This is a genomic window from Pseudomonas sp. G1002, assembly GCF_013385455.1.
Taxonomy (GTDB): domain Bacteria; phylum Pseudomonadota; class Gammaproteobacteria; order Pseudomonadales; family Pseudomonadaceae; genus Aquipseudomonas.
On record NZ_JACAPY010000027.1, the window covers coordinates 466,340 to 581,682 of the forward strand.

The following is a 115,343-nucleotide window of genomic DNA, read 5'->3' on the forward strand; positions in this document are numbered from 1 at the left end:
CCAGCGGGCCGATCAGGCAGCCAATGCCCCACAGCTGCGCGATATGCGCATTGGCGCGCACCAGTGCGTCGTCGCGGTAGCGCTCGCCAATCAGGATCAGCGACAGGGTGAATAACCCGCCGGCGCTGGCCCCGAACAGCACCCACACCGGCCAGATCATCAGCGTATCGAGCAACAGCGGAATCGCCAGGCTCGTCACCAGCAGCATCAGCGCGCAGCCGAGAAACAGCGTGCGCCGAGGCAGGTAGTCCGCCAGCGCGCCAATCGGCAGTTGCAGCAACGCATCACCGACCACCACCGTGCTGACCATCGCCAGAGCAATCTCGGCGGTGAAACCCTGTTGCAGGCAATACACCGGCAACAACGTAAGAATCATCGCCTCGAATGCGGCGAACAACGCCACCGCCCAGGCAATCGCCGGCAAGCCCTGGCAGAAGCGCAGCAGGTCGCCAAAGGTCACGCTGAAAGACTCGGCAGTCGGCGCACCGGAACGGCCCAGCAGCAGGATCGGCGAGCACGTCAGCAGACCGACACCCACCCAGAAGCCAATATCGTTGTCCGTACCCAGCGCGCCCAGCAGCAACGGGCCCGACAGCTGGCTCAAGGCATAGCTGCAGCCATACAGCGCCACCAGACGGCCGCGCCAGCGTTCGATCACCAGTTGGTTGATCCAGCTTTCGCCGAGGATAAACACGATGGTCAGGATCACCCCGATCATCAGCCGCAACACCAGCCATACCGGGTAGCTGGGCAATACCGCCAGCAAGCCGATGGAAATCGCCCCCGCCCACAGGCACAGGCGCATCAGGTTCGCCGTGCCCAGGCGCGAGGCCAGGCCGCTGGAGACCTTGGCACCCAGTAGCACACCGAAGGCCGGCATCGCCGCCATGACTCCGATGGCGAAGCTGCCATAGCCCCAGCTTTCCAGGCGCAGGGACACCAACGGCATGCTCACGCCCAAGGCCAGGCCCACGCTCAAGACCGACGCCAACACGGCGAAATAGGTCGCCCAACGCATTTCCACGCTCCTGTGGATTACTTGGAGATCATACAAAACAGTGTGGGAGCGGGCTTGCTCGCGAATGCGGTGTACCAGTCAATACATCAGCGACTGTGATACCTCATTCGCGAGCAAGCCCGCTCCCACATTTTTTTCAGCGGTGTTCCTGGAAGCTTACAACTTGATCCAGGTCGCCTTCAGCTCGGTGTACTTGTCGAACGCGTGCAGCGACTTGTCGCGGCCGTTACCCGACTGCTTGAAACCACCGAACGGTGCGGTCATGTCGCCGCCATCGTACTGGTTGACCCACACGCTGCCGGCACGCAGTGCCTTGGCGGTCAGGTGCGCCTTGGAGATGTTCGACGTCCACACCGCAGCGGCCAGGCCGTATTGGGTGTCGTTGGCGATCGCAATGGCTTCTTCCACGCTGTCGAAGGCAATCACCGACAGCACCGGGCCGAAGATTTCTTCCTGGGCGATCTTCATTGCGTTGGTCACGCCGTCGAAAATCGTCGGCTCGACATAGGTGCCACCGCTTTCCTGCAGCGTGCGCTTGCCGCCGGCCACCAGCTTGGCGCCATCGGCATGCCCGGCTTCGATGTACGACAGCACGGTGTTCATCTGCTGGGTATCCACCAGCGCACCGACCGTGGTGGCCGGGTCGAGCGGGTTGCCCGGCTTCCAGGCCTTGAGGGCCTCGATCACCAGCGGCAGGAATTTATCCTTGATCGAACGCTCCACCAGCAGGCGCGAACCGGCGGTGCACACTTCGCCCTGGTTGAAGGCGATGGCGCCAGCCGCGGATTCGGCGGCGGCTTGCAGGTCCGGGGCATCGGCAAACACGATGTTCGGGCTCTTGCCGCCAGCTTCCAGCCAGACGCGCTTCATGTTCGACTCGCCGGAGCGAATCAGCAGTTGCTTGGCGATCTTGGTGGAACCGGTGAACACCAGGGTGTCGACGTCCATGTGCAGCGCCAGGGCGTTACCCACGGTGTGGCCATAACCCGGCAGCACGTTGAACACGCCTTTCGGGATGCCGGCTTCAACCGCGAGGGCAGCGATGCGGATGGCAGTCAGCGGTGATTTTTCAGATGGCTTGAGGATCACCGAGTTACCGGTGGACAACGCCGGCCCGAGTTTCCAGCAGGCCATCATCAGCGGGAAGTTCCACGGCACGATGGCCGCGACAACGCCGACGGGCTCACGGGTCACCAGGCCCAGCTGGTCGTGAGGGGTGGCTGCGACTTCATCGTAGATCTTGTCGATGGCCTCGCCGCTCCAGCTCAGCGCTTGCGCCGCGCCTGGGACGTCGATGTTCAGGGAGTCGCTGATCGGCTTGCCCATGTCCAGGGTTTCAAGCAGTGCCAGCTCTTCGGCGTTGGCCTTGAGCAGGCCGGCGAAACGGATCATGGTGGCTTTGCGCTTGGCTGGCGCCAGGCGCGACCAGGCACCGGAATTGAACGTGGCACGGGCGTTTTCTACGGCACGCTGGGCGTCGGCGACGTCACAGCTGGCAACGGTTGCCAGCAGGCGGCCATCGACTGGGCTCAGGCATTCGAACGTGTCGCCGGAAACGGCGGCGGTGTATTCGCCATTGATGTAGGCGCGGCCTTCGATCTTCAGATCCTTGGCGCGTTGTTCCCAGTCGGCACGGGTCAGGGTGGTCATGCGAGTGTCCTCCTCTTATTGAATACAAGGGCCGGGCGATGTACCCAGGCACCTTCGAAGAATTCTTGCCCGGCCAGCCAGCTGTTCGGCTCAAGGCAGCTGCCACCCTAAACCAGCGGCGATGGATGTTTCAATTTATTTGACATAACGGCAGCAAACGCCCTTGCGATGTTCATTTTAATAAACATAGACTTTGAGCTCTCCAACCGCAGGCCAGACGGGACACGCCCATGAACATCCAGAATATCGTCGACTTCAGCCAGGCCAGGACCGAGCCTGATCGCTACCGTCCGGCTGCGGAGAAAATCCTCAAGGGCGACCCGGAGCAAACCGTCTACAACCACTACAACAGTCCGTGCGGCCAGATGAGCGCCGGGGTCTGGGAAGGTGAAGTCGGACAGTGGAAGGTCAACTACACCGAGCATGAGTATTGCGAGATCGTGCAGGGTGTTTCGGTGTTGCGCGATGCCGACGGCAACGCCAAGACCTTGCGGGCCGGTGATCGCTTCGTCATTCCGGCCGGCTTCAGCGGCACCTGGGAAGTGCTGGAACCCTGCCGCAAGATCTACGTGGTGTTCGAAGAAAAGGCCTGATCATTTATCAGGCACAAAAAAAAGCCCGCATCGTGAGATACGGGCTTTTTTTCACAAGAAAGAAAACCAATTACTTGATTTTGCCTTCTTTGTAGATCACGTGCTTGCGAACGCGCGGGTCGAACATTTTCTTTTCGAGCTTGTCCGGGGTAGTACGCTTGTTCTTGTCGGTAGTGTAGAAGTGACCAGTACCGGCGCTAGAGATCATTCGAATCAATTCACGCATGATTTAGCTCCTTAGATTTTGCCGTCGCGGCGCAGTTCGGCCAGCACGACAGTGATGCCGCGCTTGTCGATAACACGCATGCCTTTGGCAGATACGCGCAGACGAACAAAACGTTTCTCTTCTTCAACCCAAAAGCGGTGATGCTGCAGGTTTGGCAGGAAACGACGACGGGTTTTGTTGTTTGCGTGGGAAATGTTATTCCCAGTCACCGGACCCTTACCGGTAACTTGACAGACTCTCGACATGCCTCAGCCCTCTAAAACCACATGCCCAACCCGGCATGGGTTGGCCGCTTAATCTCTCAGTCATTTGGCGCCAGGCGCCGCGTTTCTTTAGGGTCTTACCGGCTACACCTACTAGCGAAGGAACCGGGCCCCTAGAAAAGAGCGCTGCTTTATACCAGAAAGACCCCAGTGCAACAACAGGCCGTGTACTTTTATACGCGTAAATCCAGGCCATGGACGCCTGAACCGTTGCCAGGGTGGGCCGCTATAGAAGCTAACCGCTCGTCGCACAGAATGATTTACAGCGCCCGCGCGCACTGCAAAGTGCTCGGCAAAACGACCTGAGGCGCCATCAAAACAGTATTTGCGGCAAAAGCACAGGCAAAAATGGGCTAGTCATTTGTCAATCAGCCCACTACGGTAGGACTTTTCCAGACTGCACTCGCAGATGGGCCTTCGATCTGCAAAGGAAACCGAATATGCGCCTCGCTGCCCTACCGCTATTGCTAGCCCCTCTTTTTATTGCTGCACACGCCCAGGCGGCCACTACCCTGAGCGTCTGCACCGAAGCCAGCCCCGAAGGCTTCGACGTGGTGCAATACAACTCGCTGACCACCACCAACGCCTCGGCAGACGTATTGATGAACCGCCTGGTGGACTTCGACGCCACCAGCGGCAAGCTGGTCCCGAGCCTCGCGGACAGCTGGGAAGTGTCGCCGGACGGCCTCACCTACACCTTCAAGCTGCACCCGGACGTTAAATTCCACCGTACTGACTACTTCACGCCAAGCCGCAGCCTGACCGCCGAAGACGTGCGCTTCAGCTTCGAGCGCATGCTCGACCCGGCCAACCCCTGGCACAAGATCGCCCAGAGCGGCTTCCCCCACGCCCAGTCGCTGCAGTTGCCCACGCTGATCAAGAAGATCGACGCCCTCGACCCGCTGACCGTGCGCTTCACCCTGGACCACGCCGATTCGACCTTCCTCGCCGCCTTGAGCATGGGCTTTGCCTCGATCTACCCGGCGGAATATGCCGACAAACTGCTCAAGGCCGGCACCCCGGAGAAGCTCAACAGCCAGCCTATCGGCACCGGGCCGTTCATTTTCGGGCGCTTCCAGAAGGACGCGACGATTCGCTACAAGGCCAACCCGGATTACTTCGCCGGCAAGCCTGCGGTGGATAACCTGATCTTTGCGATCACCCCGGACGCCAACGTGCGCCTGCAGAGACTGCGTCGCGACGAGTGCCAGATCGCCTTGTCGCCCAAGCCCCTGGATATTGATGCCGCCCAGAAAGACGCCGACCTGAAGATCGAGAAAACCGCGGCCTTCATGACCGCGTTTGTCGCCATCAACAGCCAGCATCCGCCACTGGACAAGCCGGAAGTTCGCCAGGCGATCAACCTGGCCTTCGACAAGGCCAGCTATCTGAAGGCCGTATTCGAAGGCACCGCCGAAGCCGCCAACGGCCCTTACCCACCCAATACCTGGAGCTATGCCAAGGACCTGCCGGGCTATCCGCAGGACATTGCCAAGGCCAAGCAACTGCTGGATCGCGCCGGGCTCAAGGATGGCTTCAAGACCACGATCTGGACCCGGCCGTCGGGCAGCCTGCTGAACCCCAACCCCAGCCTGGGCGCACAACTGCTGCAGGCGGACCTGGCCAAGGTCGGCATCCAGGCTGAAATCCGTGTGATCGAGTGGGGCGAACTGATCCGCCGCGCCAAGGCCGGCGAGCACGACTTGCTGTTCATGGGCTGGGCCGGTGACAACGGCGACCCGGATAACTTCCTGACGCCGCAGTTCTCCTGCGCGGCCGTGAAGTCCGGCACCAACTTCGCCCGCTACTGCGACCCGGCGCTGGACAAGCTGATCAGCGCCGGCAAGACCACTAGCGAACAAGGTGTGCGCAGCAAGCTGTACCAGCAGGCCCAGGCGCAGATCCAGCAGCAGGCGCTCTGGCTGCCACTGGCGCACCCGACCGCGTTTGCGCTGACCCGCAAGAATGTCGAGGGGTATCAGGTGAGCCCGTTCGGGCGCCAGGATTACTCCAAGGTCAGCGTCAAGCCCTGACCCCTGCCAGGGGCTGGCATGCCAGCCCCTACATCCACCCAAATTCCGCCATCGACAGCGGGTCACCCTCCCCCACAATGATGTGGTCCAGCACACGCACGTCCACCATCTCCAGCGCCTTTTGCAGCACCTTGGTCAATTTTCGATCAGCGATGCTGGGCTCGGGGCTGCCGGAAGGATGGTTGTGGCACAGGATCAGCGCCGCGGCGTTGTAGTCCAGCGCGCGCTTCACCACTTGTCGCGGGTAGACGATGGCGTTGTCGATGGTGCCTTGAAACAGCTTTTCGAAACCCAGCACTCGATGCTTGGCGTCGAGAAACAGGCAGCCGAATATCTCGTGAGGCTCGTGGCGCAGCAGTGCCTTGAGGTAGTCGCGCACGGCCTCCGGGCTTTCCAGCACCGAATCGTTGCGCAGGCGTTCAGCCAAATGGCGGCGCGCCATCTCCAGTACGGCTTGAAGCTGGGCGAACTTCGCCGGCCCCAACCCCAAATGCTGGCTGAACACCGGCTGCCTCGCCTCCATCAGCGCCCGAAGGCTGCCAAATTGCGCCAGCAGATGGCGCGCCAGGTCCACGGCACTTTTGCCTGACACCCCGGTGCGCAGGAAAATCGCCAGCAATTCCGCGTCGGAAAGGTTCTCCGCTCCCAGCTCCAACAGCTTCTCCCGCGGACGCTCTGCCGCAGGCCAATCGCGAATACTCATGGCACCTCCGTGTGCATGTGCGCCGCTGTTGCATGGCGGACGCTGTGGTATCTTAGGCCATCTTTTTGCGTGCGATTTCACCTGGGGAGGGGGCATCGCAACGCCATCACTGAACTGGAAAGGCAAGCCAATGCAGCGTCTGTATCGGAAACGCATCGTTCTCGGCGTCGGCGGCGGCATTGCCGCCTACAAGAGCGCAGAGCTGGTTCGCAGGCTTCTCGACCAAGGCGCCGAAGTGCGCGTGGTCATGACCCGTGGCGGCAGTGAATTCATCACCCCGTTGACCATGCAGGCCTTGTCCGGCCACCCGGTTCACCTCGACCTGCTGGACCCTGCGGCCGAAGCCGCCATGGGCCACATCGAGCTGGCCAAGTGGGCCGACCTGGTGCTGATCGCCCCGGCCACCGCCGACCTGATCGCCCGCCTGGCCCAAGGCATTGCCGACGACCTGCTGACCACCCTGGTACTGGCCACCGACGCCACCGTCGCGATCGCCCCGGCCATGAACCAGGCCATGTGGCGCGACCCGGCCACCCAGGCCAACACCCAACTCCTGCAAAGCCGCGGCCTCAAGGTTTTCGGCCCGGCCTCCGGCAGCCAGGCCTGCGGCGACGTGGGCATGGGCCGCATGCTCGAAGCCACCGACCTGGCCCACTGCGCCGCCGACTGCTTCCAGCACCTGGCCCTGACCGGCAAGCACGTGCTGATCACCGCCGGCCCGACCCAGGAAAACATCGACCCGGTGCGCTACATCACCAACCATAGCTCAGGAAAAATGGGCTTTGCCCTGGCGGAAGCGGCGGTCGAGGCAGGCGCCCGTGTGACGTTGATCACCGGCCCGGTGCATCTGCCGACCCCGGATCGCGTCACCCGAATCGACGTAGTCAGCGCCCGCGACATGCTGGCGGCCTGTGAAGCGGCGATTCCCTGCGACCTGTTCATCGCTTCGGCTGCGGTAGCGGACTACCGCCCCGAGGTGGTTGCGCCGCAGAAACTCAAGAAAGACCCTACAAGCGGCGACGGCCTGCTCCTGCAAATGGTCCGTAACCCGGACATCCTGGCGACCATCGCCACCCGTGAGGACCGCCCGTTCAGCGTCGGTTTTGCTGCCGAAACCGAGCATTTGCTGGACTATGCCGCACGCAAATTGAAAGACAAAAACCTCGACCTGATTGTCGCCAACGATGTCGCCAACCCGAGCATCGGCTTCAACAGCGAGGAAAATGCCATCAGCGTGATCGACCGCGAGTTGCACGCTACCGTTTTCGCCCAGACCAGCAAGGGCAAGATTGCCCGCCAACTGATCTCTTTTATCGCCCAACGGCTGAACCAGGTTTAATTTCCATGCACGCTTTGCAAGCCAAGATCCTCGACCCCCGCATCGGCAACGAATTCCCGCTGCCGGCCTACGCCACACCAGGCTCCGCCGGCCTCGACCTGCGCGCCATGCTCAAGCAGGACACCGTGCTTGAACCAGGCCAGACCATTCTGATTCCGACCGGCCTGTCGATCTACGTGGGCGACCCGGGCCTGGCGGCGCTGATCCTGCCGCGCTCCGGCCTGGGCCACAAACACGGCATCGTCCTCGGCAACCTGGTGGGGCTGATCGACTCGGACTACCAGGGCGAGTTGATGGTGTCCTGCTGGAACCGTGGCCAGACCGCGTTCAATATCGCCGTCGGCGAGCGCATTGCCCAACTCGTGCTGGTACCGGTGGTGCAGGCGCACTTCGAGCTGGTCGAAGAGTTCGACGAAACACAACGCGGCGCAGGTGGCTTCGGGCATTCCGGCAGCCACTGACTAAGCTGAATTGACTTAGCCGAACAAGCCGGGTGCCTCACCCGGCCTGATGCCAACGCATGGCCTTTCAGGATGAAGAATGCGCGGAACTTACCAGCAAGGTTTCCCCAGTGAAATCAGGGCATTAAGGGGGCAAAAGGGCGGAGCTTCGGCGCCGATGGCACTTTTGCACCACGAACTCTATGCCAAAAACGCCGTCTTACCCTTCAGTTTGAGCCTGCCGGTCAGCACCCTTGAGGCCAGCCCAGCCCCTTATCGATGGAGTTCCCCCCCGCAATGAGCAACCCAGCCCGAGTCGCCCCGACATTTCCCGACAGCATTTTCCGCGCCTATGACATTCGTGGCGTGGTCCCCAAGACCCTGACCGCCGAGACCGCCTACTGGATCGGCCGCGCCATTGGCTCCCAGAGCCTGGCACAGGGCGAGCCCAACGTTTCCGTAGGCCGTGATGGCCGCCTGTCCGGTCCCGAGCTGGTCGAGCAACTGATCCAGGGCCTGGCCGACAGCGGTTGCCACGTCAGCGACGTGGGCCTGGTGCCGACGCCTGCGCTGTACTACGCAGCCAACGTACTGGCCGGCAAGTCGGGCGTGATGCTCACCGGCAGCCATAACCCGTCGGACTACAACGGCTTCAAGATCGTCATCGCTGGCGATACCCTCGCCAACGAACAGATCCAGGCCCTGCACACCCGCCTGAAGACCAACGACCTGACCAGCGGCGAAGGCAGCGTCACCAAAGTCGACATCCTGCAGCGCTACTCTGACCAAATCACCGGCGACGTCAAACTCGCGCGCCGCCTCAAAGTGGTGGTGGACTGCGGCAATGGCGCGGCCGGCGTGATCGCCCCGCAACTGCTCGAAGCCCTGAACTGCGAAGTGATCCCGCTGTTCTGTGACGTCGACGGCAACTTCCCGAACCATCACCCGGATCCAGGCAAGCCCGAGAACCTGGTGGACCTGATCGCCAAGGTCAAGGAGACCGGGGCTGACGTCGGCCTGGCCTTCGACGGTGACGGCGACCGCGTTGGCGTGGTGACGGACACCGGCGAAAACGTGTTTGCGGACCGCCTGCTGATGCTGTTTGCCCGCGACGTGGTTGCGCGCAACCCAGGTGCCGAAATTATCTTCGACGTGAAGTGCACCCGCCGCCTCACACCGCTGATCAAGGAATACGGCGGTCGCCCGCTAATGTGGAAGACTGGCCACTCGTTGATCAAAAAGAAAATGAAAGAAACCGGCGCGCTGTTGGCCGGCGAAATGAGCGGCCATGTGTTCTTCAAGGAGCGCTGGTTCGGCTTTGACGACGGCATTTACAGCGCCGCTCGTCTGCTGGAGATCCTCAGCAAGGAAAAATCGACCGCGCAGGAGCTGTTCCAGACCTTCCCGAATGATATTTCTACGCCAGAGATCAATATCCATGTGACCGAGGAGAGCAAATTCAGCATCATTGACGCACTGCACGATGCGCAATGGGGCGAAGGCGCCGACCTGACCAGCATTGATGGTGTGCGAGTCGATTACGCCAAAGGCTGGGGCCTGGTTCGCGCATCCAACACCACACCGGTGCTGGTGCTGCGTTTCGAAGCGGATACCGAGGCTGAGTTGCAGCGCATCAAGGACGTGTTCCACGCCCAGTTGAAACGTGTTGCCCCTGATCTCCAATTACCGTTCTGATTTTTTACCGGAGCCCTGAATGACCCTCGAACGCGAAGCCGCCGCCAATACTGCCAAGGTCCTTTCCGAAGCGTTGCCTTACATTCGACGCTACGTCGGCAAGACGCTGGTGATCAAGTACGGCGGCAATGCCATGGAAAGCGACGAGCTGAAAACCGGCTTTGCCCGCGACATCGTGTTGATGAAAGCCGTCGGGATCAACCCGGTGGTGGTGCACGGTGGCGGCCCGCAAATCGGTGACCTGCTCAAGCGCCTGTCCATCGAGAGTCACTTCATCGACGGCATGCGTGTGACCGACGCCCAGACCATGGACGTGGTAGAGATGGTCCTGGGCGGCCAGGTGAACAAAGACATCGTCAACCTGATCAACCGCCATGGCGGCAGCGCCATCGGCCTGACCGGCAAGGACGCCGAACTGATCCGGGCGAAGAAGCTCACCGTGACCCGCAAGACCCCGGAGATGACCCAGCCGGAAATCATCGACATCGGCCAGGTGGGCGAAGTGATCGGCATCAACACCGACCTGCTGAACCTGCTGGTGAAAGGCGATTTCATTCCGGTGATCGCGCCGATCGGTGTCGGTGCCAACGGTGAGTCCTACAACATCAACGCCGACCTCGTGGCCGGCAAGGTGGCCGAGGCGCTGAAGGCCGAGAAGCTGATGCTGCTCACCAACATCGCCGGCTTGATGGACAAGGAAGGCAAGGTCTTGACCGGCCTGACGACCCAGCAAGTGGACGACCTGATCGCCGACGGCACCATCTACGGCGGCATGCTGCCGAAGATCCGCTGCGCGCTGGAAGCGGTGCAAGGCGGTGTTGGCAGCTCGTTGATCCTGGATGGCCGGGTGCCGAATGCGATCCTGCTGGAAATCTTCACCGATACCGGTGTGGGTACCCTGATCAGCAACCGCAAGCGCCCCTAAGCGCTGGTAAACAAAAAGGCCCCGTTCAATTCGATTGAACGGGGCCTTTTCTATGTACTCGGTCTAAAAATGTGGGAGCGGGCTTGCTCGCGAAAGCGGCGGGTCAGTCGACACATATATCAACTGACAAGCCGTATTCGCGAGCAAGCCCGCTCCCACATGGATCTTCTAAACGCCGAACTGCTCGCGATAAGCCTTGACCGCCGGCAAATGCTGCTTGAGCTGCGGGTCATCTTCCAGGAACTGCAACACCTGGTTCAGGGACACGATGCTCACCACCGGAATCGCGAAATCACGTTCCACTTCCTGGATCGCCGACAATTCACCGTTGCCGCGCTCCTGGCGGTTCAGCGCGATCAACACGCCGGCCGCCTTGGCGCCGTCCTGTGAAGCGATGATCTGCATCACTTCGCGAATCGCCGTACCGGCAGTGATCACGTCGTCGATGATCAGCACGTCGCCCTTGAGCGGCGCACCCACCAGGCTGCCGCCTTCGCCGTGGGCCTTGGCTTCCTTGCGGTTGAAGCACCAAGGCAGATCCAGCTCGTGATGTTCAGCCAACGCCACGGCGGTCGCGGCCGCCAGGGGGATGCCTTTGTAGGCAGGACCGAACAGCACGTCGAAGGAAATACCGCTTTCAACGATGGCGGCCGCATAGAAACGACCCAGCTGCGCCAGGGCAGAACCCGAGTTGAAAAGGCCGGCATTGAAGAAGTAAGGGCTGGTGCGCCCGGACTTCAAAGTGAACTCACCGAAGCGCAATACGCCGCGATCGATGGCAAAACGAATAAAATCGCGTTGATACGCCTGCATGAAAAAAGCCTCAGATACCACGGATTTAGCTAATTAGGTAGACGGCGTGTATCATACACGCACGCGATTTTTGGGGCCATTTATGCGGATCATCAGTGTGAACGTCAATGGTATTCAGGCTGCAGTCGAGCGTGGTTTGCTCAGTTGGCTGCAAGCCCAGAATGCCGACGTCATCTGCCTGCAGGACACCCGCGCCTCCGCCTTTGAACTGGACGACCCAGCCTTCCAACTGGATGGCTACTTCCTTTATGCCTGTGATGCCGAAGTTCCCGCCCAAGGCGGCGTGGCTTTGTATTCGCGGTTGCAACCCAAGGCGGTCATCAGCGGCCTCGGCTTCGAGACAGCCGACCGCTACGGGCGCTACCTGCAAGCCGATTTCGATAAGGTCAGCATTGCGACCTTGCTGCTTCCATCAGGGCAGAATGGCGATGAAGACTTGAACCAGAAGTTCAAGCTAATGGACGACTTCGCCCGTTATCTGGATAAACAGCGGCGCAAACGTCGCGAGTACATTTACTGTGGCTCGCTGTACGTGGCGCAACAGAAGCTGGATATCAAGAACTGGCGCGACAGCCAGCAATCCCCGGGCTTCCTGGCGCCGGAACGGGCCTGGATGGACGAGATTGTCGGCAACATGGGCTATGTCGATGCCCTGCGGGAAGTCAGCCGCGAAGGCGACCAGTACAGCTGGTGGCCGGATAACGAACAGGCCGAGATGCTCAACCTCGGCTGGCGTTTTGACTACCAGCTGCTGACGCCAGGCTTGCGTCGCTTCGTGCGCAGCGCACGTCTGCCACGCCAGCCGCGCTTCTCGCAGCACGCGCCGCTGATCGTGGACTACGACTGGACCTTGACCATCTAAGGTCTTTTTCCAGGCACAAAAAAACCGACATCACTGTCGGTTTTTTTGTGGGCGGTGGTTATTTGATCAACCGCAATGTCCACGGATAACGATAAGCCACGCCCTTGTTGGCCTTGATGCCCGCAATGATCGTCATCACCACCGCGCCGATCACCAGCACGGTCATCAACACGAAGCCGATCACGATAAAACCCAGCAGGAAGCAGACCGCCCAGGCAATGCCCACGGTGATCTGGAAATTCAGCGCTTCCTTGCCCTGGTCATCAATGAACGGGTCTGCATCCTTCTTCACCTGCCAAAGAATCAAGGGCCCCAGCAGGCTGCCGAACGGGAACATCAGCCCGAAGAACGCCGCAAAATGACAGAGCATCGCCCACTGGCGAACTTCCTTGGACGGTGTCGGCAGTGGAAGTTGGCTGTCACTCATGGCGTCGCTCCTTGGGATTGAATCAGTCGGCCAATGCGGCGTTCTGCAGTTCGAAGATTTCGGTCATGCCCTTCTGGGCCAGGGCCAGCATGGCATTCAGGTCCGCCGGCTGGAATGGCGCGCCTTCGGCGGTGCCCTGCACTTCAATGAAACCACCGGTGCTGGTCATCACCACGTTCAGGTCGGTCTCGGCAGCCGAATCTTCAAGATAGTCCAGATCCAGCACCGGCTCGCCCTGATACATGCCGACCGATACAGCCGCGATCATCTGCTTGAGCGGATCGCCGCCTTTCAGGCCGCCACGTTTCTTGATGACCTTGAGCGCGTCGACGAGGGCAACCATGGCCCCGGTGATGGAGGCAGTACGGGTACCACCGTCGGCCTGGATCACGTCGCAGTCGACGTACAGGGTCACGTCGCCCAGCTTGGACATGTCCAGGGCTGCACGCAGGGAGCGACCGATCAGGCGCTGGATTTCCAGGGTGCGGCCGCCTTGCTTGCCACGGCTGGCTTCACGCTGGTTACGCTCGCCGGTGGCGCGCGGCAGCATGCCGTATTCGGCGGTCAACCAACCCTGGCCCTGGCCCTTGAGGAAACGCGGCACGCCGTTTTCGACGCTGACGGTGCAGATAACCTTGGTATCGCCAAACTCGACCAGTACAGATCCCTCGGCGTGTTTGGTGTAGTTGCGGGTGATGCGGATCGAGCGGAGCTGATCGGCAGCGCGACCACTTGGACGTTTCATAGGGGATACCTGTACGGAGGACGAAAAACTGCCGAGCATTATAGAGCCGCCAGCCCTGATCGGCACGGCTAAAAAATCCTGTTACAAACCCGGGCACCGAAGCCACTGTTTGGGGCCACCCGTCCCCTTGAGCTACAATCCTGCGCCTTCGCAGCCTGTCGGCTTCAATCTACCCATCAGCCCGCCTGTTTGCGGGACTGCATCGCGAGGTACCTCCATGGTGCACAGCATGACCGCCTTCGCCCGCGTCGAAAAAGCCGGCGTCCAAGGCACCCTGAGCTGGGAATTGCGCTCGGTCAACAGCCGCTACCTGGAGCCGCACCTGCGCCTGCCGGAATCGTTTCGCGACCTCGAAGGCGCGGTTCGTGAGGCACTGCGCCAGGGCATTTCCCGCGGCAAGCTGGAATGCACCCTGCGCTTTACCGAGGAAACCACCGGCAAGCCGTTGCAGGTGGATCGCGAACGCGCCGCGCAATTGGTCGCCGCCGCCGAAACCATCGCCGGCCTGATCAAGCAGCCTGCCGCCATCAACCCGCTGGAAGTCCTGGCCTGGCCCGGCGTGCTGGTGGCCGACGCCACTGACCCACAGGCGTTGAACGCCGAGGCGCTGGCCCTGTTCAACCAGGGCTTGAAAGAACTCAAGGCCGGCCGCGAGCGTGAAGGGGCCGAACTGGCCCGCCTGATCAGCGACCGCCTGACCTCCATTGAAGAAGACGTGGTGACCCTGCGCGAACTGGTGCCGCAGATGCTTGCCACCCAGCGCCAGAAGGTCCTGGACCGCTTCGCCGACATGCAGGCCGAACTGGATCCGGTGCGCCTGGAGCAGGAGATGGTCCTGCTGGCACAAAAGAGCGACGTTGCCGAAGAGCTCGACCGCCTGAGCACCCACATTCTGGAAGTGCGCCGCGTGCTCAAGTCCGCCGGTGCCGCCGGTCGGCGCCTGGACTTCCTGATGCAGGAACTCAACCGCGAAGCCAATACACTGGGCTCCAAAGCCTTTGATCCGCGCAGCACCCAGGCGGCGGTCAACCTCAAAGTGTTGATCGAGCAAATGCGCGAACAAGTACAGAATATCGAGTAAGGCACCCTGACATGACCCACAGCACCGGCACCCTGTACATCATTTCCGCCCCATCGGGCGCGGGCAAAAGCAGCCTGGTCAAGGCCCTGACCGACGCTGACGAGCAGATCCGCATCTCGGTGTCCCACACCACCCGCACCATGCGCCCGGGTGAAGTGAACGGCGTGCACTACCACTTCGTCGAGCGCACCGAGTTCGTCAAGATGATCGAGCACGGTGATTTCCTGGAGCGCGCCGAGGTCTTCGGCAACCTCTACGGAACCTCCCAAAGCCACCTGCAGCAGACCCTGGACGAAGGCCACGACCTGATCCTGGAAATCGACTGGCAGGGCGCCGAGCAAGTGCGCCAGCTGATGCCCAAAGCCCGCTCGATCTTCATCCTGCCGCCTTCGCTGGAAGCATTGCACCAGCGCCTGACCAATCGTGGCCAGGACAGCGACGAGATCATCGAAGGTCGCATGCGTGAAGCCGTCAGTGAAATGAGCCACTACGTCGACTACGACTACCTGATCATCAACGACGATTTCGCTCACGCGCTGGACGATCTGAAAGCGATTTTCCGCGCCAATCAGCTCCAGCAAAAGCGTCAGCAGCAGCGTTTCGGCAAATTATTGGCCGAACTGCTCGGCTGATTGGCTCTTCCCAAAACCGCTGCAGGGGCTTTACATTGGCACTTGTAGCGCGTTTGCGATGGCCTGCGAAAAATCAGCGCTTCCCTAAACGCTGGTGATTTTTTAAACTGTTCAGTCCGCTCGCCCAACCGGGCAGCGCGCATATTGCATTCGCTCCGAGGAATACCATGGCCCGCGTAACCGTTGAAGACTGCCTAGAACACGTGGATAACCGCTTTGAGCTGGTCATGCTCTCTACCAAGCGTGCCCGTCAACTGGCCACTGGCGGCAAAGAGCCCCTGGTCCAGTGGGAAAACGACAAGCCTACCGTTGTAGCCCTGCGTGAAATCGCTGAAGGCCTGATGAGCTACGAGTTCATCGCCAACGCCGAAATCGTTGAAGACGAACCGCTGTTTGCAGCGTTCGAGGACGAGTCCAACGAGGCCGTCTAAGCCTATGCCTGGTCGACGTAGCACGGCGCGGGGTCACAGCCAACGGCAGGAGTTAATACTTTGCCGAGCATAGACGCCCTCGCCGATCGCTTATCGACCTACCTCGGCCCAGACCAGGTCAACCTGGTCCGCCGAGCGTATTTCTACGCCGAACAAGCCCACGACGGACAACGCCGCCGCAGTGGCGAGGCGTATGTCACGCATCCTCTTGCCGTGGCCAATATTCTTGCCGACATGCACATGGACCATCAGAGCCTGATGGCCGCGATGCTGCATGACGTGATCGAAGACACCGGCATTGCCAAGGAAGCGCTCAGTGCGCAATTTGGCGAAACCGTGGCCGAACTGGTCGACGGGGTCAGCAAACTGACCCAGATGAACTTCGAGACCAAGGCCGAAGCCCAGGCGGAAAACTTCCAGAAGATGGCCATGGCCATGGCCCGGGACATCCGGGTGATCCTGGTCAAGCTGGCCGACCGGCTGCACAACATGCGCACGCTGGAAGTGCTGTCCGGTGAAAAACGCCGGCGCATCGCCAAGGAAACCCTGGAAATCTACGCGCCCATCGCCAACCGGCTGGGCATGCACGCCATTCGTATCGAGTTCGAAGACCTCGGCTTCAAGGCCATGCACCCGATGCGTTCCGCGCGCATCTACCAGGCAGTGAAACGCGCCCGGGGCAATCGCAAGGAAATCGTCAACAAGATCGAAGAATCCCTTAGCCATTGCCTGGCGATCGATGAGATCGAGGGCGAGGTCAGCGGCCGGCAGAAACACATCTACGGCATCTACAAGAAGATGCGCGGCAAGCGCCGGGCCTTCAACGAGATCATGGACGTGTACGCGTTCCGGATCATCGTCGACAAGGTCGATACCTGCTACCGCGTGCTGGGTGCTGTACATAATTTGTACAAGCCCCTGCCCGGACGCTTCAAGGATTACATCGCGATTCCCAAGGCCAACGGCTACCAGTCGCTGCATACCACGCTGTTCGGTATGCACGGGGTGCCGATCGAGATCCAGATCCGCACCCGCGAAATGGAAGAGATGGCCAACAACGGCATCGCCGCCCATTGGCTGTACAAATCCACCGGCGACGAGCAGCCAAAAGGCACCCATGCCCGCGCCCGCCAGTGGGTCAAGGGCGTGCTGGAAATGCAGCAACGTGCCGGCAACTCCCTGGAATTTATCGAAAGCGTGAAGATCGACCTGTTCCCGGACGAGGTCTACGTGTTCACGCCCAAAGGCCGGATCATGGAGCTGCCCAAAGGCTCCACGGCGGTCGACTTTGCCTACGCGGTGCACACCGACGTGGGTAACAGCTGCATAGCCTGTCGGATCAATCGTCGACTGGCCCCGCTGTCGGAACCGCTGCAAAGCGGCTCCACGGTGGAGATCGTCAGCGCACCGGGCGCGCGCCCGAACCCGGCATGGCTCAACTTCGTGGTCACCGGCAAGGCTCGCACCCACATCCGTCACGCCCTGAAACTGCAACGCCGTTCCGAGTCCATCAGCCTGGGCGAACGCCTGCTGAACAAGGTGCTCAACGGCTTCGACAGCTCACTGGACAAGATCCCGGCCGAACGCGTGCAGGCGATGTTGCACGAGTACCGCCAGGAACTGATCGAAGACTTGCTGGAAGACATCGGCCTGGGCAACCGCATGGCCTATGTGGTCGCGCGCCGCCTGCTGGGCGAAGGCGAACAGTTGCCAAGCCCCGAAGGCCCGCTGGCGATTCGCGGCACCGAAGGCCTGGTGCTCAGCTACGCCAAGTGCTGCACGCCGATCCCTGGCGACCCGATTGTCGGCCATTTGTCTGCGGGCAAAGGCATGGTGGTGCACCTGGACAACTGCCGCAACATCAGTGAAATCCGCCACAACCCCGAGAAATGCATCCAGCTTTCGTGGGCAAAGGATGTCACCGGCGAATTCAACGTCGAGCTGCGAGTCGAGCTGGAACACCAGCGCGGCCTGATCGCCCTGCTGGCCAGCAGCGTGAACGCGGCCGACGGCAATATCGAGAAAATCAGCATGGACGAACGCGATGGCCGCATCAGCGTGGTCCAACTGGTGGTCAGCGTGCACGATCGCGTGCACCTGGCCCGCGTGATCAAGAAACTGCGCGCCCTGACCGGGGTCATCCGCATCACCCGCATGCGCGCCTAGCCCACCCATTACAAGGAGTCATTCATGACCAAGACTGTTATCACCAGCGACAAGGCACCAGCAGCAATCGGTACTTATTCCCAGGCGATCAAGGCGGGCAATACCGTCTACATGTCCGGCCAGATTCCACTGGACCCAAAAACCATGGAGCTGGTTGAAGGCTTTGAAGCCCAGACCATCCAGGTCTTCGAAAACCTGAAGTCGGTTGCCGAAGCTGCGGGCGGTTCGTTCAAGGACATCGTCAAACTGAACATCTTCCTCACCGACCTGAGCCACTTCGCCAAGGTCAACGAGATCATGGGCAAATACTTCGAACAGCCGTACCCTGCCCGCGCCGCCATCGGCGTTGCCGCCCTGCCAAAGGGCGCGCAGGTTGAGATGGACGCCATTCTGGTCATCGAGTAAAACATCCGGCGCAGCGCTTCCACGGGAAGGCTGCGCCGAATTGGTTCTTGGAAGGATTTCGTAATGCGCAAAGCGCTCGTTGCCTCTTCGTTGCTCGCCCTGTTGCTCGGCGGCTGCGCCAGCAATCCCGCCGACCTGGATGTGAGCGGCACCTGGATCAACCAGGCCGCCATCGACGCGGCAGCCAAGGGCGGCCCTTTGCGTGAAGCCCTGCAGAGCTATGGTCCGAACCTCGAATGGGAGGTGAACACCAAAGCGTCCCAGGCCCGCTACTACAACGGTTTTGAAGTAGCTGAAGGCAAATTGCTGGGTGAAAAATCCGGCGCCTGGAGTGTCGATTTCTACGGCAGCTCCGCCACTGAACTCAAGCGTAAAGGCAAGCTGCTGCTGCAAGGGGCCAATGATAACGAGCCCGAGCAACTGTTCGCCCGTGCCAAGGATCCAGCCCCCGAAGGCGCGCCACTGGGTGCCAACTTCGAACGCACCCTGTACGCCGCCTACATGGGCGGCACCTGGAAAATCAGCAGCGGCACTGGCGAAGGCGCCACCGTACAGTTCCAGGCCAATGGCCAGGTAACCGGCTTGCCCGGCGCTGATCAGTACTCGCTGTGCCTGGCGGGCGATTGCGCCTCCATGAGCGGCGGCTACGACAGTATCTGGCTACAGTTGAACGGCCAGGGCAACCCGTGGATCTTTGCGCGCAAGGGCAAGCAACTGGAGATCTTCCAGGCGATCAACACCGCCCAGGCCGACGAGGTACCCTCGTTCACCCCCGGGCCACGACAGTGGTTGCTGGAAAAACAGTGACGCAAAAAAGGAGCCCTCAGGCTCCTTTTTCTTCAAGCCGCGATCAACCCTCCAGGATCGCCGTATACCCTTCGCGATAACTCGGATAACGCGGCACCCAGCCCAACGCCTTGGCCCGGGCGTTGCTGCACTGCTTGCTACCGGCGCGTCGCACGCTGGCGTTCTCGGCCCATTCGGTCACGCCAAGGTACTCGCGCAACCAGGCAACCACCTCGGCCAGCGGGGCCGGAGCATCGTCAACGCCGATGTAGCACTTATCCAGCACACCGCCCTGCTCCACGTGCTGCAGCAAAAACGCGAGCAAGCCCGCCGCGTCATCGGCGTGAATCCGGTTGCCATATAAAGGCGGATCAATCGCCACGCGATAGCCCTGGCGCACTTGGCTCAACAACCACTCCCGACCTGGACCATAAATCCCGGTAAGGCGCACGACACTGGCGGGAATGCCGCTATCCAACGCCACTTGCTCGGCTTCCAGCATGACTTGGCCGGAATAACCGCCTGCCTTGGTCTCGGAGCTTTCGTCGACCCACTCACCGTTCTGCTGCCCATACACACTGCTGCTGGACACAAACAGCAGGTGCCTGGGCTCCTGGCCGTAGTCGTTCAGCCACTCCAGCACATGCCGCAATCCTTGCACGTATGCCGCACGATAGCCCGCCTCGTCGTGATCGGTGGCGGCCGCGCAATACACCAGGTAATCCACCCCGCCCACCGGCCAGGTATCGGGGCAGTCTTCATTGAACAGGTCACCGGCAATCCCGATAACGCCCTTGGGAAGGCGCGAAATATCCCGCCGCAGGCCATGAACCTCCCAGCCCTGGGCCAGCAATTGGGTGGCCAGACGGCTACCGACATCGCCGCAACCGGCAATCACCACAGAAGGCGCAGACATCACAAAACTCCGTTCTTAAAGGTTAAGGTTAGCCCCCGCAGATGACCAGCGGCCAGCAAAACGACAAATAAAGTAACTGTATTACTTCTGTTAACAAGAATTACTTGCAATAATAACCGCCCATTTGTCCTCGACCCGTTACGGTCTGGAAGGACGCTCACTCATTTTTTCTCTCAGGTCCGGCCAGCATGACACGCAATACATCCCCCGCTTCGCCAACCAAGCCTCACAGCCCATCCCGCGCCTGGCGTGCGATTGCTGCAGTGCTGTTCAGCGTCCTGCTGGCACCGACCGCCGCGTTCGCCGACAACACCGCGCCGGCCGCCCCGCCTGCAGCGAGCGCGCCAGCTACAGAGCAAAACGCTCCTGCGCCAGCCGCTGCACCGGCCGCGACCGACCCGGCCCTGGCCGCCGAAGGCGCACCGGCTGACGATTCCGGCGTCGTGCTGGAAGAAGACAACAGCCTGGGCATGGCCCACGACCTGTCGCCGTGGGGCATGTACCAGAACGCTGACATCATCGTGAAGATCGTGATGATCGGCCTGGCCATCGCTTCGATCATCACCTGGACCATCTGGATCGCCAAGGGCTTCGAACTGCTGGGCGCCAAGCGTCGCCTGCGCACTGAAATCGTCCACCTGAAAAAAGCCACCACCCTGAAAGAAGCCAGCGAAAGCGCGGCGAAGAAGGGCACCCTGGCGCACCTGCTGGTTCACGACGCACTCGAAGAGATGCGCCTGTCGGCCAACACCCGTGAAAAGGAAGGCATCAAGGAACGCGTCAGTTTCCGTCTTGAGCGCCTGGTTGCCGCCTGCGGTCGCAACATGAGCAACGGCACCGGCGTGCTGGCCACCATCGGTTCCACCGCGCCCTTCGTCGGCCTGTTCGGTACCGTGTGGGGCATCATGAACAGCTTCATCGGCATCGCCAAAACCCAGACCACCAACCTCGCCGTCGTGGCGCCCGGCATCGCCGAAGCCCTGCTGGCAACCGCACTGGGCCTGGTTGCCGCGATTCCTGCGGTGGTGATCTACAACGTCTTCGCCCGTTCGATCGCCGGCTACAAGGCGCAGGTGTCGGACGCTTCGGCAGAAGTCCTGTTGCTGGTCAGCCGTGACCTCGATCACCTGCCTACCGAGCGCAGCTCGCAATCGCACATGGTGAAAGTGGGGTAATCGGCCATGGGCCTGCATTTGAATCAAGGCGACGACGAGCTCGTCGAGAACCACGAAATCAACGTCACGCCGTTTATCGACGTGATGCTGGTGCTGCTGATCATCTTCATGGTGGCAGCACCGTTGGCCACCGTGGATATCAAGGTCGACCTGCCCGCTTCCAGCGCGAAACCTGCGCCGCGGCCGGAGAAACCGATATTCCTCAGCGTGAAGGCGGACCAGCGTCTGTTCCTGGGCGAAGAAGAAGTCAAATCCGACACCCTGGGCGCGGTGCTCGACGCCAAGACCCAGGGCAAGAAAGACACGACCATCTTCTTCCAGGCCGACAAGGGCGTGGACTACGGCGACCTGATGAGCGTGATGGATGCCCTGCGGGCGGCCGGCTACCTCAAGGTAGGCCTGGTCGGACTTGAGACGGCAGCCAAGAAATGATCACGACGCGCCACAAACTGACGCGTTATGGCACCAGCCTCGCCGTCGTGCTGGGCGTCCACGCCGTCGCGATCATCATCGCGCTCCAGTGGTCGGCGCCACATATGGTCCAGCTGCCTCCGGCCGCCATGGTCATCGACCTGGCACCGATGCCGGCGCCACCACCTCCGGCCCCGCCGAAGGTGATCACGCCGCCACAGCCGCCTGCGCCAGTCGAAGAGCTGCCATTGCCGAAACTGGCCGAGGCACCTAAGCCGACGATCCAGGTGCCAAAGCCGGTCAAGCCCAAGCCAAAACCACAGCCGCCCAAGCCTGTGGAGAAGAAGCCCGATCCGCCCAAGGAAAAACCTTCCGAAGAGCCGCCGAGCGAAACTCCGCAGAACAACGCGCCTACGGAAAAATCCGCCCAGCCACAACCGGGCCCTTCACCGCAGCAGATCGCGGCCAAGGCCACCTGGGAAAGTACCCTGCTGGGCCACCTGCAGAAGTACAAGAAGTACCCGCCGGGCGCCCAGGCGCGTGGCAAGGAAGGCCTGAACCGCCTGCGTTTCGTGGTGGATGCCGATGGCAACGTGCTGTCCTACGAACTGGTGGGCCGCTCCGGCAACGCCGACCTGGACCGCGCCACCCTCGACATGATCCGTCGTGCCCAGCCGCTGCCCAAGCCGCCGGCCGACATGTTGAAAGGCGGGAGCATCGAGATCGTTGCACCGTTCGTTTACAACATCGAAAAACGTCGCCGCTAACCCCCACCGTGGGCACTCTCGGGTGCCCACGGCTGTTGCTCCCTCCCCCGCGCATCACCGCAACCTGAACCAGGCTTGAACGAGTCAACACCTAACTCGATCTTCACTTGTAACACTTAAAGACAACGCTAATTATCCGCGAATAGTTCTCATTAGCGGACATTCGGCATGCCCAACCTTGCCCGGCTGGCTCTCCTCCTACTGGCTTTACCCGTCGCTGCACAGGCGGATCAGCTGGTCACCCTGGTCATTCAGAACCACACCTTCAGCCCCTCGACGTTCGAGGTGCCGGCCGGTGAGCGCTTTCGCATTCAACTCACCAGCCACGATGAAAGCGTCGACGAGTTCGAAAGCTACGACATGAAATTCGAAAAAATCATCGTCCCCGGCAACACCATCACGGTGTTTGCCGGCCCACTGCATCCCGGCACCTACACCTTCTTCGATGACTACCACCCCGACCAGGCCAAAGGCACGGTCACCGCCGTCGCGGCCAAGGAGTAAGCCATGCTGGCCTGTCTGTTGATCGTGTTTCGAGAAGTGCTGGAAGCCGGGATTGTGGTGGGCATCGTGATGGCCGCCACCCAGGGCCTGGCAAGACGTGGGCTGTTCATTGGCGGCGGAATCGCAGCCGGCGTGCTCGGTGCCGGCATCCTCGCACTATTTACCGGCGCAATTACCCAGGCGCTGCAGGGCTTTGGCCAGGAGATTTTCAACGCAGCCATCCTGGTGGTCGCCGTAGTCATGCTGGGCTGGCACAACTTATGGATGGCCAGTCATGGTCGCGAGCTGGCGACCCAACTGCGCAGCGCCGGCAATTCAGTACTCAAGGGTGAAAAATCACTCTGGGCCCTGGCCGTGGTCATCACCGTGGCCGTGCTGCGCGAAGGCTCGGAAATCGTGCTGTTCCTCTATGGCATCGCCGCATCCAGCCAGACAGACCCACTGTCGATGCTGGCCGGCGGCGTGCTCGGCATCGTCGCCGGCGCCGCGCTGTCCTGGCTGATGTACCGCGGCCTGGTCGCCATCAGCCTCAAGCGCCTGTTCTCGATTACCGGCTGGATGATCGCCTTGCTTGCCGCCGGCATGGCTGGCCGGGCCGCCGCGATCCTCGCCGGTATCGACCTGATTCCCGCCTGGGGCTACCAGCTCTGGGACACCTCCTGGCTGGTCTCCGATGGCAGCCTCACCGGCCGCGCATTGACCGCGCTGGTGGGCTACACCGACCGACCTCTGGGCGTTCAATTGGTGGCGTGGCTCGTCACCCTCTCGCTCCTGGTGCTGGGTAACCGTTTACTGCATTCACGCCCGACACAATCACATTAACCGCCCCAGGAGCCCCACCATGAAACACCTGCGCAACCCCTTCGCCGCCGCACTGCTGCTCGTCAGCGCCGTGGCCGCTTCCTCCCTCGCCCAAGCACGCGAATACCCGATTGGCGGACCGGTGCAGATCAATGACATGGAGATCGCCTCCTCGTACCTGGTGGGCATCGAAATGGCGCCCATGCCGCCAGGCATGGTGATGAGCAAGGACTCGGTACACCTTGAGACCGATGTGCACGCCACCGCCGACAACAAATACGGCCTGTCCAACGGTGAGTGGGTGCCCTACCTGACCATCAGCTACTCACTGGTCAAGGAGGGCTCGCCCGACTACAAGGAAATCGGCACGCTGTTGCCGATGGTGGCCAAAGACGGCGCCCACTACGCCAACAACGTGAAAATGGACGGCCCCGGCACCTACACCGTGGTGTTGCGCTATGAAAGCCCACAGATCAAGGGCTTCTTCCACCATGTAGACAAGGAAACCGGCGTGCCTGAATGGTGGGCTCCCTTCACCGAAACCTTCACCTTCAAGTACCCGCAAAAGTGAAATACGGGGCGGCGATACCCGATTAACCGGTGTCGCGGCCCCTACGCTGTCTGATAACGTGCGTCTATCGATTGCAGCCGGTATGCTTGGCCCGCAACCTCATGGACGCCCGCTATGACTCTTACAGAATTACGCTACATCGTTACCCTCGCCCAAGAGCAGCACTTCGGCCACGCGGCCGAGCGTTGCCACGTCAGCCAGCCGACGCTGTCGGTGGGTGTGAAGAAGCTTGAAGACGAACTCGGTGTGCTGATTTTCGAGCGCAGCAAAAGCGCCGTGCGCCTGACGCCCGTCGGCGAAGGCATCGTCGCCCAGGCCCAGAAGGTTCTGGAACAGGCCCAAAGCATTCGCGAGCTGGCCCAGGCCGGCAAGAACCAGCTGACCGCCCCGCTGAAAGTCGGCGCCATCTACACCGTCGGCCCGTACCTGTTCCCGCACTTGATTCCGCAACTGCACCGCGTCGCGCCGCAGATGCCGCTGTATATCGAAGAAAACTTCACCCACGTGCTGCGCGACAAACTGCGCAACGGCGAGCTGGACGCGATCATCATCGCCCTGCCGTTCAACGAGGCGGATGTGCTGACGCTGCCGCTCTACGATGAGCCGTTCTACGTGCTGATGCCAGCGTCCCACCCATGGACGCAGAAAGACACCATCGACGCGGGCCTGCTCAACGACAAGAGCCTGCTGTTGCTGGGCGAAGGCCATTGCTTCCGCGACCAGGTGCTGGAAGCCTGCCCGACCCTGACCAAGGGCAACGACGGCGCCAAGCACACCACCGTGGAGTCCAGCTCCCTGGAAACCATTCGCCATATGGTCGCCTCCGGACTGGGTATCTCGATCCTGCCGCTGTCGGCGGTCGACAGCCATCACTACGCTCCCGGCGTGATCGCCGTGCGCCCACTGACGCCGCCGGTACCGTTCCGCACCGTGGCGATTGCCTGGCGTGCGAGCTTCCCGCGTCCGAAAGCGATTGAAATCCTCGCCGACTCGATCCGCCTGTGTTCGGTGGCCAAGCCGCCTGCTGCGAGCTAAGTAACGGTATGACTGAGCTGTCGCAGGTGTCGGTGACGGCACTCAAGGGTGTCGGGGAGGCCATGGCCGAGAAGTTGGCCAAGGTCGGGCTGGAAAATCTCCAGGACGTGCTGTTCCACCTGCCCCTGCGTTACCAGGACCGCACCCGCGTGGTGCCCATCGGCCACTTGCGCCCTGGGCAGGACGCCGTGGTTGAAGGCACCGTCAGCGGCGCCGACGTGGTCATGGGCAAGCGCCGCAGTTTGGTCGTGCGCCTGCAAGACGGCACCGGCGGCCTGAGCCTGCGCTTCTACCACTTCAGCAACGCCCAGAAGGAAGGCCTCAAGCGTGGTACCCGCGTGCGCTGCTACGGCGAAGCCCGGCCCGGTGCTTCGGGGCTGGAAATCTATCACCCGGAATACCGCGCGATTACCGGCGACGAACCGCCGCCGGTAGACACCACCCTCACGCCAATTTACCCGCTCACCGAGGGCCTGACCCAGCAGCGCTTGCGCCAACTGTGCATGCAGACTCTGACGATGCTCGGGCCAAAAAGCCTGCCCGACTGGCTGCCCCAGGAACTGGCGCGCGACTATCAACTGGCGCCGCTGGATGATGCGATCCGCTACCTGCATCACCCACCCGCCGACGCCGACGTCGACGAGTTGGCTCTCGGGCATCACTGGGCCCAGCATCGCCTGGCGTTCGAAGAACTGCTGACCCATCAACTGTCCCAGCAGCGCCTGCGCGAGAGCATGCGTTCGCTGCGCGCGCCGGCCATGCCCAAGGCCAAGCGCCTGCCTGCGCAATACCTGGCCAACCTGGGGTTTGCACCGACGGGCGCCCAGCAACGGGTCGGCAATGAAATCGCCTACGACCTGAGCCAGAAAGAACCGATGCTGCGGCTGATCCAGGGTGACGTGGGCGCGGGTAAAACCGTGGTCGCCGCCCTCGCCGCGTTGCAGGCCCTCGAAGCCGGCTATCAGGTTGCACTGATGGCGCCTACCGAGATTCTTGCCGAACAGCACTTCATCACCTTCAAGCGCTGGCTCGAACCGCTGGGCCTGGAAGTCGCGTGGCTGGCCGGCAAGCTCAAGGGCAAGAACCGCGTAGCCGCCCTGGAGCAGATCGCCGCCGGCGCCCCGATGGTGGTGGGCACCCACGCGTTGTTCCAGGACGAAGTGAAGTTCAAGAATCTGGCGCTGGTGATCATCGACGAACAGCACCGCTTCGGTGTGCAGCAGCGCCTGGCCCTGCGCCAGAAAGGCGTGGGCGGCCGCATGAGCCCGCACCAGTTGATCATGACCGCCACACCGATCCCACGCACCCTGGCCATGAGCGCCTACGCCGACCTCGACACTTCGATCCTCGACGAACTGCCGCCGGGCCGAACGCCGGTCAACACCGTGCTGGTCACCGACACCCGCCGCGTCGAAGTCATCGAACGGGTACGCGGCGCCTGCGCCGAAGGCCGTCAGGCGTATTGGGTGTGCACGCTGATCGAAGAATCCGAAGAGCTGACCTGCCAGGCCGCCGAAACCACCTATGAAGACCTCACCAGCGCCTTGGGTGAACTCAAGGTCGGGCTGATTCACGGTCGCATGAAGCCGGTGGAAAAGGCCGCGGTAATGGCCGAGTTCAAGGCCGGCAACCTGCAATTGCTGGTGGCGACCACGGTGATCGAAGTCGGCGTCGACGTCCCCAACGCCAGCCTGATGATCATCGAGAACCCCGAGCGCCTGGGCCTAGCGCAACTGCATCAATTGCGCGGCCGCGTCGGCCGGGGCAGCGCCGCCAGCCACTGTGTGCTGCTGTACCACCCGCCGCTGTCGCAGATCGGTCGCCAGCGCCTGGGGATCATGCGCGAAACCAACGACGGCTTCGTGATCGCCGAAAAAGACCTCGAACTGCGCGGCCCCGGCGAGATGCTCGGCACCCGCCAGACCGGCCTGCTGCAATTCAAGGTCGCCGACCTGATGCGCGATGCCGACTTGCTGCCCGCCGTGCGCGACGCGGCCCAGGCGTTACTGGAGCGTTGGCCGGAACACGTCAGCCCGCTGCTGGATCGCTGGCTGAGACATGGGCAGCAATACGGCCAAGTGTGACGGCTGACTCACTTAGACAACCCTCACTGGTATCAAGCTGGTTATACTCCAATGACTGTAGGAAATTGGATTCAGGCCATGTCAGAAGTTGCCCTCGCCACAGCCCCACCGACTGCACCCTCGGTGATTCGGACGCTGCTTGCAAAGCTCGCCATCAGCTACACGGAAGTTACCGAACGCCCCGGCCTGAACCCGGCGCAGAAGGTTCAAGCCGTACTGCTCGATGATGCCGTGGGTGCACTCATGGTGCTGTTTCCACAGAACCAGTTGCTGGACCTTAATCGCCTCGCCGAGCTCACCGGTCGGCGCCTCACGGCGGTGTCGCCGGAGCGCCTGGAGCGCATGCTCGGCAAGCACAGCCTGAGCCTGCTGCCCGGCCTGCCGCCGCTGACCAGCTCTCCCTGCCTCTACGAAGAAAGCCTGTTGCGTGAGCCGACCGTGCTGGTGCACTCGGGCGAAGCCGGGCTGCTGCTGGAGATTTCCAGCGACGCGTTCAAGAGCATGCTGACCAAGGCCAGCGCCGCGCATTTCGGCGAGCCGCTGAGCAACATCCGGCCAAACCTGGATCGCCCCAATGACGACCGCGAGGAAATCACCCAGGCGATGCAGGCGTTCACCGCCCGCCGTATCCAGCAGCGCCTGGAAGCCACCATCGAAATTCCACCGCTGGCCGATACCGCGCAAAAGATCATCAAGCTGCGGGTCGACCCCAACGCCACCATCGACGACATCACCGGCGTGGTCGAAACCGACCCGGCCCTGGCCGCCCAGGTGGTGAGTTGGGCCGCGTCGCCCTACTACGCCTCGCCGGGCAAGATCCGCTCGGTGGAAGACGCCATCGTGCGCGTGCTGGGCTTTGACCTGGTGATCAACCTCGCACTCGGCCTGGCCCTGGGCAAGACCTTGAGCCTGCCCAAGGACCACCCGCAACAGGCCACGCCGTACTGGCACCAGTCGATCTACACCGCCGCCGTCATCGAAGGCCTGACCCGCGCCATGCCCCGCGCCCAGCGCCCGGAAGCCGGCCTGACGTACCTCGCCGGCCTGCTGCACAATTTCGGCTACCTGTTGCTGGCCCACGTCTTCCCGCCGCACTTCTCACTGATCTGCCGGCACCTGGAGGTCAACCCGCACCTGTGCCACAGCTACATCGAGCAGCATCTGCTGGGCATCAGCCGCGAGCAGATTGGTGCGTGGTTGATGCGCTATTGGGACATGCCGGACGAACTGTCCACCGCCCTGCGCTTCCAGCACGACCCGACCTACGACGGCCAATATGCGGAATACCCGAACCTGGTGTGCCTGGCCGTGCGCTTGCTGCGCAGCCGCGGCATCGGCTCGGGGCCGGATGAATCCATCCCGGACGAACTGCTTGAGCGCCTGGGGCTGACCCGGGACAAGGCAGAGGACGTGGTGAGCAAGGTGCTGGACGCGGAAACGTTGTTGCGCGAGTTGGCTTCGCAGTTCAGCCAGGGATAAATCGGGCGCCTGTTACACCGTATTCGCGAGCAAGCCCGCTCCCACATTCGACCGAGTTCCAACTTTGGAATGGGATTGAATGTGGGAGCGGGCTTGCTCGCGAATGCAGGCGACGCAGTATTGCTGAAGACCCCCCTAGCCTTTGGGCTTTTTCTTCGGCTTCAAATACTTGGTCAACCCCTGGAACCAGATCACCAGCGCCGGGTTGCCCTTGATCTGGATCGACTTGTCCTGAATCCCCGTCATGAACGCCAGTTGCTTGTTCTTCGCCTGCATCGTGGCGAAGCCGTAGGCGGCGTCTTTGAAGGCGATGGCAAACGCAGGCGCGGGATGAACACCCGAGCGGCTGGTAATGCGCTGGTCTTTGACGATGAAGTGACGGGCAACCTTGCCGTCGAGGGTCTGCAACTGGAACGCCAGGTCCTTGTCACCCAACTGCTGCTGGAACGCAGGGTTGGTGCGGCTGGCTTTGCCCATCAACAGGCCAAGCATCCAGAGAAGAAAACGAAATTTCATGCACACGGCCTCAGTGTAATTATTGGGTGGCCGCAGCAGTTTAACGATTTGTGCAAATAACGCTACCGATCTCCCGTTTTAGCAGGAGATCGGCTGGCGTTTAACGCTTATAGCAACAACTTTCCTCAGACGTTAGGGCAAGGAACCGGTGCCCAGTCCGCCAGGTTCGGATCACGGCAAGTGCCTTCGATCTGCGCTTTACCGGCGCTGGCAACCTGCTTGCTTTCAGCTTGTTTGGTCTGGGCGGTCTGGATGGTTTTCTCGGTGGNNGGCAGTACCGGCTTTTTCGCGACTTTTACCGGCTTCTTGCCTTTGGCTGGCGTCACCACCGGCGTGGTATCGGCAGTCGCAACAGTGACCACGTCAGCACGTTGTACGCCCACTTGTTGCAGATCCTGCTCGTACGCCTGGGTGTAGTTGTTCAGGTCTTCGCTGGCCTTGCCGTTCACCGCGACGATCAGGTCGTTGGACTCTTTCAGGCCCGAGACGATTTCTGCCAGGCGCTTGCGGCCTTCAACGTCGTTGACGGTCTTGGCCTTGCGGTCGGCCACCAGCTTGGTGAACGCGCTCTGGTAGCACTGCTGGGACGCCTTGGCGTACGCGGTGCTGCGGTCGATGTCGGAGGCACGCTTGTTGACGTCGGTGGCGTAGGAGGCGATGCGCTGGTTGTCATCGGTGATCTGCTTCTGGCGCTCGGTGTAGTAACCCGCAGCACCACCGGCCAGGGCGCCGCCCGCTGCACCGATGGCAGCGTTGCGGCCACGCTTGTCGGAGTCGCCGGTCAGGGCGCCCAGCAAAGCACCACCGGCCGCACCCAGGGCGGCGCCGGTTACCACCGACTTGGTCAGGTCCGAATCGGTAGCACGCAGGTGCTGCACCGGCTCGTAGCAGTTCGGGTAGTACTCGACCTTGGTGGTCGAGGCGACCTTGTTGGTCGGCGACGTTGCGCAACCGGTCAGCACCGTGCTGAAGCCTGCGGCAATCAGCAGCAGATGACGCTTGGAAACCGCCTTACGGGAAAAAATCATCGTTGTGTTCTCTTTTAAGTTTGACTTGCCCAGCGCGGCCCACCGCCGCCTGAGTCCCTTCCAAGCTCGCTGTACAACCAGCGGTCAAGACCGCTGACCGCTCGCTGCGAGCAATTCCTTCAAAATCGTCGCCGGGTCGGCCCGCTGTTGCTTGCGGTAGTTGCCCACATGGCGAACGAATAACGTCGCACGCGTCACCAGGCTCTTGCCCAGTACCGGCTTGCGATCCAACTCTTCCTTGATCCGTTGAAACTGCGCCTGGATCACCGCATCGGTGTAGCGCGTGCCGGTGGCCAGGTTGTCGATGTAGATCGCCACCGCGCCGTCCAGCGCACTGCGCCCATTGGTGATCGCCGTGGCGAACAGCTGCGCGCTGGCCTCGTCCTTGGCGTCGATGGCCTGTTGGCGGCTCTTCTGCAAATTGATCAGGCGGATGTTGTAGTTGTTGATGGTCTCGGCCACCAGGGCCGCGGACTGAATCAGGTTGCCGGCCGCTTCTTCGCGCTGCTGGGCGATCAGCGAGACGTTGCGCTTGAGCTCTTCGTTGACCAGGCCGAGCTCGGCTTGCAGGCGCGGGTCGACGCTGGCGGCAATGATGCTGTCCAGGCGCTTGGTCGGGTCCTGGGCGTCGTCGATGGCATCGGTCAGCGAGGCCAGGCGACCTTCCTTCTGCCACTGGGCGAACAGTTCCTTGTAGCGCGAACGCGGTGCCGACAAGGCGCCAATCGCCACGCGAAAGCCGGTGGTCTCGTTGCTTTGTTCGGTACCGTCGGCGGCGAACAACGGGTACTCGCGGCGCATGCCGGTGAACAGCGTGCCCTCGCCTTCCAGATAATTACCGCCCTTGACCACAAAGCCGCCGTAGGTGCCCTGACGACGCCCGGCGTGCACCAGTTGGAAGGATTCCTGGACCATTTCCGCTGCGTTGCCGATCACATCGAACATGCCGATCGGGTTGGGCAGCTTGGTGCCAATGGGCATCAGCCGTGCGGCTTGGCCGGTGCCACCCGCGACCTGATTGAACACCGCGTAATCGGCAAGGGGGCCGTCGCTTTCGCTGCCCTCGGTACGCCGTGGAAACAGCCGGCCTTCCAGGTCCTGACGGCTCACCGCCTGGCCACCGCGAGCGGCGAACTCCCACTCCACTTCGGTAGGCAGGCGCACAAAGCCCAGGCCGCCGTCGTCCGCCGAAGCACCGCGACCACTCACCGGCAGCAGCTCGCGGTGGTATTTCATCAACCAGGCGCTGTACACCGCCGAGAAACGTTCGGCTTCAAAGCGCGACAGCTTGACCTTGGGCAAGCGCGCCGCCATCCCGGTAGGCACATCACACGCCGGGGCGGGTTCGCCGCTGGCCAGGGATTGCGCCTGGGACATGACCTGCGCATATTGCCGCGCAGTGACTTCGTACTTGCCGATGAAGTACAGCATCGGCTTGAGCGGGGTCTTGGCGTCGGTCTTCGGCATCAGCGGCGCAATGACCTTGTTCCAGTCCTTGGGCAGGTCCTTGAGGGTGAACTGGCCGTTGATGAAGTCGCGGCGATAACCGGAAATGAACGACTGCTGATAGCCCGCTTCACCTTCGCTGAACGGGTAGCCGAGGCTGATCTCGCGGTCATCCAGGGTGCCCTGGGCCAGCACGTAGGCATAGCGGAACACCATGTTGCCTTCGCAGGGCAGCGGCAGGCTGACGTCGTCCGGCAACGGCTTGGGGTTGTCCAGCTTGTCGCTCGCCTCATCGGCCCAGGCCACACAGGACAGGGTCAGCGCCATGGCGGCGCCCAGTAACTTATACATCTCTGATTCCTTCAGAAGCCTGGATACGCGCCACACGCCAACCACCACACGCCGCCGCCACGGCGCTGACGCCGAGGACAGCTGCCAGGGCCAGGCCGTAGTGACGCGCCAGCAGGTGACTGGCGTGTTCGCCCGGCACCTGCACGAATAATTGGTTCAGGCCGGACTCTGCCAAGCCATATAAAAGCCCACTCAATACAGCGGCAAACCCCGCGCTGTAGAGCGCCTGCAACACCACAAACAGCAACAACCCGGCGGTAGAAAACCCCAACAACCGCAATACCGACAGCTCCCGGCGCTTGCGTGCAACCGACGCCAGCGCCCCGGCAAAGATCGCGGCAAACGCGCCCGCCAACGCCAGCCCGGCGATGATCCAGAACACGATCGACAGGTTGCGGCTCAACGACTGCACCTGAGCGATGGTCTGGGCCTGGGTCGACACCAACAGATTCTGCCCGGCGAAATACACCCGCAGCGGCTCCACATCCACCAGGCGCCGCGCATACAAACGGAACGCCGGGTATACCCGTTGCTCGCTGACGCCCACCGCATCGCCGTCCCAGCCAAACGCCGGCACCGCGCGGCCATCACGATAATCTTCCGCTGCTTCCAGCAAGCCCAAGGGTGCAAACAATCCATCCCGGGCGAAGGCTTCCAGCGGCGCTACCTGCAGCACTTGAACCCGCAGGCGTTGCGACTCGATGCGCCCCGCCACCTGGCGCCCAAAACTCGCCTCCAGCCAATCCCCGGCCTTTGCCCCGAGCTTTTCGGCAACGGTGTGGCTCAGCACGATCTGATCCAGGCCCTTGGGCATCGGCAGGCCGGCCAGCAATGGGTCGTTGGCGGCGGTCGGCAGCATCTCCACCGTCACCGCCCCCAACTGCGCCGTCGCCGCAATCTGCCGGGTGCGCGGCAAGGCGAACGCCACGTCGCTGCGCTGGCGGAGCTGCTCGACAAATTCACTGCTGAATCGACCACCGCCCAACGGAATAATTTCCCGGGTGGCCGGGTCGTTCTCCAAACGTTCGGTCAAACTGCTAACCAGTCCAAATTTCAGGCCGAATAACACCAGCAACGGCGCGATCACCGCCACCAGCGCCAGCACCGAACACACCGACAGCCACGCATCGTTGCGGTAATCCTGCCAGGCCAGGGAAGCCACCAGGGCGATACGCATCAGCACGCCTCCCCGAGGGTGGCGGTGACGCCGCCGTCGGCGTCGCGACGGCAACTGATGCGCCGCACCTGCAAGCCGCTGGCCCGGGCCAGGGGTTCATCATGGGTGGCAATCACGCAGCACGCGCCGTTATGCCGGGCCTGGGCCAACAGCGCCTGCATCACCCGCTCGGCGTTCAACGGGTCGAGCGCAGCGGTGGGCTCATCCGCCAGCAACAGCTGCGGACCGTGGGCCAGGGCTCTTGCGCAACTGACCCGCTGACGCTGGCCGACGGACAACGCCGCCGGCTTCTTGTCCAACTGATCAGTGATTTCCAACTGCTCGGCCAACCGCGCCACGCTGCCGTCGTCTTTCAAACCCAGGAGTTGCCGCGACAACGCGATGTTGCCGCGCACATCGAGAAAGCCCAGCAGGCCGCCGGTTTGCAGCACGTAACCCAGGTGCCGACTGCGTAGCTCCGCCAGCGCGCTTTGCTGGTCACCACGCCAAAGCCCGGCAATGTCGACGCGGTTGAAATCGAACTGCCCGACCTGGTCCGGCGCCAACACCAGCGCGAGCAAATCCAGCAAGGTGCTCTTGCCACAGCCACTCGGCCCGACCACCGCCAACTGTTCACCCGCACGCAGTTGCAAGCCCGGTATCACCAGGCTGTAGCGCTGGGCACCAACGCCCCGGCTCTTGTGCACTGCGCTCAGGTTCAGCATTACGGCAGCGTCGACAGCGGCACGCGGTACAACGCATCACCCGGCTCGGCATCGCCGAAACGGACCCAGTTGGCCACATCGTTATGGAAGGTTTCGTAGAGGCGGATCTTCGAATCCAGCTCGTCGATAAAGTCTTCCTGCTCGGCCACGCTCAACGACAGCCACAAATCCTGGGTCATGTTCAGCGACTTGCTGCGGTACGGCAGGCCTTCCAGGTATTCGCCAAGGATGCCGCCGTCCGCCAGGTTGCCGCCCTTTTTCAAGGCCTGTGGATCACGGCTCATATAGGCCGAGGCGCTGGCGATTTCCTGGAAGAAATCCTTCGGTGAGGTCTGGGTTTTGCGCGCGGCGTCGACGATCAGTTTCAAGGACTGCTGCAAGTCGTTGAGCTGCAATTTGGTCAACATCACGCACACCTGGAAGGCCGGCAACGCGGTGTTGGTCAGGTCGCGGTCGGCGGTCCAGGCACTCACCAGTTGCGGCGCCTGGCTCGCGGTTTTGCGGCCAAGGAAATCCATGTGCATCGCGTAACCGACGGCGGCGGATTTGTCCGCCAGGGTCGGCGCGGCACTGAGCAGCGGCACCGGCTGCGGCGTGTTGCTGCGCACCTGATGCACCAGGTTGGCGAACACCGTGCCGATCTCGTCGACCCGCTCGCCGAACTTGCGCACATCGCCACCGGGCACCGGCGTGTACAGGTCGCCGATCTGCGGGTTGGCGTCGGCGGTCAGGGTGCGGTACTGGGTTTCGGCGCCGCTGTGGGTTTTCTTCCCGGCGTCGGTGCGCAGGTGCAAGGCGTAGATCTTGATCTGCTTGCCCAATGCAGCCTGGCGCACTTCGGCTTCGTTCATCTGGGTGGTGGCGAACGGGTCGTTCTTGCGCAGCGCACCGGCGTCGGTCACCAGCAGGATCAAGCGCCCGCCGTAGCCGGACCAGTCCATGCCTTCCACCGCCTGCATGACACCGGCGAACGCGTCTTCGTTGAACGAGTGGCTGGACACCGTCGACGCTTTGACCTGCCGCGCCATGTCGAGGAAGCGCTGCGGGTCGCGCCCTTGGTCGAGGGTGATCAGGGTCTTGGCCACATACTCCAGGCCGGGGGTTTTCTTGATGCTGTTGCGAAAACCCACCAGGCCAAAGCTCACGCTGTCCAGTTCGCCACGCTCGGCGATGCGGGTTTGCAGCTCGTGGACCACGTCGCGAACCTGGTCGATGTAGGGCTGCATCGACACCGTGGTGTCGACCACCAGCACCACGGCCGTGCGGAAGGCATCGGCATTGGCATCAATCACCGGCGTTCGACCGACAGCCTTGGCGATGACATCAGGTGTGCTGCCAGGGTCGATGGAGGCGACGTTGAGCAACTGCACCGGCTGGCCGTTTTCGTCGAAGCTCTCCTTGGAGTCGAAGATCGGCAGCAAATAGAACTGGTTCTGCGGGACGGCGCTGGCGGTCGGCTCCAGGGCCAGAACCTGCTGGTTGTCCTCGGTGTTTTTCTGCACCTTGAGCAGCAGGTTTTTCGCCGCTGCGGGATCGGCTAAAAGCTTCTCCACTTCAGCGGACTGACGCAGGAACATCACCGGCGCTCGGCCCGAACGCTCGGTGAACTTGAGCACCAGGCTCTGCTTCCAGTCGCTGGCTTGCGCCGCCGGCAGCCAACCGTCGCTGCGCCCGTCGGTGGCGGCGCCAACCCGCAGCCAGGGGCTGCCGTCGACGTCCTTGCGTTGGTAGACATAGAGCACGGAAAACGCCGGCAAACCTTCGCCAGGCGCCCCGCCCGCTTCGTGGGAAAGCTTGGCGCCGGGCTTGCTCAGTACCCGCTGGAACAGGGTTTTCTTGCCGGCCATCAGCAACGGGCGTTGACCGCCGTCAACCTGCGCCGCTACCGGTTGCGCGGCAGGCGGCGCGATGGTCTTGGCCGCCTCGGCAACCGGCTGCGCGGCGGCTGGCGCGTCATCTTTCAACCACCAGTAACTTGCGCCCGCAATTGCCAGCGCGACCGCCACGGCAACTGCCGCCAACGCCAGCACCGGCCCACGGTTTTGTCCGGACACGGCCGAGTGTTGCGTCGGCGTCACCACCGGTTGCCGCACGGGTTGTGGCTGCGGCTTTTCGGTCGGGATTTCGATGGAAACCGGCGTGAGTCCGGCCAGGTCACTGGAGACCGCAACCGGAATCGGCAGGGGCCGAATCAACGTCGCCTCTACCTGCTCCTCCTTCGGCAACTGATCCAGCGCCAGCAGCAACGCCGCCGCATCCGGGAAGCGCTCCGCCGGGTCCTTGGCCAGCAGCTTGCGCAGCACCTCCTGATAGCGCCCGTGGTGCACCGGCAATTCCGGCAGCGGTTCAGTCAGGTGTGCCAGTGCTGTGGAAAGCGCATCGGTGCCGTTGTAAGGCAACTTGCCCACGAGGATCTCATAGAGCACCACGCCCAGCGCATACAGGTCGGCGCGCCCGTCAATTTCCTGGCCCCGGGCCTGCTCCGGGCTCATGTAGCTCGGCGTGCCGACGGCAAATCCGGCCTGGGTGAACTGCGTGCGGTCATCCAGGGACTTGGCGATGCCAAAGTCCGACAACACCGCCGTGCCATCCGCGCGGAACAGAATGTTCGCCGGCTTCACATCGCGGTGTACCAGGCCCTGGGCGTGGGCATAACCCAGCGCCGAGGCGATCTGGCGGATATACGTCAGCCCCTGCTCCGGCGTCAGTCCCGCGGCGATCCGCTCCTTGAGCGTGCCATTGGGCAGGTATTCCATGGCCATGTAGTACAGCTCACCGACATTGCCGATGTCATGGATGGTCACGGTGTGCGGGTGGGACAGGCGCGCCAGGGTCTTGCCTTCGCGCAGGAAGCGCTCGCAGAAGCTCGGGTCGGCCGCCAGCGCCGCCGCCATGATCTTCAGCGCCACCTTGCGCTCCAGGGAACGCTGGGTCGCCAGGTACACGCTGGCCATGGCGCCAACGCCGATTTCGCCTTCGATGTCGTAGCCGGGAATGATGATGTTCATGTCGACACCTTCACAACGATGGCGGTGATGTTGTCCGGCGCGCCGCGATTGAGCCCCAGGTGCACCAGGCTGCGGACGATTTCGTCCGGCTCGGCATGGCTCAGTACTTCGCGGATCTCGTGGTCTTCGACGGTCTTGTTCAGGCCGTCGCTGCACAGCAGGTAACTGTCGCCGGGGGCGATCAACAGGTCGACCGACGACAACGCCAACTGTGCTTCCACGCCAATCGCGCGGGTGACGATATTCGCCCGTGGATGCACCCGCGCATCGGCTTCGCTGAGCAGGCCGCTGTCCTGCAAGTCCTGCACGTAGCTGTGGTCGCGGGAAATGCTTTCCAGCAGGCCGTCGCGCAGGCGATACAGGCGGCTGTCGCCGGCCCACAGGCACACGCCGCGCAAGCCTCGGGTGGCGAGCAACACCACGGTGCTGCCCATCATGGTCACGCCACGGTGGGCGGTTTCTTCGCGCACCGCGCCGTTGACTCGCAGCAGGTCGCTACGCAACGCCGCCGTGTATTCCTCAAGAGAACGGCCCACGGGAATGCTGCGCAGGCTGTCGACAATCAGGCTGCTGACGTAATCCCCCGCCGCGTGCCCGCCCATGCCGTCGGCCACCACCCACAGGCCGTTTTCCGGCAGGTCGAGGCAAGCGTCTTCATTGACTTGGCGAACCATGCCGACGTGGCTTTTGCTGGCGGATTTGAACGTGGACCGCATCTACACAACACCTTCTTGGCCGAGCAAAAATTGCGCAAAATCGTCGGCAGCAGGCAAGCCCTGACACCGCATTAAACCGGGAGAAATCTGTTGCGAACCACGGCCCCACCACAGGCTCGCGCCTTCGCAGGCCTGTTCGGCAAGCGCAGTCATCCGCGCCTGCGGGTCTGTGGCGTTGACACGCTGCAAGCCCGCAAAGCGACTACCCAAGGTGCGAGGTTGGCAGGCTGGAGCGCCGAGGGATTCGATCCCGCCGCTGAAACCTTCGAAGCTGGCGCTGGCGTCCAGCGTGCTCAGCAACAACTCTTCCACCTGTTCAAACCAGGTGTCCGGGCCGCCAACGACGGAGGCCGGGTCGGTGTCGTGATCCAACAGCGCAGCCACCGTCAGCGGGAAATAGCGCCCCACCCGGTCGATGCTCGGCATCACCACGCCCACCGCCGCGTCCGGCCCGCACACACCCGGCGCCAACACGAAGCGCCACAATGGGCTGACCAGGTAAGCATTCAGCCAGTCAGCCCCGAGGCGGGTCTGGCTGGCGAGCAATCCGGACGCCAGCCAACTGTCCCAAGGGCCGATAAAACTCTGGGGCAGCGCGCGGCTGACAAAGTCGCCGCGGCACGCCAACTTGCCGTAGAAACCCAGCGTGGTCATAGCCGCTCCGGCAGGCTGAAGCCGTTAAGCACGCGGCTCTTGAACGGGTTGAAGGCACTGTTGGCCCGCAACTCGTAGGAGATGCTCGCGCCGTCGACCCGCAGACGCAGGTTGAAGCGGTCCGGCGAATTGCCGGCGGTCAGGTCCGATTGCTCCAGCAGACGAAACCAGGCCCACGGGCCGTCCAGCGTCACGCCGGAGCGCCCGCTGGCTGACGGCGGCATGATGGAAATGCGCACCACGCCAATGCTGCCGGGATTCGGCCACTGCATCGCGACCGGCCGGCTCGGGCCGTGGTCATAGCTCAGTTGCTGGCCGTCCAGGTCCAGCAGGAACTGGGTGATGGTCGCGTCCATCGCCACCGGTTTGAGTTCAAAGCGCACGATCGGCTGGGTGCCACCGGCACGGAAAAACGCATCCCGAATGGTCGCCGCACGCTGGAAGGTTTGCAGCACGCCCGGCGCGATGCCGAGCTTCTGCGCCGCGCCCGGCTGCCAGCGCCAGGTTTGCGTGGAGGTGTCGACGTAAGGTTGCAGGTACTTGCGGAAGTAATTGTCCATCACCCCGCCCACCCCGAAGAACTGGCCGAAGTCATCCAGGGTCGCGTCCCGCGCACTGCCGGGCGACATCGGATAACGCCCGGCCAGGGACTGGCGATACACGTTCACCACTTCGCTGACCCACGCCGCATTCAGCTGGTTACGCACCCCGCCCATCATGCTGTTGGTGGTGGAGTTGACCACTGACTTGACCATGCCCTGCACCAGCGGCGGCTGGCGTTCGGCATTCAGGCTGACCCGCGTGGCCGCAGCCGCCGCCTGGTTTTTCGCTTCGCCGAGCAACGCATCGCCACTGGCACCGACCATGGCGCTGACCTGCACATACAGCGCGTTCATGTCCGCCAGCAGGCCATCGATGGCTGCCGGTTCGCCTTCGTTCTTGCTGACGATGCTGTTGAGTTCGGCGAAGTGCGTCGTCACCGGGTCTTCACTGGCCGCCGGTGCATCCGCGGTCGGCTGGTCCTGGCCAAGCAGGCTGCCGAGGCGTTCCTTGAGCTTGTCCACGCCACCTTCCACCGGCGCGCCCTTGGCGGCCAGCAAGCGTTCTTCCGCTTGCAAGTCGGTCTCTTTGGAGACCGCCACCAGCAGCTTCTTCAGCGGCGAGGTCGGCCCGGAAATCACCCGCAAGACGTCGGCCGCCTGGGCCACGCTGGTGATCGGCACAAAGTCGATATCCGCCAGCAACGCATCCCACTGGCGTTGATAGTCCTGGAAGTACAGGCGGCGCACATCGGCGGCGAGGCTGACGACGTTTTGTTGGTCGGCCTGCTCGTGGCCCAGTACCCATTGCTCTTCAGCGAGGGTGCCAGTCTGGTTCAGGCTGGCCAGCAGGAAGCCCTGGCGATAACCCTTGGCGGTGAAGAAACCGCTCAACGGTTCGCCCAACGGCTTGCCGCTCTTGCGACTGAACACCAGCGCGGCATCGCGGCCCGCCGCTTCGTTGATGCGAAAGTCCGGCACGCCTTCCGGCAGTTTCTGGCGCTTGATACGGTCGTAGACGCGCTGGGCCACCGGCAGTTGCTGCAGTTGCCGACGCAGGTCGTCGATCAAGCGCGGGTCGAGACGGGCGCTGGGCGGATGCCGCTCGAACAGGGCCTGCAAGTGCCCGATCAATGCCTGGCGTTGGTCCGCCGGCAGATCGCGCGGCAGGTTGCGGTCCCAGTCCAGGGCGATCCAGGCCTTGATGAAGTCCGGGTCGTAATGCTCGCTGTCGGCGAGCATCAGGTAGGCCTTCAAGCCTTCATAGAGGAAGTCGGAATTGCCGCCACCGTGCAGTTGCTCTTCGATGCGCGTCACCAAACGGGGCGCGAACACGGCGATCAACAGCTTGCGGTAGACGCTGGCGGATTCGGCTTCGAGCATGTCGCCCTGATACAGGCCCAAGCCTTCGGACCAGCTCGGCGAGTCGCCCGCGAGGTTCTTCACGGCGTTAAGCAGGGGCAGCACCGCGAGTACTTCGCGCTGTGCCGGGCTGAGGTTCTGCACGGTCTGGCCCAACGGCGCGACCTTCTGGTCAACCTGGGCGATGTAGGCCTGGTTGGCGCGATAACTCACCCACCACAACGTGCTGACGACCAGTACCAGCGCCACGGTTGCGGCCAGCACACCCCGGGCAATCCACTTGCGACGGCGCTCGACCTTCGGGTTGACGCCCACCAGGCCACGCTCGGCAAACGCCACGGCGGTGAACAGTTTTTCGATGAAGTAACTGCGCCCGGTGCCGGTCTGGCGCGCCAGGTGCTGGCGGTCCAGGTTCATGCTCTGGGCCATGGCGCCGATCAAGCGGTCAATTGGGCTGCCTTCCTGGGTGCCGCTGGTGAAGTACACACCGCGCAGCAAGACGCGCTCTTCAAAGGCGTTGGGTTTGAACACGCCTTCGAGGAAGCCTTGCAGGCAATCCTTCAACGCGCCGAACTGCTGCGGGAAACCGTAGATCAGGTCGCGCCGCGCCGGGTCGCGTTCCTGTTGCAGGCGCTCCACCAGGCGCTCGTTGAGGCGCTGTTCCAGGCCGGCGAACTCGCTTTGCAGATGGGCCAGCGGGCTGTCGCTGTTCTTGCCGTCGTCCAGGGCGAAGGTCATGCCCCACACTTGGGCGCGCTCTTCCTTGCTCAGGTTGTCGAAGAACTCCATGAAGCCCGGCACCAGGTCGAGCTTGGTGAGCATCAGGTAGATCGGGAAGCGCACGCCCAGTTGGGTGTACAGCTCCTGGATGCGCAGGCGGATCGCGGCGGCATGGGCGGCACGCTCGGCGTCGCTGCCCAGCAGCAGGTCCGAGAGGCTGATGGCGATAAACGCACCGTCAATCGGGCGCCGGGAACGCTGCTTTTTCAGTAGGTCGAGAAAGCCCAGCCAGGCGGCTTTATCCACCGTGGAGTTGCTGTCCTGGGTGGTGTAGCGGCCAGCGGTGTCGAGCAATACGGCCTGGTCGGTAAACCACCAATCGCAATTGCGCGTACCGCCCACGCCCCGTACCGCACCGGCACCCAACTGCGCCGCCAAGGGAAAGTGCAGCCCGGAATTGACCAGCGCGGTGGTCTTGCCCGAGCCCGGCGGGCCGATGATCACGTACCACGGCAGCTCATACAGGTTGCGGCGCTCGTCACCGCCCAGCTTGGCCTTTTTCAACAGGGCCAGGGCTTCGTCCATGCGCTGGCGCAGGGTCGCCAGCTCTTCGGCGGTGGCGACGCTGGCAGGGTCTGGCGGGGTTTCCGCCGCGAGGCTGCGCATCACTTCGGCGGCCTGGCGCCGGGCCTGGATAATCCGGAATACGCGGTAGGCAATCCACACCGCGAACACCAGGATGATCAGCGCCCAGCGGCGCCCTTCCGGCACCAGCACATCGAGCAACGGGCCCACAAACCAGATGATCAGGCTCAAGGCGACCAGGCCCAGCAGCGGGATCACCCAGCGAATCACAAAACTGAAAAACGCCTTCACTCGACGCCCTCCGCCAATACGGTGATTTCTACCCGGCGATTGCGCGCACGGCCTTCGGCTGTGGCGTTGGTCGCCACCGGCTCGGTGTCGCTGCGGCCCTCGGCGCTGAAGCGTTCCGGCTGGCCGGTCTTGGCCGCGAGAATCTCCAGCACCGACTTTGCCCGCGCTTCGGACAGCGCCCAGTTGGACGGGAAGCGCAGGGTCGCAATCGGACGGTTATCGCTGTGGCCGGTGACCCGCACCTGGCCCTTGACCTTGCGGATGGCGTCGGCAATACGCAGCATCAGCGGCTGGAAGTCATCGACGATGCTGGAGCTGGCCGAGGCGAACAGTTCATCACCACGGATGGTCACCACGGAGCGGTCGACGGCATCTTCCACGGCTACACGACCGGCCTTGATGTCTTCCACCAGGAAGCCCGCCAGACGCGGTCGCTCAATGATTTTCGGCTGGGCCACCGGACGGTCGATGGCCTGCACCGGGATCTCGCCCAGGGCATGAATATTCTTGAACACCGGCTCGGCATCCGACGCCAGTTTCATCCGCAACCCGAACAGCAATGCCAGCAGCAGTGCCACGCCGATGGCCACCGCGATCCACGGCGGCATGAACTGCGCCAGGCGATCACGGGCCACGGTCACGCCGCGCCAATGGGGTGACAGCTCGCGCTCATGCTCGCCACGGGCACTGCGAATCGCCGCAGCGGTACGCTCGCGCAAGGCTTCCAGCTGGCTGCGGCCATCGTTCATCACGCGGTAGCGACCTTCGAAACCCAGGCACAGGCACAGGTACAACAGCTCCAGCAGGTACAGGCGTTCCCGCGGGCTTTGCAGGCAGTGATCCAACAGCTGGAAGACCTTTTCGCCGCCCCAGGCCTCGTTGTGCACGGTGATCAGCAGGCTCTGCTTGCCCCAGTCACTGGCGCTGCCCCACGGCGTACTCAGCACGGCTTCATCGAGGGCGGTGCACAGCGCGTAACGCGCCAGCAGCACATCGTTGCGGGCCACGCCGGCCGCCTCGGCACGTTCTTCGAACTGACGCAGGTAAGCCAGCAGCTGCGCACGCAGGCTCGCTGGCGCAGGGTGCGAGATCGTGTTGCGCAGGCGCGTCAGCAGCGCCAACAACGGGCCGGCGGCGCTTTCCAGCGGGTTCAGGCCTTGGGCCTTGCCGGTCAGGATCGGCGCAGCGGGCATCGACAGCGGCGCCGGCTCTGCGCGAACAGGCTCCGGCGCGCGGCCACCGGGACGCGGCATGAACTGGGTGCGGTCATCGTCATTCGGATGCATCGCGGATTACCCTCGGATGGCCCAGAAAGCCAGGTTCAACCCCGGGAACTGGCCGGCGATGTGGAACGCAAAGCCACCGGAATTACCCAGTTGCTGCCAGTGCTCGCTGCCCCGGTCCAGCTCGTAGTAGGTGGAGCCTGCGTGGTACGGAATCTGCCGTGGCGCCACCGGCAGCGGCAGCAGGCCGATGCCCGGCAGTTGCAGGTTGACCAGGTCGCGGATGTGTTCCACCGAGCCAACTTTGCTTTGCTGGCCGAAGCGCGCGCGCAGGGTTTCGCCCGGCACATCGGCGCGCACCACCAGGATGAAACTGGCGCTGTCGATCAGGGTTTTGTCGGCCAGCATCGCCACGTGCACGCCGTAGGCTTTCTCGACAATCGGGATCGGCGTGGCCTTGCTGTCGATCAGCATCGACAGCGCCTCGCGCAGGGCCTGCATCACCGGGGTGAAGCTCAGGGCCAGGTCGTCATGCTGGTATTGCGGGTATTCGTGGGGGCGGCGACCCGTGGTGGAGAAGGTCGAGAACTCGCCGGCCAGGCTCACCAGCTCACTGAAGAAACGCTCCGGGTGCAGCGGGCTCAACTGACTCAGGTGCTGGATCAGCGGCTGGGCGCGGTTGACCAGTTGCAGCAGCATGAAGTCGGCAATCTCCGAAGCACCACCGGCGCCCGAAGCCACCACGCGCCCGGCCAACGCTTCGCCGCGCTGGTGCAGCAGGCCCAGCAGTTCGCTGCGAAACGCGGTCAGCGGTTTGCTGGCCGTCACGTCGAGGACCGGCGGGATGTAGCTCTCGTCCAGCACCAGGGCGCGGTCGGCGCGTTTTTCCTTGATGCGCACCAGGCCGATGGCCGCGTAATCGCTGATGCCATCCTGGGCGGTCAACAGGCGCAAGGCGCGGGAGCCGACCGCCACCGGCGCACGGTTTTCGAAGGGCGCGTTGTCGTCGCGCACTTCACGCACCTGGCTGACATAGCGCGCGGCTTCCAGGGCCTCGCCTTCGTCGACGGTGTCGCGGGCGCCGGCACGCTTAAGGGGCAACGCCAGGTACACCAGGCCATCGCGCAAGTTGTCGTCGATATTCAGCGGGCTCGGCGCCAGGTCGTCCTGGGGGATATTGAACGGTGTGCCATCCGGTAACAGGCCGCGTGCCGAGACGATCGCCAGCTTGCCCTGGGCCAGCAGGCCCTGGTCGATCAACAGTTCGGAAAAGCCCCAGGCCCCCGCCGACAAAGGGCGGCTGCGCGCATCGATCAGGTTTTCCAGGTAACGGTCATGCTGCTGGAAGTGCTGCGTTCCGATGAACATGCCTTCCGACCAGACCACGCGATTGTTCCAGGACATGGGGGCTCCGATTCTTATTGGGCAGGGCTGGATGGGGGGACCACGACGTCGGCACGCACGGCATGCACATCGAGGCTGATCTGGTATTCGGTGTATTGGCGTGCCGGCACGTTGAGCACCGTGCGCCACTCGGCACGGTCCAGTTCGCGATAGCCCACCAGCAGGCCGATCTGGCGGGTGGACGGGTCGAGGTCGCGCTGGATGCTCAATTGCTGGCCGGGCAGGATCACCACTTCGTCCTGGTCGAGCAGGTCGAGGCCGAGGGTCGACTGTGCGCGATCGGCCAGGGCGAAGTAGTCGGAACGGCTGAAGGTGGCGGCGTTTTTCAGTTCGAAAATCCGCACCCGTACCGGGGCTGCCTGGCCATTGGCGCCGGGGTTGAGCCCGGCGATGGCATGGAAATGCAGCTCGACGGCGGCGGTGTCTGCCTCAGCTTCGGCGGCCTCGGGCTTGGCCGCATCCTTGGCACACGCCGTCAGCAGAAGCGCGGTGGCGACTGCGAGTAAAAACCTGGGAATCATCCTGCGTCCTCAATGACGTACTTAGCTATCCGTTGTTCCATGTACTGCGTTGTTAGTGACGCTGTCGGCTGCTGTGCGCTTCGTAGGCACGGCTGAATTCACGCCCGAACAGGTCCTGGAAATCTTCCTGGGCCTCGCGGGAAATATTGCTGTAGAGCTCGGTGAACTGCTGCCAGTACTGGGCCTGGCGCGAGCCGTTGAAAATGCTCGACAGCCCGCCGGGCTTGCCCATGCGCTCTTCGAGCTGCGCCGGTTCAAAGCGCGTCAGCAGGTGCTTGATGGCGGCTTCGACCCCGGCCATGACGGCCAGTTGGTGGGCGCGCAGATCGTCGAAACTGTCGCGCACGGCCAAGTCCGGCGCCATAAACGCCTGATTGCTGTGGCGTAGGAGCAGCAGTAGCGCTTCATCGGCATTCGGGGCGAATTTCAACGGATTGTTTTCCACCGGTTGAATCACCGTCTGCTGCATGCGGAACTCGCCCTTGAGGCTGCTGCGGGCACGCAACACGTCGATCAGGCCTTCGACCATCAGCCGGTAACTGCGGCCGATGCTTTCCATCTGGGCTTCGGCCTGGGCCTTGTCCAGGCGCAACTGATCGAGGCCCGCACCGCGCAGGAAGGCTTGCAACAGGTCGGGCTGGCTGGCATCAGCCACCGGGAGCGGGCGCTCGACCTTGGGCGGCTCGATGACCGGCGGCTGTGGCGGTGTTGGCGGCGGCGGTGCAACAGGCCTGGGTGCCGGGGCATCGCCGAACAGATCCCAGTCTTCGGGTATTACTGAGCCCGAGACCACCGGCGCAGGCGGCTCAGCCACGGGCAGCGGTGTCGGCGGGCGGAAGTCGTGCTGCTCGGCCGGCACGTGATCGTGCACGGTGGCCGGCGGTACGCTGGTGGGCGCGAGGAAGTCGAACAGGTCCGGCAGGGTGTCCATCGACGAGGCGCCCTGGAACTGCGGCGCGATCACCGGAGGTGGCGTCGGGGCCTTCACGGCGGCGCCCATCAGGGCTTCGAAACTGTTGGAAGCGTCACCGGTGAAAGACGGGGTATCTGTCACTTTCAGGTTGAAATCGATACGCGCCTGGATCTCGTAATCGCCGATGCGGATCAGTTCGCCGTCCTGCAATGGCTCGCTGCTTCCCCGCCGCAAACGAATACCGGCATGCACTAACTCAACTCCATTAGTGCTGTTATCAGTTAAGTAGTAACGACCATCTTTGTACTGAATAACGCAATGTTGCGTGGAAACAAGACGTTCTGGATCAGGCAGTACCCAGTCATTTTCGGAACCGCGGCCAATAGCCATCACTCCCTGATCCAGGGACTTTTCAGAACACTGGCCAGGGGTAATCTTGTGATAACTAGTGATAGTCAAGCACAGCGACATCTTGCCTCCTTGCTGATACTTCGCGCGCGGCCGTTCCCTGGGAGAAATGCTCCGAGAGATCCACGACAGATCCTTTCAAAACCTTGAAAGCCTGCTTCAACCCGCGTAATTGCTGATCTTAACCGGCCTGTATGACAAAAATCCTGCCTCGGCACCTGCTTCGACTGATCAGTCGCACAAGATGTTAAGCACCGCACATCTGTCATAGAGGGCGAATAGCTTACCTTGACAAGGCATAAGTACTACACCAAAAATGCACAACTTCTTGAACACCAATGATGGCACTTTGAAATCATCATGATGTCAAAGCGCTAAATAAGACCAAGAAAACATGCAAAGTTCCTCGCGCAACTAATGCATGAGTTGCCCGTCATCTAACGGGCTGATAGGGAGATCGAATTTAGTGGATGTGCCTCTGCTGCTCGCCGCCGTTTCCGCGACTTCGCCCTGTGGCGAAGACTTGGAATATGACGCCGATTACTTGCATCTTGAGCGTGCCGCACAGGGTCAACCCGAGCGCAGCATGGGCGACTCGATCCTGCCTGCCGAACCTCCGGAATGGCGCAGCATCCAGCAGCAAAGTCTCGACCTCCTGCAACGCAGCAAAGACCTGCGCATCACCCATTTCCTGTTGCAAGCCGCCCTCGCCCTCCAGGGCATTGCAGGGCTTGCCGACGCACTCGCACTGATCAACGCGCTGCTGCGCGAATACTGGGCCGACCTGCATCCGCGCCTGGATGCCGATGACGACAACGACCCCACCGTGCGCATCAACGCCCTCAGCGGCGTGGCCAGCGACGCGAACATCCGTCTGCTGCGTGAGGCCATTCTCACCCGTTCGCGCACCTTCGGGCCCGTCAGCCTGCGCGCCGCGCTGAATGCCAGCGGGCTGCAGAGTTTCCCCGGCGAAAACCTCGGTGCCGAACAGCTTAACGGCGCATTCCTCGACAGCGATGCCGAGCAATTGCAAGCCACCCGCGACGCGCTGAACGCCGCCCGCGACGCCTGTGAGGCCATCGAACAATACGTCAGCGACCAGGTAGGTTCCGCCCAGGGCGTGGACCTCGGCCCCTTGAAGCAACTGCTCAAGCAGGCCGTGCAGATACTTAACCAATACGCCCCGCACAGCGGCGCCGCCAGCGAGCCCGAGGTTGTCAGTGACGACAATGCCCCCTCGGTTGAATACGCCGCCGCGCCCGTTGCAGCACGCCCGACCGGCGACATCGCAAGCCGCGATGAAGTGCTGCGCAGCCTCGACAAGATCCTTGCGTACTACACCCGGCACGAGCCTTCGAGCCCGCTGCCGGTGCTGTTGAACCGGGCGAAGAATCTGGTGCACGCCGACTTTGCGGCCATCGTGCGCAACCTGATTCCCGACGGCATGTCCCAATTTGAAAATCTGCGCGGGCCGGACAGCGAATAAGCGTACGGATCGCGCAGTTACAACACCGTCGCTCAAGCGACCAGGAGCAGCAACGTGGCGAAGCAAAGTTCTCAGAAATTCATCGCGCGCAACCGTGCGCCTCGGGTGCAGATCGAGTACGACGTCGAGCTCTACGGCGCCGAGAAAAAGGTCCAGCTGCCCTTCGTCATGGGCGTGATGGCCGATCTCGCCGGCAAGCCCGCCGAGCCTCTGGCGCCTGTGGCCGACCGCAAGTTCCTTGAAGTGGACGTCGACAACTTCGACTCGCGCCTCAAGGCCATGCAGCCACGCGTCGCGTTCCACGTGCCCAACGAGCTGACCGGCGAAGGCAACCTGAGCCTGGACATCACCTTCGAAAGCATGGACGACTTCAGCCCCGCCGCTGTGGCGCGCAAGGTCGATTCGCTCAAGCAACTGCTCGAAGCCCGCACCCAGCTGGCCAACCTGCTGACCTACATGGACGGCAAGACCGGCGCTGAAGAAATCATCATGAAGGCGATCAAGGACCCGGCACTGCTTCAGGCACTTGCCAGCGCGCCCAAGCCTGCAGGGGAGCAGTAATCATGACTGACAATACCGCCCGCGAAGGCACCCAGATCCTGGGTACCACCGAAGAAGCCAGCGAGTTCGCGAACCTGCTGCTGCAAGAATTCAAACCCAAGACCGAGCGTGCCCGCGAAGCCGTGGAAACCGCTGTGCGCACCCTGGCCGAGCAGGCTCTGGCCCAGACCGACCTGGTGTCCAACGACGCGATCAAGTCGATCGAATCGATCATCGCCGCCATCGACGCCAAGCTCACCGCCCAGGTCAACCAGATCATCCATCACCAGGATTTCCAGCAGCTGGAAAGCGCCTGGCGTGGCCTGCACTACCTGGTGAACAACACCGAGAGCGATGAGCAGCTGAAGATTCGCGTGCTCAACATCTCCAAGCCGGACCTGCACAAGACCCTGAAGAAATTCAAGGGCACCGCGTGGGACCAGAGCCCGATCTTCAAGAAGATGTACGAAGAAGAATACGGCCAGTTCGGCGGCGAACCCTACGGTTGCCTGGTGGGCGACTACTACTTCGACCAGTCGCCTCCCGACGTGGAGCTGCTGGGCGAGCTGTCGAAAGTCTGCGCCGCCATGCACGCACCGTTCATTGCCGCCGCTTCGCCAACCGTGATGGGCATGGGCTCGTGGCAGGAACTGTCGAACCCGCGCGACCTGACCAAGATCTTCACCACCCCGGAATACGCCGGCTGGCGCTCGCTGCGTGAATCGGAAGACTCGCGCTACATCGGCCTGACCATGCCGCGCTTCCTGGCGCGCCTGCCGTACGGTGCCAAGACCGATCCGGTGGAAGCCTTCGCCTTCGAAGAAAACACCGACGGTGCCGACAGCTCCAAGTACACCTGGGCCAACGCCGCTTACGCGATGGCGGTGAACATCAACCGTTCGTTCAAACACTTCGGCTGGTGCTCGCGCATCCGTGGCGTGGAGTCGGGCGGTGAAGTCGAGAACCTGCCGGCCCACACCTTCCCGACCGATGACGGTGGCGTGGACATGAAGTGCCCGACCGAAATCGCCATCAGCGACCGCCGCGAAGCGGAACTGGCGAAGAACGGTTTCATGCCGCTGCTGCACAAGAAAAACACCGACTTCGCTGCCTTCATCGGCGCCCAGTCGCTGCAGAAACCGGCCGAATACGATGACCCGGATGCCACCGCCAACGCCAACCTGGCCGCGCGCCTGCCGTACCTGTTCGCCACCTGCCGTTTCGCTCACTACTTGAAGTGCATCGTGCGCGACAAGATCGGTTCCTTCAAAGAGAAGGACGAGATGCAGCGCTGGTTGCAGGACTGGATCCTCAACTACGTCGACGGTGACCCGGCGCACTCCACCGAAACCACCAAGGCCCAGCATCCATTGGCTGCCGCCGAAGTGATCGTGGAAGACGTCGAAGGCAACCCGGGGTACTACAACTCCAGGTTCTACCTGCGCCCGCACTACCAGCTCGAAGGGCTGACCGTGTCGCTGCGCCTGGTATCGAAGCTGCCTTCGGCGAAAGGCGCGTAACACCGTCGCTCGTTCCCACGCTCCGCGTGGGAATGCCGCCCGGGACGCTCCGCGTCCCAGTGACGCAGAGCGTCACAAGATGCGTTACCACGCAGAGCGTGGGAACGATCAGCGTTAACAAATTCTGTGGCTCAGACCACACAGGGAGAAAACATGGCTGTTGATATTTTCATCAAGATCGGCGACATCAAGGGCGAGTCCATGGACAAGGCCCACAAGGACGAAATCGACGTGTTGAACTGGAGCTGGGGCATGGCCCAGTCCGGCAACATGCACGTGGGCGGTGGCGGCGGTGCGGGCAAGGTGAACATCCAGGACTTGTCGCTGACCAAGTACGTCGACAAGGCCTCGCCCAACCTGATGATGCACTGCGCGAGCGGCAAGCACATCGACAAGGTCACGCTGACCGTGCGCAAGGCCGGCGGTGAAAGCCAGGTCGAGTACATGATCATCAACCTGGAAGAAGTGCTGGTCACCTCCCTGAGCACCGGCGGTTCGGGCAGCGATGACCGCCTGACCGAAAACGTGACCCTGAACTTTGCCCAGGTGATGGTGGACTACCAGCCACAGAAAGCCGACGGCACCAAAGACGGCGGCGCGATCAAGTTTGGCTGGAACATTCGCTCCAACACCAAACGCTGATTGCCCCTGTAGCCGCCACCCCAAGTGGCGGCTGCAAGCCCCCTGTTCCTCTCGCAACCCGTTCGTGGAGCTGCTTTGGTGGTAACTGAAATTGCTTCCCGCGATCGCCTGCAACCGTCCCTGCTGGACCGGTTGACTGACGATGACCCGACCAATCCCAAGGAAAGCGCCGACAAACGCGTGCTGTCCCTGAGCCAATTGAAAGCCTCGGTGCTGCGTGACCTGACGTGGCTGCTCAACACCACTTCACTGCTCAACGCCGATGCCACGCTGCACACGCCTGCCGGTACGTCGGTGGTCAATTACGGGCTGCCGGCGCTGGCGGGCAACAGTGTCTCCAGTGTCGACATCAGCGCCCTGGAAGCCTTGATTCGACAAGCCATCGCCACCTTCGAGCCGCGCATCCTGCGCCACACCTTGCGGGTCAAGGCACGCGTCGGCCACGGTGAGATGAACCACAACGCCCTGAGTTTCGAGATCGAAGGCGACCTGTGGGCGCAGCCGGTGCCGTTGCGCCTGTTGCTGCAAACCGACCTGGACCTGGAGTCCGGCCATGTGCGTGTGGTGAACGCCGACCAGCGGAGACGCCCATGAACCCGCGCTTGCTGGAGCTGTATAACCAGGAACTGCACCACGTGCGCGAAAGCGCCGCCGAGTTCGCCAAGGAATACCCGAAGATCGCCAGTCGGCTGACCCTGTCCGGCATGGACTGCGCCGACCCGTACGTCGAGCGTTTGCTCGAAGGCTTTGCGTATCTCACGGCCCGGGTCCAGCTCAAGCTCGACGCCGAGTACCCGACCTTCACCAACAACCTGCTGGAGATCGCCTACCCGCACTACCTGGCGCCGACCCCGTCGATGACCGTGGTGCAGTTGCAGGCCGATCCCGATGAAGGCTCCCTGGCCAGTGGTTTTCCACTGCCCCGCGACACCGTCCTGCGCGCCGCCTTGGGCCGCGAAACCCAGACCTGCTGCGAGTACCGCACCGCGCACCCGGTGACGCTGTGGCCGTTGCAGGTCGCCCAGGCCGAGTACTTCGGCAACCCGTCCGCCGTGCTCGGGCGGTTGGCCGCCAGCGAACCCAAGGCCAAGGCCGGCCTGCGCCTGACCTTGCGTACCGGCGCCGAGCTGCCGTTCAACAGCCTGGCGCTGGATAATTTGCCGCTGTACCTCAGCGGTGCCGACGAACAACCGTTCCGCCTCTACGAACAACTGCTGGGCAATGCCTGCGCGGTGTTCGCGCGCAAGCCCGGTGGTGATTGGGTGGAACGCCTGCCGCCGGATGCCTTGCGCTCCCGGGGTTTCGATGACGCCGATGCGGCAATGCCGGTGGTGCCTCGGGCATTCCAGGGCTATCGCTTGCTCCAGGAATACTTCGCCCTGCCCCACCGTTTTCTATTCGTTGAATTCGCTGAACTGAGCCGTGCAGTCAAACGCTGTGACGGCCAGGAACTGGAACTGATCGTGCTGTTCGACCGTCACGATCCAAGCCTGGAAGGCAGCGTCGGCAAGGCGCAATTCGTGCCGTTCTGCACCCCAGCAATCAACCTGTTTCCCAAGCGTGTGGACCGGATTCACTTGTCCGAGCGGGTCAACGAACACCATGTGATCGCCGACCGCACGCGACCGATGGATTTCGAGATTCACTCCTTGAGCGGCATCACGGGCCACGGCACCGGACCGGAGCAGCCGTTCCTGCCGTTCTATGCAGTACGCGATCCGTCGCGCTATGGCCGTGACCAGGCTTACTACACGGTGCGTCGCGAACCCCGCGTGTTGTCCAGCGACCAGCGCCGCAACGGGCCGCGCTCCACCTATGTGGGCAGCGAAACCTTCGTCAGCCTGGTGGACACCCAGCAAGCCCCGTACCGCCATGACCTGCGCCAACTGGGCGTGACCGCACTGTGCACTAACCGCGACTTGCCGCTGTTCATGAGCGTGGGCAACGGCAAGACCGACTTCACCCTGGCCGACAGTGCGCCGGTCTTGGCCGTGCGCTGCGTCGCCGGGCCAAGCCGCCCGCGCGCCAGCCATGCCCATGACGCCAAGGCCTGGCGCCTGATCAGCCAGTTGTCGTTGAACTACCTGTCGCTGAGCGAGCAAGGCCAGGGCGCCGCCGCGCTGCGTGAACTGCTGCGCCTGTATGGCGACAGCAACGACGCCGCCCTGCAATTGCAGATCGAAGGCCTGCGGGAAGTCAGCAGCAAGGCGGTGACCCGGCGCCTGCCGATGCCCGGCCCGATCGTGTTTGGCCGCGGCCTTGAGATCACTCTGGAATTTGATGAAAACGCGTTCCGCGGCACCGGCGTGTTCCTGCTCGGTGCGGTGTTTGAACGGTTCCTGGCACGCTACGTGTCGATCAACAGTTTTACCGAGACGGTGATCCGTACCACCGAACGCGGCGAGATCATGCGATGGAAAGCCAAGCCCGGACGCCGTCCGACCCTGTGAGTACCCTGGATGCAATGCATCAGGAGCCCTGGGAATATGACTTCTTCCAGGCGCTGCGGCGTATCGAGTGCGAATCGCCGGACCTGCCACGCCTGGGGCACTCCCTGCGCCTGGCGGATGACCCGCTGCGTCTCGGGCAGCAGGCCGATTGCACCTTTGCGCCGGCCACATTGGCCTCGGTCGAACCTGGGGCTGAAGGCCAGCCGGCACGGCTGGAGCAGTTCTTCTTCGGCCTCGGCGGCCCCAACGGCCCGCTGCCGCTGCACATCACCGAGTACGTGCGTGAGCGCCAGCGCAACAACGCCGACAGCACCAGCAAGCGCTTCCTGGATGTGTTCCACCACCGCCTGTTGACCCTGTTTTATCGCGCCTGGGCCGAGGCGCGGCCTACCGTCAGCCATGATCGCCCGGACGATGACTACTGGTCGGCGCGCCTCGCCGCATTGAGCGGTCGCGGCACCCCGAGCCTGCTCAACCAGGGCCTGATCCCCGACACGGCGAAGCTGCATTACAGCGGCCACCTGTCGGCACAAACCCGCTATCCGGACGGCCTGAAGGCGATTCTCGGCGAGTACTTCGGCCTGCCGGTGGAGATCGAAGAGTACGTCGGCCAATGGCTGGAGCTGCCCGAACGCAGCCGCGTGAGTGTCAGCGCCAACCAGCTGGGCGTGGACTTTTGCCTGGGCAGCCACGTGTGGGACCGCCAGCATAAATTCCGCATTCGCCTGGGCCCGCTGAAGCTCGATGACTACATGGGCATGCTGCCCGGCAGCCAGCCGTTCAACGAGCTGGTGGCGTGGGTCGCCGAGTACCTGGGCCACGAACTGGACTGGGACCTGAACCTGGTTCTGCAACAACCGGAAGTGCCGGCCCTGCAACTCAACGGCCAGTTCCGCCTGGGCTTCAACACCTGGCTCGGCCAACCCGAGCATGACGCCAACGACCTAATCCTGGCCCGGCATTACGCCGAACACGCCAACACCTCAAGGAATCCAGAGCATGGGTGAAATCAGTCGCGCCGCACTGTTCGGCAAACTCAACAGCGTGGCCTACAAGGCCATCGAAGCCGCCACCGTGTTCTGCAAGCTGCGGGGCAACCCGTATGTGGAACTGGCCCACTGGTTTCACCAGTTGCTGCAACTGCAGGACTCTGACCTGCATCGCATTATCCGTCAGTTCAACGTCGAACCGGCACGCCTGGCCCGCGACCTGACCGAAGCCCTGGACCGCCTGCCCCGTGGCTCGACGTCGATCACTGACTTGTCGTCCCATGTGGAAGAAGCGGTCGAGCGCGGCTGGGTCTACGGCAGCCTGATGTTTGGTGAAAGCCAGGTGCGCACCGGTTACCTGGTGCTGGGGATTCTCAAGACGCCGAGCCTGCGCCATGCGCTGCTGGGCTTGTCCGGTGAGTTCGACAAGATCAAGGCCGAAGCCCTGAGCGAACGCTTTGATGAATACGTCGGCGACTCGCCCGAAAATGCACTGAGTGCCAGCGACGGTTTCAACGCCGGTGCTGTACCGGGCGAGGCCAGCGGCGCCATGGCCCCGAGCGCGATGGGCAAGCAGGAAGCCCTCAAGCGCTTCACCGTCGACCTGACCGAACAGGCCCGCAGCGGCAAGCTCGACCCGATCGTCGGGCGTGACGAAGAGATCCGCCAACTGGTGGACATCCTCATGCGTCGCCGCCAGAACAACCCGATCCTTACCGGTGAAGCCGGCGTCGGCAAGACCGCCGTGGTCGAAGGCTTCGCCCTGCGCATCGTCGCCGGCGACGTACCACCCGCGCTGAAAGATGTGGAACTGCGCAGCCTCGATGTCGGCCTGCTGCAAGCCGGCGCCAGCATGAAAGGCGAGTTCGAACAGCGCCTGCGCCAGGTCATCGAAGACGTCCAGGCCTCGCCGAAACCGATCATCCTGTTTATCGACGAAGCCCACACCCTGGTAGGTGCCGGTGGCGCCGCCGGGACCGGTGACGCGGCCAACCTGCTTAAACCCGCCCTCGCCCGCGGCACCTTGCGTACCGTGGCCGCCACCACCTGGGCCGAGTACAAGAAGCACATCGAAAAAGACCCGGCCCTGACCCGTCGCTTCCAGGTGGTGCAAGTGGCCGAGCCGTCTGAAGAAAAGGCGTTGCTGATGATGCGCGGCGTGGCCTCGACCATGGAAAAACACCATCAGGTGCAGATCCTCGACGAAGCGCTGGAAGCGTCAGTGAAGCTGTCCCACCGCTACATTCCGGCGCGTCAATTGCCGGACAAATCCGTGAGCCTGCTGGACACCGCCTGCGCCCGCGTCGCCATCAGCCTGCACGCGGTGCCGGCAGAAGTCGACGACAGCCGCCGCCGTATCGAGGCACTGGAAACCGAGCTGCAAATCATCGCCCGCGAGCACGCGATCGGCATCGCCATCGGTGCGCGCCAGACCAACAGCGAAGCGCTGCTGAGCGCCGAACGCGAGCGCCTGGCCACCCTGGAAAGCCGTTGGGCCGAAGAGAAAACCCTGGTGGATGAGTTGCTCGCCACCCGTGCGACGTTGCGCGAAAAATCCGGTGTCGTGGACAGCGGCGATGATCAATTGCGTGCCCAATTGGTAGACCTGCAACAACGCCTTAGCACCCTGCAAGGTGAAACTCCGCTGATCCTGCCGACCGTGGATTACCAGGCCGTGGCCTCGGTGGTCGCCGACTGGACCGGCATCCCGGTGGGCCGCATGGCCCGCAACGAACTGGAGACAGTGCTCAACCTCGACCAGCACCTGAAGAAACGCATCATCGGCCAGGACCACGCCTTGCAGATGATCGCCAAGCGCATCCAGACCTCCCGCGCCGGCCTCGACAACCCGAGCAAGCCGATTGGCGTGTTCATGCTCGCCGGCACCTCCGGCGTGGGCAAGACCGAAACCGCCCTGGCCCTGGCCGAAGCCATGTACGGCGGTGAGCAGAACGTGATCACCATCAACATGAGCGAGTTCCAGGAAGCCCACACCGTGTCCACCCTCAAGGGCGCGCCACCAGGCTACATCGGCTACGGCGAGGGCGGCGTGCTGACCGAAGCCGTGCGGCGCAAACCCTACAGCGTGGTGCTGCTGGACGAGGTGGAAAAAGCCCACCCGGACGTGCATGAAATCTTCTTCCAGGTGTTCGACAAAGGCGTGATGGAAGACGGCGAAGGCCGGGTGATCGACTTCAAGAACACCTTGATCCTGCTGACCACCAACGCCGGTACCGAGTTGATTTCCCAGGTCTGCAAAGACCCGGCGAACATCCCCGAGCCCGAGGAAATCGCCAAGGCCCTGCGCCAGCCGCTGCTGGAGATTTTCCCGCCGGCGCTGCTCGGCCGCCTGGTGACCATTCCGTACTACCCGCTGAGCGACGAGATGCTGAAAGCGATCACCCGCCTGCAACTCAACCGCATCAAGAAGCGCGTGGAGAACACCCACAAAGTCGCCTTCCATTACGACGACGACGTGGTCGACCTGATCGTGTCCCGCTGCACCGAAACCGAAAGCGGCGGGCGGATGATCGACACCATCCTCACCAACAGCCTGCTGCCGGACATGAGTCGCGAATTCCTCACCCGCATGCTCGAAGGCAAGGCGCTGGCGGGCGTGCGAATCAGCACACGGGATAACGAATTGCACTACGACTTCAACGATTGACCTGACGGAATGCGATCAAAACTGTGGGAGCGGGCGTGCTCGCGAAGGCGGTGCATCAGTTGATGCATCCAGTGGCTGATTCACCGCATTCGCGAGCACGCCCGCTCCCACAGTTGGAGCCGGTTCCTACAGTTATTAAGCTATTTACGGGTTAACCGATGTTATTCAACCAAGCCTCACGCCTGGCCAAGATCACCAGCCCCCTGGGGCCGGATGTGCTGCTGCTCAATGAAATGGGTGGCGGCGAAGAGCTGGGTCGGCTGTTCAATTTCGAACTGCAGCTGACCTCGCTGGACGCCAACATCGACCTCAACCAGTTGCTGGGCAAGCCCATGAGCCTGAACCTGCAACTGGCGGACGGTGGCGAGCGGCACTTCCACGGCATCGTCGCCCGCTGCAGCCAGAACATCGACCAGGGCCAGTTCGCCAGCTATCAGGTGACTTTGCGCCCGTGGTTGTGGCTGCTGAGCCGCACCTCCGACTGCCGGATTTTCCAGAACCTGAGCATCCCGCAGATCATCAAGCAGGTGTTTCGCGACCTGGGTTTTTCCGACTTCGAAGACGCCTTGAGCCGCCCGTACCGCGAGTGGGAATACTGCGTGCAGTACCGCGAGACCAGCTTCGATTTCGTCAGCCGCCTGATGGAACAGGAAGGCATCTACTACTTCTTCCGCCACGAGCAGGACCGCCACGTGCTGGTGCTGGCCGATGCCTACGGTGCCCACGCCAACGTGCCCGGCTACGCCTCGGTGCCTTACTACCCCAAGGACGAGCAGCAGCGCGAACGCGACCATATGCACAACTGGCACCTGGCACAGGAAGTACAGCCCGGCTCCCTTGAGCTCAACGACTACGACTTCCAGCGCCCCAGCGCGAGCATCGACGTACGCTCGGCCATGCCGCGCCCGCACACCGCCGGCGACTACCCGCTGTACGACTACCCCGGCACCTACGTCAAAAGCGAAGACGGCGAACACTACGCCCGCACCCGCATCGAAGCCCTGCAAACCCTGCACGAACAAGTGGAGTTCAGCGGCAACGCCCGGGGCCTGGGTTCCGGCCACCTGTTCAGCCTCACCGGCTTCAGTCGCCGCGACCAGAACCGCGAATACCTGATCGTCGGCGCCCGCTACTACATCTCCCAGGAAAGCCTCGAAAGCGGCGGTGGCGCGCCTTCGGCGCAGTTCGAAAGCACCCTTACCTGCATCGACGCGCAACAGAGTTTCCGCCCACTGGCCAACACCTACCGGCCCATCGTCAAAGGCCCGCAGACCGCGCTGGTAGTGGGCCCCAAGGGCGAAGAAATCTGGACCGACCAATATGGCCGGGTCAAGGTGCATTTCTATTGGGACCGCCACGACCAGTCCAACGAAAACAGCTCATGCTGGATTCGCGTATCGCAGTCCTGGGCCGGAAAAAACTGGGGCTCGATGCAGATCCCGCGGATCGGCCAGGAAGTGATTGTGAGCTTCCTGGAAGGCGATCCCGACCGGCCGATCATCACCGGCCGGGTGTACAACGCCGAGCAGACCGTGCCTTACGACTTGCCGGAAAACGCCACCCAAAGCGGGATGAAAAGCCGCTCCAGCAAAGGCGGCACACCGGCCAACTTCAATGAAATCCGCATGGAGGACAAGAAGGGGTTGGAGCAGCTGTACATCCATGCCGAGCGCAATCAGGACATCGTGGTGGAGGTGGATGAAAGCCATTCGGTGGGGCATGACCGGAACAAGAGTATTGGACATAACGAGACGGTGACGATTGGGAACAATCGAGTGCGCATCGTCAAGCATCAAGACATCCTCTCGGTGGGCCAGAGAAAGACCGACAGCATCAGCCAGAGCTACGTGATTGAAGTGGGCGAAAACCTGCGATTGGTCTGCGGTAAAAGCATCCTGGAGTTGAACGCCAGCGGGCAGATCAACCTGAGTGGCGTAAATATCAGCTTCCACGCCAGCGGCGATGCCGAATTCAATACCGGCGGCGTCCTGCACCTGAACAACGGCGGCGGCCCCGGCGCAACACCCGATGGTCAGGGCATGAAAGCCAGCATCGACGCCAATATCAAAGCCGCGTTCCCCGCGCCTAAAAGCTCCTGACGAGACCTGTTTTCCATGACGTACCGAATTAACGAATTTCAGTTCCAACTGCCGGCCGGCGAGCTGCAGGACGCTACGATCAATATCCTCAAGTTCCCCGAGCTGGGCACTTCCTTGATCATCAGCCGCAGCTTCCTCACCGATGGCGAAACCCTGCACAGCAACTTCGACGAACAGCTCAAACGCCTGGAAAAACAGGTGCAGGATTTGCGCTATCAACCGGGCGTCGGTGTCCGTCTAGGTGCAACAAAGGAAGTAGAAGGCATAGAGCTCCGCAGCCAGTTCAGCAAGGGCAGTGACAAGGTGTTCCAGTACCAACTGGCTCTGGTAATCCCGGGCACACGCAAGATGCTCGCCTTGAGTTATGTGAAGGCAGACAAGCTGGGCGATGCCGAGGCGGCGCACTGGGCGACGATCAAAAACTCATTGTCGTTCGACGCGATTTCCTGATGGGCACCATGCATGTCTGATGCTCTATGGGCCGCTCGCATGGGCGACGCGCTCTCCCACACCTCAATGATGGCCGACATCCTCGGCGGTGTGTTGGAGGTGGCGGCCAATATCGCGATCACTGCAGTAGCGACTGCTGCCGTGGTGGCTGCTACCGGTATCACCGTCGCTACCGGCGGACTCGGATGCGTCCTGCTCGGCGCAGTGGTGGGCACAGTTGTCGGCCTTCTCATGAGCAAGAGCGGGGCGGACAAAGGCCTCACCAATTTATGCGACAGCTTCAGCAACGCCCTGTTTCCGCCCACGGTACAGGCGAATATTCTCACCGGTGCCACCGATACCCTGACCAACAACCTTCCCGCCGCACGTGCCGCGGGGGCGATCAGCTCGCATGTCGCGCCAGCCGGAACCGAACTGGAAGAACCCGCACCCGAACCAGAAGCCAGTTATCTGGATATGGCCGAGAGCTTCTTCTCCCAAATGTGGCGCCCCACGGTGGCTACTCCCACACCAGGAGCCGTGCCCAAGCCTCTGGACTTGGTCACCTGCATGAAGCATCCACCGATGCCTCCGCAGTTCCTGGCCGAGGGTTCGGATAAGGTCACGATCAATGGCCAGCCTGCGGTGCGCAGTGGTGATCGTAGTACCTGCGATGCAACAGTGGTGTCGTCCGGGTTGATTTCATCGAACGTGACCATTGGCGGCGGGTCAGTGGTGGTGCGGGAAATACGCAGTGGCAAGACGCCGGGCGTGGGGTTGGCGGTCACCGCGTTACTGATGCTCAAGGGCGGCAAGGGCAAGTTCTTCAGCAAGTTGCCGTGCATGCTGATTGGCGGGGCTACTTCGATGGCCGTCAGCAGCGCGATGGACGCGATGACCAACGCTGCCATGGGCTCGTCGAATCCGGTGCATGCTGCAACGGGAGCGAAGGTGCTGGGCGGCACCGATGAACTGGATTTTGTACTGCCCGCCATCCTGCCGATTGACTGGCAACGCTTCTACAACAGCCGCGACGAACGCCCAGGCACACTGTTCGGTACAGGCTGGAGTGTGGCTTATGAAGTATGCGTCGAAATCCAACCTCATCCAGAAGGCGGTGAAGCGCTGGTCTACACCGACGAGCAGGGGCGCCCTATCGACATGGGCTCGATCCCGTTGGGGGGGGCGGTGTTCAGCCCCGGCGAAGGGCTCTCTGTGCGTCGGCACCTCAACGGGCAGTTGCTGATTGAAAGTGACGACGGCCTATATCGTTTGTTTGAGCCCACAGCCAACCCGTCGCTGCTGCGCCTGATTCAACTTGGCGACCGCAACGACAACCGCATTCATCTCGACTACGACCAGGCCGGACGCCTGGTACGCCTGCGCGATACCTTCGACTTGGTGCAGGTCGAGTTGATACGCGAACATGAGCACGTCACTCGCGTCGAACGCCTATTCCCAGATCAACGTCGCGAAGTGCTCGTCAGCTACGGCTATGACGCCAGGGCCAATCTGGCAGAGGTGCGCGATGCCTCTGGCCAGGTGCAGCGGCGCTTCACGTACGATGCCGGGCACCGAATGGTGGAGCATCAGTTACCCACCGGGTTGCGGTGCTTCTATGAATGGGCACTGATTGAAAACTCAGAGTGGCGAGTCGTCCGACACTGGACCGATGAAGGTGACTCCTACCAGTTCGACTATGACTTGAAGGCGGGCCTCACCCGTATCATCGACGGCTTACAGCGCGTCAGCACCCGACATTGGAATACTCAGCACCAGATCATTCAATACAGCGATAAGCTGGGGCAAACCTGGCTGTTCGAGTGGAATGACGAACGCCAACTTCTCAGCGCCACCGACCCGCAAGGTGGACGCTATGAATACAAGCATGATGACGCCGGCAACCTGATCGGCGAAACGGACCCGTTGGGCCGCAGCGATTCAACGTTGTGGCTTGAACACTGGGCGTTACCCCTGGTGGAGACCGACGCCGCCGGCAACAGTTGGCAGTATCGCTATGATCCTCGCGGCAATTGCGTTGCCGAAACCGACCCGCTGGGCCACATCACCCGCTATCGCTATGACGCCCACGGCCAGGTCGTGGAAATCATCGACGCCTCCGGTAAAAGCAAAAAACTGCGTTGGAATCCGTTCGGGCAATTGGTCGAACACATTGATTGCTCGGGTTATCCCACGCGTTTCAGCTACGACGAGCGCGGCTATCTGCAGGTGATCACCGACGCGCTTGGCGAGCGCACTCAACTCAGCTACGACCTCCAGGGGCGCTTACTCAGCAACCAACTGCCGGACGGTCGCATCGAGCTGTTTCAACGCGATGTCAGCGGCCAACTCGTGGGGTACACCGACCCTGCCGGACATACCACGCTCTACCAGCACAATCGACGTGGCCAGATAAGCCTGCGCACCGACGCTCATGGCCGGCAGGTGAAGTTCGGCTATGACAGCTATGGGCGCCTGCAAGCACTGACCAACGAGAACGGCGAACGTTATCTCTTTGCCTGGGACGCCGGGGATCGGCTGACTGAGCAGCAAGACCTCGATGGCAGTGCCAAAAGCTACACCTACAATCCACTGGACCATATCACCACGGTGACCGCCACTCCGGCCCCCTACGGCAACGGGCTAGGCCTGGTTCCCGAGACGCCGCCAGCGCCCATTGTCCATCAAATGGAACGTGACGCAGTAGGTCGGCTGATCGCCAAAACCACCGACGATGGGCGCACCGACTACGCCTACGACCCGCTGGACCAGCTCACCGCCGTCACCTTCACCGACCTGCTGGGCAATACCCAAGCCCTTGGTTTCGCTTACGACGCCCTCGGCCAAATGCTTGCCGAACAGAGTTCTATGGGCACCCTGCAGCACCACTACGACGAACTCGGTAATCTTATCCAGACCCAGATACCCGACGGACGCTGGCTCAATCGCCTGTACTACGGCAGCGGTCACTTGCATCAGGTCAATCTCGACGGCCAGGTCATCAGCGACTTTGAACGCGACCGCCTGCACCGCGAAGTACTGCGCACCCAAGGCCGACTCAGCACCCGCAGTGAGTATGACCGCAGCGGCCGTCTACGCTCACGCCAACACCGCCTTACAGGCCTGCCATCGTTGATGCCAGCGACAGCGCAAAAGCAGTTCGAGTATGACCCTGCCGACAACTTGGTCGGCAAGTTCGACCAGCAATCTGCCATACAACATCGCCAACTGCTGCACTACGATGCCACTGGCCGCATCATCGCCAGCCAGGACAGCCTGCACGGCCAGCGCGAAACGTTTGCCTACGATGCCGCCGCCAACCTGCTGGATGGCCCGCAGTCAGGCGCTGGGCTGGTCGTGCATAACAAACTGCTGACCTATCAGGACAAGCGTTATCGCTATGACGCGTTCGGTCGGATGATCGAAAAACGCAGCGCAGCGCGTGGCTTGCAACGCTTCGCCTACGATGCAGAAAGCCGGCTGATTGAAGTGCGCAATGAAAACGGCAGCGTAGTCAGGATGATCTACGACCCGTTGGGCCGACGCATTGAGAAAACCGAACATGGCAACGACGGCTATCCCCTGGGGGAAACCCGGTTTACCTGGGATGGGCTGCGGTTATTGCAGGAGCATAAACACAGCCAGACCAGTCTTTACATCTATGAAGATGAAGGCAGCGAACCCTTGGCTCGCGTTGACGGCACCGGGCCGCTGCAGAAAATCCGCTACTACCACAACGACCTCAACGGACTGCCGGAGCAACTGACTGAAGCTGACGGGCATAATGTCTGGCGCGCGACATATCGTGTGTGGGGCAATACGGTTGAGGAAGTGCGCGAGCCGTACTACATCGAAGAACAGAACCTGCGCTTTCAGGGGCAGTATCTGGACCGGGAGACGGGGCTGCATTTCAATACTTTCAGGTTTTATGATCCGGACGTGGGACGGTTTACGACACCGGATCCGATTGAGTTTGACGGCGGGATCAATTTTTATCAGTACGCCCCCAATCCAATATCCTGGATTGATCCATGGGGACTGGCCCCCGAGCTTTATTACCTGATTGCGAAAAAGGACGGCTTTTATGACGAGATGGCATGGGGCCATAAAAAGCCAATAGGCCAAGTCTATTTGAAAAAAGGTGAAGTTTGGAAAGTCGGTGAAACCGTCAATCCGAATCGGCGATATACCCAAAAGTGGCTGAAATCCAAAAATCTTGCCTACAAAAGGGTTATGGCAGCACCGACGAAGGGCAATATGCAGGTATGGGAAAGATTAAAAATCGGAAAATATTTTAAACGCCGAGGAAAACTACCCCCGGGCAACAAATGCAGGCACTGACATAAGGAATACTTTATGCGAGTCGATACGACATCGGACTCACCGAGTTGGACAAAGGTCTTTGAAATCACCGACGAGCTAAATGGCCTGAGTGAGATTCTTGAAAAAAAGTATCCCACCCTCGACTGGGAACTGGCGGTCTGCATGCGATGCCTGCCGAAGAACCTGGAACGAAAAACATTTTGCCGTTATTACGCAAAAGACAAAATGTTCGGTCTGGATATCGCCATGGACGAGGAAGATTTTGTTCCACTGAAAAAAGACATAGCTGCTCAGCGCAAATTAATAGGTGCGGCATTCATTACATTTTTTGTTGAAAGTATTAAGAAATACGAGAAAAAACTCCCCAATCTGCAACCGGTATCGGCGCAACTAATTGCGGATGTACAGCAATGGTGTATTGAGAACGAGTGGACAGCTTGAAGCTCAACGATTGAGCAAGGATTGCCCACCCACAAAAAATGGGCACCCGACCCAGTCGGCGTGCCCATTTTTCATCCCGCGCTCACACTCGCATGTGCGTAGCGCGTTCTACATGACTTACGGATTGACGCTGTCTTTAAGCGACTTGCCTGGCTTGAACGCAACGGTGTTGCTCGCCTTGATTTTCACCGGCTCGCCGGTTTGCGGGTTTTTGCCGGTGCGGGCGCCGCGGTGGCGCTGCAGGAAGGTGCCGAAGCCCACCAGGGTGACGCTGTCCTTGCGATGCAGCGCACCGGTGATTTCTTCGAGTACGGCGTTGAGTACGCGGTTGGCCTGTTCTTTGGTCAGGTCTGCTTTTTCTGCAATAGCGGCTGCGAGTTCTGGTTTACGCATAAGTGAAGCCTCTTTGACGGTTTTTTGTTGTTATGTCCGTGCTGCTCTCTATCGGAGCAGCGCCCAAGGCGCCGCAGGCTCTACTCTGCGGCAGACGGGAGTGAGGATGGCATGCCATCGGGGCCTGCGCCAGTCTCACGGCGACCTTTCTACGGTCAAAATGATGCTTATTCCGACAGAACGACCAGCATTTACGCCAGCAGCGGCGGAAGTTCTTTGTTGAGGGCCAGTTTTTCCATCACGGCCGTGCCGGTCAGGGCATAACCCAGCAGGCGGCCGCTGGCGTCGCGGCACAGGGCCTTGATGTCGCCGCCCTGCCCTTCGACGCTCCACACACCTTCGGTGCCCCGTGGCGGTGGCGAGACGACCAGCGGGCAGATCGGGGTTTTTACCGTGACGGGCATCGGACCGTAGCTGACGGCCGTCGCGTTACCCGCCAGGGTCTGGGCCAGGGCACGGGCGCAGCTCATCAGGGGCATTACGTACAGCAGGTTCAGGCCATCGACCTCGGCGCAGTCGCCCAGGGCGTAGATGTTGGCGTGGGAGGTCTTGAGGTGGCGGTCCACCATAATCCCACGGTTAATCTGCAACCCGGCGGCGGCGGCCAGGTCGACACGCGGGCGCAGGCCGATAGCAGACACCACCAGGTCACACTGGATCACTTCGCCATCAGACAAGTGGGCTTCCAGGCCGTCAGCGGTGCGCTGCAGGCGATTGAGCACCGGGCCCAGGTGGAAACGCGCCCCCAGGCCTTCCAAACCGGCCTGCACCGCTGCGGCGGCTGCCGGGTGCAGCAGGGTCGGCATAACTTGCTCGCACGGCGCCACCAGGTCGATCTCGTAGCCGCCGAGGATCAGGTCGTTGGCGAACTCACAGCCGATCAGCCCGGCACCCAGCAACAGCACCCGGCGTTTTCCGGCCGCAGCGGCACGAAAGCGTGCGTAGTCTTCGAGGTCGTTGATCGGGAAAATCAGCTCGGCGGCGTCGCCCTGTACCGGCACCCGCACGGTTTCTGCGCCCCAGGCCAGGATCAGGTCGCGATAGGCCACCGCTTCCTCACCGATCCACAAGCGCTTGTGGCCCGGGTCGATGCCGCTGATGCGGGTGTGGGTACGCACTTCGGCCTTCAGTTGCTCGGCCATGGCGCCCGGTTCAGCCATGCTCAGGCCATCGGCTTCCTTGTTCTTGCCAAAGCCGGTGGAAAGCATGGGCTTGGAGTAGGAGCGCCCGTCATCTGCGGTGATCAGCAACAGCGGGGTTTCGCTATCGAGCTTGCGAAACTCCCGAGCCAGGTTGTAACCGGCCAACCCCGTGCCGACGATCACGACAGGTGCGTTCATTCCTTTCTCCTTGTAGTACGTTTCTTGAATTGCGATTTAAATCAGCAATCAGCCGATTTCGATCATTTCGAAATCCATTTTGCCCACGCCGCAGTCCGGGCACAGCCAGTCTTCGGGGACGTCCTGCCACAGGGTGCCCGGCGCGATGCCGTCATCCGGCCATCCGTCTTTCTCGTCGTAGATCAGGCCACAGACGACACATTGCCACTTCTTCATTACTTGTTTCCTCAGGTCCAGGCGCGTTGGCCGACGGTCGATAGATGCAACCTTGCCGTGCGGCTCAGGGCGTTTTGTACTGATCAGCAGGCGCAGATGCAAGCATGATCGACGCATGGGCCTGGCGCACTCCGGCAAAAGTCCAGGGCACCATGGTAAGCTCGCCGCCTCATTAACTGCCAATAATGACCCTCCGTGCCGCATTCAAACGCCCTTCCCGATGCTTGCCGATGGCTGACCCAGAGCCTTCTGAGCCCACTGCCCGCGCCGCTGACACTCAACTGGCTGTTCGATGAAGGTTCGCTGACCCGGCGCCTGACGCGCCTGTCCGACGATGGCTTCAGCGTGACGCCGTTGTTCGAAGGCTGGCAGCCACTGCGAGACGACGAATGCGCCACCCTGGACTTGCCCGCCGCCAGCATCGGCTGGGTGCGCGAGGTGTATTTGCGTGGCCATGGCCAGCCGTGGGTGTTTGCCCGCAGCGTGGCGGCCCGCAGCGCCTTGCAGGGCGACGGCTTGCACATGGATGAGTTGGGCAGCCGGTCTCTCGGGGAATTACTGTTTTGTGACCACGCCTTCACGCGCCAGGCCATCGAGGTGTGCCGCTACCCACGGGAATGGCTGCCCCCGGCGGACCAGGCCGATCACCTGTGGGCACGCCGCTCGCGCTTCGACCGCGGGCCGCTGAGCGTGCTGGTGGCTGAAATCTTCCTGCCGCCCCTGTGGCAAGCCGTGCACGACCATCCGGAGCGTTTCTGATGTACCAGCGCCTGCTCAAATCCCTGAATCACCTGAACCCAAGGGCCTGGGACTTCATCCAGTTGACCCGCATGGACAAGCCCATCGGCATTTACCTGCTGCTGTGGCCCACGCTGTGGGCGCTGTGGATTGCCGGCAAGGGTTCGCCATCGCTGCTCAATATCCTGATCTTCGTGCTCGGCGTGGTACTCACCCGGGCCGGCGGTTGCGTCATCAATGACTGGGCCGATCGCAAGGTCGACGGCCATGTGAAGCGCACCGAACAGCGCCCGCTGGTCAGCGGCAGGATCAGCTCGAAAGAGGCCCTGGTGTTCTTCGCGGTGCTGATGGTCATCAGTTTCCTGCTGGTGCTGCTGACCAACTCCATGACGATCTGGCTGTCTCTGGGCGGCCTCGCGCTGGCGGCCAGCTACCCGTTCATGAAGCGCTACACCTATTACCCGCAGGTGGTATTGGGCGCGGCGTTCTCGTGGGGCATGCCGATGGCGTTCACCGCCGAGACGGGCAGCCTGCCCGCCGCTGCCTGGCTGCTGTACATCGCCAACCTGTTGTGGACGGTGGGTTACGACACGTACTACGCCATGACCGACCGCGACGATGACCTGAAAATCGGGGTCAAATCCACCGCGATTCTGTTCGGCGATGCCGACCGGGTGATCATCCTGACCCTGCAGGGCCTGGCACTGGTGTGCCTGTGGCTGGCGGGGATGCGTTTTGAGTTGGGCGGCTGGTTCCACCTGGGCTTGCTGGCGGCGGCCGGGTGTTTTGCCTGGGAGTTCTGGTACACCCGGGACAAGGACCGGCTCAAATGCTTCAAGGCGTTTTTGCACAACCACTGGGCCGGGTTGGCGATTTTTGTCGGGATTGTCGCGGACTACGGGTTTCGGTGAGAGGCCAGGCCCCTCACCCTTATCCGGCTCACATCAAGGCTTGGCGACCTTCCACGCCCCGTCCATTTTGCCTTCGCCGGTCATGTCACCGGCCTTCTTGTCCATGATGAAGGTGTAGAGCGGCTTGCCGCTGTAGGCCCACTGGCTTTTCTGGTCGTCACGGGTGATCACGGTCCACTTGCCCATGGGCTTGTCGGTGGATTCGGCCATCAACGGCGGCCAGTTGGTGGCGCACTTGTCGTTGCACATGGATTTGCCATCAGCGTCCTTGGCAAAGGTGTAGAGGGTCATGCCGTTGTGGTCCACCAGCATCCCGTCCTTGGTCATCGCCGGGTCTGCCGCAAACGCCAGTGTCGGCAGCGTTAACGCGGCCGTTACCAGCAGGGCTTTCCAGGAAAAAGTACTGTGAGTCATGGGAACCTTCCTTTTGTGGTTGTCAGGATTCGGACCCAAAGCGTAGTCCAGAGAGGCAAGGATTGCCCAGGCGACTAAATTACTGTCACACGACTGCAATAATTCCGTTATCTAATGCGGCGCAAGACAGTTAAATGACAAGAGGATTTAGCATGGTTGGCAGGAGCATTCTGATCGTTGACGACGAAGCGCCCATTCGCGAGATGATCGCCGTTGCGTTGGAAATGGCCGGCTATGACTGCCTGGAGGCGGAGAACTCCCAGCAGGCCCATGCCATTATCGTCGACCGCAAGCCGGACCTGATCCTGCTGGACTGGATGCTGCCCGGCACCTCCGGCATCGAACTGGCCCGCCGCCTCAAGCGTGACGAGCTGACCGGGGATATCCCGATCATCATGCTCACCGCCAAGGGCGAAGAGGACAACAAGATCCAGGGCCTGGAAGTCGGCGCCGATGACTACATCACCAAGCCCTTTTCCCCACGGGAACTGGTCGCCCGTCTGAAAGCCGTTCTGCGCCGTGCCGGCCCCACCGATGGTGAAGCGCCTATCGAAGTCGACGGCCTGATCCTTGACCCGATCAGCCACCGCGTAACCATCGACGGCAAACCCGCCGAGATGGGCCCCACCGAATACCGCCTGCTGCAATTCTTCATGACCCACCAGGAGCGCGCCTACACCCGCGGCCAACTGCTGGACCAGGTCTGGGGCGGCAACGTGTATGTGGAGGAGCGCACCGTCGACGTGCATATCCGCCGCCTGCGCAAAGCCTTGGGCGACGCTTACGAGAATCTGGTACAAACCGTGCGCGGCACCGGCTACCGGTTTTCCACCAAAGGCTGAGCCAGCCCGAACTGCCCAGACAGCTGAAAGGACGCGTGTTTAAGTGAACCAAAACTGGCATGGCACCCTGATCCGCCACATGCTCCTGTTGATCACCGGCTGCCTGCTGGTGGGCCTGGTCAGCGGCTATTACGGCTGGAGCCTGGCCGTCGGCCTGGGCCTTTACCTGGGCTGGACCCTCAAGCAACTGCTGCGCCTGCACGAATGGCTGCGCCAGCACAAACCCGACGAAGCACCACCCGACGGCTACGGCCTGTGGGGCGAGGTGTTCGACAGCATCTACCACCTGCAACGCCGCGACCAGCGTGTACGCGGGCGCCTGCAAGCGGTGATCGACCGGGTGCAGGAGTCCACCGCGGCACTGAAAGACGCGGTGATCATGCTCGACAGCGACGGCAACCTGGAATGGTGGAACCGCGCCGCAGAGACCTTGCTGGGTCTCAAGACGCCCCAGGACAGCGGCCAGCCGGTGACCAACCTGGTGCGCCACCCGCGTTTCAAGGAGTATTTCGAGCAGGACAACTACGAAGAAGCCCTGGAAATCCCGTCACCGACCAACGACCGCGTGCGTATCCAGCTGTACCTGACGCGCTACGGCAATAACGAACATTTGATGCTGGTGCGTGATGTCACACGCATCCATCAGCTGGAACAGATGCGCAAGGACTTCGTCGCCAACGTCTCCCACGAACTGCGCACACCGCTGACAGTGATCTGCGGTTATCTGGAGACGCTGCTCGATAACGTCGAAGACGTGAACCCGCGCTGGACCCGTGCCCTGCAACAGATGCAGCAGCAAGGCTCGCGCATGCAAACCCTGCTTAACGACCTGCTGTTGCTGGCCAAGCTCGAAGCCACCGATTACCCCTCGGACAACCATCCGGTGCCGGTGCAAAGCCTGTTGCAGACGATCAAGAGCGACGCCCAGGCATTGTCCGGGCAGCGTGAACAGCAGATCACCCTTGAAGCCGACCCATCGATACTGCTCAAGGGCAGCGAGGGCGAGTTGCGCAGCGCGTTTTCCAACCTGGTGTTCAACGCCGTCAAATACACCCAGGACAAAGGCAACATCCGCATCCGCTGGTGGGCCGACGACCAGGGCGCACACCTCAGCGTGCAGGACTCCGGGATGGGCATCGACGCCAAGCATTTGCCGCGCCTCACCGAGCGTTTCTACCGCGTCGACTCCAGCCGCAACTCCAACACCGGCGGCACCGGGCTCGGCCTGGCCATCGTCAAACATGTGCTGCTGCGCCATCGCGCGCGGCTGGAAATCAGTAGCGTGCTCGGCCACGGCAGTACCTTTACCTGCCATTTCCCGCCGGCCCAGGTGACACGTTCCCGGGTCCTTCATCAGGACGAGTGACCCTCCGCCCGGCAGCCGCCACTAGGCAAGCGCCCCGTCAGCCGCTACATTGGCGGACTTGCGCCTGCCTTTCAGGCCCACCTGCTCACCCTTTTCGATTAGACGGAACCCGCAAAACCCCATCATGGACCCTTCCCCTGGCATCACCCTCGCGACACTCTTCGCCGACTTCGGCATGATTCTTTTTGCACTGATCCTGGTACTGCTCAACGGCTTTTTCGTTGCGGCGGAATTTGCCATGGTCAAACTGCGCTCGACCCGGGTCGAGGCCATCGCCCACAAGAACGGCTGGCGCGGGCAGATCCTGCGCACCGTACACAGCCAGCTCGACGCCTATCTGTCGGCCTGCCAGTTGGGTATCACCCTCGCCTCCCTGGGCCTGGGCTGGGTCGGTGAACCGGCCTTCGCGCACATCCTCGAGCCGTTGCTGGGGGCGATCGGTGTGCAGTCGCCGGAAGTGATCAAGGGCGTGTCGTTCTTTGCCGCCTTCTTCGTGATCTCTTACCTGCACATCGTGGTCGGTGAACTGGCGCCCAAGTCCTGGGCCATTCGCAAGCCCGAGTTGCTGTCGCTGTGGACCGCCGTGCCGCTGTACCTGTTCTACTGGGCCATGTACCCGGCGATCTACCTGCTCAACGCCAGTGCCAACGCCATCCTGCGCATCGCCGGCCAAGGCGAGCCTGGCCCGCACCACGAGCACCATTACAGCCGTGAAGAACTGAAACTGATCCTGCATTCCAGCCGTGGCCAGGACCCGAGCGACCAAGGCATGCGCGTGTTGGCCTCCGCCGTGGAAATGGGCGAGCTGGAAGTGGTGGACTGGGCCAACTCCCGGGAAGACCTGGTGACCCTGGACTTCAACGCACCGCTCAAGGAAATCCTGGCGCTGTTCCGTCGCCACAAGTTCAGCCGCTACCCGGTGTACGACGCCGTGCGCAACGAGTTCGTCGGCCTGCTGCACATCAAGGACCTGCTGCTGGAACTGGCGGCCCTGGACCACATTCCCGAGTCGTTCAACCTGGCCGAGCTGACCCGCCCGCTGGAACGCGTATCGCGCCATATGCCGCTGTCGCAACTGCTCGAGCAGTTCCGTAAAGGCGGCGCGCACTTCGCCCTGGTGGAAGAGGCCGACGGCAAGGTCATCGGCTACCTGACCATGGAAGACGTTCTGGAAGTACTGGTAGGCGACATCCAGGACGAACACCGCAAGGCCGAGCGCGGCATCCTCGCTTACCAGCCGGGCAAATTGCTGGTGCGTGGCGACACGCCGCTGTTCAAGGTGGAGCGCCTGCTGGGCGTCGACCTGGACCACATCGAAGCCGAAACCCTGGCCGGGCTGATCTACGACACCCTGAAGCGGGTGCCGGAAGAGGAAGAAGTGCTGGAAGTCGAAGGCCTGCGCATCATCATCAAGAAGATGAAAGGGCCGAAGATCGTGTTGGCCAAGGTGCTATTGCTCGACTAGGGCACACCCCCTGTAGGAGCGAGCTTGCTCGCGAAGGACGTTAACAATAACGCTGGGACCCTGACACCCGGCAGCGCCCTCAGGTTTTTCGCGAGCAAGCTCGCTCCTACAAAAGCCTTACCGCGTGCCCAGCGCAAAGTTGGGCAACGCCTGCACCGGCTGGTTGAATTCATAGGGAATCGACACCAGCCCCGACGCCGTCGTGCGCTGCACCACAAAATGCAGATGCGGCCCGCTGCTGTTACCGGTATTGCCCGACAGCGCCAGCGGGCTGCCCACCGCCACGCGCTGCCCTTCCCTGACGCTGACCGACCCTTGCTTGAGGTGCAGGTACACGCCTTGCGTGCCGTCATCGTGCTGCACCCGCACGAAATTGCCCGATGGATCGCTGCCGCGCCCGCTCTGCTCGTTCTCGGTTTTCAGTACGACACCGCCACGTGCCGCGATGATTGGCGTGCCTTCAGGCATGGCAATGTCCATCGCATAACGGCTTTTGAGCTCGGAGTGGCTGAAGGTACCGTTGGGGCCTTGGGTGAGACGGAACGGCCCGCCACGCCAGGGCAAGGGATAACGATAGGAAGCGGGTTGCGACGGATATACAGGCTTGGGAATCACCCGCTCCTGATACACAAACGCCTGCGCCCCGGGCGTGTACCGGTCGCTGAAGACCACAGCGCCGTCGGCGTCGATGGATTTGTAGAGGGTCATGGACATCGCCGGCATGACAACGGCGAACAGTCCACACAACAGCAGTGAGCGCACGAGCATCGGGTTGGCCTGCCAGGGACGACTGAATGGCAGGCTAACAAGGGATCATGACAGTGCTATGTGAACCAAACACTAACCCTGTGGCGAGGGGGCTTGTCCCCCGTTGGGCTGCGCAGCGGCCCCAGTAGAGTTATCGCGCAGGGTCAGGCAGAACTCAATTACAGGGTTTGGGGCCGCTACGCAGCCCAACGGGGGACAAGCCCCCTCGCCACAGGTTTTTTTAAGACCCCATCAAGTCACGCACCCGGCACAAAATGCTTCTGTGCGGTCCCGCGGGCGATCAGCCGCGAAATGTAGTCAAGCTTCTGCGCATCCTGGTCGATAAACCGGAAGGTCAGTTGCAGCCAGTCACTGTCGGGCTTGGGCTCGTAGGCCACCACGGCATGCAGGTAGCCATTGAGACGCGCCACTTCAGCGTTCTCACCCTGCTCCAGGTCGAGCACGGCGCTTTCCAGTACCTGAGGCAGGATTTCACCACGACGCACCACCAGCAGCGCCTCCTTGATACTCAGGGCCTTGATCACACACTGCTGGGTGCCACTGGACAGGCGCAACTGGCCCTGGCCACGACCGCTGGCAGGCGACGCTGCCGCAGCCACCTGCACCGGCGGGCTGTTGAGCAGGCCTTTGCTGGGCGCGGCCACCGGGGCCGGCTTGACTGCGTCAGGCTTGCCACCAGTGAGGGCGCTGAGGGAATCGTTACCGAACGCCGAGTTCATCTTGGTCGGTGCGCTGGCGATCAGCGCGTCGAGGCGGCCAATCTTGTTCAGTGCCTGCTTGACCTTGTTCAGCAACTGCTCGTTGGTGAATGGCTTGCTGACGTAGCCGGAAACCCCGGCCTGGATCGCCTGCACCACGTTTTCCTTGTCGCCACGGCTGGTCACCATGACGAAAGGCATGGCTTTGAGATGAGGCTGTTCACGGCACCAGGTCAACAGTTCCAGGCCGGACATTTCCGGCATTTCCCAGTCGCACAGCACCATGTCGAAGGTTTCGCGCATCAGGATGGCCTGGGCCTTTTTGCCGTTCACCGCATCTTCGATCTTGATCCCCGGGAAGTAGTTACGCAGGCACTTCTTCACCAGGTCGCGAATAAACGAGGCGTCATCCACCACCAATACACTGACTTTGCTCATCGACCCTTCATCCTATAAAAACCCCGGCAAGCATAACGCTTCGCTGATGGCGTTTTGCCAAAAATTCCAACACCACAAACGAAAACGCCCGACCAAAGGCCGGGCGTTTATTTCTCGGGCAATCTTACTTATCGTCAGGAACGCCCGGAACATTAGGGATTTGATCGGTCGTACCTTCAACTTCTGCTTTCATCCGCTTGAGGCCCATGTGCCGCACGTCGGTACCCCGCACCAGGTAAATCACCAGTTCCGAGATGTTGCGTGCGTGGTCGCCGATGCGTTCCAGCGAACGCAGTACCCAGATGATGCTCAGTACCCGCGAGATAGAGCGCGGGTCTTCCATCATGTAGGTCGCCAGTTCGCGCAGCGCCGTCTTGTATTCGCGGTCGATGGTCTTGTCGTATTGGGCCACCGACAACGCCAGCTCGGCGTCGAAACGGGCAAACGCGTCGAGGGCGTCGCGAACCATGTTGCGCACCTGGTCACCGATGTGGCGCACTTCGACATAACCACGCGGCGCTTCGCCTTCCTCACACAACTGGATGGCGCGGCGGGCGATCTTGGTGGCTTCGTCACCGATGCGCTCCAGGTCGATCACCGACTTGGAGATGCTGATGATCAAACGCAGGTCCGACGCCGCCGGCTGACGACGGGCCAGGATGCGCAGGCATTCTTCGTCGATGTTGCGTTCCATCTGGTTGATCTGGTCATCGATCTCGCGCACTTGCTGGGCCAGGCCCGAGTCGGCCTCGATCAGCGCGGTGACGGCGTCGTTGACTTGCTTCTCCACCAGCCCGCCCATGGCCAGGAGGTGGCTGCGCACCTCCTCAAGCTCGGCGTTGAACTGCGCGGAGATGTGATGGGTAAGGCCTTCTTTGCTAATCATGTTGGCGTCCTTGGAACGTCCAGTAAGGTGCGGTCGACCGCAGCATCAGTTCAGTGAGCAACCAGCCACCTGCTAGCCGTAGCGACCGGTGATGTAGTCTTCGGTCTGCTTCTTCGCCGGGTTGGTGAACAGGGTATCGGTGTCGCCAAATTCCACCAGCTTGCCCATGTACATGAACGCGGTGTAGTCGGAAACCCGCGCCGCCTGTTGCATGTTGTGGGTCACGATGACGATGGTGAACTTGGATTTGAGTTCGTAGATCAGCTCTTCGACTTTCAACGTGGAGATGGGGTCGAGTGCCGAGCACGGTTCGTCGAGCAGCAGCACTTCCGGCTCCACGGCGATGGTGCGGGCGATCACCAGACGTTGCTGCTGGCCGCCGGACAAACCGAGGGCCGACTCGTGCAGGCGGTCCTTGACCTCGTCCCACAGCGCCGCGCCTTTCAGTGCCCACTCAACGGCTTCGTCGAGGACGCGCTTTTTGTTGATGCCCTGGATGCGCAGGCCGTAGACCACGTTTTCGTAGATGGTCTTGGGAAACGGGTTGGGCTTCTGGAACACCATGCCCACCCGGCGCCGCAGCTCGGCTACGTCTTCGCCCTTGCGGTAGATGTTGGTGCCGTACAGGTTGATCGCGCCCTCGACGCGGCAGCCGTCCACCAGATCGTTCATCCGGTTGAAGGTGCGCAGCAGGGTCGACTTGCCGCAACCGGACGGGCCGATGAAGGCGGTCACGCGCTGCTTCGGAATGTTCATGCTGACGTCGTACAGCGCCTGCTTGTCGCCGTAGTACAGGCTCAGGCCCGGGACTTCGATGGCCACGGTTTCCTGGGCCAGGCTCAGGCTCTGCTTGTCGCGACCCAGGGCTGACATGTTGATGCCGTGGGAATGGGTTTCATGTTGCATGGGATGCTCCCTGTGCTACCAATTCGTTTTGTGGGAGCGGGCTTGCTCGCGAAGGCGTCAGGTCAGTTGACCCATGTATGACTGATACACCGCATTCGCGAGCAAGCCCGCTCCCACATTTAGTCCGCGTTCACTTCAATTAACTGTCCAGCGCTTTGTATTTTTCGCGCAGGTGGTTACGAATCCACACCGCCGACAAGTTGAGCGTGGCGATCACCAGCACCAGCAGCAAGGCGGTGGCGTACACCAGCGGCCGCGCGGCTTCGACGTTGGGGCTCTGGAAGCCGACGTCATAGATATGGAAGCCCAGGTGCATGATCTTCTGGTCCAGGTGCAGGTACGGGTAGTTGCCGTCCACCGGCAGCGACGGCGCCAGTTTCACCACACCCACCAGCATCAGCGGCGCCACTTCACCGGCGGCGCGGGCCACGGCGAGGATCATGCCGGTCATCATCGCCGGGCTGGCCATCGGCAGCACGATCTTCCACAGCGTTTCCGCCTTGGTCGCGCCCAGTGCCAAAGAACCTTCACGTACGGTGCGAGGAATCCGCGCCAGGCCTTCTTCAGTGGCCACGATCACCACCGGTACCGCCAGCAGCGCCAGGGTCAGGGACGCCCAGAGCAGGCCAGGCGTACCGAAGGTCGGTGCCGGCAAGGCTTCGGCGAAGAACAGCCGGTCAACCGAGCCGCCCAGTACGTACACAAAGAAGCCAAGGCCGAACACGCCGTAAACGATGGCGGGTACACCGGCCAGGTTGTTCACCGCGATGCGGATGATCCGCGTCAGGGTGTTCTGCTTGGCGTATTCACGCAGGTACACCGCCGCCAGCACGCCGAACGGGGTCACGATCATCGCCATGATCAGGGTCATCATCACGGTGCCGAAGATCGCCGGGAAAATCCCGCCTTCGGTGTTGGCTTCCCGTGGATCGTCGCTGAGGAATTCCCAGACCTTGCTGAAGTAGAAACCAACCTTGGTCATGTAGCCCATGGCGTTCGGCTGGTAAGCGTGCACCACCTTGCCAATGCCGATTTCGATTTCTTTGCCGTTGGCATCGCGGGCGGTCAGGCTGTCGCGGTTGAACTGGGTGTGCAGGTCGGCCAGGCGGGCTTCGATATCCTTGTAGCGGTTGTTCAGTTCGGCGCGGCCGCTGTCCATGTCGGCCTGGGCGGTGGCGTCCAGCTTGCCTTCCAGCTCCAGCTTGCGACCGTGCAGGCGGATGCGTTCGAGGCCGGCGTTGATGGCGCCGATGTCGGACTTCTCGAGGGTCTTGAGCTGGGCCGCGAGCTTGTTGACGCGGTCCACGCGGGCTTGCAGTTCCGGCCAGGCCGCCTCGCCTTCGGCGATCACCTTGCCGTCCTGCTTGACGTTGACCAGGGTGCCGTAGAAGTTGCCCCACTCACGACGCTCGATGGCCATCAACTCGACCGGCTTGGTCTGGTTGGTCAGCCACTCGCCGACGATCCAGGTGAAGTCATTGCCGTTCAAGTCACGGTTGCCGACCTTGATCAGCTCGCGGGTCATGAACTCCGGGCCTTGGTCCGGCACCGGCAAGCCAGCGCTTTTCAGGCGCTCGCGGGGCACTTCTTCTTTCTGCACCACTTCGCCGACGACGATGTGATTTTCCTGGCCCGGCACGTTGTAGTTGGCCTGGATCAGGTCGGCCGGCCAGAAGTGGCCCAGGCCACGCACGGCAATCACGGCCAGCAGACCAATGGTCATGATGACCGCGATGGACACCGCGCCACCGCTGATCCAGACGCCCGGGGCGCCGCTCTTGAACCATCCATTCAGGGAGTTCTGTTTCACAGACTTCTACCTTTCTTAAAGCGACGAGTATTTCTTGCGCAGACGCTGACGAATCAGCTCGGCGAGGGTGTTCATGATGAAGGTGAACAGCAGCAGCACCAGCGCCGAGAGGAACAGCACGCGGTAGTGGCTGCCGCCGACTTCCGATTCGGGCATTTCCACCGCGACGTTGGCTGCCAGGGTGCGCAGGCCTTCAAACAGGTTCATCTCCATCACCGGCGTGTTGCCGGTGGCCATCAGCACGATCATGGTTTCACCGACCGCGCGGCCCATGCCGATCATCAGCGCCGAGAAGATGCCCGGGCTGGCGGTCAGGATCACGACGCGGGTCATGGTCTGCCATGGCGTGGCGCCCAGGGCCAGGGAGCCCAGGGTCAGGCCGCGCGGCACGCTGAACACGGCGTCTTCGGCGATGGAGTAGATGTTCGGGATCACCGCGAAACCCATGGCCAGGCCGACTACCAGGGCGTTGCGCTGGTCGTAGGTGATGCCCAGGTCGTGGGAGATCCACATGCGCATGTCGCCGCCGAAGAACCAGGTTTCCAGGTACGGGCTCATGTACAACGAGAGCCAGCCCACAAACAGGATGACCGGGATCAGGATCGCGCTTTCCCAGCCATCCGGGACCCGCAGGCGGATCGACTCAGGCAGGCGGCTGAAGACGAAGCCGGCCACCAGGATGCCAATCGGCAGCAGCATCAGCAGGCTGAAAATCCCCGGCAGGTGCCCTTCGACATACGGCGCCAGGAACAGGCCGGCGAAGAAGCCGAGGATCACCGTCGGCATCGCTTCCATCAATTCGATCACCGGCTTGACCTTGCGGCGCAGGCTCGGGGCCATGAAGTAAGCGGTGTAGATCGCAGCGGCAACGGCCAGTGGTGCGGCCAGCAGCATGGCGTAGAACGCGGCCTTCAGGGTACCGAAGGTCAGGGGCGCCAGGCTCATCTTGGGTTCGAAATCGGTGTTGGCGGCGGTCGATTGCCAGACGTATTTAGGTTCGTCGTAGTTTTCGTACCAGACCTTGCTCCACAGCGCGCTCCAGGAAACTTCCGGGTGCGGGTTGTCCAGCAGCAGCGGTTGAAGCTTGCCGCCGGCCTCGACGATCACCCGGTTGGCCCGTGGCGACATGCCGAAGATACCGTTGCCGTCGACCACCTGGTCCACCAGCAACGTACGGTGGGCAGTGCTGTGGAACACGCCGAACTTGCCGGAAGCGTCGAGGGCGGTGAAGCCTTTGCGACGTTCTTCAGCAGTGATTTCAACGATAGGCGCGGTGCCCATCTGGAAGGTACGGATCTGCTTCAGGCGTTGTTCGCCGTCCGGGTCGCGGGCCATGAACCACTGCGCCAGGCCACCGCTGGAGTTACCGATGATCAGCGAGATGCCGCCCACCAGTTGGGTGCTGGCCGTGACTTGCGCCACGCCGTCTTCCAATAATTTGTAGCGACCGTTGAGGCTGTTGTCCCGCAGGCTGAAAACGTCGGCCTGGGCGCGACCGTTGATCACGTACAGCCACTGCTGGCGCGGATCAACGAAGATGGCTTTGACCGGCTCGGTCATTTGCGGCAGCTCGATGCGTTTCTGCTCGGTGGTGACTTCCTCGGTCATCATGTTTTCTTCACGGCTGATGGACAGCACGTTCAGATGGGCACCACTGGAACCGGCCACCACCAGCGTCGAGTCGGTCGCGTTCAAGGCGACATGCTCAAGGGAGCGGCCCTGTTCGTCGAGGACGATCGGTGTTTCGCCGTAAGGGTATTCGACGGCGGGCGAGATGGTCTTCTTGCCGTCCGGGTACGACACTTTATAGGTGTGACGGAAAACCAGGGACTGGCCGTTGGACAGGCCGAGGATCACCAGCGGGCTGCCGGGCTGGTCTTCACCAATGGAGGCGACTGTCACGCCCGCAGGCAACGGCAGGTCAACGCGCTTGAGTTCGGCACCCGTGTCAACGTTGAAGAACAGCGCCTGGCCCTTGTCGGAAACCCGCATGGCGACCTGGTTCTGTTCTTCCATGGAGATCATCAGCGGCTTGCCGGCGTCCTGCAGCCAGGCAGGCGCGAGGGCCTCTTCCTTGGTCAGGTTGGCGCCGTGGAACAGCGGCGCGACCACGTAGGCGAGGAAGAAGAAGATCAAGGTGATCGCGCCCAGGACGGCGAGGCCGCCAATCAGCACGTACCAGCGGGTCAGGCGATCCTTGAGCGCGCGGATGCGGCGCTTGCGTTGCAGCTCAGGCGTATTGAAATCAATGCGCTTGGGGGGAGAAGTCGTCGTCATGGTGGAATTGGCCAGATCATTCATGCGCACACCCTAGCGATCCTGTATGACAGAAAGATGACAATGCAGTGACGCAAGAAATCCGCCGCGTAGCAGGGCTGGCAGCGGATTAAAAAATGGGAGGCGAGGTCCAGGTCTTACAGACCCCGCCCGGGCCTTGAACCGTGGGTAAACCGCGGTTCCAGGCAGGTTTACCGGCGGCTTATTTGCCACCTTCTTTCAGGCCCAGGTCAGCCAGTGCCTTGGCGGCAACTTTGGCTGGCAGCGGGATGTAGCCGTCTTTCACTACCACTTCCTGGCCCTGTTTGGACAGAACCAGCTTCACGAACTCGGCTTCCAGCGGGGCCAGAGGCTTGTTCGGGGCTTTGTTGACGTAGACGTAGAGGAAGCGCGACAGCGGGTATTTGCCGTTCAGGGCGTTTTCTTCACTGTCTTCGATGAAGTCAGTGCTGCCTTTCTTGGCCAGGGCCACGGTTTTCACGCTGGCGGTTTTGTAACCGATGCCCGAGTAACCGATGCCGTTCAGCGAGGAGCTGATGGACTGCACAACCGACGCCGAACCAGGTTGTTCGTTCACGTTAGGCTTGTAGTCGCCTTTGCACAGGGCTTCTTCCTTGAAGTAGCCGTAGGTGCCGGATACCGAGTTGCGACCGAACAGTTGCACTGGCTTGTTGGCCAGGTCGCCGGTCACGCCCAGGTCGCCCCAGGTCTTGACGTCAGCCTTGGCGCCGCACAGACGAGTCGAGGAGAAGATCGCGTCGACTTGTTCCATGGTCAGGTGCTGGATCGGGTTGTCCTTGTGCACGAACACGGCCAGGGCATCCACGGCAACCGGGATCGCGGTTGGCTTGTAGCCGTACTTCTGCTCGAAGGCAGCCAGTTCGGTGTCCTTCATCTTGCGGCTCATCGGGCCCAGGTTGGAGGTGCCTTCAGTCAGCGCAGGAGGTGCAGTGGCGGAGCCGGCGGCCTGAATCTGGATGTTGACGTTCGGGTATTCCTTTTTGTAACCCTCAGCCCACAGGGTCATCAGGTTTGCCAGGGTATCGGAACCAACGCTGGACAGGTTGCCCGACACACCAGTGGTCTTCACGTAAGCCGGAATCGCCGGGTCAACACCAGCGGCTACCGCGTTAGCGGTCGCAACGCCAGCAGCGACAAAAGTCATTGCCGCCATCAAACGTTTCAGTTTCATGCCTTGCTCCTAGCAGATAGGGATAGTTGGATCGGGGCCAAGTATCGGTAGGCCGTGTGAACACTCTATGTCTGGAATATGACAATTAGATGAAAGGCCAGCATTTATGAAAAAGCTGACAGGAAGGAGAAACGCCAATAAATCCGGGGCTTGCGAGGAGGTTGGAGCGATTTCGTGGAAACAATCTGTAATCGTTGTAAGGCAAAATCTGTGGCGAGGGAGCTTGCTCCCGCTGGGTCGCGTAGCAGCCCCCAGAATGGAACGGCTGCGCAGTTCAACGGGAGCAAGCTCCCTCGCCACAAGGTTATCCGGCAGTTTTCAAAAACGTGTCAGCGCCCGCGCTTCCACAGGTACCCACCCACCGCCATCCCCATCACGCACAGGGCCGCCACGTAGTAAGCAGGGCCCATCGGGCTTTCCTTCATCAGCAGCGACACCGCTAACGGCGTCAGGCCACCGAATACGGCGTAGGCGACGTTGTAGGAGAACGACAAACCGCTGAAACGCACCACCGGCGGGAACGCTTTCACCATGACATAGGGCACCACGCCGATGGTGCCTACAAACAGGCCGGTCAAGGCGTACAGCGGGAACAGCCAGTCCGGGTGAGCCATCAGGCTGTGATAGAGCGTCCAGGACGTTGCCAGCAACAAGGCACAACCGATGATCAGCACGCGCCCGGCACCAAAACGGTCGGCCAGGGCGCCGGAAGCGATACACCCCAGGCTCAGGGTGACGATGGCCAGGCTATTGGCCTGCAGCGCCACCGTTGGGCTGAAGTGGTAGATCGTTTGCAGCACGGTCGGCGTCATCAGGATAACCACGACCACACCGGCCGACAGCAGCCAGGTCAACAGCATCGACAGTACGATGGCGCCACGATGGTCACGCAACACCGCGCGCAACGGCAGCTCGGCCGCCAGGGTCTTGCGCTGCTGCATCTCGGCGAAGATCGGGGTTTCGTGCAGCCAGCGACGCAAGTACACCGACAACAGGCCGAACACGCCACCCAGCAGGAACGGAATGCGCCAGGCGTAATCCGACACCTGTTCCGGGCTGTAGAGCGTGTTGATGGCGGTGGCCACCAGCGAACCCAACAGGATGCCGGCCGTCAGGCCGCTGGTCAGGGTGCCGCAGGCATAACCGATGTGACGGGGCGGCACGTGCTCGGACACGAACACCCACGCGCCCGGCACTTCACCGCCAATCGCCGCGCCCTGGATCACGCGCATCAGCAGCAACAGGATCGGCGCCCACAGGCCGATCTGCGCGTAGGTCGGCAGCAGGCCCATGATCAGGGTCGGCACGGCCATCATGAAGATGCTCAGGGTGAACATCTTCTTGCGCCCCAGCAGGTCGCCGAAGTGCGCCATGATGATCCCGCCCAACGGCCGCGCCAGGTAGCCGGCGGCGAAGATGCCGAAGGTCTGCATCATGCGCAGCCATTCGGGCATGTCCGCCGGGAAGAACAGCTTCCCGACTACCGTCGCAAAAAATACGAAGATGATGAAGTCGTAGAACTCCAGCGCCCCGCCCAAGGCAGACAGCGACAGGGTTTTGTAGTCGTTGCGGGTCAGCGGGCGCGACGGTTGCGCACTGCTTGCGGGCACGGAGGACATGGCAAGGCTTCTCTTATAGTAGTCAGGACGGCAAGCCCGGGACTTGCGGCAGGCTTGGCAAGATAGCAAATCGCTTGAAAAAGCACAGCGTTGAGCCGTTAACAGTTCAGATCCGCGAAATATTTCCGTAGCAGACGTGCAATTAATATGAGCAGGAGCACAGTTGCCGGAAAAAGCCGCGATACAGCGTCTATTTACCGACCAAATGAGCGTAGGGAGGTCGTCGTGGCGCCGACGGCTCGATATACTCGGCCCTTGCAAGCGCCAGACCCGCATCCTTGAGGGGCTGCTGTGCCAAAACGCCGTTGGTTATACACCAGCCGATTTGGCAGAGTTTCCCTTTAGTACGCCTTACGAGAAACGCATCGAGCGGTGTATGTTGGTGCTGAAACGTTTTTCCAGAAGACGGCTATCCACTTGAAATACCCATGAAGCGTCACGGGTCAGAGGCACCGGCATGATCGAACTCGAACAAGAAGATCCTATCCCGCAAGGCGATCTCGCCCTGCAAATCACCGCACTCCCGCGTGAAACCAACGGTTTCGGCGACATCTTCGGCGGCTGGCTGGTCGCGCAGATGGACCTGGCCGGCACCGCCATGGCGAGCAAGGTTGCCGGTGGCCGCGTAGCCACCGTGGCGATTGATCGCATGGCATTCCTGGTGCCCGTGGCCGTCGGCGCACAGTTGTCCTTCTATACCCAGGCCCTGGAAATCGGCCGCAGCTCGATCCAGATGATGGTCGAAGTGTGGAGCGACGACCCGCTGTCCAGCGAATGGCGCAAAGTCACCGAGGCGGTGTTTGTGTTCGTTGCCATCGATGGCAGCGGCCGCACCCGCTCGGTTCCGTCGCGGGCGCGTTAAACATCGCGACGTTTTGACGGTCCATTGCCCCATTGTCTGCCATTGAGAGCGCGCGCCTATGTCTACGCCCAACGTTGAAACCGTAAAACTGGATGAGCTGAACGCTTGGCGCATCCGCCACAACGGCGCCGAATTGGTGGTGGCCCAGCAAGGCGCGCACATCGTGAGTTACCAGCGCACCGGCGAGAAGCCGCTGATCTGGCCCAACGATCAGGTGCTGTTCAAGAAAGGCAAAGGCATTCGTACCGGCGTGCCGGTGTGCTGGCCGTGGTTTGGTGTGTTCGACCGCAACCCGCAGAGCGTCAAGGCCATGTACCAGGGCGCCGAGCCGGCCGGTGCCCATGGTTTCGTGCGGACCGCTGACTGGACGTTGGCTGGCGTTGAGGCTGAAGGCACAGCGCTGAGGGTTGAGCTGGAACTGCCGGTGCCTGAAGGTGGCTTCCCGGGTTGGCCGCATCAGGTCGACCTGAAGATGAGCATCCTGCTGGATGATCAACTGCACATCCGCCTGACCAGCCACAACCACGGCGCCGAGACCGTCAGCCTCAGCCAGGCGCTGCACAGCTATTTTGCGGTCAGCGATGTACGCAACGTGCAGGTCGACGGCCTGGACGGGCGGGACTATATCGATACGGCCGACGGCTGGACCCCAAAGCAGCAATCCGGGCTGCTGCACTTCACCGCCGAGACCGACCGCATCTACCTCGACACCCCGACTCAAGTGAACATCGTCGATAAAGACTGGCAGCGCCGCGTTCAGCTCACCAGCACAGGCTCGCGCTCGACGGTGATCTGGAACCCGTGGACCGAACGTGCCAAGGCCTTCAGTGACATGGCCGACGACGGCTGGCAGGGCATGTTGTGCATCGAGACCGCGAATGTGCTGGACGATGTGGTGACGCTGGCGCCGGGTGAAAGCCATACCCTGGGCGTGAGCATCAGCGATATCGCCCTGTAACCCCAATCAAAAATGTGGGAGCGGGCTTGCTCGCTAATGCGGCGTTCCAGTTAGTGCATGTGCTGACTGACACACCGCATTCGCGAGCAAGCCCGCTCCCACATTAGGTTCTGCATCAGATCAGAGATCCGATTCCTTGACCGCCCGCACCTTCCCCGCATCCAACGCATACGCCGCATCGGCCAGGTCATTGTTGACCTTCTCCACCTTCAGCGTGCCCGTCACCCACAGCGGCGTGTAGATGTCATCCAGCTTCAAGCCCTTGGGATAACGCACCAGCACCAACTGGTTGGGCGGCGGTGGCGGAACGTGGATGCAGGCGCCCGGATAAGGCACCAGGAAGAACAGCGTGCTGCGGCCCTTGGCGTCGGTTTCCAGCGGCACGGGGTAGCCGCCAATGCGAATATTCTTGCCGTTCATGGCAGCCACCGTCTTGGTGGAATACATAACCGCCGGCAAACCCTTGCTCTGCTTCAGGCCACCCTTTGCGGTGAACGTGCCTTGGGCTTCCGGGGAGTTGTGGTCGATTTCCGGCATTTCTTCGAGGGCTTTCTGGTCCGACTTGGGCATCAGTTCCAGCCAGTCGGTTTCCGGCAGTTCGCCAGCGTGGGCCAACCCGGTGCATAGAAGAAGGGATAACAGAAGACGGCGCATGGAGAGGCTCGGCAAGGATTACAGTGCCGGCATTCTAGCCCTCTGCGCCTGCGCAGCGCAGAGGGCCTGGTCGCTAAATTACTTCTTTTTCAGCAGACCGTAGATCACCAGCAGCACCACGGCACCCACCAGCGCACCAATGAAGCCTGCGCCCTGGCCCGCCTGATAGATGCCCAGTGCCTGGCCACCATAAGTCGCAACCAGCGAACCGGCGATACCCAGCAGGATGGTCATGATCCAGCCCATGCTGTCGTCGCCTGGCTTCAGGAAACGCGCCAGCAGGCCGACGATCAAACCGATAAAGATGGTCCCAATGATACCCATGGCATTTCCCTCTGATTGAAGTGAATTCAGTCAAAGCCTAGTCAGACTTTGGCTTCCTGCAATCAGAGGGTGGCGGGTACCAATGGTTCCGCCCGGCCTTGGGTTATTGCTCGGCGATCAGCGCTTCGACCTTGAGGATCTGCGCTTGCAGCGTCGCGCGATCCTTGCAGCGCAGGTTGGCGTGGCCGACCTTGCGCCCGGCCTTGAACGCCTTGCCGTAGTGATGCAGATGGCAGTCATCAATCGCGATCACGCGATCAACCGGCGGCACCACGCCGATGAAGTTGAGCATGGCGCTCTCGCCGACTTTTGCCGTGGAGCCCAATGGCAAGCCCGCTACCGCCCGCAGGTGGTTTTCGAACTGGCTGCACTCGGCGCCTTCGGTGGTCCAGTGCCCGGAGTTGTGCACGCGCGGGGCGATTTCGTTGGCCTTGAGGCCACCGTCGACTTCAAAGAACTCGAACGCCATCACGCCGACGTAATCCAGTTGCTTCAGCACACGGCTCGAATAATCTTCGGCCAGGGCCTGCAGCGGGTGGTCAGTGCTGGCCACGGACAGCTTGAGGATGCCGCTGTCGTGGGTGTTGTGCACCAGCGGGTAGAAACGCGTTTCGCCATCGCGGGCACGCACGGCAATCAGCGAGACTTCACCGGTGAACGGCACGAAGCCTTCCAGCAGGCAGCCGACGCTGCCCAGTTCGGCGAAGGTACCGACCACGTCGGCGGCGGTGCGCAGGACTTTCTGGCCCTTGCCGTCGTAACCCAGGGTGCGGGTCTTCAACACGGCCGGCAGGCCGATGGAGGCGACCGCGGCGTCCAGGTCAGCCTGGGACTGGATGTCGGCGAAAGCCGGTGTCGGGATGCCCAGGTCCTTGAACATGCTCTTCTCGAACCAGCGGTCACGAGCGATGCGCAAGGCTTCGGCGCTCGGGTATACCGGCACGAACTGCGACAGGAAGGCCACGGTTTCAGCCGGGACGCTTTCGAACTCGAAGGTCACCAGGTCGACTTCATCGGCCAGTTGGCGCAGGTGATCCGGGTCGCTGTAGTCCGCACGCAGGTGTTCACCCAGGGCAGCTGCACAGGCATCTGGTGCCGGATCCAGGAAAGCGAAGTTCATCCCCAGCGGCGTACCCGCCAGGGCCAGCATGCGGCCCAGTTGGCCGCCACCGATTACACCGATTTTCATCAATCAACCACCTCAGGCAATGCGTGGGTCTGGATTGTCCAGGACGCTGTCTGTCTGCTCAGCACGGAATTTTTTCAGCGCCGCGTGGAACTGCGGGTGCTTGGCGCCAAGGATGCTGGCGGACAACAAGGCAGCGTTGATCGCGCCGGCCTTGCCGATCGCCAGGGTGGCCACCGGAATACCGGCGGGCATCTGCACGATGGACAACAGCGAATCCACGCCCGAGAGCATCGACGACTGCACCGGTACGCCCAGCACTGGCAGGTGAGTCTTGGCTGCACACATGCCTGGCAGGTGAGCTGCGCCGCCGGCACCGGCGATGATTACCTCGATGCCACGGGATTCTGCTTCATCGGCATACTGGAACAGCAAATCCGGAGTGCGGTGGGCGGAAACCACCTTCACTTCGTAGGGAATGCCGAGTTTTTCCAGCATATCGGCGGTGTGGCTAAGGGTGGACCAATCGGACTTGGAGCCCATGATCACGCCAACCAATGCACTCATCGTCGTGCCTCTTCTCTCTGGGCGCCCGCAGGCGCGTCAAAAAACAACAAGCCACGCGGGAAATCCAGCGTGGCTTGTTGTACGAATTAAGGCCGGTTGGACCGGCCGAAGGCCGCGCAGTATACCGTAATAACGCAGATAAACAGCCCCTGGAATGACCATCTGTCTTACACCTCAAACAGGCGGTTTTATTGACTTCCAGGTCAGCGAACACACCAGAAAACTAATGTGGGAGCGGGCTTGCTCGCGAATGCGGTGGATCAGCCACCGATGGGTTGACTGACACTACGCTTTCGCGAGCAAGCCCGCTCCCACATTTGATCTGTGTGGGCTCAGGTATTCTGCGCCGCGCCGCCTTCCAGCTTGCGCCACAACAACCGCACGTTCGCCTTGCGCACCAACGCACAGCGATACAACCGGATCTCCAGCGGCACATGCCATTGCGGGCCGCCGCACACCACCAGCTCACCCCGGGCCAGCTCGGCGCGCACGCTCAACTGCGGCACCCAGGCAATGCCCAAGCCCTCAAGGGCCATGCTTTTCAGGCTGTCGGCCATGGCCGTTTCGTAAATCGTGGTAAAGCGCAGCGCCCGCTGGCGCAGCAGCAGGTTTACCGAGCGCCCCAGGAAAGCTCCGGCGCTGTAGGCCAGCAGCGGCACGCTGCCCTCGCCTTCCAGGTCGAACAGCGGCTTGCCGTCGGCATCGGCGGCGCACACCGGCAGCATCTCGGTGTTGCCCAGGTGCAGCGACGGGAAGATCTCCGGGTCCATCTGCATCGCCGCATCCGGGTCGTAGAACGCCAGCATCAAATCGCAACCGCCTTCACGCAGCGCATGCACGGCGTCGCCCACGTTGGTGGCGACCAACCGCGTGGCGATGTTCAGCCCTTCGTTTCGCAACTGCGCGATCCAGCGCGGGAAGAAACCCAGGGCCAGGGAGTGCGCCGCCGCCACTTGCATGACTTCACCCTGCCCGCCTTCCAGGTGATGCAGGTGGCGCAGCACCTCGCCGAGCTGCTCGACCACGGTCCGCGCGGTGACCAGGAACAACTGCCCCGCCGCCGTCAGTTCGACCGGCGTGCGCGAGCGATTGACCAGGGTCAGCCCCAGCGCCGCCTCCAGGCTGCGGATGCGCCGACTGAACGCCGGCTGGGTGACGAAGCGCCGCTCAGCCGCCTGGGAGAAGCTGCGGGTGGCAGCCAGGGCGCTAAAGTCTTCCAGCCATTTGCTTTCAAGGTTCATCACATCCTCCCGGGGCACGCACCATTTTGGCACACACGTCCGTCATGGTAACGGGGTCACACCGACATTATGCCGTTTATGCATAGGCCAGTGTTTAACAGCATTGGCCCAAAATCTCCTGCAAGCCTAGCATTCACAGCGTTCCGGCCTAGCCCGGGTCCATATCGAGATGATTTCCGTCATGTCCTCCGCTGCATCTTTCCGCACAGAAAAAGACCTGCTTGGCGTACTCGAAGTACCCGCTCAAGCGTATTACGGCATCCAGACCCTGCGAGCGGTGAACAACTTCCGTCTCTCGGGCGTTCCGATTTCGCATTACCCGAAATTGGTGGTCGGCCTGGCAATGGTCAAGCAGGCAGCTGCTGACGCCAACCGCGAGCTGGGCCAACTCAGCGAAGCCAAGCACGCTGCCATCAGCGAAGCCTGTGCCCGTCTGATCCGCGGCGATTTCCACGAAGAGTTCGTGGTGGACATGATTCAAGGCGGCGCTGGCACTTCAACCAACATGAATGCCAACGAAGTCATCGCCAACATCGCGCTGGAGGCCATGGGTCACAGCAAGGGCGAATACCAATACCTGCACCCCAACAACGACGTGAACATGGCGCAGTCGACCAACGACGCCTACCCGACCGCGATCCGCCTGGGTCTGCTGCTGGGCCACGACGCGCTGTTGGCCAGCCTCGACAGCCTGATCCAGGCGTTCGCTGCCAAGGGTGAAGAATTCAGCCACGTCCTGAAAATGGGCCGTACCCAGCTGCAAGACGCCGTGCCGATGACCCTCGGCCAGGAATTCCGTGCCTTCGCCACCACCCTCGGTGAAGACCTGGCCCGCCTGAAGACCCTGGCGCCTGAGCTGCTGACCGAAGTGAACCTGGGCGGCACCGCCATCGGTACCGGCATCAACGCCGACCCGCGTTACCAGGCCCTGGCCGTCCAGCGCCTGGCGACCATCAGCGGCCAGCCGCTGGTACCGGCTGCCGACCTGATCGAAGCCACCTCCGACATGGGCGCTTTCGTGCTGTTCTCCGGCATGCTCAAGCGTACCGCGGTGAAGCTGTCGAAGATCTGCAACGACCTGCGCCTGCTGTCCAGCGGCCCACGCACCGGCATCAACGAAATCAACCTGCCGGCGCGTCAGCCAGGCAGCTCGATCATGCCCGGCAAGGTCAACCCGGTGATCCCGGAAGCCGTGAACCAGGTGGCGTTCCAAATCATCGGTAACGATTTGGCGCTGACCATCGCGGCCGAAGGCGGCCAGCTGCAACTGAACGTGATGGAGCCGCTGATCGCCTACAAGATCTTCGACTCGATCCGCCTGCTGCAACGCGCCATGGACATGCTGCGCGAGCACTGCATCGTCGGCATCACTGCCAACGAAGCCCGCTGCCGCGAGTTGGTGGAACACTCCATCGGCCTGGTCACCGCGCTGAACCCGTACATCGGCTATGAAAACGCCACCCGCATCGCCCGTATCGCCCTTGAAAGCGGCCGCGGCGTGCTGGAACTGGTGCGCGAAGAAGGCTTGCTCGACGACGCCATGCTCGACGACATCCTGCGCCCCGAAAACATGATTGCCCCACGTTTGGTCCCCTTGAAGGCCTAAGCGTTTGTTGCACCGCTCACCAGGTTGAGGGACTAGACACCTCTCACCTTTTGAGGGCCTGAAGGCTCGTTCTTCAGGCCCTTTTTTTTGCCTCAAGGTTGTGAAATGACGCCAATAAAAACTCCAAGATCGCCCAACAAACCCGCCTTGCCCGTAACGCCTTGGCTGAAACCTTTAATCGCCTCGTGCAGACGGATCACCCACTCCTAGGTATAGTGCCGCCCCTCTTCGCGTCAGCGGTCGTCGGTAACGAGACCCTGGGAAGCGCGAAACCGCATGAATAACAACACCCGCAAAAGGATTGGGGTCGAAGCGTCGTGCACTGCCTGGTGCCGAGCGATGCGTCGGACCGTCCTGCGTTTGCCATTAGAAAAATCAGCGAGGAACACTCCATGCTAGAAGTCATCAACGACTTCCTCTCAGGGAAAGTATTGATCGTGCTCATTGTCGGGCTCGGTGGTTACTTCACGATCCGCTCGCGTTTCGTTCAGTTGCGTCACTTTTTCCACATGTTTTCGGTGTTTCGCGACAGCCTGAAAAGCAGCGCCGGCCAGCTCAGTTCGTTCCAGGCGCTGATGCTCAGCCTCGCCGGGCGCGTGGGTGCCGGCAACATCGCAGGCGTCGGCATTGCCGTGACCCTGGGTGGTCCGGGCGCCGTGTTCTGGATGTGGGTCACCGCACTGGTGGGCATGTCTTCGAGCTTTATCGAGTGCTCCCTCGGCCAACTGTACAAACGCACCGACGCTGAAGGCACCTACCGTGGTGGCCCGGCGTATTACATCCAGCACGGCCTGCACAAACGCTGGCTGGGCATGGTGATGGCGTTCCTGCTGCTGGTGACTTTCGGCTTCGCCTTCAATGGCCTGCAAGCCCACGCCGTCACCCACTCGCTGAACAATGCATTTGGCCTCGACACCACCTACACCGGCCTGGCCCTGGCGGTGCTGCTGGGCCTGGTGTTCATCGGCGGGATCAAGCGTATCGCCTCGATCGCCGACCTGCTGGTGCCGGTCAAGACCCTGGTCTACATCGCGGTGACCCTGTACGTGATCGTGCTGCAATTCGACCACGTGCCGGCCATGCTCGCGACCATCGTCAAGAGCGCTTTCGGCCTCGACCAGGCCTTCGGTGGCCTGGTGGGCAGCGCGATCATCATGGGTGTGAAACGCGGCGTGTTCGCCAACGAAGCCGGCCTGGGCAGTGCGCCTAACGTGGCGGCAGTCGCCTCGGTTGAACACCCGATCGCCCAAGGCGTGGTTCAGGCGTTCAGCGTATTCCTCGACACCTTCGTCATCTGCACCTGCACCGCGCTGCTGATCCTGCTCTCGGGCTTCTACACCCCGGGCTTTGAAGGCGACGGCATTGCCCTGACCCAGAACTCCCTGGCGGCGGTGGTGGGTGACTGGGGCCGGATGTTCATCTCGGTGGCCCTGGCGTTGTTCGTGTTCACCTCGATCATGTACAACTACTACCTCGGCGAGAGCAACCTGCGCTTCATCGTGGGCGACAACCGCAAGGTGCTGATGGGCTACCGCGCGCTGGTGCTGGTGCTGATTTTCTGGGGTTCCATCGAGAACCTGAGCACCGTGTTTGCTTTCGCCGACATCACCATGACCATGCTGGCGTTCGTCAACCTGTTCGCCCTGGCGTTCCTGTTCAAGATCGCCATGCGCATCCTGAATGACTACGACGGCCAGCGTGCTGCGGGCATCAAGACCCCGGTGTTTGATTCCAGCAAGTTCCCGGACCTGGACCTGGACCGCAAGGCCTGGCCGGCAAATCCGGTGAAGCCTGAGCCAGCCGCTCAAGCGACGGCAGAACTTAACGCTCAAGCGCAACGCTAAACCTAGATAGATGACACGCCGCCCGGCCTTGGGCATGCTCTGGGCCCGGCGGCGTTTTTCGTTCAGGAGATTCTTCAATGCAACCAGCCAACAACGTCATGGTGCTCTACACCGGCGGCACCATCGGCATGCAGGCCAGCGCCAACGGCCTGGCCCCCGCTTCGGGGTTTGAAGCGCGCATGAGCGAAGCCCTCGCCCAACTGAATATGCCAGCCTGGCGCTTTCGGGAAATGTCCCCGCTGATCGACAGTGCGAACATGACCCCCGCCTATTGGCAGCGCCTGCGCGTCGCCGTGATCGAGGCGGTGGACGAGGGTTGCGACGCCGTACTGGTGCTGCACGGCACCGACACCCTGGCCTACAGCGCTGCGGCCATGAGTTTCCAACTGCTGGGCCTGCCCGCGCCGGTGCTGTTTACCGGCTCGATGCTGCCGGCCGGTGTGCCCGACAGCGATGCCTGGGAAAACGTCAGCGGCGCGCTGGCAGCCCTGGGCGCTGGCCTGGCGCCGGGCGTGCAACTGTACTTCCACGGTGCACTGATGGCCCCGACCCGTTGCGCGAAGATCCGCAGTTTTGGTCGCCATCCGTTTGCCGCATTGCAGCGTAACGGCGGCGTCGCCAAGGCGGACATGATTCCGGCGGCGCTGCATTACCGCCAGCCCAAGGCGCTGGTCAATGTGGGTGTGCTGCCACTGGTGCCGGGCATCGCCGCCGCGCAATTGGACGCGTTGATCGACAGCGGCATCCAGGCGCTGGTGCTGGAATGCTTCGGCAGCGGCACCGGGCCGAGCGACAACCCACAGTTCCTCGCCAGCCTGCAGCGCGCGCAGGATAACGGCGTGGTCGTGGTGGCAATCACCCAATGCCATGAAGGCGGTGTGGAGCTGGACGTGTACGAGGCCGGCAGCCGCTTGCGGGGCGTCGGGGTGTTGTCAGGTGGCGGGATGACCCGTGAAGCCGCGTTCGGCAAGCTCAATGCGTTGATCGGCGCCGGGCTGGACACCGCCGAAATCCGCCGCCTGGTCGAACTCGACCTGTGCGGCGAACTGAGCTGACCGGCATATAACTTGCTCCTCTTCCAGCCATCCCCTGGCTGGAAGCACCCATGTTGCACTCCCACCTCACCACCCTCAATGCCGTCTCGTTGGTGCTCAATACCTTCAAGGCCGAAGGCCAACCCGCCGAGGCCTTGCTGGCCGGCAGCGGTATTTGCGCGGCGGACTTGAGCCGCGCCGACACCCGCATCACCACCAACCAGGAGATGCGCGTGTGCGCCAACGCCGTGGCCCTGCGCCGGGATATCGGCCTGGAGCTGGGCCGGCAAATGCACGTTTCTTCCTATGGCATGCTCGGTTACGCACTGCTCACCAGTGCCACCTTCGGTGACGCTTTGCGCCTGGCGCTGCGGTATCCGGCGCTGCTGGGAACACTTTTCGAGCTGGACCTTGAGGAAGACGGCACGCGCATCTGGTTCAGCGCCGCGGATTACCGGGAAAATCCGGCGCTGGAAACGTTCAACGTCGAACTCTGCCTGGCCTCGTTGAAGGTGATCTGCGACGACCTGCTGGGGCATGCCCTGCCGCTGCTGGGGGCGCGCTTTGAACACGACGCCCCGGATTACCGCGCACGGTACGCCGAAATCTTTGCCTGCCCGCTGCAATTCGGCGCCATCGCCAACGCGTTTGCCTTCGACCGAAGCTGGCTGGACCAGCCCCTGCCATTAGCCGACGCCGTCACCCACCAGGCCATGGCCGAGCGCTGCCGCAAGCAAAACACCGAGTTCACCGGGCGCCAGGCCTGGCTGGGCAAGATTCGCCACCTGCTCGCCAGCCAACTCAGCGCCGCGCCGGGCCTCGACGGCCTGGCCGAGCAGATGAACTGCTCCCCGCGCACGCTACGCCGGCACCTGCATGACTTGGGCTGCAGCTATCAGGAGTTGCTGGACGAGCTACGCTTCGAGCGGGCCAAGCGATTGCTGGGCGAGGATGAGCTGCCCATTTACCGAATTGCCGAGGCGCTGGGCTTCAGCGAAACCGCGAGTTTCCGTCACGCCTTTGTCCGCTGGAGCGGCGTCGCACCCAGCCAGTTCCGCCCCTGAAGCCACTTGCTGGGGCACGGCCGCGCCATTTCGGGGCGAATTGCGGTCACACACTTTGGCCATATTTATCCCCTTTTGGCCGCTCCTGCCATTCTCATTAATCCCACCCGCCGCAAGACTGGACTCACCGATTCAGCCTGCGGAGAACAACAATATGCTGACGATCTACTCGGACGATCACCACCTGCACCATGGCCGGTGCGAGTTGATGGACGGGCAACTGATGCCGTGTTTCGAAATGCCCTCGCGCGCCGACCATGTGTTGCAACGGGTCAAGGACCGCGAACTGGGCCCGGTGCAAGCGCCTGAGGATTTTGGCCTGGCGCCGCTGCAACGTATTCACAGCCCCGCGTACCTGGACTTCTTCAAAGGCGCCTGGCAACGCTGGACGGCATTTGGCCAGGACGGAGACTTGCTGCCCTACACCTGGCCCGCACGCACCTTGCGCCGGGTCATCCCCACCAGCCTGCACGGCCAGCTCGGCTATTACAGTTTCGACGGCGGCGCGCCGATCACCGCCGGCACCTGGCAAGCGGCCTACAGCGCGGCGCAAGTTGCACTCACCGCGCAACAGGCGATCCAGCAAGGCGCCCGCAGTGCCTTCGCCCTGTGCCGTCCGCCCGGGCACCACGCCGCCAGCGACTTGATGGGCGGATATTGCTACCTCAACAACGCGGCGATCGCAGCCCAGGCGTTTCTCGACCAAGGCCACACAAAGGTGGCCATCCTCGACGTGGACTACCACCACGGCAACGGTACCCAGTCGATTTTCTACGAGCGCGACGATGTGCTGTTCACCTCGATCCACGGCCATCCGGAGGCGGAATTTCCGTTCTTCCTGGGCTACGCCGACGAGTTGGGCGAAGGCGCCGGTGAGGGTTTCAACTTCAACTATCCGTTGCCCGCAGGTTCTGGCTGGGACCGCTGGAGCGCCGCGCTGGAGCAGGCCTGCGGGGATATCGAGCGCTACGGCGCCGACATCATCGTGGTCTCGCTGGGCGTCGACACCTTCAAGGACGACCCGATCTCCCAGTTCAAGCTCGACAGCCCCGACTACCTGGCGATGGGTGCGCGAATCGCCCGCCTCGGCAAACCGACGCTGTTTGTGATGGAAGGCGGCTACGCCGTGGAAGAAATCGGCATCAATGCCGTCAACGTTCTCGAAGGTTTTGAGGGATTCGCCCAATGAACATGCTCAAGCATCTCGTCCTCTGTGCCGCCGTGCTGAGCGGGGCCGCGCACGCCGAAGAAAGAACCCTGCGGGTCTACAACTGGTTCGACTACATCACCCCCAAGGCCCTGGAAGATTTCAAGGCGCAGAACCCCAGCGTCAAGCTGGTCTACGACATCTTCGACACCAACGAAGCCCTGGAGGCCAAGCTGCTGACCGGCAACTCCGGCTATGACGTGGTGGTGCCGTCCAACGTGTTCCTGGCCAAGCAGATCGAAGCCTCGGTGTTCCAGCCGCTGGACCGCAGCAAACTGCCCAACTGGAACCACCTCGATCCCAAGTTGATGAAGCTGATCGAGGCCAACGACCCGGGTAATAAGTTCGCCGTGCCCTACATGTACGGCACCATCCTGATCGGCTTCAACCCGGACAAGGTCAAGGCCGCGCTGGGGGCGAACGCGCCCGTGGACAGCTGGGACCTGATCTTCAACGTCGAGAACATCAGCAAGCTCAAGCAATGCGGCGTGGCGCTGCTGGATTCGCCGTCGGAAATCCTGCCCCTGGCCTTGCAACACCTGGGCCTGGACCCCAACAGCAGCAACCCGGCGGACTATGTCAAAGCCGAAGCACTGCTGATGAAGATCCGCCCGTACATCACCTATTTCCATTCGTCCAAGTACATGGCCGACATTGCCAACGGCGACATCTGCGTGGCGGTCGGCTATTCCGGCAGCTTCTCCCAGGCCGCCAACCGCGCCAAGGAAGCCAAGAACGGTGTGACCGTGGACATGCGCCTGCCGAAAGAAGGTGCGCCAATCTGGTTCGATATGCTCGCGATCCCCAAAGGCGCCAAGGACCCGGAAGACGCCTACGCCTTTATCAACTACCTGCTGCAACCGGGCGTGATCGCGCCGATCAGCGATTTTGTCGGTTACCCCAACCCCAACAAGGACGCCACCGGGTTGGTGGATCCGGCGATTCGCAACAACCCCAACCTGTACCCGACCGAGGCGGCCATGGCCACGCTGTATACCCTCAAGCCCCTGGGACGTGACGCCGAACGAGCCAGGACCCGCGCCTGGACCAAGATCAAGTCCGGCACCTGATCGGTTGCCGCCGGTTGCGCTTCAGTGCGCAACCGGCGCGCGCCAAACCTGGCCCAAGCGCCTCAACGCCTGGCTGATCTGTGCCTCGGGCACAGCAGCAAACCCCAATACCAATCCGGCACGCTGATCCTGCGGCGTGAGTGAGTCCGGCAACCAATAGTTGCTCAAGCCATTGATCTCCACACCCACCGCCGCCGCCTGTTGGATCAGCGCCTGTTCCCGCGCCAGGCTGTCGACCCGCACGGTCAGGTGCAGCCCGGCCGCCACCGACGGCAGGCGGCCAACGCCTTCAATGTCGGCGGGCCATTCGGCCAATAGCGCATTGAGCCGGCTCTGCGCGGCGCGGCGCATGCGGCGTACATGGCGCTGGAAATGCCCGGTCGCCATGAACTCCGCCATCACCGCCTGAGTGCTGACTTCCGAGTGGCGCACGTCCACCGCGCGGCGCCGGGCAAAGGCCTGGACCAGGCCGGCCGGCAACACCAGGTAACCCAGGCGCAGCGCCGGAAAGGCCACCTTGCCGAAAGTCCCGACATACAGCACCCGCCCCGTGCGATCGAGGGCCGCCAGTGGCGCCAGGGGCGCGCCGCTGTAGCGGTACTCACCGTCGTAGTCATCCTCGACGATCCAGCCGCCCGTACGCTCGGCCCAGGCCAGCAGTTCCAGGCGCCGGGCCAGGCTCATCACCACGCCGGTGGGGTATTGATGGGACGGGGTGACGTAGGCCAGGCGGCAACCGCCGAGGCGGTTCAAGGCAGCGCAGTCGATGCCCTCGCTGTCCACCGTCACGCCATGCAATTGGCCGCCCGCCACCGCGAACGCATGGCCTGCTGCCCGATACCCCGGATTCTCGATGGCAACCTCATCGCCGGGCTCCACCAGCAGCTGTGCACAAAGGCTTATTGCCTGCTGCGCGCCACTGGTGATCACTATTTGCTCAGCCGTGCACTGCATACCGCGAGAACTGCGTAGATAGGCCGCAATCAATCCACGCAGGCGCGCGTCGCCCGCCGGGTCGCCGTAACACAACTGCTGCAAGTCCGGATTGCGCCAGAAAGCCGCATTCAGCTTGGCCCACACGTCAAACGGGAACAGATCGAAAGCCGGTACGCCCACCCTGAAAGCCCTCGGCGGACCACTGGGCGGAAGCGCCAAATGATTGTTTTCCACCCGCGCCAGCGCACCGCTGTGGATAACTTGACTGGACGAAAACACAGGTAAATCCGGGCGATTTGTGGATAAACCTGGGGATAAGCCTGTTGATAACCCTGTGGACACTTTTGTGGATAGTTTTTTTGCGGGCGTCGACGTCTGCGGCAATTGCGCCACATAGGTGCCATCACCCACGCGGCCTTCGATAAATCCTTCGGCATACAGTTGGTCGTAGGCGCGAACCACACTGTTGCGCGAGATCGACAGTGCCGCCGCCAGGTCACGGCTGGCGGGGAGCCGGGTGCCACTGACCAACCGGCCATCCAGTACCCGCTGGCGCAGCGCCTGATAGAGCTGGCGGGTGAGTCCCTGGCGGCGGTCCAACTCGATACCCGCCGGGTTGAACGAGAGCGGTGGTTCTAACGCAGGCATGGAATTGGACCTATAAAATTGACTGTAGATGGCTCTTACAACGAACCAATAGCCTGCCTAGGATGCAGGCATTCGCCAAGGAAAATCTTCATGTACACACCACGCGCCTTTGCCCTCGATGACTTGCCTGAAATCCAGCAACTGATCCAGCACACGCGCCTGGCGCAACTGGTGACCTTGGGCGAACAAGGCCTGCAAGCCAGCCATTTGCCGCTGCTGCTCAACCCGGATGAAGGGCCCAACGGCACCCTTTACGGGCACATGGCCAAGGCCAATCGCCAATGGCAGGACCTGCAAAATGGCGGCGAGGCCCTGGTGATTTTTGCCGGCGCCGAGGCCTACGTCAGTCCGTCGTTCTACCCGGCCAAGGCCGAACACGGCAAAGTGGTGCCGACCTGGAATTACATCGCGGTACACGCCTACGGCACCGGCGAAGTGTTCACCGACGCCGAGCGCCTGCTCGAACTGGTCAGCGCCCTCACCGACCGCCATGAAGGCAATCGCGCCCAACCCTGGAAAGTCAGCGACGCCCCGGCCGACTACATCGACGGCATGCTCAAGGCCATTGTCGGCTTTGCCCTGCCGATCCAACGCCTGGAAGGCAAACGCAAACTCAGCCAGAACCGCAGCCCGGCGGACATCGCCGGTGTTCGCGACGGCCTGGCTGCCAGCACCGACGTACGCGACCAGACCCTCGCCCGCTTTATTCCCAAGGAGCCATCATGAGCCAGATCGAAATCCGCCAGGTCAGCGCCGCCGACCACGCCGCTTGGTTGCCCCTGTGGCAAGCCTACCTGCGCTTCTACAACACCGAGCTGCCCGACGCCGTCAGCCAGAACACCTGGCAACGCTTGATCGACGCCAATGAGCCGACCCACTCGGCCCTGGCCTGGCAAGACGGCAAGGCCATAGGCATGGTCAATTTCATCTACCACCGTTCCAACTGGAGCATCGAGAACTCCTGCTACCTGCAGGATTTGCTGGTAGATCCGGCCCAGCGCGGCACCGGCGTCGGCCGCAAGCTGATCGAATTCGTCTACGCCACCGCCAAGGCCGACGGTTGCTGCAAGGTCCACTGGCTGACCCACGAGACCAACGCCACCGCCATCCAGCTGTACGAACGCATCGCCGAACGCCCCGGTTTTATCCAGTTTCGCAAAGGTCTTTAAGGAGAAGCACAGCATGACGACATCATTGGCCGACTGGAAAGGTGTCCCGGCGCCCACCGTCACCCTTATCGAAGGGCGCTTCGTGCGCCTGGAAAAACTCGACCCCGCCCGCCACGGCGATGACCTGTTCAACGCCCTGCAAGGCCCCGGCGCGGATCCGAAGCTGTGGGACTATTTGCCTTACGGCCCATTCCCCGAGCGCGCCGCCTTCGACGCCTGGCTGAACAACCACGCGTCCCACAGCGACCCGTACTTCTTCAGTGTGATCGACAAGGCCAGCGGCGAGGTGCAAGGCATCCTCAGCCTGATGTCCATCGTGCCCGAGCAAGGCCGCATTGAAATCGGCCACGTGACCTTCGGCGCCCCGATGCAACGTTCACCGAAAAGCACCGAGGCGGTGTACCTGCTGGCCAGGCACTCGTTTGAGTTGGGCAATCGTCGCCTGGAGTGGAAGTGCAACAACGCCAACGCCCGCTCCAAAAACGCCGCCGAGCGTTTGGGTTTCAGTTTTGAAGGGGTGTTTCGCCAGCACACCGTAGTGAAGGGAAAGAACCGGGATACGGCGTGGTATTCGATCCTGGATGGGGAATGGCCGGCGATTGGGGCCGGGTTTGAAGCGTGGCTGTCGGATGCAAACCAGACCGGTTCGGGACAGTTGAAAACGCTGGTGGAGTGCCGTACCTAAGCCACCCTGCCACCCCCTGACAAATGTGGGAGCGGGCTTGCTCGCGAAAGCGGTGTATCAGTCACAAATGTATTGACTGACCCACCGTCATCGCGGGCAAGCCCGGCTCCCACATTGTATCTTCAGCGTATCCGAGCGTTGTGCTCAGCCAACCCCGCCCATCTTCAACCCAAACGGCCTGAGCGCCGCATTCAACGACTTGAGCGTCTGATTGCCCTCGCCGTGTTCGATATACACCAGAGTACGCACGTGCACATCGACATTTGGTTCAGCATGGTGACCTCCCCCCAAACGACGCACCACCTCAGTAACCTCCCCGCCATCATTCTGTAAAAAACCTCCGCTATACAGGTCGACTCTTTTCCAAAAATAAGGACGTCTGCCATGCCTCCGTCACCCCAGCGCCTCGTACTCACCCTCGGCCTGCTGGTGGGCAGCGGCTTTGCTGACGCAGCCCCGACCCCACCCAAGACATTGCAGATCGACACACCGACCACCACCGGGCAAACCCTGGGCGGCAGTGACTCGCTGACGATCTCGGCACCCGGCAGCATCACCACCAGCAAAGTGGCCGTGACCCTGAAGGACGGCACCCGCGACAATGGCGTGGTGATCGACAACGCCGGCAGCATTACCTCCACGGGTGGCCGGGCCATCGACAGCAGCGGCGATCTCACCGCCGCGCGCAACTACAGCATCTACAACCGCGCCGGTGGCGTGATCCAGGGCGCCAACGACGCGCTGCGCATCGACAGCAACTTCGCCAGCGGCAGCCTGCTGATCGACAACAGCGGCACCATTCGCTCTGCCACCGGCCAAGGGCTGGACCTGGATGCGATCCGCAGCTCCAACGTCACCACCACTATCATCAACCGCCAGGGCGGGCTGATTCGCGGTGACGCCAGCGACGGCATGAAGACCGGCGGCAACGCTACGATCACCAACTACGGCGAGATTTCCACCGGCGACACCCACTCGCGCGATGACAAATTCGACGGCGTCGACATCGACTCCGCTACTGGCGTGACCGTCACCAACTACGGCCTCATCTCCGGCGGCCGCCACGGCATCACCACCGACCTGGGCGCCACGCTGACCAACTACGGCACGGTAATCGGCCGCAACGGCTCGGGTTTTGGTTCCGACGGCGATGGCACGGTGATCAACCACGGCACCATCACTGGCGCATTCTCCGGATTGCAGCCGGATGGCGACGGCGACGGCGTGGATATCGACAAGATTGCCCACATCGAAAACTACGGCGTCATCCAGGGCGTGGGCGCCGGTGGCGTCGACAAGAACGGCTTTGCCAACGGCAGCGAAGGCATCGCCCTCGGCGGCGGTTATGTGTTCAACGGCGTCGGCGCGCTGGTGAGCGGCGCCAACAACGCGGTGCTGGTGGACGACGGCAGCGACGGCCCGGGACTCGCTGCAACCACCCTGATCAACCATGGCACCATTCAGGGCCTGAACGGCTTCGGCGTGAAGTTCGTCGGCGAGTTTGCCGACACGGTGGTCAACGCTGGCTTGATCAGCGGCAGCAACGGCCTGGCCCTGGATTTGGGCGGCGGCGATGACACGCTGACCCTGCTCGGCGGCAGCCGCTTTGTCGGCGTGGTGGATGGTGGCACCGGATATGACCGCGTGATCATGGACGACGCCGCCGGCGGCAGTTTCGGCGACAGCCGCAACTTCGAATGGCTGGACGTGAAGCAAGGCACCTGGACCCTCACCGGCAGCGGCGACTTCAGCGACGGCGGCGAGATTTTCAGCGGCGCCAAGCTGATCAACCAGGGTGGGATCGCTGGCAACCTGACCGTCGATGAAGGCGGTATCTATGCCGGTGGCGGCAGTGTCGGCAGCCTGTTGGTCAAAGGCACCTTGCAGACCAGCACCGCCCTCGGCACAGCCAGCATCACCCGCGACCTGACGATGACCAGCGGCTCGACCCTGGCCTATGGCGTGAACGCCGACGGCAGCAGCGCACCGGTCCAGGTCGGCGGCACCGCGTACCTGAATGGCGCGACCCTGGCGGTCAATCCCGGCACCGGCACCTACCCGTGGCAGAGCCACTACACGGTACTGCAGGCCGGCAGCATCAATGGCACGTTCGGCAAGGTCACCAGCGACTATGCCTTCCTCACCCCCACCCTGGATTACAGCCCTACCCAGGTCGGCCTGACCTATTCCCGCAATGACGTGGCGTTCAATCAGTTCGCCAACACCGGCAACGGCACCCGCGCCGCCAACGCCCTGGCGAGCCTGGGCAAGAACAACGCGCTGTACAACGCCTTGCTCAACACCACCAACAGCAGCGCCGGTGCCGCCATCGAGCAATTGGCCGGCAGCAGCACCGCCAACCTGACCAGTGCAACCCTCGGTGCCAGCGCCCAGGTCGGCAACAGCATGTTGAACGCCATGCACCAACTGGGCGGCGGTGCCGGACTGCTGGTGGGCCTTGATCAAAAAGACACACCCGTACTGGCCGCCACCGGCGTACCCGCCGAAGCCCGTAACCTCAACGACCCCAATGCCCGGGGCCGCCTGTGGCTGCAAGGTATCGGCAGCTACGGCAAGCTCGACGGCGACCACGGCAGCAATGGCCTGACCCAGCGCACCAAAGGCAGCGTGCTGGGGGCCGACTGGGCGCTCGATTCGGACTGGCGCGTGGGCGTGCTGGGCGGTTATTCGAAGACCGACCTGGACACCACCGGCGTCGACGGCAGCGTCGACAGCTGGCACGCCGGCGTCTACGCCATGCGCCAGAGCGGACCGCTGGCCTTGCGCCTGGGTGCTGCGTACAGCGGGCACCAGGGAGACAGTAAACGTACGGTGGCCTTTGACGGTTTCAACGATCGGCCCAAAGGTGACTACGACGCCAACAGCCAACAAGCCTTCGCCGAACTGGGTTATGCCATGGGCAGCGGGCGCCTGAGCGCCGAGCCGTTCGCCAACCTCGGCTACCAGCGCTACCACCGCGACAGCTACAACGAAAAAGGCGGCGCCGCCGCCCTGCATGTCGAAGGGCAAACCCAGGACAATTTCAGCAGCACCTTCGGCCTGCGCCTGGCGCACTTGAGCCAGCTGGACAACGGCATCAGTCTCACGCCGCGGGTCAGCGCCGGCTGGAAACACACCTACGGCGACGTGGACAGCAGCACCCGCCAGGCCTTCCTGATGGGCGGCACCGCGTTCAACGTCGAAGGCAGCGCCCTGGACCGCGACAGCCTGTTGCTGGAAGCCGGGCTGGATATAGGCCTGTCGGCACGCCATACCCTCGGCGTGGGCTACAGCGGCGAAATAGGCAGTAACAGCCGCAATCACGGGCTGATCGGGCAATGGCAGATGAGTTTTTAATCGCGGCCCACTAGAGACATCTCTGGCAGGCAAAGGGTGGATGGCCTGACATTTATCCGCCCTTTACCCCGCTAGATTTCCCGACCTCATACATCAAGAGGTCGGACCTGCATGCCACTCCTTCAGAAACAACTCGCACTCGCCATCACCTTCGCGCTGGGTGCCACCAACGCTCAATTCGTCCAGGCGCGAGGGGACATCGATCCAGACAGCGAGTGGTTCATCCCGGCGCCAGAGGCCGGCCAGCAAGGCCACCAGCGCCCCAAGCCACCCAAGCCCACTCCCGACTTTTACTTCAACGACCACGCCACCACCCGTAACGGCCAGCAGGTTGCCCGCGTACTGGACTCTGCCGTGGACACCCTCATCAAGTCGGGCGAACTCAATGAGTGGCAAGAGTACGAACTGGACAATATCGCCCGGGAACTTGGCAGGCTGGCACCGGGCCGTGTGGGTGCAGTTCTGGAGCAACTGGCAGGCAGCCAGAACGCCAACCTTGGCGCCGCCACTCAAGACAGCATGAAACAGCTCAACAGCAGCCTGCTTTCAGTCATGCGCCGGACAGGCGACGAACGCAACCTTACGGATGCCGAAGGCAATGGCCACGTATGGTTCCAGGCCCTGGGCAACGCTGGCAAGCTTGAAGGACAGCACGGTAGCGTGGGCCTGCAGCAACACACCCAAGGCCTGATGCTGGGCGGCGACTGGGCAGTGGACGATGCCTGGCGGGTGGGTGTGATGGGCGCCAAGTCCGCCAGCGACCTGAACGCCAAACGCTTCAAGGGCGAACTGGACAGCTGGCACCTCGGCGGTTACGCCGTGCGTCAGGACGGCCCCCTTGCACTGCGCCTGGGGGCGATCTACAGCAGCCATGCCGGCCAAACCCAACGCACCGTAGACTTTGATTTCGTCGAGCGCCGCGAGCAGTCCAAAGGCAAATACAACGCCCAAAGCCAGAACGCTTTCGCCGAGCTGGGCTATCAACTGGACAAGGGCAGTTTCAGCATCGAACCCTATGCGGGGATCGGCTACCAGCGCTATCACCGCGACCGCTACAAGGAAAAAGGCGGCTTTACAGCGCTGAATGTCGGCGCCCAGACCCAGGAAAACCTCAGCAGCACCTTCGGCTTGCGCCTGGCCAGTGCCTTTACGCTGGACAACCAGATGGCCCTCAAGCCGCACCTGAGCACAGGCTGGAAGCACCTCTACGGTGACGTGAGCAGCACCGTGCGCCAGTCCTCCGCGTGGGTAAAACGGCCGGGCTTCAACAGTGACTTCACCATCGAAGGCACCTCCCTGGACCGCGACAGCCTGGCGCTGCACACCGGGGTGGACCTGGCGCTGTCGACCCGGCACACCGTGGGCCTGGCCTATACCGCCGAGGTCGGCACCCACAGCCGTAACCAGGGTTTGCTGGGCCAGTGGACCCTGGCGTTCTGATTATTGCGGGCAAAAAAAAGGGGGCACATGCCCCCCCGAGGTTTAAGCGGTAGTTTCGAAGGCTGTTGATCAGCCTTCGATTTCAATCAGGATTTCACCCGGGTTGACCCGGTCGCCCTTGGCCACGTGTACGGCGGTGACCTTGCCGGCGATCGACGCCTGTACTTCGGTCTCCATCTTCATCGCTTCAGTGATCAACACAGCCTGGCCGGCCTTCACCACGTCGCCTTCCTTGACCAGCACGTCGACGATGTTGCCCGGCATCGCCGTGCTGACATGGCCTGGCGCGGTGGCGTGCTTGCGCTTGCTGCCGCCACTGCTGACAAACTCGTTGAGCGGCTCGAACACCACTTCTTCCGGCATGCCGTCGATGGACAGGTAGAAGTGGCGCTTGCCTTCGGCCTTGACGCCCACCCCGGTGATGTCCACGCGATAGCTTTCGCCGTGCACGTCGATCACGAACTCGGTCGGCACACCTTCACCACCGGCACGGGCCACGCCGCCGGTTTCAGGAATCGGCAACAGCACTTCAGGGCTCAAGGTGCCAGCGTCGCGCTCTTCAAGGAATTTGCGCCCGATGTCCGGGAACATCGCGTAGGTCAGTACGTCTTCTTCGGACTTGGCCAACGCGCCGATTTCGCCGCGCAACTTGGTCATTTCCGGCTTCAGCAGGTCTGCCGGGCGATGGTCGATCACCTCTTCGCTGCCGATGGCCTGGCGCCGCAGTTTTTCATTCACGGTGCCCGGCGCCTTGCCGTAGCCGCCTTGCAGGTACAGCTTCACTTCGTTGGTGATGGTCTTGTAGCGCTCGCCGGCCAGCACGTTGAAGAACGCCTGGGTACCGACGATCTGCGAAGTCGGGGTGACCAGCGGCGGGAAGCCAAGGTCTTCACGAACCCGCGGGATTTCGGCCAGCACTTCGCTCATGCGGTTCAGCGCGCCCTGCTCTTTCAGCTGGTTGGCCAGGTTGGAAATCATCCCGCCCGGTACCTGGTTGACTTGCACGCGGGTGTCGACGGCGGTGAATTCGCTTTCGAACTGGTGGTACTTCTTGCGCACAGCGTAGAAGTACAAACCGATTTCCTGCAGCAGTTCCAGGCTGAGGCCGGTGTCGAATTCGCTGCCTTTGAGGGCCGCGACCATCGACTCGGTGCCCGGGTGGCTGGTGCCCCAGGCGAAGCTGGAAATGGCGGTGTCGATATGGTCGGCACCGTTTTCGATGGCCTTGAGCTGGCACATCGAAGCCAGGCCCGCAGTGTCGTGGGAGTGGATGAAGATCGGCAGGCTCTGCTCGGCCTTCAGCGCCTTGACCAGCTCGCCGGTGGCGTATGGTGTCAGCAGGCCGGCCATGTCCTTGATCGCCACCGAGTCGCAACCCATGGCTTCCATTTGCTTGGCCTGGGCCACGAACGCCTCGATGGTGTGCACCGGGCTGGTGGTGTAGGCGATGGTGCCCTGGGCATGTTTGCCGGCGGCTTTTACCGCTTCGATGGCCACTCGCAGGTTACGCACGTCGTTCATCGCGTCGAAGATGCGGAACACGTCGATACCGTTGACAGCGGCCTTGGCGACGAAGGCTTTGACCACATCGTCGCTGTAGTGGCGGTAGCCCAACAGGTTCTGGCCACGCAGCAGCATTTGCAGGCGCGTGTTGGGCAACGCCGCGCGCAGTTTGCGCAGGCGCTCCCACGGGTCTTCTTTCAGGAAGCGTACGCAGGCGTCGAAGGTCGCGCCGCCCCAGACTTCCAGGGACCAGTAGCCGACTTTGTCGAGCTTGTCGCAGATCGGCAGCATGTCGTCGGTGCGCATGCGGGTTGCCAGCAACGATTGGTGGGCGTCGCGCAGGATGGTGTCGGTTACGAAGATCTTCTTGCTCATTCTTATATTCCTCACAGGCCTGCGTGGGCGGCGATGGCGGCGGCGATGGCCAGGGCCAGCTCTTCGGGTTTGCGCTTGATCGAGTAGTTGGTCAGCTCAGGGTGGCTTTCCACAAAACTGGTGTTGAACTGGCCGCTGCGGAATTCCGGGTTGCGCAGGATTTCCTGGTAATAGGCGGCGGTGGTCTTCACGCCTTGCAGGCGCATGTCGTCCAGGGCGCGCAGGCCGCGGTCCATGGCTTCTTCCCAGGTCAACGCCCACACCACCAGCTTCAGGCACATCGAGTCGTAGAACGGTGGGATGGTGTAGCCGGTGTAGATCGCCGTGTCGGTACGCACGCCGGGACCGCCGGGTGCGTAGTAACGGGTGATCTTGCCGAAGCTGGGCAGAAAGTTGTTCTTCGGGTCTTCGGCGTTGATGCGGAACTGCAACGCAAAACCCCGGTGCTGAATGTCTTCCTGCTTGACCGACAGCGGCAGGCCCGACGCAATGCGGATCTGCTCACGCACAATGTCGATGCCGGTGATTTCTTCGGTAATGGTGTGTTCCACCTGCACCCGGGTGTTCATCTCCATGAAGTACACCTCGCCCTCGGCGAGCAGGAACTCCACGGTGCCGGCATTCTCGTAGCCCACGGCCTTGGCCGCGCGCACCGACAGGTCGCCGATGTAGGCGCGCTGTTCAGGGGTCAGCTGGGGGCTTGGGGCGATTTCGATCAGCTTCTGGTTACGGCGCTGGATCGAGCAATCGCGCTCGAACAGGTGCACCACATTGCCGAAGCTGTCACCGAGGATCTGCGCCTCGATGTGCTTGGGATTGACGATGCATTTTTCCAGGAACACTTCCGCCGAACCGAAGGCCTTGGTGGCTTCGGAAATTACCCGGGGGAAGGCTTGTTCGAGTTCTTCACGGCTGTTGCAGCGACGGATACCGCGACCGCCACCACCGGAGGTGGCCTTGAGCATCACCGGGTAACCAATGCGGTCGCCTTCGGTGAGGGCTTCAGCGATGTCGGCAACGTTGCCTTCGGTGCCCGGGGTCACCGGTACGCCGGCCTTGATCATGCTGCGGCGGGCTTCGGTCTTGTCGCCCATGCGACGAATCACTTCGGCCGATGGGCCGATGAACTTGATCCCACGTTCGGCGCAAATATCTGCCAGCTCGGCGTTTTCCGAGAGGAAGCCGTAGCCGGGGTGCAGCGCGTCGCAACCGGTTTCCACCGCCAGGTTCACCAGCTTGCGCGGGTTCAGGTAACCGGCCAATGGCTCGGCACCGATGCTGTGGGCTTCATCTGCACGCTTTACATGCAGGGCATGGCGATCGGCATCGGAATAAACCGCGACCGAACGAATGCCCATCTCGGCGCAGGCACGCACGATACGTACGGCAATCTCACCACGGTTGGCGATAAGGATCTTTTTTATCACTTGGAAATTCCCTTGAGCCGATTGCTACCTACTTCGACCCTGGAAGCGGGTCGGCGCGTGACCAAATGTTTCATGGCAGTCGCGTGACACACACTATGCCCCTGCAGGGATTAACAAAAATCAATAATTATTGGGTTGTGTATAAGCAAAGACTTATAGTCGTCGCATCAAGGGTCGGCGGGAGTGTTTGAACTATGCGTAAGTCATTGATGCGTATGACATTGCGTCAATTGCAGATTTTCAATGAAGTCTGTGATCTGCGTTCCTACAGCCGCGCAGCCGAGGAAATGTCCCTCACGCAACCGGCCGTTAGCCTACAAATCAAGCAGCTGGAGGAGCTGCTGGGCCAGCCATTGTTCGATTACGTCGGCAAAAAGCTCTATATGACTGAAGCTGCTGAAGCCTTGCAACGGGCCAGCCGGGACATTTTCGGCCGCCTGGAAAACCTCGATATGCAACTCTCCGACATGCAGGGCTCATTGCAGGGCCAGCTGAAACTGGCGGTGGAATCCAGCGCCAAGTACTTCGTGCCGCACCTGTTTGCCGCCTTCAAGCGCCAGCATCCGGAGGTCAACCTGCACCTGACGGTGGTCAACCGCGCCCAGGTGATTCGCCGGCTTTCAGACAACCGCGACGACCTGGTGATCATGTCGATGGTGCCCCAGGACATGGGCCTGGAATTCCTGCCGTTCCTGAACAACCCGATTGTCGCAGTGGCGCCCCACGATCATCCGCTGAGCCATCAAGGGCCGTTGCGCCTGCAGGACCTTGAGCCTTACACGCTGCTGTTGCGCGAGCCGGGGTCCGGGACGCGGATGGCGTGCGAAGAGTATTTCAAGGAGAAGCGCGTGCACTTCACCCAGACGGTGGAAGTGTCTTCGGCCGAGGCGCAGCGCGAGTGCGTGACCGCTGGGTTGGGCGTGGCGCTGCTGACGCGCCACGCGGTCAACCTGGAACTGGCCACCGGCGGGCTCAGGGAGCTGCCGGTGGAAGAACTGCCGCTGTACCGCAGTTGGTGCCTGGTGCAGGCCAAGGCCAAGCGCCTGTCACCGGTGGCCCATGCATTCCTGGGCTTTATCCGCAGCGAGCGACTGCAGATCAGCGCGCTGGCTGAACGCTTCGCTGGGCAGCCGCGGGTGCCTGCCAGTGGAGTTCCGGATAGTCACTGATGCTCTGTTGCAATTGACGCTGATCGCAGCGGTCTTCAATTGCGCGACGGAAGGCCATGCGGCGCTGGTCTTCCTGCTGGCGGCGGGTCTTGACGGTGCTGTTGCTTTCTTCGTATTGCCGAGCCATTTCGAGTCTCCCAATGCGAGTAAGGGGAGTTCAGGATGGGCTCGGGCAATGACGGTTTAGCGGCATGGGGATGACAGGACGATGAATCTTGCGGGGCAGGACCCAATCAAAATGTGGGAGCGGGCTTGCTCGCGAATGCGGTGGGCCAGCCAGCATATTCAGTGACTGACACTCCGCATTCGCGAGCAAGCCCGCTCCCACAATGGGTCCGCGTACAAACTATCAGTCGTCGAGGGCTTTTACGGACTTGGGTGACAACCGAAGGCTGCGCAAGCTGCGCTTCACGCTCTTGAGGTGGTTGACCAGGCTCGGGCCGCGCGCCATGGCCACGCCCATCGCCAGCACGTCGATCACCACCAGGTGGGCGATACGCGAGGTCAGCGGCGTGTAGATCTCGGTGTCCTCGTGCACATCGATCGCCAGGTTGACGGTCGACAGCTCTGCCAATGGCGTCTGGCTCGGGCACAGGGTAATCAGGGTCGCGCCGCTTTCACGCACCAGGTTGGCGGTGATCAGCAAATCCTTGGAGCGGCCGGATTGGGAAATGCAGATCGCCACGTCGCTGGGCTTCAACGTCACCGCCGACATCGCCTGCATGTGCGGGTCGCTGTAGGCCGCCGCCGTCAGCAGCAAACGGAAGAACTTGTGCTGGGCATCCGCCGCCACCGCGCCGGACGCGCCGAAACCATAGAACTCCACGCGCTGGGCCTGGGACATGGCGGTCACGGCTTTTTGCAGCTCCACCGGGTCGAGCTTTTCGCGCACTTCCATCAGGGTGTGCAGGGTGGTGTCGAAGATTTTCAGGCTGTAGTCGGCGACGGAATCGTCTTCGTGGATCGCAAACTGGCCAAAGCTCGCACCGGCCGCCAGGCTCTGGGCCAGCTTGAGCTTCAAGTCCTGGAAACCGGAGCAACCGATGGCGCGGCAGAAGCGCACGATGGTCGGCTCGCTGATGCCCACGCTGTGGGCCAGGTCGGCCATGGAACTGTGCATCACGGCCGCAGGGTCAAGCAGCACGTGATCGGCAACCTTGAGTTCCGATTTGCGTAACAGGTGGCGCGACTGGGCGATATGTTGCAACAGGTTCAAAGGGCTGGACTCTTGTTATTGGCAGACGCCAGGGATGTAGCAAGCTTGTAGTTATACTACAAGAATTACCGATTTGCCCGTTCGATGCATCACTTAATCACGCTGCTGCCCGCTGATTCAGCGGGCAGGCTCGATGTAGCCCCGCGTGCGGCTTGGGCTCAACTATGGAAAATCGGCATTTTTTCGTAACAAATCCGCCAAGCCATCCGCTTCCACCGGCCGACTGATCAAATAGCCCTGCACCTCGTCGCACTGCTCATCCCGCAAAAAGTCCAGCTGCTGCTGATCTTCCACACCCTCGGCCACCACCTTGAGCGACAGCCCGTGGGCCATGGCAATGATGGCGCGGGTGATCGAGGCATCTTCGCGTCCCTGGCCCAGGCCGCGAATGAACGTCTGGTCGATCTTCACGTAGTCCACGGGGATGCGCTTGAGGTAACTGAGGGATGAGTAACCGGTGCCGAAATCATCAATCGCCAGCTTCACCCCCAGGTCGCGCAGTTGCTGGAAGGTCGAGATGATGTGCTCGACGCTGTCGAGCAGCTGGCTTTCGGTCAGTTCCAGCTCCAGGTATTGCGGATCAAGCCCGGTTTCTTCCAGCACCTGGCGCACCAGGCTGATCAGCTTGCCCTGGCGCAGTTGGTGCACCGACAGGTTGACCGACACCCGAATCGGCGCCAGCCCCTGGCGTTGCCATTCACAAGCCTGCCAGCACGCCTGGCGCAACACGAACTCCCCCAGCGGCACGATCAGGCCGGTTTCTTCGGCCAGCCCGATAAAATCGCCGGGCGGCACCATGCCCCACTGCGGATGTTCCCAGCGAATCAACGCTTCGGCCGCATTCAGCTTGCCACTGGCCAGGCACAGTTTGGGTTGGTAGAACACCGTAAGCTGGCGCTCATCAATCGCCTTGCGCAGCTGGTTTTCCAGCTGCAAACGTTCCAGGGTGCTGGCCTGCAGGCTGTCGGTGTAGAACTGGAAGTTATTACCGCCCAGGTGCTTGGCGTGCTGCATGGCCATGTTCGACTGGCTGACCAGCGCGGATATTTCCCGCGCATTGTCGGGCAACAGGCTGACGCCCATTGAGGCACTGACCACCAGCTCGTGCCCTTCCACCGTCACCGGCACCCGCAACTTGGCCAGCAACCGCGTGGCCACCCGCGCCAGGCTCGACAGGTTGCCGTAGGCGTCGAACAGCACGGCGAATTCATCGCCAGAGAGCCGCGCTATGGTGTCGGCCTCAGGCAAGGCGTTGATCAAGCGGCGGGCCATTTTCTGCAACAACTGGTCGGCCACTTCATGCCCGAGGCTGTCGTTGAGCAGCTTGAAACGGTCCAGGTTGATATGCAGCAAGGCCAGGCTGCGGCCACCCTGGCGCACCCGCTGATGGGCTTCGCGCAACCGCTCGCGGAACAGCGAGCGGTTGGCCAGCCCGGTCAATTCGTCGTAATGCGTGAGGTAGCGCATGCGCTCCTCGGATTCGCGCCGCGCGGACAGATCAGCGAAGAAACCCACGATATGGCTGACATTTCCCCGAATATCCCGGACTACATTCAGTTGTAGCCATTGCGGGTAGAGTTCGCCGTTCTTGCGGGTTTCCACGAGCTCGCCCTGCCAGGTGCCGTGGCTGAGCAACGCCTGGCGGATCACCGGGAAGTGGCGCCGTGCGTCGCGGCTGCTGGGCAGCTCCACGACATTGCGCCCGATCATGTCGTCAATGTCGAAGCCGGTAACGCGGCTGAATGCCTGGTTGACGGCTATCAGCACGTAGTCCGGGTCGAGGATCACAATGCCTTCGCTGGCCGCCTCAAACACCGTCGATGCCAGGCGCTGCTGTTCTTCCAGGACCTTGCCGGCGCTGATGTCGCGGCGGGTACCGAGCATCCGCGTGACGCGCCCGCCTGCCGAGCGCTCCACGGCGCGGCCACGGTCCTGGATCCATACCCAATGGCCATCGCCATGGCGCACCCGGTATTCCACCAGGTAGTCCTCGCTGCGGCCTTTAAGGTGCTCCACCAGCGCGCGCTTGAGCAGCGGCAAGTCGTCCGGGTGCAGGCGTGGCTTGAGGTGGCTGAGCATCGCCGTGACGTATTCCGGCTCCAGGCCGAACAACTCCTTGAGCTGGGTGTGGTGGACCTCATCGGTTTGCAGGTTCCAGTCCCACAGACCCAGTTCGCTGGCCTGCAACGCCATGGCCAGACGCGCCTCGCTTTTGCTCAGGGCCAGGCTCGCCGCGTCCAGTTCCTGACTGCGCTGATCGACGCGTTGCTGCAGGCCGATCTGTGCTTCGCGCAACTCTTGTTCGACCTGGCGCCGCTGCTCCACCTCACGCACCAGTTCCTGGTTCAGTTGCTCGCTGCGTTGCTGCGCTTGCTGCAGATGCTCGATCAACGCCTGGTTCTGGAAGCGCCTGAGCAGCCCGCGCTGGATCAGGCGATTGACCTGCCATGCCACCAGGCTCAGGGATGCCAGCAGAATCAGGCCCAGGCAACCCCAGCCTTGCTGTTGCGGGTCGCCGCTCCAGAATAAATAGAGGATGGCCGGCACCAGGCAGGGCACGGCAAACGACAGGAAAGCCGGCAGACTGACGGCATAGGCCACACTGGCGGACAAGGTCGCCGCGCCGAGCAGGCCGAACACCCAGGCCTGTTGCGCAAAGCTGTCCACCGGTACCAGGGCGATGGCAGCACTGGCCAGCGTCAAGCCGCTGACGGCCGAGCCCAGCATGAACATGCGTCGCCAGATCGGCTGCGCCTGGCGGCTGGGCATGGCGGAATCGAACGCCGCCACCTGAATTACCCGCAAGGCCACCAGCGCCAGCAGCCATACCAGCCAAATGCTGTCCAGCAGATAGCGCTGCGGGCTCCAGAGCAACCAGGCGCAGACCAGTCCATTCACCAGCATTAATAAAGTAGGCAGCAGGGAGCCTTGGTAAAGCAGGCGCGTGCGCTCCACCGCCATCTCCATGGCGTAGTGCTTGCGGATAACCTGCGCCGGCGCCACGGAGGGTCCCGCCAGGTCAATGCTAAGGGTCATAGGCAGTGTTCTTATAATGGTGAGCCCGAAACGTCGACGGAGCATACACAAGCAAACGCTCGGGCCAAACTGCCCCAAGTCATAAAAACAGCGCGACAATCAGGCGCAAACCTTGGAGCCAGACAGCTTGAGTGAGACAGGGCGCGGGCTGTGGGCGATGACCGACCGGTCATCACCGTGAATAGATTGTTGCCTTATCCCGTGTCGACGCAGAAGTTTTCCCGTGACCACCCGGCATTGGGATTTGCCCGACTCCCCCGGGCACCCTAGAATGCGCCGATGCGCGATGATCTCTCTCTTTTGCTGAACTCCCTCAACGATGCCCAACGCCAGGCCGTAGCGGCCCCCGTTGGCCGTCAGTTGGTCCTGGCCGGTGCTGGCTCCGGTAAAACCCGAGTGCTGGTGCACCGTATCGCCTGGTTGATCCAGGTCGAGAACGCCTCACCGCATTCCATCCTGTCGGTGACCTTCACCAACAAGGCCGCTGCCGAGATGCGTCATCGCATCGAGCAGTTGATGGGCATCAGCCCGGCCGGCATGTGGGTGGGCACCTTCCACGGCCTGGCGCACCGCCTGTTGCGGGCGCATTGGCAGGAAGCCGGCCTGAGCCAGACCTTCCAGATTCTCGACAGCGACGACCAGCAACGCCTGGTCAAGCGGGTGATCCGCGAGCTGGGCCTGGATGAACAACGCTGGCCGGTCCGTCAGGCCCAGTGGTTCATCAATGGCCAGAAAGATGAAGGCCTGCGCCCGCAACATATCCAGGCCAGCGGCGACCTGTTCCTGGCCACCATGCGCAGCATTTATGAAGCCTATGAAGTGGCCTGCCAGCGCGCTGGCGTCATCGACTTCTCCGAACTGCTGCTGCGCGCCCTCGACTTGTGGCGCGACAACCCGGGCTTGCTGGCGCACTACCAGAAACGCTTCCGCCACATCCTGGTGGACGAGTTCCAGGACACCAACGCCGTGCAGTACGCCTGGTTGCGCCTGCTGGCCAAGGGCGGCGACAGCCTGATGGTGGTGGGCGACGACGACCAGTCGATCTACGGCTGGCGCGGCGCGAAAATCGAGAACATCTACCAGTACAGCGACGACTTCCCGGACGCCGAAACCATCCGCCTGGAACAGAACTACCGCTCCACCGCCGGGATCCTCAAGGCCGCCAACGCCTTGATCGCCAACAACACCGGGCGCCTGGGCAAAGAGCTGTGGACCGACGGCGGCGAAGGCGAAGCGATCAACCTGTACGCCGCCTTCAACGAACACGATGAAGCGCGCTACGTGGTGGAAACCATCGAAAGCGCCCTGAAAACCGGCCTGGCCCGCAGCGATATCGCGATTCTCTACCGCTCCAACGCCCAATCACGGGTATTGGAAGAGGCCCTGCTGCGCGAGCGCATTCCGTATCGCATCTATGGTGGCCAGCGCTTCTTCGAACGTGCCGAAATCAAGAACGCCATGGCCTACCTGCGCTTGCTGGAAGGTCGCGGCAACGATGCGGCGCTGGAACGGGTGATCAACATTCCGGCCCGCGGCATCGGCGAGAAAACCGTCGAGGCGATTCGCGACCACGCACGCCACAGCGATGTGTCGATGTGGGAAGCGATGCGCCTGCTGATCGCCAACAAGGGCCTGACCGGCCGTGCGGCCGGTGCCTTGAGCGTGTTTGTCGAGCTGATCGAGAACCTGGCCGCCAAGTGCATGGAAATGCCCCTGCACCTGATGACCCAGACCGTGATCGAGCAGTCCGGCCTGATCGCCTACCACGAAGCGGAAAAAGGCGAGAAAGGCCAGGCCCGGGTAGAAAACCTTGAGGAACTGGTCAGCGCCGCCCGCGCGTTCGAAAACACCGAAGAAGACGAAGACCTGACGCCATTGGCGGCATTCCTCGGCCACGCTTCCCTGGAAGCCGGCGACACCCAGGCTGATGAGCATGAAGACAGCATTCAGCTGATGACCTTGCACAGTGCCAAGGGCCTGGAGTTCCCCTACGTGTTCCTGGTGGGCATGGAAGAAGGCCTGTTCCCCCACAAGATGAGCCTGGAAGAACCCGGCCGCCTTGAGGAGGAACGCCGCCTGGCCTACGTGGGCATCACCCGGGCCATGCAGAACCTGGTGATGACCTACGCCGAAACCCGACGCCTGTACGGCAGCGAGACCTACAACAAGGTGTCGCGCTTCGTACGCGAGGTGCCGAAAGGGCTGATTCAGGAAGTGCGTCTGTCCAACAGCGTCAGCCGACCGTTCGGCGGCGGCCAGCAGCAGAACTCCAGCAGCATGTTCGCCGGTTCGGAAATCCCCGAGACGCCATTCAGCCTTGGCCAGCAGGTCAAGCACGCGATCTTCGGCGAAGGCGTGATCCTCAACTTCGAAGGCGCCGGTGCCCAGGCCAGGGTGCAGGTGAACTTCGCCGAAGG

At 62.1% G+C, this 115,343-nt stretch carries 98 protein-coding genes and 1 pseudogene (2 of these 99 running past the window's edge); 54 read left to right on the forward strand and 45 right to left on the reverse strand.

All coding sequences use genetic code 11. The features are described from left to right. Both HX801_RS16430 and HX801_RS16435 read right to left on the reverse strand, forming a co-directional pair. Positions 1-1,018: the 5' portion of an MFS transporter gene (locus tag HX801_RS16430; RefSeq protein ID WP_102370161.1), read on the reverse strand. The gene continues 125 nt to the left of window position 1, outside the view; the window shows 1,018 of its 1,143 coding nt (coding positions 1-1,018); the start codon lies at positions 1,016-1,018; the stop codon falls past the left edge of the window. Between the two features lie 156 nt (positions 1,019-1,174). Next, on the reverse strand, positions 1,175-2,668 hold the full coding sequence (locus tag HX801_RS16435) for an aldehyde dehydrogenase (RefSeq protein WP_003213259.1): 1,494 nt from the start codon (positions 2,666-2,668) through the stop codon (positions 1,175-1,177). A gap of 230 nt (positions 2,669-2,898) precedes the next feature. Between HX801_RS16435 and HX801_RS16440 the strand changes: the two genes are divergently transcribed. After that, complete coding sequence (locus HX801_RS16440) at positions 2,899-3,261, forward strand: cupin domain-containing protein (protein WP_003213261.1); 363 nt, start codon at positions 2,899-2,901, stop codon at positions 3,259-3,261. 70 nt (positions 3,262-3,331) lie between these two features. Here the strand turns inward: HX801_RS16440 and rpmG are convergent, their stop codons facing one another. Together rpmG and rpmB are read right to left on the reverse strand one after the other, a co-directional pair. Next, on the reverse strand, positions 3,332-3,487 hold the full coding sequence (gene rpmG, locus HX801_RS16445; protein WP_003176906.1) for a 50S ribosomal protein L33: 156 nt from the start codon (positions 3,485-3,487) through the stop codon (positions 3,332-3,334). Positions 3,488-3,498: 11 nt separating this feature from the next. Continuing rightward, positions 3,499-3,732: a 50S ribosomal protein L28 gene (gene rpmB / locus HX801_RS16450; RefSeq protein WP_003213263.1), complete on the reverse strand. Its 234-nt coding sequence runs from the start codon at positions 3,730-3,732 to the stop codon at positions 3,499-3,501. A 458-nt stretch (positions 3,733-4,190) separates the two neighbouring features. Here rpmB and HX801_RS16455 point away from each other — a divergent pair, with 458 nt between their 5' ends. Beyond that, the gene (locus HX801_RS16455) at positions 4,191-5,783 is read left to right on the forward strand and encodes an ABC transporter substrate-binding protein (RefSeq protein WP_008439424.1); all 1,593 of its coding nucleotides are present in this window, start codon (positions 4,191-4,193) and stop codon (positions 5,781-5,783) included. A gap of 28 nt (positions 5,784-5,811) precedes the next feature. Here the strand turns inward: HX801_RS16455 and radC are convergent, their stop codons facing one another. After that, positions 5,812-6,486: a DNA repair protein RadC gene (gene radC / locus HX801_RS16460; protein WP_087693709.1), complete on the reverse strand. Its 675-nt coding sequence runs from the start codon at positions 6,484-6,486 to the stop codon at positions 5,812-5,814. Between the two features lie 130 nt (positions 6,487-6,616). Here radC and coaBC point away from each other — a divergent pair, with 130 nt between their 5' ends. From coaBC to argB, 4 genes and pseudogenes are all read left to right on the forward strand, one after another. Then, on the forward strand, positions 6,617-7,825 hold the full coding sequence (gene coaBC / locus HX801_RS16465; RefSeq protein ID WP_008439425.1) for a bifunctional phosphopantothenoylcysteine decarboxylase/phosphopantothenate--cysteine ligase CoaBC: 1,209 nt from the start codon (positions 6,617-6,619) through the stop codon (positions 7,823-7,825). Positions 7,826-7,830: 5 nt separating this feature from the next. Beyond that, the gene (gene dut / locus HX801_RS16470; RefSeq protein WP_003213270.1) at positions 7,831-8,286 is read left to right on the forward strand and encodes a dUTP diphosphatase; all 456 of its coding nucleotides are present in this window, start codon (positions 7,831-7,833) and stop codon (positions 8,284-8,286) included. Between the two features lie 252 nt (positions 8,287-8,538). Next, a pseudogene (locus HX801_RS16475) lies at positions 8,539-9,960 on the forward strand (phosphomannomutase/phosphoglucomutase); the annotation flags it as partial. 19 nt (positions 9,961-9,979) lie between these two features. After that, complete coding sequence (argB, locus tag HX801_RS16480; RefSeq protein WP_003213275.1) at positions 9,980-10,885, forward strand: acetylglutamate kinase; 906 nt, start codon at positions 9,980-9,982, stop codon at positions 10,883-10,885. 168 nt (positions 10,886-11,053) lie between these two features. Here the strand turns inward: argB and pyrE are convergent, their stop codons facing one another. Then, complete coding sequence (gene pyrE / locus HX801_RS16485) at positions 11,054-11,698, reverse strand: orotate phosphoribosyltransferase (RefSeq protein WP_003213276.1); 645 nt, start codon at positions 11,696-11,698, stop codon at positions 11,054-11,056. Positions 11,699-11,780: 82 nt separating this feature from the next. Between pyrE and HX801_RS16490 the strand changes: the two genes are divergently transcribed. Then, a complete protein-coding gene (locus HX801_RS16490; protein ID WP_003176915.1) occupies positions 11,781-12,560 on the forward strand; it encodes an exodeoxyribonuclease III in 780 nt (259 codons plus the stop codon). 58 nt (positions 12,561-12,618) lie between these two features. On the opposite strand, the gene HX801_RS16495 is transcribed toward HX801_RS16490, so the two are convergent. Together HX801_RS16495 and rph are read right to left on the reverse strand one after the other, a co-directional pair. Then, positions 12,619-12,987, reverse strand: a complete 369-nt coding sequence (locus HX801_RS16495) for a DUF4870 domain-containing protein (protein ID WP_003213278.1) — start codon at positions 12,985-12,987, stop codon at positions 12,619-12,621. A 22-nt stretch (positions 12,988-13,009) separates the two neighbouring features. Further along, positions 13,010-13,732: a ribonuclease PH gene (rph, locus tag HX801_RS16500; RefSeq protein WP_003213280.1), complete on the reverse strand. Its 723-nt coding sequence runs from the start codon at positions 13,730-13,732 to the stop codon at positions 13,010-13,012. Positions 13,733-13,949: 217 nt separating this feature from the next. Here rph and HX801_RS16505 point away from each other — a divergent pair, with 217 nt between their 5' ends. The 6 genes from HX801_RS16505 to HX801_RS16530 all read left to right on the forward strand — a co-directional run bounded on the left by HX801_RS16505 (position 13,950) and on the right by HX801_RS16530 (position 19,254). Further along, positions 13,950-14,813 carry a YicC/YloC family endoribonuclease gene (locus tag HX801_RS16505; protein ID WP_008439430.1) on the forward strand — a complete coding sequence of 288 codons (864 nt, stop codon included), beginning with the start codon at positions 13,950-13,952 and terminating at the stop codon, positions 14,811-14,813. Positions 14,814-14,824: 11 nt separating this feature from the next. Next, positions 14,825-15,445 carry a guanylate kinase gene (gmk, locus tag HX801_RS16510; RefSeq protein ID WP_177022383.1) on the forward strand — a complete coding sequence of 207 codons (621 nt, stop codon included), beginning with the start codon at positions 14,825-14,827 and terminating at the stop codon, positions 15,443-15,445. A gap of 167 nt (positions 15,446-15,612) precedes the next feature. Then, positions 15,613-15,876: a DNA-directed RNA polymerase subunit omega gene (gene rpoZ, locus HX801_RS16515; protein WP_003176920.1), complete on the forward strand. Its 264-nt coding sequence runs from the start codon at positions 15,613-15,615 to the stop codon at positions 15,874-15,876. Between the two features lie 60 nt (positions 15,877-15,936). Next, the gene (spoT, locus tag HX801_RS16520; protein WP_008439435.1) at positions 15,937-18,042 is read left to right on the forward strand and encodes a bifunctional GTP diphosphokinase/guanosine-3',5'-bis pyrophosphate 3'-pyrophosphohydrolase; all 2,106 of its coding nucleotides are present in this window, start codon (positions 15,937-15,939) and stop codon (positions 18,040-18,042) included. 24 nt (positions 18,043-18,066) lie between these two features. Further along, positions 18,067-18,447: a RidA family protein gene (locus HX801_RS16525; RefSeq protein ID WP_003213288.1), complete on the forward strand. Its 381-nt coding sequence runs from the start codon at positions 18,067-18,069 to the stop codon at positions 18,445-18,447. A 63-nt stretch (positions 18,448-18,510) separates the two neighbouring features. Continuing rightward, positions 18,511-19,254 carry a hypothetical protein gene (locus HX801_RS16530; protein WP_003213290.1) on the forward strand — a complete coding sequence of 248 codons (744 nt, stop codon included), beginning with the start codon at positions 18,511-18,513 and terminating at the stop codon, positions 19,252-19,254. 43 nt (positions 19,255-19,297) lie between these two features. Here HX801_RS16530 and HX801_RS16535 read toward each other — a convergent pair whose 3' ends face one another. Continuing rightward, complete coding sequence (locus HX801_RS16535; RefSeq protein WP_177022384.1) at positions 19,298-20,149, reverse strand: SDR family oxidoreductase; 852 nt, start codon at positions 20,147-20,149, stop codon at positions 19,298-19,300. Positions 20,150-20,337: 188 nt separating this feature from the next. Between HX801_RS16535 and exbB the strand changes: the two genes are divergently transcribed. From exbB to HX801_RS16580, 9 genes are all read left to right on the forward strand, one after another. After that, complete coding sequence (gene exbB / locus HX801_RS16540) at positions 20,338-21,324, forward strand: tonB-system energizer ExbB (RefSeq protein ID WP_177022385.1); 987 nt, start codon at positions 20,338-20,340, stop codon at positions 21,322-21,324. A 6-nt stretch (positions 21,325-21,330) separates the two neighbouring features. Beyond that, positions 21,331-21,756, forward strand: coding sequence for a TonB system transport protein ExbD (gene exbD / locus HX801_RS16545; protein ID WP_003213296.1), 426 nt, complete (start codon positions 21,331-21,333; stop codon positions 21,754-21,756). Further along, positions 21,753-22,502 carry an energy transducer TonB gene (locus HX801_RS16550; RefSeq protein WP_003213297.1) on the forward strand — a complete coding sequence of 250 codons (750 nt, stop codon included), beginning with the start codon at positions 21,753-21,755 and terminating at the stop codon, positions 22,500-22,502. The genes exbD and HX801_RS16550 overlap by 4 nt, the downstream gene beginning before the upstream one ends. Before the next feature lie 168 nt (positions 22,503-22,670). Next, positions 22,671-23,006: a cupredoxin domain-containing protein gene (locus HX801_RS16555; protein WP_003213299.1), complete on the forward strand. Its 336-nt coding sequence runs from the start codon at positions 22,671-22,673 to the stop codon at positions 23,004-23,006. Positions 23,007-23,009: 3 nt separating this feature from the next. Further along, positions 23,010-23,828: an FTR1 family protein gene (locus HX801_RS16560; RefSeq protein ID WP_008439439.1), complete on the forward strand. Its 819-nt coding sequence runs from the start codon at positions 23,010-23,012 to the stop codon at positions 23,826-23,828. A gap of 19 nt (positions 23,829-23,847) precedes the next feature. After that, the gene (locus tag HX801_RS16565; protein ID WP_087693714.1) at positions 23,848-24,378 is read left to right on the forward strand and encodes an iron transporter; all 531 of its coding nucleotides are present in this window, start codon (positions 23,848-23,850) and stop codon (positions 24,376-24,378) included. Between the two features lie 114 nt (positions 24,379-24,492). Then, positions 24,493-25,413, forward strand: coding sequence for a hydrogen peroxide-inducible genes activator (locus HX801_RS16570; protein ID WP_003213305.1), 921 nt, complete (start codon positions 24,493-24,495; stop codon positions 25,411-25,413). 8 nt (positions 25,414-25,421) lie between these two features. After that, on the forward strand, positions 25,422-27,497 hold the full coding sequence (gene recG, locus HX801_RS16575) for an ATP-dependent DNA helicase RecG (protein ID WP_003213306.1): 2,076 nt from the start codon (positions 25,422-25,424) through the stop codon (positions 27,495-27,497). A gap of 78 nt (positions 27,498-27,575) precedes the next feature. Continuing rightward, positions 27,576-28,976 carry an aminoacyl-tRNA deacylase and HDOD domain-containing protein gene (locus tag HX801_RS16580; RefSeq protein WP_008439447.1) on the forward strand — a complete coding sequence of 467 codons (1,401 nt, stop codon included), beginning with the start codon at positions 27,576-27,578 and terminating at the stop codon, positions 28,974-28,976. Between the two features lie 135 nt (positions 28,977-29,111). Here HX801_RS16580 and HX801_RS16585 read toward each other — a convergent pair whose 3' ends face one another. From HX801_RS16585 to tagH, 13 genes are all read right to left on the reverse strand, one after another. Further along, positions 29,112-29,492: a hypothetical protein gene (locus HX801_RS16585; protein ID WP_008439448.1), complete on the reverse strand. Its 381-nt coding sequence runs from the start codon at positions 29,490-29,492 to the stop codon at positions 29,112-29,114. 125 nt (positions 29,493-29,617) lie between these two features. Beyond that, complete coding sequence (gene tagQ / locus HX801_RS16590) at positions 29,618-30,520, reverse strand: type VI secretion system-associated lipoprotein TagQ (RefSeq protein ID WP_177022386.1); 903 nt, start codon at positions 30,518-30,520, stop codon at positions 29,618-29,620. Positions 30,521-30,604: 84 nt separating this feature from the next. After that, positions 30,605-32,317 (reverse strand): SUMF1/EgtB/PvdO family nonheme iron enzyme, encoded by a 1,713-nt coding sequence (locus tag HX801_RS16595; RefSeq protein ID WP_003213313.1) that lies wholly within the window; start codon positions 32,315-32,317, stop codon positions 30,605-30,607. Next, positions 32,310-33,494, reverse strand: a complete 1,185-nt coding sequence (locus HX801_RS16600; protein WP_177022387.1) for an ABC transporter permease — start codon at positions 33,492-33,494, stop codon at positions 32,310-32,312. The genes HX801_RS16595 and HX801_RS16600 overlap by 8 nt, the downstream gene beginning before the upstream one ends. Further along, a complete protein-coding gene (locus HX801_RS16605; RefSeq protein WP_008439454.1) occupies positions 33,494-34,198 on the reverse strand; it encodes an ABC transporter ATP-binding protein in 705 nt (234 codons plus the stop codon). Before HX801_RS16605 ends, HX801_RS16600 begins: the two co-directional genes overlap by 1 nt. Further along, positions 34,198-37,206 carry a serine/threonine-protein kinase gene (locus HX801_RS16610; protein WP_177022388.1) on the reverse strand — a complete coding sequence of 1,003 codons (3,009 nt, stop codon included), beginning with the start codon at positions 37,204-37,206 and terminating at the stop codon, positions 34,198-34,200. Before HX801_RS16610 ends, HX801_RS16605 begins: the two co-directional genes overlap by 1 nt. Next, positions 37,203-37,922 carry a PP2C family serine/threonine-protein phosphatase gene (locus HX801_RS16615; protein WP_003213320.1) on the reverse strand — a complete coding sequence of 240 codons (720 nt, stop codon included), beginning with the start codon at positions 37,920-37,922 and terminating at the stop codon, positions 37,203-37,205. The genes HX801_RS16610 and HX801_RS16615 overlap by 4 nt, the downstream gene beginning before the upstream one ends. Then, the gene (gene tagF / locus HX801_RS16620; RefSeq protein WP_177022389.1) at positions 37,923-38,576 is read right to left on the reverse strand and encodes a type VI secretion system-associated protein TagF; all 654 of its coding nucleotides are present in this window, start codon (positions 38,574-38,576) and stop codon (positions 37,923-37,925) included. Next, positions 38,573-42,073 (reverse strand): type VI secretion system membrane subunit TssM, encoded by a 3,501-nt coding sequence (gene tssM, locus HX801_RS16625; protein WP_177022390.1) that lies wholly within the window; start codon positions 42,071-42,073, stop codon positions 38,573-38,575. Before tssM ends, tagF begins: the two co-directional genes overlap by 4 nt. Further along, complete coding sequence (locus HX801_RS16630; RefSeq protein WP_003213328.1) at positions 42,070-43,359, reverse strand: DotU family type VI secretion system protein; 1,290 nt, start codon at positions 43,357-43,359, stop codon at positions 42,070-42,072. The genes tssM and HX801_RS16630 overlap by 4 nt, the downstream gene beginning before the upstream one ends. A gap of 6 nt (positions 43,360-43,365) precedes the next feature. Continuing rightward, positions 43,366-44,700, reverse strand: coding sequence for a type VI secretion system baseplate subunit TssK (tssK, locus tag HX801_RS16635; RefSeq protein ID WP_003213330.1), 1,335 nt, complete (start codon positions 44,698-44,700; stop codon positions 43,366-43,368). Between the two features lie 14 nt (positions 44,701-44,714). After that, positions 44,715-45,221: a type VI secretion system lipoprotein TssJ gene (tssJ, locus tag HX801_RS16640; RefSeq protein ID WP_003213332.1), complete on the reverse strand. Its 507-nt coding sequence runs from the start codon at positions 45,219-45,221 to the stop codon at positions 44,715-44,717. Positions 45,222-45,273: 52 nt separating this feature from the next. Beyond that, entirely contained in the window at positions 45,274-46,605 is a 1,332-nt protein-coding gene (tagH, locus tag HX801_RS16645) for a type VI secretion system-associated FHA domain protein TagH (protein WP_023659289.1), read from the reverse strand. 403 nt (positions 46,606-47,008) lie between these two features. On the opposite strand from tagH, the gene tssA reads away from it, so the two are divergent. The 12 genes from tssA (at position 47,009) to HX801_RS16705 (ending at position 64,129) form a co-directional block, all read left to right on the forward strand. Beyond that, on the forward strand, positions 47,009-48,028 hold the full coding sequence (gene tssA, locus HX801_RS16650) for a type VI secretion system protein TssA (RefSeq protein ID WP_087693721.1): 1,020 nt from the start codon (positions 47,009-47,011) through the stop codon (positions 48,026-48,028). 54 nt (positions 48,029-48,082) lie between these two features. Then, complete coding sequence (gene tssB, locus HX801_RS16655) at positions 48,083-48,589, forward strand: type VI secretion system contractile sheath small subunit (RefSeq protein ID WP_003213340.1); 507 nt, start codon at positions 48,083-48,085, stop codon at positions 48,587-48,589. 2 nt (positions 48,590-48,591) lie between these two features. Beyond that, entirely contained in the window at positions 48,592-50,088 is a 1,497-nt protein-coding gene (gene tssC / locus HX801_RS16660) for a type VI secretion system contractile sheath large subunit (protein WP_003213343.1), read from the forward strand. 153 nt (positions 50,089-50,241) lie between these two features. Continuing rightward, positions 50,242-50,730, forward strand: coding sequence for a type VI secretion system tube protein Hcp (locus tag HX801_RS16665; protein WP_003213345.1), 489 nt, complete (start codon positions 50,242-50,244; stop codon positions 50,728-50,730). A 78-nt stretch (positions 50,731-50,808) separates the two neighbouring features. Next, positions 50,809-51,324: a type VI secretion system baseplate subunit TssE gene (tssE, locus tag HX801_RS16670; protein WP_003213348.1), complete on the forward strand. Its 516-nt coding sequence runs from the start codon at positions 50,809-50,811 to the stop codon at positions 51,322-51,324. After that, on the forward strand, positions 51,321-53,180 hold the full coding sequence (gene tssF, locus HX801_RS16675; protein ID WP_063033828.1) for a type VI secretion system baseplate subunit TssF: 1,860 nt from the start codon (positions 51,321-51,323) through the stop codon (positions 53,178-53,180). The genes tssE and tssF overlap by 4 nt, the downstream gene beginning before the upstream one ends. Beyond that, positions 53,144-54,187: a type VI secretion system baseplate subunit TssG gene (gene tssG / locus HX801_RS16680; protein WP_177020303.1), complete on the forward strand. Its 1,044-nt coding sequence runs from the start codon at positions 53,144-53,146 to the stop codon at positions 54,185-54,187. The genes tssF and tssG overlap by 37 nt, the downstream gene beginning before the upstream one ends. Continuing rightward, complete coding sequence (gene tssH, locus HX801_RS16685; protein WP_177022391.1) at positions 54,180-56,837, forward strand: type VI secretion system ATPase TssH; 2,658 nt, start codon at positions 54,180-54,182, stop codon at positions 56,835-56,837. The genes tssG and tssH overlap by 8 nt, the downstream gene beginning before the upstream one ends. 158 nt (positions 56,838-56,995) lie before the next feature. Continuing rightward, on the forward strand, positions 56,996-58,936 hold the full coding sequence (locus HX801_RS16690; protein WP_003213354.1) for a type VI secretion system Vgr family protein: 1,941 nt from the start codon (positions 56,996-56,998) through the stop codon (positions 58,934-58,936). A 15-nt stretch (positions 58,937-58,951) separates the two neighbouring features. Beyond that, positions 58,952-59,386: a DcrB-related protein gene (locus HX801_RS16695; RefSeq protein ID WP_003213356.1), complete on the forward strand. Its 435-nt coding sequence runs from the start codon at positions 58,952-58,954 to the stop codon at positions 59,384-59,386. A gap of 12 nt (positions 59,387-59,398) precedes the next feature. Further along, complete coding sequence (locus HX801_RS16700; protein ID WP_177022392.1) at positions 59,399-63,706, forward strand: RHS repeat-associated core domain-containing protein; 4,308 nt, start codon at positions 59,399-59,401, stop codon at positions 63,704-63,706. 15 nt (positions 63,707-63,721) lie between these two features. Further along, complete coding sequence (locus tag HX801_RS16705; protein ID WP_003213360.1) at positions 63,722-64,129, forward strand: hypothetical protein; 408 nt, start codon at positions 63,722-63,724, stop codon at positions 64,127-64,129. Between the two features lie 117 nt (positions 64,130-64,246). On the opposite strand, the gene HX801_RS16710 is transcribed toward HX801_RS16705, so the two are convergent. The 3 genes from HX801_RS16710 to HX801_RS16720 form a co-directional block, all read right to left on the reverse strand. Beyond that, a complete protein-coding gene (locus HX801_RS16710) occupies positions 64,247-64,522 on the reverse strand; it encodes an HU family DNA-binding protein (RefSeq protein ID WP_003213368.1) in 276 nt (91 codons plus the stop codon). A 191-nt stretch (positions 64,523-64,713) separates the two neighbouring features. Continuing rightward, the gene (locus tag HX801_RS16715; protein ID WP_003213371.1) at positions 64,714-65,862 is read right to left on the reverse strand and encodes an NAD(P)/FAD-dependent oxidoreductase; all 1,149 of its coding nucleotides are present in this window, start codon (positions 65,860-65,862) and stop codon (positions 64,714-64,716) included. A 48-nt stretch (positions 65,863-65,910) separates the two neighbouring features. Beyond that, positions 65,911-66,078, reverse strand: a complete 168-nt coding sequence (locus HX801_RS16720) for a rubredoxin (protein WP_003213373.1) — start codon at positions 66,076-66,078, stop codon at positions 65,911-65,913. A gap of 195 nt (positions 66,079-66,273) precedes the next feature. On the opposite strand from HX801_RS16720, the gene HX801_RS16725 reads away from it, so the two are divergent. Both HX801_RS16725 and ubiA read left to right on the forward strand, forming a co-directional pair. Further along, entirely contained in the window at positions 66,274-66,837 is a 564-nt protein-coding gene (locus tag HX801_RS16725; protein WP_177022393.1) for a chorismate lyase, read from the forward strand. Next, complete coding sequence (ubiA, locus tag HX801_RS16730; RefSeq protein WP_003213378.1) at positions 66,837-67,727, forward strand: 4-hydroxybenzoate octaprenyltransferase; 891 nt, start codon at positions 66,837-66,839, stop codon at positions 67,725-67,727. Before HX801_RS16725 ends, ubiA begins: the two co-directional genes overlap by 1 nt. Before the next feature lie 33 nt (positions 67,728-67,760). Here the strand turns inward: ubiA and HX801_RS16735 are convergent, their stop codons facing one another. Then, positions 67,761-68,141 carry a hypothetical protein gene (locus HX801_RS16735; protein ID WP_003213380.1) on the reverse strand — a complete coding sequence of 127 codons (381 nt, stop codon included), beginning with the start codon at positions 68,139-68,141 and terminating at the stop codon, positions 67,761-67,763. Positions 68,142-68,293: 152 nt separating this feature from the next. Between HX801_RS16735 and phoB the strand changes: the two genes are divergently transcribed. The 3 genes from phoB to HX801_RS16750 all read left to right on the forward strand — a co-directional run bounded on the left by phoB (position 68,294) and on the right by HX801_RS16750 (position 71,814). Then, complete coding sequence (phoB, locus tag HX801_RS16740; RefSeq protein ID WP_003195617.1) at positions 68,294-68,983, forward strand: phosphate regulon transcriptional regulator PhoB; 690 nt, start codon at positions 68,294-68,296, stop codon at positions 68,981-68,983. 43 nt (positions 68,984-69,026) lie between these two features. Then, entirely contained in the window at positions 69,027-70,349 is a 1,323-nt protein-coding gene (gene phoR / locus HX801_RS16745; RefSeq protein WP_008439473.1) for a phosphate regulon sensor histidine kinase PhoR, read from the forward strand. 124 nt (positions 70,350-70,473) lie between these two features. Continuing rightward, complete coding sequence (locus tag HX801_RS16750) at positions 70,474-71,814, forward strand: hemolysin family protein (RefSeq protein WP_003213385.1); 1,341 nt, start codon at positions 70,474-70,476, stop codon at positions 71,812-71,814. A 117-nt stretch (positions 71,815-71,931) separates the two neighbouring features. Here HX801_RS16750 and HX801_RS16755 read toward each other — a convergent pair whose 3' ends face one another. From HX801_RS16755 to HX801_RS16790, 8 genes are all read right to left on the reverse strand, one after another. Continuing rightward, complete coding sequence (locus HX801_RS16755; protein WP_008439474.1) at positions 71,932-72,582, reverse strand: M23 family metallopeptidase; 651 nt, start codon at positions 72,580-72,582, stop codon at positions 71,932-71,934. 236 nt (positions 72,583-72,818) lie between these two features. Continuing rightward, positions 72,819-73,718 (reverse strand): response regulator, encoded by a 900-nt coding sequence (locus HX801_RS16760; RefSeq protein WP_003213389.1) that lies wholly within the window; start codon positions 73,716-73,718, stop codon positions 72,819-72,821. Positions 73,719-73,842: 124 nt separating this feature from the next. Continuing rightward, complete coding sequence (gene phoU, locus HX801_RS16765) at positions 73,843-74,604, reverse strand: phosphate signaling complex protein PhoU (RefSeq protein WP_003213392.1); 762 nt, start codon at positions 74,602-74,604, stop codon at positions 73,843-73,845. A 72-nt stretch (positions 74,605-74,676) separates the two neighbouring features. Beyond that, entirely contained in the window at positions 74,677-75,510 is an 834-nt protein-coding gene (gene pstB / locus HX801_RS16770; RefSeq protein WP_003213395.1) for a phosphate ABC transporter ATP-binding protein PstB, read from the reverse strand. Between the two features lie 139 nt (positions 75,511-75,649). Then, positions 75,650-77,320, reverse strand: a complete 1,671-nt coding sequence (gene pstA / locus HX801_RS16775; RefSeq protein ID WP_008439475.1) for a phosphate ABC transporter permease PstA — start codon at positions 77,318-77,320, stop codon at positions 75,650-75,652. Between the two features lie 15 nt (positions 77,321-77,335). Further along, entirely contained in the window at positions 77,336-79,369 is a 2,034-nt protein-coding gene (locus HX801_RS16780) for an ABC transporter permease subunit (RefSeq protein WP_174717804.1), read from the reverse strand. Between the two features lie 430 nt (positions 79,370-79,799). Continuing rightward, positions 79,800-80,789 carry a phosphate ABC transporter substrate-binding protein PstS gene (locus HX801_RS16785; RefSeq protein WP_003213401.1) on the reverse strand — a complete coding sequence of 330 codons (990 nt, stop codon included), beginning with the start codon at positions 80,787-80,789 and terminating at the stop codon, positions 79,800-79,802. A gap of 329 nt (positions 80,790-81,118) precedes the next feature. Then, on the reverse strand, positions 81,119-82,408 hold the full coding sequence (locus tag HX801_RS16790; protein WP_003213403.1) for an MFS transporter: 1,290 nt from the start codon (positions 82,406-82,408) through the stop codon (positions 81,119-81,121). Positions 82,409-82,865: 457 nt separating this feature from the next. Between HX801_RS16790 and HX801_RS16795 the strand changes: the two genes are divergently transcribed. Both HX801_RS16795 and HX801_RS16800 read left to right on the forward strand, forming a co-directional pair. After that, positions 82,866-83,270, forward strand: a complete 405-nt coding sequence (locus HX801_RS16795) for an acyl-CoA thioesterase (protein ID WP_003176975.1) — start codon at positions 82,866-82,868, stop codon at positions 83,268-83,270. 58 nt (positions 83,271-83,328) lie between these two features. Beyond that, positions 83,329-84,228 (forward strand): D-hexose-6-phosphate mutarotase, encoded by a 900-nt coding sequence (locus HX801_RS16800; protein ID WP_177022394.1) that lies wholly within the window; start codon positions 83,329-83,331, stop codon positions 84,226-84,228. A gap of 120 nt (positions 84,229-84,348) precedes the next feature. Here the strand turns inward: HX801_RS16800 and HX801_RS16805 are convergent, their stop codons facing one another. The 5 genes from HX801_RS16805 to HX801_RS16825 form a co-directional block, all read right to left on the reverse strand. Continuing rightward, the gene (locus HX801_RS16805; RefSeq protein WP_023659290.1) at positions 84,349-84,882 is read right to left on the reverse strand and encodes a DUF3299 domain-containing protein; all 534 of its coding nucleotides are present in this window, start codon (positions 84,880-84,882) and stop codon (positions 84,349-84,351) included. Between the two features lie 78 nt (positions 84,883-84,960). Continuing rightward, on the reverse strand, positions 84,961-85,206 hold the full coding sequence (locus HX801_RS16810) for a GlsB/YeaQ/YmgE family stress response membrane protein (RefSeq protein WP_003213408.1): 246 nt from the start codon (positions 85,204-85,206) through the stop codon (positions 84,961-84,963). Positions 85,207-85,309: 103 nt separating this feature from the next. Then, positions 85,310-86,395 (reverse strand): 5-(carboxyamino)imidazole ribonucleotide synthase, encoded by a 1,086-nt coding sequence (locus HX801_RS16815; RefSeq protein WP_102370181.1) that lies wholly within the window; start codon positions 86,393-86,395, stop codon positions 85,310-85,312. 12 nt (positions 86,396-86,407) lie between these two features. Further along, positions 86,408-86,899 carry a 5-(carboxyamino)imidazole ribonucleotide mutase gene (gene purE, locus HX801_RS16820; RefSeq protein ID WP_003213411.1) on the reverse strand — a complete coding sequence of 164 codons (492 nt, stop codon included), beginning with the start codon at positions 86,897-86,899 and terminating at the stop codon, positions 86,408-86,410. Positions 86,900-87,231: 332 nt separating this feature from the next. Beyond that, complete coding sequence (locus HX801_RS16825) at positions 87,232-88,140, reverse strand: LysR substrate-binding domain-containing protein (protein WP_003213413.1); 909 nt, start codon at positions 88,138-88,140, stop codon at positions 87,232-87,234. 181 nt (positions 88,141-88,321) lie between these two features. Between HX801_RS16825 and aspA the strand changes: the two genes are divergently transcribed. The 6 genes from aspA (at position 88,322) to HX801_RS16855 (ending at position 95,965) form a co-directional block, all read left to right on the forward strand. Continuing rightward, complete coding sequence (gene aspA, locus HX801_RS16830; protein ID WP_003213415.1) at positions 88,322-89,746, forward strand: aspartate ammonia-lyase; 1,425 nt, start codon at positions 88,322-88,324, stop codon at positions 89,744-89,746. A gap of 392 nt (positions 89,747-90,138) precedes the next feature. Continuing rightward, positions 90,139-91,590, forward strand: coding sequence for a sodium:alanine symporter family protein (locus HX801_RS16835; RefSeq protein WP_003213417.1), 1,452 nt, complete (start codon positions 90,139-90,141; stop codon positions 91,588-91,590). Positions 91,591-91,667: 77 nt separating this feature from the next. Continuing rightward, the gene (locus HX801_RS16840) at positions 91,668-92,645 is read left to right on the forward strand and encodes an asparaginase (RefSeq protein WP_177022395.1); all 978 of its coding nucleotides are present in this window, start codon (positions 91,668-91,670) and stop codon (positions 92,643-92,645) included. 50 nt (positions 92,646-92,695) lie between these two features. Further along, positions 92,696-93,688 carry an AraC family transcriptional regulator gene (locus HX801_RS16845; protein WP_003213421.1) on the forward strand — a complete coding sequence of 331 codons (993 nt, stop codon included), beginning with the start codon at positions 92,696-92,698 and terminating at the stop codon, positions 93,686-93,688. Positions 93,689-93,842: 154 nt separating this feature from the next. Continuing rightward, on the forward strand, positions 93,843-94,877 hold the full coding sequence (locus HX801_RS16850) for a histone deacetylase family protein (RefSeq protein WP_008439485.1): 1,035 nt from the start codon (positions 93,843-93,845) through the stop codon (positions 94,875-94,877). After that, positions 94,874-95,965: a polyamine ABC transporter substrate-binding protein gene (locus tag HX801_RS16855; protein ID WP_093203570.1), complete on the forward strand. Its 1,092-nt coding sequence runs from the start codon at positions 94,874-94,876 to the stop codon at positions 95,963-95,965. The genes HX801_RS16850 and HX801_RS16855 overlap by 4 nt, the downstream gene beginning before the upstream one ends. A gap of 21 nt (positions 95,966-95,986) precedes the next feature. On the opposite strand, the gene HX801_RS16860 is transcribed toward HX801_RS16855, so the two are convergent. Next, complete coding sequence (locus HX801_RS16860) at positions 95,987-97,549, reverse strand: PLP-dependent aminotransferase family protein (RefSeq protein WP_177022396.1); 1,563 nt, start codon at positions 97,547-97,549, stop codon at positions 95,987-95,989. Positions 97,550-97,639: 90 nt separating this feature from the next. On the opposite strand from HX801_RS16860, the gene HX801_RS16865 reads away from it, so the two are divergent. The 5 genes from HX801_RS16865 to HX801_RS16885 all read left to right on the forward strand — a co-directional run bounded on the left by HX801_RS16865 (position 97,640) and on the right by HX801_RS16885 (position 104,200). Beyond that, on the forward strand, positions 97,640-98,275 hold the full coding sequence (locus tag HX801_RS16865) for an FMN-binding negative transcriptional regulator (RefSeq protein ID WP_177020310.1): 636 nt from the start codon (positions 97,640-97,642) through the stop codon (positions 98,273-98,275). Beyond that, entirely contained in the window at positions 98,272-98,718 is a 447-nt protein-coding gene (locus HX801_RS16870; RefSeq protein WP_087694598.1) for a GNAT family N-acetyltransferase, read from the forward strand. Before HX801_RS16865 ends, HX801_RS16870 begins: the two co-directional genes overlap by 4 nt. 13 nt (positions 98,719-98,731) lie before the next feature. Beyond that, positions 98,732-99,403: a GNAT family N-acetyltransferase gene (locus tag HX801_RS16875; RefSeq protein ID WP_177020311.1), complete on the forward strand. Its 672-nt coding sequence runs from the start codon at positions 98,732-98,734 to the stop codon at positions 99,401-99,403. A gap of 384 nt (positions 99,404-99,787) precedes the next feature. Then, entirely contained in the window at positions 99,788-102,760 is a 2,973-nt protein-coding gene (locus HX801_RS16880) for an autotransporter domain-containing protein (protein ID WP_177022397.1), read from the forward strand. A 111-nt stretch (positions 102,761-102,871) separates the two neighbouring features. Then, on the forward strand, positions 102,872-104,200 hold the full coding sequence (locus HX801_RS16885; protein ID WP_177022398.1) for an autotransporter domain-containing protein: 1,329 nt from the start codon (positions 102,872-102,874) through the stop codon (positions 104,198-104,200). Between the two features lie 69 nt (positions 104,201-104,269). Here HX801_RS16885 and oadA read toward each other — a convergent pair whose 3' ends face one another. Continuing rightward, complete coding sequence (gene oadA, locus HX801_RS16890) at positions 104,270-106,078, reverse strand: sodium-extruding oxaloacetate decarboxylase subunit alpha (RefSeq protein ID WP_177022399.1); 1,809 nt, start codon at positions 106,076-106,078, stop codon at positions 104,270-104,272. An 11-nt stretch (positions 106,079-106,089) separates the two neighbouring features. After that, the gene (locus tag HX801_RS16895) at positions 106,090-107,505 is read right to left on the reverse strand and encodes an acetyl-CoA carboxylase biotin carboxylase subunit (protein ID WP_003213442.1); all 1,416 of its coding nucleotides are present in this window, start codon (positions 107,503-107,505) and stop codon (positions 106,090-106,092) included. Between the two features lie 194 nt (positions 107,506-107,699). On the opposite strand from HX801_RS16895, the gene HX801_RS16900 reads away from it, so the two are divergent. Continuing rightward, entirely contained in the window at positions 107,700-108,674 is a 975-nt protein-coding gene (locus HX801_RS16900) for a LysR family transcriptional regulator (protein ID WP_003213443.1), read from the forward strand. Here HX801_RS16900 and HX801_RS32055 read toward each other — a convergent pair. The 3 genes from HX801_RS32055 to HX801_RS16910 all read right to left on the reverse strand — a co-directional run bounded on the left by HX801_RS32055 (position 108,604) and on the right by HX801_RS16910 (position 112,926). After that, the gene (locus HX801_RS32055; protein ID WP_003213445.1) at positions 108,604-108,801 is read right to left on the reverse strand and encodes a PA3496 family putative envelope integrity protein; all 198 of its coding nucleotides are present in this window, start codon (positions 108,799-108,801) and stop codon (positions 108,604-108,606) included. The two genes, HX801_RS16900 and HX801_RS32055, sit on opposite strands and share 71 nt — an antisense overlap. Positions 108,802-109,023: 222 nt before the next feature. Then, a complete protein-coding gene (hexR, locus tag HX801_RS16905; RefSeq protein ID WP_003213447.1) occupies positions 109,024-109,890 on the reverse strand; it encodes a transcriptional regulator HexR in 867 nt (288 codons plus the stop codon). Positions 109,891-110,052: 162 nt separating this feature from the next. Further along, positions 110,053-112,926, reverse strand: coding sequence for a GGDEF domain-containing phosphodiesterase (locus HX801_RS16910; protein ID WP_177022400.1), 2,874 nt, complete (start codon positions 112,924-112,926; stop codon positions 110,053-110,055). Between the two features lie 279 nt (positions 112,927-113,205). Between HX801_RS16910 and uvrD the strand changes: the two genes are divergently transcribed. After that, on the forward strand, positions 113,206-115,343 hold the 5' portion of the coding sequence (uvrD, locus tag HX801_RS16915; RefSeq protein ID WP_003213452.1) for a DNA helicase II. 46 nt of this gene lie beyond the right edge of the window; only the first 2,138 of its 2,184 coding nucleotides appear in the window; its start codon is at positions 113,206-113,208; its stop codon lies off the right edge, out of view.

Excerpts from the sequence above, each read along its gene's own strand:
- HX801_RS16435 (WP_003213259.1), bottom strand. The coding sequence starts at position 2,668 with ATGACCACCCTGACCCGTGCCGACTGGGAACAACGCGCCAAGGATCTG.
- HX801_RS16440 (WP_003213261.1), top strand. The coding sequence starts at position 2,899 with ATGAACATCCAGAATATCGTCGACTTCAGCCAGGCCAGGACCGAGCCT.
- rpmG (WP_003176906.1), bottom strand. The coding sequence starts at position 3,487 with ATGCGTGAATTGATTCGAATGATCTCTAGCGCCGGTACTGGTCACTTC.
- rpmB (WP_003213263.1), bottom strand. The coding sequence starts at position 3,732 with ATGTCGAGAGTCTGTCAAGTTACCGGTAAGGGTCCGGTGACTGGGAAT.
- HX801_RS16455 (WP_008439424.1), top strand. The coding sequence starts at position 4,191 with ATGCGCCTCGCTGCCCTACCGCTATTGCTAGCCCCTCTTTTTATTGCT.
- radC (WP_087693709.1), bottom strand. The coding sequence starts at position 6,486 with ATGAGTATTCGCGATTGGCCTGCGGCAGAGCGTCCGCGGGAGAAGCTG.
- coaBC (WP_008439425.1), top strand. The coding sequence starts at position 6,617 with ATGCAGCGTCTGTATCGGAAACGCATCGTTCTCGGCGTCGGCGGCGGC.
- dut (WP_003213270.1), top strand. The coding sequence starts at position 7,831 with ATGCACGCTTTGCAAGCCAAGATCCTCGACCCCCGCATCGGCAACGAA.
- argB (WP_003213275.1), top strand. The coding sequence starts at position 9,980 with ATGACCCTCGAACGCGAAGCCGCCGCCAATACTGCCAAGGTCCTTTCC.
- pyrE (WP_003213276.1), bottom strand. The coding sequence starts at position 11,698 with ATGCAGGCGTATCAACGCGATTTTATTCGTTTTGCCATCGATCGCGGC.
- HX801_RS16490 (WP_003176915.1), top strand. The coding sequence starts at position 11,781 with ATGCGGATCATCAGTGTGAACGTCAATGGTATTCAGGCTGCAGTCGAG.
- HX801_RS16495 (WP_003213278.1), bottom strand. The coding sequence starts at position 12,987 with ATGAGTGACAGCCAACTTCCACTGCCGACACCGTCCAAGGAAGTTCGC.
- rph (WP_003213280.1), bottom strand. The coding sequence starts at position 13,732 with ATGAAACGTCCAAGTGGTCGCGCTGCCGATCAGCTCCGCTCGATCCGC.
- HX801_RS16505 (WP_008439430.1), top strand. The coding sequence starts at position 13,950 with ATGGTGCACAGCATGACCGCCTTCGCCCGCGTCGAAAAAGCCGGCGTC.
- gmk (WP_177022383.1), top strand. The coding sequence starts at position 14,825 with ATGACCCACAGCACCGGCACCCTGTACATCATTTCCGCCCCATCGGGC.
- rpoZ (WP_003176920.1), top strand. The coding sequence starts at position 15,613 with ATGGCCCGCGTAACCGTTGAAGACTGCCTAGAACACGTGGATAACCGC.
- HX801_RS16525 (WP_003213288.1), top strand. The coding sequence starts at position 18,067 with ATGACCAAGACTGTTATCACCAGCGACAAGGCACCAGCAGCAATCGGT.
- HX801_RS16530 (WP_003213290.1), top strand. The coding sequence starts at position 18,511 with ATGCGCAAAGCGCTCGTTGCCTCTTCGTTGCTCGCCCTGTTGCTCGGC.
- HX801_RS16535 (WP_177022384.1), bottom strand. The coding sequence starts at position 20,149 with ATGTCTGCGCCTTCTGTGGTGATTGCCGGTTGCGGCGATGTCGGTAGC.
- exbB (WP_177022385.1), top strand. The coding sequence starts at position 20,338 with ATGACACGCAATACATCCCCCGCTTCGCCAACCAAGCCTCACAGCCCA.
- exbD (WP_003213296.1), top strand. The coding sequence starts at position 21,331 with ATGGGCCTGCATTTGAATCAAGGCGACGACGAGCTCGTCGAGAACCAC.
- HX801_RS16550 (WP_003213297.1), top strand. The coding sequence starts at position 21,753 with ATGATCACGACGCGCCACAAACTGACGCGTTATGGCACCAGCCTCGCC.
- HX801_RS16555 (WP_003213299.1), top strand. The coding sequence starts at position 22,671 with ATGCCCAACCTTGCCCGGCTGGCTCTCCTCCTACTGGCTTTACCCGTC.
- HX801_RS16560 (WP_008439439.1), top strand. The coding sequence starts at position 23,010 with ATGCTGGCCTGTCTGTTGATCGTGTTTCGAGAAGTGCTGGAAGCCGGG.
- HX801_RS16565 (WP_087693714.1), top strand. The coding sequence starts at position 23,848 with ATGAAACACCTGCGCAACCCCTTCGCCGCCGCACTGCTGCTCGTCAGC.
- HX801_RS16570 (WP_003213305.1), top strand. The coding sequence starts at position 24,493 with ATGACTCTTACAGAATTACGCTACATCGTTACCCTCGCCCAAGAGCAG.
- recG (WP_003213306.1), top strand. The coding sequence starts at position 25,422 with ATGACTGAGCTGTCGCAGGTGTCGGTGACGGCACTCAAGGGTGTCGGG.
- HX801_RS16580 (WP_008439447.1), top strand. The coding sequence starts at position 27,576 with ATGTCAGAAGTTGCCCTCGCCACAGCCCCACCGACTGCACCCTCGGTG.
- HX801_RS16585 (WP_008439448.1), bottom strand. The coding sequence starts at position 29,492 with ATGAAATTTCGTTTTCTTCTCTGGATGCTTGGCCTGTTGATGGGCAAA.
- HX801_RS16595 (WP_003213313.1), bottom strand. The coding sequence starts at position 32,317 with ATGTATAAGTTACTGGGCGCCGCCATGGCGCTGACCCTGTCCTGTGTG.
- HX801_RS16600 (WP_177022387.1), bottom strand. The coding sequence starts at position 33,494 with ATGCGTATCGCCCTGGTGGCTTCCCTGGCCTGGCAGGATTACCGCAAC.
- HX801_RS16605 (WP_008439454.1), bottom strand. The coding sequence starts at position 34,198 with ATGCTGAACCTGAGCGCAGTGCACAAGAGCCGGGGCGTTGGTGCCCAG.
- HX801_RS16610 (WP_177022388.1), bottom strand. The coding sequence starts at position 37,206 with ATGAACATCATCATTCCCGGCTACGACATCGAAGGCGAAATCGGCGTT.
- HX801_RS16615 (WP_003213320.1), bottom strand. The coding sequence starts at position 37,922 with ATGCGGTCCACGTTCAAATCCGCCAGCAAAAGCCACGTCGGCATGGTT.
- tagF (WP_177022389.1), bottom strand. The coding sequence starts at position 38,576 with ATGACCACGCTGGGTTTCTACGGCAAGTTGGCGTGCCGCGGCGACTTT.
- HX801_RS16630 (WP_003213328.1), bottom strand. The coding sequence starts at position 43,359 with ATGCATCCGAATGACGATGACCGCACCCAGTTCATGCCGCGTCCCGGT.
- tssK (WP_003213330.1), bottom strand. The coding sequence starts at position 44,700 with ATGTCCTGGAACAATCGCGTGGTCTGGTCGGAAGGCATGTTCATCGGA.
- tssJ (WP_003213332.1), bottom strand. The coding sequence starts at position 45,221 with ATGATTCCCAGGTTTTTACTCGCAGTCGCCACCGCGCTTCTGCTGACG.
- tagH (WP_023659289.1), bottom strand. The coding sequence starts at position 46,605 with ATGTCGCTGTGCTTGACTATCACTAGTTATCACAAGATTACCCCTGGC.
- tssC (WP_003213343.1), top strand. The coding sequence starts at position 48,592 with ATGACTGACAATACCGCCCGCGAAGGCACCCAGATCCTGGGTACCACC.
- HX801_RS16665 (WP_003213345.1), top strand. The coding sequence starts at position 50,242 with ATGGCTGTTGATATTTTCATCAAGATCGGCGACATCAAGGGCGAGTCC.
- tssF (WP_063033828.1), top strand. The coding sequence starts at position 51,321 with ATGAACCCGCGCTTGCTGGAGCTGTATAACCAGGAACTGCACCACGTG.
- tssG (WP_177020303.1), top strand. The coding sequence starts at position 53,144 with ATGGAAAGCCAAGCCCGGACGCCGTCCGACCCTGTGAGTACCCTGGAT.
- tssH (WP_177022391.1), top strand. The coding sequence starts at position 54,180 with ATGGGTGAAATCAGTCGCGCCGCACTGTTCGGCAAACTCAACAGCGTG.
- HX801_RS16690 (WP_003213354.1), top strand. The coding sequence starts at position 56,996 with ATGTTATTCAACCAAGCCTCACGCCTGGCCAAGATCACCAGCCCCCTG.
- HX801_RS16695 (WP_003213356.1), top strand. The coding sequence starts at position 58,952 with ATGACGTACCGAATTAACGAATTTCAGTTCCAACTGCCGGCCGGCGAG.
- HX801_RS16700 (WP_177022392.1), top strand. The coding sequence starts at position 59,399 with ATGTCTGATGCTCTATGGGCCGCTCGCATGGGCGACGCGCTCTCCCAC.
- HX801_RS16705 (WP_003213360.1), top strand. The coding sequence starts at position 63,722 with ATGCGAGTCGATACGACATCGGACTCACCGAGTTGGACAAAGGTCTTT.
- HX801_RS16710 (WP_003213368.1), bottom strand. The coding sequence starts at position 64,522 with ATGCGTAAACCAGAACTCGCAGCCGCTATTGCAGAAAAAGCAGACCTG.
- HX801_RS16715 (WP_003213371.1), bottom strand. The coding sequence starts at position 65,862 with ATGAACGCACCTGTCGTGATCGTCGGCACGGGGTTGGCCGGTTACAAC.
- HX801_RS16720 (WP_003213373.1), bottom strand. The coding sequence starts at position 66,078 with ATGAAGAAGTGGCAATGTGTCGTCTGTGGCCTGATCTACGACGAGAAA.
- ubiA (WP_003213378.1), top strand. The coding sequence starts at position 66,837 with ATGTACCAGCGCCTGCTCAAATCCCTGAATCACCTGAACCCAAGGGCC.
- HX801_RS16735 (WP_003213380.1), bottom strand. The coding sequence starts at position 68,141 with ATGACTCACAGTACTTTTTCCTGGAAAGCCCTGCTGGTAACGGCCGCG.
- phoB (WP_003195617.1), top strand. The coding sequence starts at position 68,294 with ATGGTTGGCAGGAGCATTCTGATCGTTGACGACGAAGCGCCCATTCGC.
- HX801_RS16750 (WP_003213385.1), top strand. The coding sequence starts at position 70,474 with ATGGACCCTTCCCCTGGCATCACCCTCGCGACACTCTTCGCCGACTTC.
- HX801_RS16755 (WP_008439474.1), bottom strand. The coding sequence starts at position 72,582 with ATGCTCGTGCGCTCACTGCTGTTGTGTGGACTGTTCGCCGTTGTCATG.
- HX801_RS16760 (WP_003213389.1), bottom strand. The coding sequence starts at position 73,718 with ATGAGCAAAGTCAGTGTATTGGTGGTGGATGACGCCTCGTTTATTCGC.
- phoU (WP_003213392.1), bottom strand. The coding sequence starts at position 74,604 with ATGATTAGCAAAGAAGGCCTTACCCATCACATCTCCGCGCAGTTCAAC.
- pstB (WP_003213395.1), bottom strand. The coding sequence starts at position 75,510 with ATGCAACATGAAACCCATTCCCACGGCATCAACATGTCAGCCCTGGGT.
- HX801_RS16785 (WP_003213401.1), bottom strand. The coding sequence starts at position 80,789 with ATGAAACTGAAACGTTTGATGGCGGCAATGACTTTTGTCGCTGCTGGC.
- HX801_RS16790 (WP_003213403.1), bottom strand. The coding sequence starts at position 82,408 with ATGTCCTCCGTGCCCGCAAGCAGTGCGCAACCGTCGCGCCCGCTGACC.
- HX801_RS16795 (WP_003176975.1), top strand. The coding sequence starts at position 82,866 with ATGATCGAACTCGAACAAGAAGATCCTATCCCGCAAGGCGATCTCGCC.
- HX801_RS16800 (WP_177022394.1), top strand. The coding sequence starts at position 83,329 with ATGTCTACGCCCAACGTTGAAACCGTAAAACTGGATGAGCTGAACGCT.
- HX801_RS16805 (WP_023659290.1), bottom strand. The coding sequence starts at position 84,882 with ATGCGCCGTCTTCTGTTATCCCTTCTTCTATGCACCGGGTTGGCCCAC.
- HX801_RS16810 (WP_003213408.1), bottom strand. The coding sequence starts at position 85,206 with ATGGGTATCATTGGGACCATCTTTATCGGTTTGATCGTCGGCCTGCTG.
- HX801_RS16815 (WP_102370181.1), bottom strand. The coding sequence starts at position 86,395 with ATGAAAATCGGTGTAATCGGTGGCGGCCAACTGGGCCGCATGCTGGCC.
- purE (WP_003213411.1), bottom strand. The coding sequence starts at position 86,899 with ATGAGTGCATTGGTTGGCGTGATCATGGGCTCCAAGTCCGATTGGTCC.
- HX801_RS16825 (WP_003213413.1), bottom strand. The coding sequence starts at position 88,140 with ATGAACCTTGAAAGCAAATGGCTGGAAGACTTTAGCGCCCTGGCTGCC.
- aspA (WP_003213415.1), top strand. The coding sequence starts at position 88,322 with ATGTCCTCCGCTGCATCTTTCCGCACAGAAAAAGACCTGCTTGGCGTA.
- HX801_RS16835 (WP_003213417.1), top strand. The coding sequence starts at position 90,139 with ATGCTAGAAGTCATCAACGACTTCCTCTCAGGGAAAGTATTGATCGTG.
- HX801_RS16840 (WP_177022395.1), top strand. The coding sequence starts at position 91,668 with ATGCAACCAGCCAACAACGTCATGGTGCTCTACACCGGCGGCACCATC.
- HX801_RS16845 (WP_003213421.1), top strand. The coding sequence starts at position 92,696 with ATGTTGCACTCCCACCTCACCACCCTCAATGCCGTCTCGTTGGTGCTC.
- HX801_RS16850 (WP_008439485.1), top strand. The coding sequence starts at position 93,843 with ATGCTGACGATCTACTCGGACGATCACCACCTGCACCATGGCCGGTGC.
- HX801_RS16855 (WP_093203570.1), top strand. The coding sequence starts at position 94,874 with ATGAACATGCTCAAGCATCTCGTCCTCTGTGCCGCCGTGCTGAGCGGG.
- HX801_RS16860 (WP_177022396.1), bottom strand. The coding sequence starts at position 97,549 with ATGCCTGCGTTAGAACCACCGCTCTCGTTCAACCCGGCGGGTATCGAG.
- HX801_RS16865 (WP_177020310.1), top strand. The coding sequence starts at position 97,640 with ATGTACACACCACGCGCCTTTGCCCTCGATGACTTGCCTGAAATCCAG.
- HX801_RS16870 (WP_087694598.1), top strand. The coding sequence starts at position 98,272 with ATGAGCCAGATCGAAATCCGCCAGGTCAGCGCCGCCGACCACGCCGCT.
- HX801_RS16875 (WP_177020311.1), top strand. The coding sequence starts at position 98,732 with ATGACGACATCATTGGCCGACTGGAAAGGTGTCCCGGCGCCCACCGTC.
- HX801_RS16880 (WP_177022397.1), top strand. The coding sequence starts at position 99,788 with ATGCCTCCGTCACCCCAGCGCCTCGTACTCACCCTCGGCCTGCTGGTG.
- HX801_RS16885 (WP_177022398.1), top strand. The coding sequence starts at position 102,872 with ATGCCACTCCTTCAGAAACAACTCGCACTCGCCATCACCTTCGCGCTG.
- oadA (WP_177022399.1), bottom strand. The coding sequence starts at position 106,078 with ATGAGCAAGAAGATCTTCGTAACCGACACCATCCTGCGCGACGCCCAC.
- HX801_RS16900 (WP_003213443.1), top strand. The coding sequence starts at position 107,700 with ATGCGTAAGTCATTGATGCGTATGACATTGCGTCAATTGCAGATTTTC.
- HX801_RS32055 (WP_003213445.1), bottom strand. The coding sequence starts at position 108,801 with ATGGCTCGGCAATACGAAGAAAGCAACAGCACCGTCAAGACCCGCCGC.
- HX801_RS16910 (WP_177022400.1), bottom strand. The coding sequence starts at position 112,926 with ATGACCCTTAGCATTGACCTGGCGGGACCCTCCGTGGCGCCGGCGCAG.